This window comes from Micromonospora tarapacensis (genome assembly GCF_019697375.1).
Lineage (GTDB): Bacteria > Actinomycetota > Actinomycetes > Mycobacteriales > Micromonosporaceae > Micromonospora > Micromonospora tarapacensis.
Map to the genome: position 1 here is coordinate 2,261,753 of NZ_JAHCDI010000004.1, position 115,343 is coordinate 2,377,095.

A 115,343-nucleotide genomic window follows, 5' to 3' on the forward strand; every position below is an offset into this window, starting at 1 on the left:
AGCAGGTAGCCCTGACCGTCGATCACCACGGCGCCCAGGGTCTGTGAGGTACTGGCGAACAGTCCCGACGGGTGCGCCGGCGGCGTCGAACCGACCGGTGACACCGGCACCGCGCCCGGTGACCGGTCACAGCCGGTGAGCAGCAGCGTCGCGGCCACGGCGAGCGACACTCGCCGCCCGGTACCCGCGGCAGTTCCCATGACGCCTCATCAAATCCTCATTCGCGCTGGACCACAATGCGAGTCGCACCACGTACGTCGGCTGCGCGGACCAGCACCGGCGGTGGGCGGCGCAGCGAACGGGGTGAGGGGCGGATGGCGGTGGACCGGACCAGCGGCAACCGGCGCGGGTGCTCGCGCTGGTGGCGCTGCTGGCCGCCCTCGCCGGCTGCGTGAGCACGCCGGCCGCCGGCACCACGGCCGTGGCCGCCTGCGTGGCCCGGATCGGCGTCTTCGGCCCGCTCAGCGGCGAGTCGGCCAACCTCGGCCGCAACATCGGTGAGGGCGTACGCCTCGCGGTCGGCCAGCACAACCGGGACCGGCCCGACTGCCCGGTGCGGGTGGTGGACTTCGACTCCCAGGGTGACCCGAAGCGGGCACCGGCACTGGCCCAGCGGGTCGTGGCCGACCAGCGGATACTCGGGGTGGTCGGGCCGGCCTTCTCCGGTGAGTCGGAGGCCGCCAACCCGCTGCTGGAACAGGGCAGCGTGGCCACCATCAGCGCCTCGGCCACCGCGGCCAGCCTCAGCGAACGTGGCTGGTCCACCTTCCACCGGATGCTGGGCAGCGACGACACGCAGGGTCCGGCCGCCGGCCGGTACATCGAGAACGTCCTGGCCGGCCGGAAGGTGTTCGTCATCGACGACGCCGGCGCATACGGGCAGGGCCTCGCCAACAAGGTGATCGAGGTGCTGGGTGACCGGGTGGTGCAGAGCATCACGCTGCCGCCCGGAAGTGCCGATCTGCGCGAGGTGGTGGGTCAGCTGACGGCCGCGGAGCCGGACACCATCTTCTACGGCGGCTACTACGGCGAGGCGGGGCGGCTGCTGCGCCAGGCACGGGCGGCCGGCGTGACGGCGACCTTCGTGGCCGGCGACGGGGTCAAGGACGACGGGTTCCTCGCGCAGGCGGGCTACGCCGCCGCCCAGGAGGCCGTCATCACCTGCCCCTGCCGGCCGCCCGAGACCGTCGGCGGTTCGTTCGCGCGGGACTACCACGACCAGTTCGGACGGCCACCCGGCACGTTCAGCGCCGAGGCGTACGACGCGGCGACGGTGTTCCTGCGCGGCATCGAGGCCGGACAGCTCAGCCGGCGCGCCATGGTCCGCTTCGTCAGCTCCTACGAAGGACCCGGCCTCACCACCACGGTGCGGTTCACCCCGACCGGCGACCTCGTCGACTCGTCCGTCACCGTCTGGGCGTACCGGGTCCGCGGCAGGGCTGTGGTGGCCGATCAACCCATCCCCTGAGACCCGGAGTTGCCAGCATGACCGTCGTCAGTCCGGCCGGCATCGGCCAGCATCGGCCACCGGCCGACAACCGCCTGCTGCCGCGCGAGGCGCCGTTGGGCGAGCACGGCATCGTCGAGGCCGCGCTGGCCTGGCGGCAGCTGCGCCCGACCAGTTTCCGTTCCCCCTGGCAGACCGGCTCGCCGGTCCACCAGACCCACCTTCCGCTCGCGCGGACCGACCACGAGCCGGTGGCCTCCCGGCTGGCGCGGGCCCTCACCGGGCTCACCTGGGCCGTGGTGACCGAATCCGACGACGCGGCGTCGCCCCGCCTGTCGGTCACCGTCGCCCGCAACGACTATCACCGGGTGCTACGGGCGCTCACCGTGGTCTGGCGTCGGTGTCGACGCGAGTTCGCCGCCGGTGCCGGCCAGGGCAGCCCGGAGGCTGCGGTCGCGTTGTGGCGGATGGCCCTGCTGTTGAACCCGACCGCCCCGGTGGAGAGGGCGGTCCGGGTTCGTACCACGGTGCCGTTCGCGGCCGAGATGCTGTGCGAGGCGGCTGCCGTGCTGCGGGTCGGCGCGTCGTACCAGCGGACCTGCGGCACCCGTGCGGTGGTGATCCGCGACCCCCGCGCGGTCCACCGCCTGCTCATGATGACCGGAACGCCGGTCGGGCCGGTGCCGGTCGACCCGGCGCGCTCGTCACGGATGCCCGCCGTCGCCGCCCGGCGGTGAGGACGACCCGGCGGTGTCGGTACCGAAACCGTCGAGTGCGGCGCTCGTCGAGCGTGCGCAAGCTCCGGCAGCCCGAGCCCGTCGCGGTAGAACCGCACCGCCGCCTCGTAGTCGTCGGCCGCCACCACGAGCCGTAGCTGGCGTACCGGCGGCCCGGGCACCTCCGCTGAGTTCACCCTGTCGTCCTCCCGTCCGTGCCGGTGCGGGTCGGGCTTCCGCCGCCTTCACCGTCAATCTGGCCGGACTGCGCGTCGGCCAAGGCCACGACGCGGACGCCGTCGAGCTGATGCGCACCGCGCTGGCCTGCCCCGCCTATCGCGACGACCCGCAGTACGCCATCGTCGCCCAGGTGAACCTCGGTAGCGCGCTGATCGAACTCGGACGCCACGACGAAGCCGTCGACGGCCTACAGAACGCCTGCATCATCTACGCGAACCTGGTCGAGGTCGCCCTCCGTCGTGATCAGCTCCAGACCGCCCGCAAGTGCGACACCGATACGAGGACGGTCGTCCACTGTGTGAATCTGTCTGCATGCCCCCGACGAGGCGACCCTGGGCCGGCAGGTCAGCGATGACCGCCGTTCCGGTGGCGATCGTCGGCGCCGGCCCCACCGGGCTCACCGCCGCGACGCTGCTCGCCCAGTACGGCGTCGGGTGTCTCGTCCTCGAACGGTGGGCGTCGGTCTATCCGCTACCCCGCGCCGTCGCCCTCGACGACGAGGTCCACCGCGTCCTCGCCCGCCTGGGGATCCGGGAGGAGTTCGCCGCCGTCTCCAGGCCACACCGGGGTCTGCGGCTCGTCGACCGGAGCATGCGGGTGCTGGCCGAGTTCCCGCGCGACACGACGCCGGGCAGGCACGGCTTCCCCCAGGGGAGCATGTTCGACCAACCGGAGCTGGAGGCGATCCTCCGCCGCAACCTCACGGAGTACGACACCGTCACGCTACGCGGCAACACCGAAGTCACCGCGCTGACCCAGGACGGCGACGGCGTTCGGATCGACGTCACCGACACCACCACCGGCGAGCACGACGTGCTTCGCGCGGCGTACGTCCTCGGTTGCGACGGTGCCAACAGTCTGTCCAGGACGTCGATCGGCGCCGCCATGCGCGACCTCGGGTTCACCCAACGCTGGCTCGTCATCGACGTGACCACCCGAGCCGACCTCGGCCAGTGGGACGGCGTACACCAGCTCTGCGACCCCGCCCGCGCCGCCACCTACATGCGAGTGGGAAAGACCCGCTACCGCTGGGAGTTTCAACTTGCGCCCGGCGAGAGCGCCGACGACTGTCGTGACCCGGCTCGACTGCACCCGCTGATCTCGCCGTGGACCGGGGACATCCCCATCGCGGAGTTGGAGATCGTCCGCGCGTCCGAGTACACCTTCCGCGCGCAGCTCGCCGACCGGTGGCGCGACCGCCGCGTGTTCCTGCTCGGCGACGCCGCCCACCTCACCCCGCCCTTCATCGGCCAGGGCATGGGCGCCGGGTTGCGGGACGCCATGAACCTTGCCTGGAAACTCGCCGGCGTACTCGACGGAACCCTGCGCGGGGCGGTCCTCGACACCTACGAGATCGAACGCAGGCAGCACGCCCGCGCCATGATCAGGTTGGCGAAGCTGGTCGGCACCGCGATGACCGCCGGTGGCCGGGCCGGCGACGTCATCCGCCGCGCGGTGGCGCCGCGGCTGCACCTGGTGCCCGGCCTCGCCGACCTCACCTCGGACAGCGAGACACCCGCGCTGCGCCGGTCCGCCCTGGTGCTGCGGCCACGCCTGCGCCGCACCCTCGCGGGCCGGCTGTGCCCGAACGCGATCCTCGACGGCGACCGCCGTCTCGACGACGTGGCGGCCGGCCGGTTCGCGCTCGTCACGTCCACCGAGCCGCCCGCCACCCTACGGGCAGCCGTCGAAAAATGTGGATCGGTCGTCGTCGCCACCCGGCCCGGCAGCGAACTACACCGGTGGCTGAGGAACGGCCGTGTGGACGCCGCAGTCGTCCGCCCGGACGGCATCGTCCTCGGTGCCGGTCGCCGGTTGTCCGCGCTCTGCACCTTCCTGCCCGGCTTCGACGGGAACCTTCCCCGCCATCCGGCCGGCAACGACGTTTAGGGCGTGCGTCGAAGTCCCTGGCCGCCCTGCCGGCGGGCCCAGACAACGAACGGCGGCGTTGGACGACGTCCGGCGGGGATGTCGGCGTACCCGCGAACCCCTCGTTGTCCCGACCTCAAGCGGGCGGCGTGTGCGCGACGACGATGATCATTCCTTGCACCTGTTCCCCGGCCAGCATCCTGCGCCATCCCCGCTCAAGTTCCGCGTCGGTGAGCGGCGGCGCGTCCTCGGTGCCCTTGAGGGTCGGCCCGAAGACGCCGAGGATCCGCTCCACCTCGGGCGGTACCGGATTGTCGCGGGCGTACCGCCGCAACTTGAGGTAGGTCCACATGCTGGTGTACTTCACGTGGTCGGTGATGTCGGTGACCGCGTCGAGCACAAGTCCGGACTGCGAGGCGATCGTCTCGTAGTCCTCCGCGCCGATGGGAACGGCGGCGACCCGCCAGGAGTCGTACACCTTGGCCAAGGTCTCGTCCGAGCGCCCGTCCGGCCCCTCCTTGACCGTGAAGTCGGTCAGCACGACGCGCCCGCCCGGGCGTACCACTCGGGCGATCTCCTCCAGTGCCCGCACCCGGTCGTGCACGTGGACGATCGACTCGAAGGCCATCGCGTGGTCGAAGGAGTCGTCGGGGAACGGCAGCGCGAGCATGTCGGCCCGCTCGAAGGCGACCCGGTCCGACACCCCCTCGGCGCGGGCCCGCTCGTTGGCCAGGCGCACGTCCTGCTCGCTGACCGAGACCCCGACGAGCCCGGCACCGCTGGCCTTGGCCAGCCGCACGCCGGGCCAGCCCAGCCCGCAGCCAACGTCCAGCACCCGCTCACCCGGCCGCGCGGCAACCCGCTCGATCATCATGTCGGTCAACCGGGCGCTGGCCGTCTCGAAGTCGCTGTCGTCGTCGGGCCCCGTCCAGTAGCCGTGGTGCATGGCTCCGCCCTGGACCCGGGCGATGATCGCGTTCACCTGGTCGTAGAACGCCCCGACGGAGTCTGGCGTGGGCACCTCGAAGTCAACGTTCATCGCTGTTCACCGCTCTCTGCTCGTCGGAAATGTGCCGTGCTCCGTCAGGTGCACTCGGGCCTGAAGTCGTTGCGGAAATACCCGCCGGTTCGCCGAGACCAGGTCACAGCCGTAGGCCGTATCGGAAAGCCCTTCGAATTGGGCGGCGACCTGCGCTTCGGCCGTTGGACGCAGCATGCTCGACGGCGAAGGAGACCTGCATCACCGGCGCCACCAGCGGCTGAACGTCACCCACGACCCAATCGGCTTCAGCATTACGCGCACGAGGTTCCCCATTTCGGGCGGAGTCGGCACGGCGAGGCTGACCTATCAGGCGAGAATCGGCAATACGAGAGTCTATCGACGATCAGCGGCGTTATCGTAACCGGATCGACTCACCCGGTCAAGCAAAGAGATGGCAGCGGAATAGCACTTAGCTTTGGCTCCGACGGGACATCGACGTCCGGCAGCGAAAGAGCGCCTTTGGCGACTTCCGAGACGGTTGCGCCCACTTTCGGGTGGCACTTAAACTGGATAATGTTCACCCGAGCCGGTGTTACCATCTTCAATCTGCCCTTTTGGGCCACCACTGACATTTCCGAGACCGGCCGGGCCCGGACCCGTTCCCGGCAGCCCTGCACGGTCTTGTCGGTAACCTCGACTTCGGGGTGCTGGCGCTTCCCGTTCGTCGGGTAGTCGACGAGCACCGTCGGGGGTGCGGGACGGGGCAGGTCATCCGCGAAGTCTGCGATCCCCGGCTACGACCGCTCACATCGGGTCGCTCTGGGAGGCTTCCGTCCATCTTGGACTGTGCGCGGCATGGTCGAATCCTCACCCGGAGAGGCTCATGATCCGCAACTTGCCGATCAACCTATAGTTGGAAACGATGGCCGACGAGGTGTACCGCTTCGGATCGTTCGACTTGGATGTCACGCGCCGCCAGCTCAGCTGTGCGGACCGGCCGATCCATGTCGAGCCGCGAGCCTTGGCGCTGCTCTGTCATCTTGTCGAGAACCGTGATCGCTTGGTGACCAAGGCCGAACTGCTCGATACGGTGTGGCGCGGACGTTTTGTCAGCGAGGCCGCGCTCACCACCGCCCTGCGCACCGCCCGCCGGTCGATCGGTGACGACGGCACCCGGCAGCGACTCATTCGCACCCTGCAACGGCGCGGTTACCAGTTCGTGGCGCCCACGACACTGCGCCCGGCCACCGCGCCGGCCGGCCCCGACGCCGCCGTTCCGGCCCCGGCCCGGCGGCCAGGTCCCGGCGGGGCGGCGCGGACCGCGAGATCATCCGTTTCTGCCGGACCAGGGACGGCACCCGCATCGCCTATGCCGTCACCGGTGACGGCCCTCCCCTGATCAGGGCCGCCAACTGGTTGACCCGCCTCGACGTCGAGCGAACGGTCCCCATGTGGTCGCACTGGTTCGACGGACTCGCCCGAAATCGTCAGTTGATCCGCTACGACGAGCGCGGCTACGGCCTCTCCGACTGGACCTCGGCGGGAACCTCCGTCGAGGATTGGATCGCCGACCTCGACGCGGTGGCCGACGCGATCGGTCTCGATCGATTCCCACTGCTCGGCGTGTCCCAGGGCGGGGCGGTAGCGCTGGCGTACGCTGCGCTGCGTCCCGAGCGGATCAGCAGGCTGATCCTCGCCGGGGCCTACGGCAAGGGGCGGCTGGTCCGCGCCGCTGACGACATGGAGCGCGACGCGGCGGCCGTCGACATGGACGTCGCCCGGGTCGGTTGGCTCACCCAGGATCGCAGTTTTCTGCGCTTCTTCGCGTCCCAGTTCCAGGCGGACGCCCCGCCGGAGCAGTGGGATGAATTCGTGGCCCTGCAGCGACAGACCACCTCCACAGAGAACGGTGTCCGGTTTCTGGAGGCACTGGCCCGCATCGACGTCTCGGACCTCGCTCACCGGGTGAGGTGCCCCACGCTGATCATCCATTCCCGAGGAGATCAACGAGTGCCGGTCGCGGAGGCGACGGAACTGGCCTCCCTCGTCCCCGACAACCGCCTCGTCCTGCTCGACAGCCGCAACCATCTGCTCACCGCGTCCGAGCCGGCCTGGCCCGTCTTCGTGCACCACGTCAACAGCTTCCTTGCGGAGTGACCACGTTCGGGTGGCCTCATTCTCTCCTCAGAGAAGCCTCAGATCTTCACCAAGTGTCGGCTCGATAGCCGCCCGATGCTCGAACGAACCGGCGACCCAGCCGGGTCGGGGACGGGTCGGAGTGGGTAGGGTGAGCGACCGCAGAGGCGGCAAGGCCATTGTCATCGGTGCGAGCATCGCGGGCTTGGCGACCGCGCGGGTCCTGAGCGACCACTTCGACCAGGTGACGATCCTCGAACGCGACTGCCTGCCCGAGGAGCCGGTGGTGCGACGAGGCGTTCCACAGGGACGTCATGCCCATGTGCTGATGGCCGCAGGCATGCGGCTGTTCAGTGACTGGTTCCCCGAACTCGTCGATGACCTCCTGTCAGGTGGCGCTGTCCCCATCCCCGGCGTTGATCTGCTCTGGCACCAGGGGGGCGCCCACTGGAGGATGCCCGACTCCGGTCACCCGGCGATGTCGATGAGCCGGCCACTGCTCGAAGGCTCGATCCGCCGACGACTCTTGTCGGATCGGCCCAACGTGTCCATCACCGACCAGACGGCGGTGGACAGCCTCATCGTGACGGACGGCCGGGCGACCGGAGTCCGCTGCAACGGCGCGGAGCACCGGGCCGACCTCGTCGTCGGCTGCACCGGCCGGAACACCCGGTTCCTCGACCACCTTTCCAAGCAGGGCTTCCCCGCACCCGAGGTCTCGACCATCCACCTCGACATGGCCTACGGGACCCAACTGCTGCGACGGCGAGCGGACGAGCGCGGCGACGTCCTCGCGCTGATCGTCGGGGACCCGGCCCGCGGCCACCGGATCGGCACGGTCATGCCGGTCGAGGGAGACCGATGGATCGTCACCCTCGGCGCGTTCCACGGTGACGTACCCCCGACCGATCAGGCCGGGTTCGAGGACTTCGCCCGCACCCTGCCGTCGCCCGTACCCGCCGACATCCTGACCCGGTCCGAGGCCCTGACGCCGGTGCTGACCCACCGGATGCCCACCAGCCAGCGCCGCCACGTGGAACGGATGAAGCGCAGTCCGGCGGGATTCGTGGTGTTGGGCGATGCCATCTGCAGCTTCAATCCGGTCTACGGACAGGGGATGTCGTCGGCAGCCCTCCAGGCCAGGGCGCTCGGTCGAGCCGTCGGGCGGCACGGCCCCACCTCACCAGCGTTGCCACCAGACTTCTACCGGCGGGCCGCCAGAGTGATCGGTGTGCCGTGGCGGATCGCCGCCGGCGCCGACTTCGCCGATCCCCGCACCAGCGGAACGCGGCCGTTCGGCACCGACCTCATCAACCGGTACATCGCGAAGGTGATCCAGGCGTGCCACACCTCCGTGCCGGTGACCCTGCGGGTGCTGCGGGTGCAGAATCTGGTGGCGCGGCCGGGATCACTGATGAACCCCGCCATGGCACTGCGGGTGCTGCTGGCCGCTCGCCGCTCGCCGGCCGCGGATCGGCACACCCGACGGCTCGTGCAGCCACCTGCGGCCCGCGAGCCGGCCCCGGTTCCCCCGGCCGGCGAGATCGATCGGTGAGATCATTCGCCCAGGAAGTCGTCGATGTGGAACAGGAACTCGTCCCAGGCCGACTCGGAGGCGGTCAGCAGGTGATTCCGGCTGTCCAGCAGGACCAGCCGGCTGTCGGGGATGAGCGCGGCCAGCTCTCTGGCCTGCGAGACCGGCACTCGCGCGTCGTCGCGGGCGTGGATGATCAGGGTCGGACACTGCACCCGGTGCGCGATGTCGGACACGTCGATCCGAGCAAACTCCTCCAGGAAACGGACGCCGTTCTCCGGCGAGGTCGTCCGCCGCTGAAAGGCGGTGAACTCCTGCCACTCCTCCGGGGTGCCGTCCGGCAGGAACTGGGAGGCGAAGACCCGCAGGAACCCCGGGTCCTGGTGTAGCCAGCCGACCCGGGCCAGGCTCAGGTCGAGTGCCGCCGCGTCACTCTCGGCGGCGTTGCCGGCCCTGACCCGGCGGCCACGCGCGTAGGCGCCCGCCAGAATCAACCTGCTGACCCGTTCGGGACGCCGCACCGCGTAGGCCACCGCCACCGCGCCGCCCTGCGAGACACCGAGCAGCGGAAACCGGTCAAGGCCCACCGCGTCGACCACCGTCTCCAGATCATCGACCCAGTCGTCGAAGGTGTAGCTCGGCGCCACCCAGTCCGACATGCCACAGCCCCGCTCGTCATAGCGGATCAGCTGCCGGTCACGCGCGAGACCGTTGAGCCAGTGCGACCACACCGGAGTCGCCCACTCCAGGTCGAGATGCGTCATCCAGTTGGCAGCCTTGAGCAGCGGCGGGCCTGAACCGACGGCGGCGTACGCGATGGCGGTGCCGTCGTCCGCGTTGCAGAACTGGATGGTCTGGCGGTCCGCGCCGATCACCGGTCTCGGCGGTTTCGACACGGTGCCGGAGACCCGCCCGGGCTCGGCCGTCGGTCCGGCCCGGAGCACGGTCGTCGGGCCGACGAACTGATAGCCCCGCCGGTGGACGGTGCGGATCATCTGCTGCTGGCTGCCCGTGTCCCCCACGGCCAGGCGCGCGGTCCGCAGCCCCGTGGTGAGGGCGGCCTCGCTGACGAAGCGGTCACCCCACACCTCGTCGAGCAGTTCGTTCTTCGTGACGATCCGGTCCCGGTGCTTCACCAGGTGGCACAGGAGGTCGAGGGCACGGGGCTCGACGTGGACCGCCGCACCGGCCCGGCGGAGCTGGTGACGAGAGGGGTCCAGCTCGTAGTCACCGAAGCGATAGGTAGCTTCCACAAGGCCCTGAGCCTACTGTCTGCCCCAGCACGGCTCCATGACAGTCCCACGACCGATTGATGACACCCCGCGGCGGCTCATAGGTTCGTCAGGCAACCCTCAGACTTCCGCCAAGTGGTGGCCCGGCGACGAGTCGATGCTTCACAGGGCGCGCCTGCCCCGCGCCGATCGACGATACGCGGACAACAAGGAGTTTCGCCATCCACGACAGCACCCCGGAAAGCCTTGTCGACCGTACGCGGGTAGTGCTCGGCCAGGCCGTCGACGTGTACCGCGACACTGCTCACCAACAGCGGCTGGCCGCGATGCGCGACCGGCTCGACGAACCGCTTCGGGTGGCGATCGCCGGCCGGGTCAAGGCCGGAAAGTCGACGCTGCTCAACGCCCTGGTCGGGGAACGACTGGCGCCCACCGACGCGGGTGAGTGCACCCGCATCGTCACCTGGTATCAGGACGGGCACACCTATCAGGTCATGGCCCAGCCATATCAGGGTCCGCCACGGCAGGTCCGGTTCAGCCGTGAGGACGGCGCCATCGAAATGGACCTCGGCGACCTCGGTGCGGACGACGTGGCACAGCTGGAGATCAGTTGGCCGTCGCAGGCGCTGCGGCCGATGACGCTCATCGACACCCCGGGTATCGGGTCGCTGTCCGAGCAGATCTCGCAGCGGTCCTGGAGTCTGCTCGTCCCGGACGACCAGGAGACACCCGCCGACGCTGTGATCTACCTGATGCGCCACCTGCACAGCAACGACGTCGACTTTCTCCGCGCCTTCCACGATGTGGAGGTGTCCCGTCCCAACCCGGTCAATGCGATCGGGGTGCTGTCCCGCGCCGACGAGATCGCCGTGGGCCGGCTCGACGCGATGGCGTCGGCACGCCGGATCGCCGGCCGGCTGAGCACCGACCCGAGCGTCCGGAAGCTGGTGCAGTCGGTCGTTCCGGTGGCTGGTCTGCTCGCCGAGACCTCAGGGACACTGACCGAGGTGGAGTTCGCCCGGCTGCGCCGGATCTCGGAGCTGCCGGCGGCCCAGGCCGATCAGCTGTTGCTCTCCGCCGACAGGTTCGTCCAGACCATGCCGGAGCTGGGCATGACCTCGATCGAACGGGAGGCGCTGCTGGCCCGCTTCGGCATGTTCGGGCTGCGGCTGTCCGCGGCCCTGCTGAGACATGGCACCTGCGGCACCGCCACCGAACTGGCCCGGGAACTGACCGAGCGCAGCGGGCTCGCCCAGCTCCGGGAGGTTCTCGGATCGCTGTTCCTCGAACGCCGGGACGTCCTCAAGTCGAGGTCGGCCCTGCTCGCCCTGGCCGACGTCACCCGGGCGCACGCCCGGCCGGGTAGTGAGGGTCTCGCCGGAAAGGTGGAGGAGATCATCGCCTCCGCGCACCCGTTCAACGAGCTGAGAGTGCTCTCCGGCCTGCGGGCCGGATGGGTGACCGGGAAGCCCGACGTCACAGCCGAACTGGAACAGCTCATCGGCGGCAGCGGCGCCACGCCCCACCAGCGACTGCGGCTGCCACCGGATGCGTCCGCCGCGGAGCTGGACGCGGCGGTGGAGAGGGCGCTGGCCCGCTGGCAGCGCCGCGCCGAGAATCCGCTGACCTCCGCGGCGATGGCGGTCGCCGCGCGGGTGGCAGTCCGTTCCTGCGAAGGCATGATCGCCGACCGGCACCGGTCGCGGTGAGGGAGGCGTCACCCGCGAGGTCGACCAAGCCGCAGGAAGCGGGCCCGATGATCAATCTTCGGGCCCGCTCGGCGTTTCCGGCTCGTTGATCAGTTGCGCTGGATCGGGAAGCAGTTGCCGGTGTGGTAGCTACCGTCGTACGCCCTGGCCAACTGGTGTCCGTTCTTCGCGATCCGGGCACAGATCTTCTCGGCGTCGCCGACGGCCTCGAAGTCCTCGTCCGAGGTCCGGCGCACCGACGGCTGCTGATCCTCGAAGTAGTACTGGCCGTGGCCGGTGGCCTGGCTGCCCATCAGGGCCTCGTCTGGCGAGGTGCCGTCGCCGCCGTACAGATGCAGGTGGAAGCCGTTGGCGATGTTCGGCTTGCTGCCGTTCCACTCCGCGTCGAACCACACCGTGAAGGTGCCGTCCTGCACGGTCGCCTTGGTGATGCAGACCCAGCGGGTGCTCTGCTTCAGCTCCGTGCAGTCCTCGTCCGGCGGCACCTCGTCGGCGGCCGGCGTGCTGGCGGCCGGTGCCTCGTTTTCCGTCTGGTCCCCTGCCCCGGCGACGATATCGGTGGCCCCGTTGTTCTGGTTCCCCTGGCCGTCCCGACCGACCAGGGCCCAGGCCGTGCCGCCGCCGACCAGCAGGAGCACGACGACGGCCGCGGCGACCAGCAGCGGCCCGCGCCGCCGGCCACCGTTGTCCACCGCCGACGGCGCAACGGGGATCGGCCCCGTGGTCTCGGCATCGTGCGTCTTCGGGACACCTGGCACGGCCGCGGACCCGTACCCGGTGGGGGGCCAGTTCCGGACGACCCGCTCCGGTGCCGGCGGGCTCGCGGACGCGGGCATCGCGGCGGTCGGCTCGGGGGTGGTGGCGACCGCGGTCACGGGCCGGCCGGTCGCACCGCCGGGCTCCGCCCGCACCGTGCCGGGGCCGGCGATCGTGGTGCTCGCCTGCCACGCGGCGCCGAGCGCGACCGCGTGCTTGGGATGGGCGTCCACTGCCACCGGACGGCCCAACTCCGAGCCGACCAGCTGCGCGACGATCGGCATCCGCGACGATCCACCGACCAGCAGCACCGAGTGCAGATCCCGGGGGTCCACCCCGGCGGAACGGACGGCTCGCCGCAACGACTCGATCGAGCCGTGCAGCGCCGGGCGGACCATGGCCTCCAGTTCGGCGCGGGTCAGCCGAATCTCGGTGTTGATGTTCGGCAGCAGGACCGGGATCGCGGCGTCGGTGTCGGCGGAGAGCGCCTCCTTGGCCTGCACACACTCCTCACGCAGCCGGGCGACCGAGGCGATCACGGCGGGATCGTCCTCGTCCAGCTCGTCCAGCTTGTCGCCGATGGCCGCGGCGACGTGGGCGAAGATCGCGGCGTCGAAGTCGATGCCACCGAGCCGCTCGATCCCCTCCGGCGCGCCGATCAGGTCGAAGCCGCTCGACGTCTTGCGCAGCACCGCCGCGTCGAACGTCCCGCCACCGAGGTCGTAGACGGCGACCACCGCACCCGGCTCCAGGCGCTGCTGGTGCGCGTAGAACACGGCCGCCGCCTCCGGCTCGGTGATGAAATGCACCGGCTGCTCGATGCCGGCCAACCGGACCGCCTGATGCATGAGGTCCATCTTGTACGGTCCCCAGTTCGCCGGGCGTGAGACGCAGATCGCCGCCGGCTCGCCGCCCTCGCGGGACACCACCTCGTCGACGGCGGCCCGCAGCATGCGGGCCATCAACGCCTCCGCCGAGTAGGGCACCCCGCCGAGCAGAATCGGGGTGGAGTCGCCGAGGCGCCGCTTGAACTCCCGGGCCACCCGGTTCGGCTCGCTCAGTCCCCGGCGGCTGGCGCTGTCGCCGGTCAGGAACGTCTCGTCGGCGCGAAGTAGCACCACCGAGGGAATCGCCGCCGAGTGGCTGCCGAGCGGGGCGATCTCGGCCCGGCCAGCGCGCCAGACGGCCGCAGCGGTGTAGGTGGTTCCCAGATCGATGCCGAGTGCGTACATCCCTATGCTCCGGAGTTCGTCGAAGGTGAGTCAATGGCGGTAACGGACTGTCGGTCAACGACCGGACCGGGACACCCGGCCGCCCGATGGCCGGGTGATTGTGTGCGGCGCGGGCCCGTCATCGTGGCCGTGCCGGCACGGTAGGGACCGGGCCGCAGGTGGGGATCGGGCGACGAATCCGGCGATGGCGCGATCGGCCCGCGGCCGAGGCATCGCTGACGATCTGGCTACCAGGATCAACAGGGCCGGAAGGCTCGGGTAGGTGAGCGCGGCCGGCACCCTGATCTCGATCGACCGAGGCGAGATCATTCATCGCATCGATCACGTCGCCCGCCGTCCTTGTCTTTCGCTCGTCGCGCCGAGCACTGACGCCGAGGCACCACGCAAGCGTGGCAGCCTTTGCCGGTACGGGGCATCGGGGTAATCCCCCTCGCAGCCCCCGGGGTGGGAACCCACCGTCACCGCCAAGCCGGCGATAGGGGACGGTCAGGGGATGTCCCCCTGCCGCGGCCGATGGCGTGTTCCTAATCTGGTGGCATGGCACCGGCGCGATCCCTCCATGAGATCATCACGGGGTTGACCGGCGACGCCGGAACCTCGGGCGATCTCGCCGCCGCACTGCACGCCGGCGGCTATCCGGACCTACCACCGGATCTGCTCGCCGAGGCAGTGGTGAGCTTCGCCGGCACCGCGCCGGCCGAGATCGCCGAGCATCTGGCACCGTTCGTCATGGCACACGGTCCGATCGCACCGGGCGACACCGCGGCGGGCGACATCGGGCGGCTGTCCGACCTGCTCGCCACCGCTCCCACCACGGAACTGGACGGGGATTCGGTCCTGGAGACGCCGGAGATCGATCCGCCCGTCGACAGCGGCAGCGTCGACCCGGCAGATCTGCTGGACGACGACGAGAGCCATGCCGGCGGGCACGTGCCCGCCGAACCCGGCCGGCGCCGCCGGACCCGGCGTTCGGCCACGGGCGGCCCCGGCCCGGACGGAACCGGCCGACGACCCGGCATTCGGTGCCGTGGCGCCGGAGGCAGCGCCGGCCGGGTACGTCGATGCGCAGCAGCAGTCGGCGCCGGACGATCCGGTGCCGGTGGACGACGAGCCGCCACCGGCCGCCGATCCATGGGCGGAACTCCGGTTGTCCGACGACGCGCCGGAGATCGACGACATCGACGGCGACTGAGTCCAGCCGGGTCAGGAAACGATCGCCGACGCGTGTTCTCGCAGCTGCCGAAGGCGGTCGATCTCTGCGGTCAGATCGCGCAGGCGGGCTTCGCGCTCGGCCTTGGTGCGCTGCGCCGCCTCCGCTGCCGCGCTCAACGCCCTGGTGTTGGACCGGGACAACTCGTCGGCGAGGCCGCTGTAGTGGTCGCGCAACTGACGCTGGATCCGGCGCAGGGTGTCCCTGGAGTCCTTGGTCATCACGAAGCTGACCTCGTCGCAGTAGCGCCGGATGGCGTTGCGGGCCTGACTCTGCCGGCTCGTCCGTTGCCGTTTCTTCTCCTCGCGCAGGCCCTTGCGACCCATCACCAGACCGATCCCGACGCCGATCGGGCCGAGGGCGACGCCGGCCAGCGTGCCGAGCATGGTGAACATGAGCGCGCCACCGTAGGCGCTCTTGAGTGCCACCATCGCCTGCTTCCCGACCTTCATCTTCGCCAGCTCGATCTTGTGATCGACCTGGGCGGCGCCGGCCAACGACACCGGGTCGGTGACGGCGACCTGGCGAAGTGCCTGACCTGCGGCCTCCTGGAAGTGGCCGGCCACGTCGTCGCTGAGAGCGATCGACCGGTCCCGGAGCATCATGTAGTTGGCCAGCAGTTCGTCGGAGACCCGGGCCAGCAGCCACCGTTCCGTCTCCTCCCAGACGTCGGCCGGGTCACCTTCCTCGATCTGCGCGTCGGCTTCCTCGACCAGCCGACGGAACCTGCCGCGCAGGTCGTGATCGATGTCGGAGCTGAGATCGGCGATGCCGTCGCTGAGGGTCTGCTGCCACTTCGCCGCGGCGGTCTTGAGCGCCTCGACCCGCTGCCTCACCTCGTTCAGGTCGTCCATCACCTTCGCCGCAGCGGCCGGGTCCGCGAGCGCGGCCCGTTCCGCCTCGAACTGGCTTTCGATCTGCTCGCAGACCCCGACGACCGACGCACCCGCCTGGGCGGCTGCCCGGGTAGCGGCTCCGCCAGAGACCCGCTGAGCGACGAACTTGACCAGGTCCGGGAACCCGGACTCGGCGTTGAGCTCCTTGTCGCCGCCGGCCACGGCACGCCGCCGGAGATCGGAGGACACCGCGATGATCGGCATGTCCGCCTCGCCGTGCAGGTGTCCCGCGTCGAGGTCACGGATCTTGCGCCAGTGCGGATAGAAGTCGGTCTTGGTGAGCACGCACACCGCCGTGGAGCACACCTCGCGGGCTTGACGGAGGAACTGCAACTCGCTGCGGGTGAGTTCTTGCGCCGCATCGGTGACGAACAAGAGCGCGTCGGCCATGGAGGCCGCGGTCAGGCTGGCCGCCGCGTGCACCGAGCCGAGCCCGCCGACCCCTGGGGTGTCGACGATGACGAGGCCGCTGGAGAGCAGTCGACGCGGCAGCCGGACCTCCACCCCGGTGACACCGGCCACCGCGCCCTCGGTCTCCTTCTCCAGCACGAACTCCCGCACCCGGTCGATCGGCACCGGCTCGCGCCGGGGCGGAACCTCGTCGAGGAGCAACTGCGCCGACGGTTCCTTGCCAAATCGGATGTAGGTCGGCAGGGCGGTGGCGACGTCGTCGTCAACCGGGCAGATGTCGTGCCCGACCAGCCCGTTCACCAGGGAACTCTTGCCCTGCTTGAATTCGCCGACGACGACGATGTGCACCACCGGGTCGGCCAGGGTGGCGCGAACGCCGGCGAGCCGGCCGGCGAGATCCGCACGGTCGTACGCCTCACAGGCGTGTTGTGCGAGGTCGACGATCCGGGTCGCCTGTTGCAGCGTGCCGTCGGCGTCGGATGATGCGGTGGTTGCGGTCAACGTCGTTCCTACCCGTCACATGTTGGGGTACAGCGGACCGAAGCCGGTCGATCGATCGACTTGGGAGCACCAGCATGGCGTGGTGGGTTCGGGAACCCACCACGCCACGATGTCCTCATCCGGCCCGCCGTACGGCATCCGCGAAGCTCTGTCCGATCCTCGGCTCAGGCACCCAGGCTCGGGGCCGGCTCGGGGTTGTCGCCCGACTCCCCGATCTTGATTTCGTTGTCCTCGTTGTTGAACGAGTCCTCGTTGTTGAACGAATCCTCGTTGTTGAACGAATCCTCGTTGTTGAACGAGTCGTCCACGGACTGGTCCTTGAACGAGTCCTCGACGGACTGGTCGTTGAACGAGTCCTGGGTCGTCGACGCGTCACCGCCGACGGACAGTGCCGAATCCTCGACATCGTTGGCGTTCTGCTGACTGCCACCACCGAAGTTGAGGTTGATCTGTTCCAGGTCACCGCCGTCGCCACCGTCGTCGCTGCCACCCGCGCCGCCGCTGGTGTCGATGTCGAGCTGAGCGGTCTGGTTGTTGTCCCCCACGACAGCCTTGTCCACGTCGTCGCCGACGATGCCGAAGTTGTCGCCCAGGATCGCCTTGTCGACGTCGCCGTCGGCCTGGACGCCCGAGTTGGTGCCCGTGTTGACGACACCGTCGATGTCGTCGCCCGCCGTCACCGCGTTGTCGCCGGTGTTTCCCACCACGTCACCGTTCTCCGAGGTGCCGAGGAACGCACCGTCGCCGGTCGCGCCGAGCACGTCACCGTCGCCGGCGCCGACCACCGAGCCGTCGCCTGCGGTGACCTTGTCACCGTCGACGAACTCCACCGACGAGTTGTCGCCGGTGGCGGCGAACGCGTCGTCTCCCGCGGCCACCGCGCCCCCGGTCGCGGCGACCTGGTCCCCGTCGCCCTGCTGGGCCACCGCACCGTCGCCGGTAGCGGCATTGACGTCACCGTCGCCGGCGCTGCCGACGTTGCCGTCGCCGGCCTGGTTGAGGTTCGTGGAGTCGATGTCGATGTCGCCGAGAACCTCGCCGTCCACGTCCAGGTCCACCGAGTTGTCGATGTCGGTGGAGTTGTCGGTGAAGGTCTGGGAGTTGTCCACGAAGTTCTGGGTCGTGAAGGTCTGTGCGACGTTGCTGACCTGCTGCACGGTCTGCACGGCCGGCGCCGAGGCCGCAGCACCGGCTCCCCGCCACCGCCGCCACCACCGACGCCCCCGGCACCACCGCCACCGAAGCCGCCGCCACCGCCGCCGCCACCGAAGCCGCCGCCACCGCCGCCGCCACCGCCGAAGCCGCCGCCACCGCCGCCGCCACCGCCGAAGCCGCCACCGCCCGGGCCGGCGCTGCTGCCGAAGGCGGCCTCGTTGACGATCTGGTCGACATCGACGGCGCTGAGCGTCTCGGCGTCGATGTCGTTGGCGGCGAAGGATCCGGCCGGGTCGGCGAGGAACTTCGCGGTTTCCGCTTCGCTGCTGAAGACCTTCTCGAAGAGTGCCCGGATGTTGTCGATGATCAGCGGAGTAACTTCCACAGTAGACATGGCTTCCTGCCTCGCTCGGGGGCCGGCCCCACCGGCCGGATACCTAAAAGCTTGCGTTTCAGGGCCGGTGCTTCGCATCGGGGCTATCCCCATTCCGTGCCAAGGGGATTAGGGACCGGTGGCTGCTCGCCCCCTGGCGGTCCTACGGCTCCGCAGGAAGCCGGCTGCGCAGCGCTGCGATCATCTCGGCCCGGCTGCCGGCGCCCAGCTTTGCCCGGATCCGGGCAACATGGTGCTCCACCGTCTTCGGGGACACGTAGAGCTGCGAGCCGATCTCCCGGTGGGTACGGCCCGCCAGCACCAACCGAGCCACGTCCACCTCCCGGTCGGACAAGCCGCCCCGGCCCGCGTCCCGGACCGACTCGTCCGCAACCAGATCCACATAGGACATCTCTCGGGCACGCTCCAGCAGACGGCGCGCCGCCGACGGATCGCTGGTCCGGATCGCGGCGTGCCCGAGCAACCGGGACGATTCCCAGGGCAGGCCGGTCGCGTCGAGTTCGGCGGCGTCCGCCAGCACGCCGTCCGGGCAGACCTCGCCGGCGAGCGCGGCTGACCAGCGAGTGGCGGCACGGCACTGGGCCTGCTGCCGGATGCCCTCCGGATCGAGGCTGCCCAGCTGGCTCGCGGCGGCGGCCGAGGCCGCCTGGTCCTCGCCGACGATGGCGATCTGCAGCCGGATCCAGCCGAGCGACACCGCCCAGTCGGCCGGCGAGTCGAGCCGGTCGACCACCGCTTCGAGGTCGTCGAGAATCGGCGTGATCCGCCGGTGCTGGCGTAGCCGGGCGGCGGCAACCAGAATTTCCTCCACCATCTCCAGGTGCACCAGGTCCACCGCTCGCCGGGCGAGCACCGGCTCGGCGTACGCCCACGCCGCGCGGAGCTGGGCGACATCGCCCCGGCGCCGGGCAATCCCAGCGGTCAGACACGCGAACGTCAGACGTTCCCGCCCCGGCAGCGCCGTGCCGGAGAGGCGATCAAGTTCGGCGAGAGCGGTGTCGTACCGGCCGGCTCGGAGCCGGATCCAGGCCAGTAGCGTCCGGTGCCGGTTCTGGGCGACCGGGCCACCGAGCCCGGCGGTCAGCGCCCGTTCCAGGAGGTGCTCGGCGGTCGCGGTGTCACCGGCGGTCACCGCGACCAAGGCGCCGAGCGCGTGCGGCAGATCGGGGACAGCGACCGCCGGCGGCGCCTGTTCATAGGCCTCCGCCGCCTCGATCAGCAGTGGCAGGGCAACGGTGGGTCGGCCGATCACCAGCGCCGCCTGGGCGAGCAGTCGCAACGGCAGCGGACCCTCACCGGTCGCCGCTGATCGCGCGGCTCCCGGCTGGCCGGTCGCCACCAGCGCCGCAACGGCCAGAACCGGACCGGGGTGGTTGGCGCCCAGCAGCGCCTCGGCAGCGCGGCCGGGTCGGCCGTCGTAGGCCGCGGCGGCACCGGCGACCAACCTGAGCCGAGCGGCGTCGGCCGGTGACGCGGTTACCGCGTCCAGGTCCACCGGCAAGCCGAGCAGGATGGCGGCCTCGGCCCTCCCGGCCGCCACGACCGCCGGGGCGGCACCGGCGTCGAGTGCCTCGTCGTACCAGAACAGGGCCCGGTCGGGGGAGGCGAAGCGGAGCCGGTCCGCGGCCTGCTGGTAGACGCCGGCCGCCGCGGGCGTACGGGCGCGGGCCGCGTGCAGTTGCTCTGCGGCGCGAACCGGGTCGGCGCCGGTGGCCAGCAGGGCCGTCGCCACGGTGTCATGCAGCCGGCGACGTTCCGGCGGTGACAGGTCGGCGAGGACCGCGCGGGCGACCGCCGGGATCATCCGTTCACCGTCGGGCACCAACAGTCCCTGGTCGTGCAGCGAGCGGGTCGCCGCCGCCGCCTGCGCCGGGTCCAGCCGGGCGGCCGCGCAGACGACGTCGTCGTCGAGATCCAGGCCGAGCGCGAGAATCATGGCCAGTTCCGCAGTGTCGCGGCCCGGCCCGGCGAGCCGGCGTTGCAGCCGGGCAACCAGCGCGGGTGGCGTGCCGTCCGGGGCGACCGCCACTGTCTCGGCGATGGCGGCCAAGCCTGCCGAGGCGCTGTGGACCGCAGCCACGTGCTCGGCCGTCGCCGGCCGGCCGAGCACGGCGGTGACCATCGCGGAGAGGGCGTCGTGGGTGAGGGGGCCGAGGTGTTCGACCGTCCCCACGGCGGCGACCGCCTCGTCGAGGTCGGCCAGTTCCGGCCCGTTGATCGTGGGGCGGCGGGTGATCGCCATCGACACTCCGGTGCGGGCGGCGGCGGCCAGCGTCGACAGCGCCTCCGCCGGCAGCCGGTGCGCGTCGTCGACCACGACCATCGCGCCGTCAGTGCGGGCGCGGGCAAGCAGCGTACCCAGATCCTCGGCGGATGTGGCGATGACCGGGAGGACCGGCCGGCCGGAGGCCGCGGCGACCTCGCCGAGCCGGCGGGTTCGCCCGGCACCGTCCACACCCACCACCACAGTCACCCGTGCGCTTTCCTTTCACCCTTGTCGTCTGGCAGTTCGCGATCGGTAAGAGGCAGCCGTCTGATCGGCCCCACTGCGGCGGTCACCCGCCGGCGAGGCGGAAAAGCTCGGCGTGGACCTGGCGCTTCGGGACGCCGAGCTGGCGCAGGGCGTCCAGCACGGCCACGGTGAGCGGTGGCGGCCCACAGATGTAAACGTCACGTTCGGTGATGTCAGGTACCAGCGCGGCGAGGTTCGCCGGGGCGAAGGGGTTGTTGTCCGGTCCGGTGCGACCGGACAACAGGTGCAACCGGGCCCCGCGGGCCTGGGCCAGGTTGTGCAGCTCGCCGCCCAGCACGGCATTGGCGGCGTCGCGGACCCGGTAGAGGATGACCATGTCGGTCAGGTCCGGATCTTCCAGCAGGGCCCGGATCGGGGTGATGCCGATCCCGCCGGCGATCAGCAGGGTCGCCTCGCGGACGCGTTGCGACGCGGTGAGCGCGCCGTACGGTCCCTCGGCGAAGACCCGGGTGCCGGCCCGTAGCTCGCGCAGTCCCGAACTGGTGGTGCCGACGCCTTTGGCGGTCAGCCGCAGGGAGCGGCCGTCCGGGGCCGCGGACAGGGAGAACGGGTTCACCTGCCACCACGGGTTGTGGCCGGGGAAGCGCCACAGGAAGAACTGCCCGGCGCGGGCGGGCAACAGGTGCAGGTTCCGGCCGGTGATGTGCACCGAAACCGCGTTGTCCGGTTCGGGGACCACGGCGGCGACCCGTAGCCGGTGCCGGGCGTTGCGGACCAGCGGAAGGAACAGCCGGCCGGTGAGCAGGGCACCGATGGCGAAGGCCCACAGACCCCACCAGTAGACCTGGGTCAGGGCGTTACTGGTGAACGTGGTGCCGTTGTACACCTGGTGGATCACGGCGAGCAGGATCACCGCGTAGAGCAGCAGATGGACGGTGTGCCAGACCTCGTACGGCAGGCGCTTGCGGGCGGCCTGCACCGAGAACGCGACCACGACGACGATCAGGGCGACAGCGATCATCCCCAGCAGGACCGGCAGCTGCTGGGACAGGATGACCGTCTCGCGCAGGAACGAGATGTTGCTGTAGGTGGCGAAGCCCAGCAGCACGACCACCGGGTGCAGCACGGCGAGCCAGAAGACCGCGAACCCGGTCCACCGGTGCCAGACGGTGAGGTGGTCCATGCCGAAACCGCGGTCCAGCAACGGCAGCCGGGCGATCAGCAGTAGTTGCACCGCCATCACGAGGGCCAGATACAAACCGAGGAGACGACCTATCGAACCGAGCAGGTTGTACGCCGGTGACCCGGCCAGGAAGAACATCGCGTGGATTATGACCACGTTGGCGATGAGGAAGGCCAGGGCCACGATGCGCGCGACCCGGGCGGAGTGGAACGTGGTCGATATCGGTTGCTGAGAGACAGCAGTCATCCCGTCTTCCTGTCGGTCCGTCGTAGCAGAGGGCACTGCGGTCCGCACGCCGTCGCGGGCGCCGCGTCGGTCCAGGCGAGGCGGCGGCTCTCCGATCGCTGTCGGCGGACCGAACCGCCCTGGCCCGTTCTCACGTGCTGCCCTTCCCTCGACAGACGGGACTGCGACATCAGACCCGGCCATAGCTTCCGGTCCCGGCGCGCCCAAGACTTGGGGAAGATCTGAGGAACTGCTGAGGGGTCGGGAGAACCCGGCTCTCAGGATCCGAAGCGGGGTGGTGACGGCCGTTCGGGTGGTTGTCGCTTGGCGAGAATGGTGTCGGAGGTGGCGATGCAGGTCAGGACCAGGACGGCGGTGACGGCCACCGCCAGCGGCGGCAGAAGGATCATGGCCGGCGCGGCGCCGGCCAGCACCAGTGCGCCGATCAGCCGGGAGCGGGACACCCGGGCGAACACCGCGTGGTCGACCAGAGCGCGCCCGGCCAGGAACAGCATCGGTCCACCGAGGATGACGAGGATCCAGGCCGGATCGGTGCGCCCGAAGGGGTGTTGGATCACGAGCTCGTAGCCGACGGCGACGGCGACCGTGCCGGCAATCATGAGTACGTGGGCGAGGAACGCCTCCCGGATGAGACGGGCAGGCTCGGAAGCAGCTGTGATCGCTGCGGGCAGCAGTCGGCCGGCCCGGAAGAGATAGACCCGAAACAGCAGCACCGTGGTGGTGAAGGAGACCGCGAACGCCGCGGCGGCTCCACCTTCGCGGAAGGACGTGTCACTGTAGGCCGAGCCGGTGGTCAGAATCAGCTCGCCGAGGGCGATGATGAAGAACTGCCGGTAGCGCTCGGACAGGTACTCGGCCAACACGGGCCACTGATGTGGGGCGGGCAGGGTCCAGGGCGCGGGGTAGAACAGCAGGACCGCCGTGCAGTCGATGGCAATCGCCAGCGTCCACAGCAGCCCGCGCGCCGGATCCGGCAGTATCGCTCCGGCGAGCCACGGCACGGCGGACATCGCGAACCACAGGAGCACCCCCGCGGCTCGGCGTTGAGCTTCGTGGCCGCGCAGGGCCGGCACGATGACGAGACCGCGAGTGACGTGGACCGCAACGTACGCACCGGCGAAGACCAGGCTCCCGTCGCCGAACGCCCGTGGCACCGCGACCGCCATCATCAACGCGCCGAGCATGGCCGCGAAGACCAGCAACTGAATCCGCGATCGCTGCGGGTCGTAGAGGTCGGTGACCCACGTCGTGACGAACCACAGCACCAGGAAGGCCAGCAGCAACAGCAGCGTCTTGCCGGCATCGGCGAGGATCACCCGCCGCTCGGTAAGGTCCTCGACCAGCCGGTGTGAGACCCGGTTGAGGGCAAAGACGAAAACCAGGTCGAAGAAGAGCTCCAGCAGGGTCGCCCGCTCCGGTTGCCCCGGCTTCCGTAGCAGCGCGGTGGCCCTTGTCGACATTCGCCCGCCCGTTTCTGCCAACTTTGTCTAGCTTTCGAGTAGTGATACCACGTCTGGCGGTGCATTGAGGCCGTTCGGGCCCGGCGCTGCTGCTCATCGGGCGCTGCTGCTGCTCATCGACGGCCTCCGGCCGATCAGGCCAACGTGACCCGACGACGGTGGGCCGAGCCCGGCCAGATGGTCCCGGCGGACAGGGGTCCAAGGTCCCGCCCGGGAACGGCCCGGTCGGCCCTGACCGCCGCGCGTTCCCGGGCGTCCAATGGAAGTGTCACCGGGACACGCGGTGCGAGGCAGAGAAGGGACGTGGACACGATGACCGCGATGACCGAGCGGAACACCGCCGCCACCAAGACCCCGGGGGCCGAGACGATCCGGGAGCAGACCACCCGGCAGCGGGCCACCCGCTACCTGCTCGCCGGGCTCCGCCTGGCGCTGGGCTGGACCTTCGTCTGGGCATTCCTGGACAAGGTGTTCGGCCTGGGGTTCGCCACCGAGACGAAGAACGCCTGGATCAACGGGGGCAGCCCGACCGAGGGCTTCCTCACCTTCGGCGCCGCCGGCCCGTTCCAGGGGTTCTACCACGGCATCGCTGGCGCCGCCTGGGCCGACTGGCTGTTCATGGCCGGTCTGGCGGCCATCGGTGCGGCGCTGCTGCTCGGCATCGGGGTGCGGATCGCCGCCGCGGCCGGTGGCCTGCTGCTGGTGCTGATGTGGACGGCCGTCCTGCCTCCCGAGAACAACCCCTTCATGGACGACCACCTGGTCTACGCCGGTGTGCTGGCCCTGCTCGCGGTGACCAACGCCGGTGACACCTGGGGCCTGGGCCGGGCCTGGGCCGGGCTGCCGATCGTCCAGCGGTTCGGCTGGCTCCGCTGACCTGATCACCTCCCCACGCGGCGGGCTTCACCTTCGGGTGACGCCCGCCGCACCGCACGTCCGGCCGCCACCCACGGACGGGTGCGTCGCATCGCCGGCCGTGGGTGACCCGTTCTGGCGTAGCATCCGGCAGGATGTGCTGACCGAAACCGACGTCACAGGAGAATCCGCATGAACCAGGCAGCGAGCAAGCCCGAGATCGGTCCGATCGAAGGTGCCCCGCCAGCCGACCTCGTGATCGAGGAGATCAGCGTGGGCGACGGCCCCGAGGCGCAGCCCGGCCAGGTGGCCCGGGTGCACTACGTCGGGGTCTCCCACTCGACCGGCGCCGAATTCGACGCCTCCTGGAACCGGGGCGAGGCGTTCGAGTTCCCGCTCGGCGGCGGCCGGGTCATCGCCGGCTGGGACCAGGGCGTGGTGGGGATGCGGGTCGGGGGCCGGCGCAGGCTCACCATCCCGCCGCACCTCGGGTACGGCAGCAGGGGTGCCGGTGGCGTCATCAAGCCCAACGAGACCCTGGTCTTCGTGGTCGATCTGCTCGGCGTCCGCTGAACGGCGCGTCCGGCGTCGGCCCCGGTGCCCGACGCCGGACGCGGCAGCCGGCAGGCGAGCCCGCGGGCGGCGGGGGCACCGCCGGTGCACCGGTGCCGACGCCGCCGTGAGGCCGGCACCGGTGCGCCGGGCCGACCCTTCATGCCGCGGCGAGCAACCGCTCGGGTGCGGCGCCGACGACGCGGATGACCCGGCGCAGACCGGTGGCCCGCAGCACCCGATCCACCACGGGCGGCGGATCGACCAGCACCAGCTCACCGCCCTGGGACCGCACCCACAGCCGGGCCGCGACCAGCGTGCGGACCCCGGCCGCGGAGAGCAGCCCGACCCCGGAGAGATCCACCCGCAGCTCCGGCCGGGCCGGGGCCGCCCACAGGGCGGCGCGGAACGCGGCGACGGTGGCGATGTCGACCACACCGACCGCGCGAACGCACACCGCGCCGTCGGACACGCTGGTCTCGACGTGGAACCGCTCCTCGGGCTCTCGCATGAGACGAACCTATCCCCCACCGCCGACACTTCCACCCTGCCGCGGGGCGGGTTCCGGGTAAACCCAGGGCATCACCCGCAGGCCGGCCGGGTCCACCTCAGGGACGGCCCCGGGGCAGCGGTCGCGACCTCGGTCCGGAACGCCGGCGCCGGCCCCACGGGGATCGGCCCGACGGTCCGGTCCGGTCCGGTCAGCCGCCGCTCGCGGACGGCTGCGGCTCGGGTGAACCACCGGCCACCGCGCCGGGGTCCGGCGCCTGGGTCGGCGTGGGGCGCAGCCCGGCGGGCACCGGCAGGGCACTGCCCTTCGCGAACTCCTCCCAACTGACGTTCCAGGCCGTCCATCCGTTGCCCTCGTCGAGTTCGACCTCGGTGCCCTTGACGGTGACCAGGTCGCCGACCTGGGTGATCCCCATCAGCCAGTCCGCGTTGGCCGCAGAGAGGTTGGTGCAGCCGTGCGAGACGTTGGTGTACCCCTGATCCCCTTCCGACCAGGGTGCGCCGTGGATGAACTCGCCACCCCAGGTGAGCCGCTGGGCGTCCTCGACGTCGACCACGTAGGGGTCGGCCGAGCCCCGTGTGTCGAACGTCGTGAAGTCGTGCTTGTCCATGATCACCATCTTGCCGCTGGACGTCGGCGTGCTCGGCTTGCCGAGGCTGACCGGCAGCCTGCGCAACAGCTTGCCGTCCCGGATGACCGACATCTGCTTGGTCGCGTTGTCGATCTCCAACTCGACCTTCCGGCCGATCTCCGAGGTCGCCCGCCGGTCGGCGTCGCCGACGCTCTCCTTGCCGATCCGCAGGCCCTCCAGGGCGGAGCGGACGCTGATCGTCGTGCCGGGCCGCCAGAAGTCGGGCGCCCGGTAATAGACCTGACTACCGTCGGACACCCAGGACCAGGTGCCGGGCTGCGGCGGGTCCGTCTTCACGAACAAGCGGCGCTGCACATCCACCCTGGCTTCTTTCGGAATTGGTGGGTCAAAGGCGACAGTTACCGGCATCGCCGTGCCGTACGTCCGATTACCGGCGAAATAAAGGACACTGGTAATGGCCGGCTTGGACGATTTCGGTCGAGTCGTGAAGGTGGTCTTGCGGGTCACTGTCTTTCCGGAGTCGCCGGTCGCGGTGACCTCTGCGGTGTACGTCCGCTTCGGCTCCAGGGTCCTGCTCGGCACCCACCCGCTACCGTCCTCGCGCGGCTCCGCTCCGACCGTCGCACCCTTGTCGTCGGTGATCCGCACGGCGGTGACCCGCCCGTGTTTGACGACGGTGCCGATCTCGCCACTGATCGGAACGTCCCGCGCGCCCTCGACCGGGGTCACGGCCAGCTCCGGGTTGGCTCGCGCCGTTGCCGGCTGCCCCGTCGTGCGGTCGCCGGTGCACGCGCCCAGCGCCAGTGGTGCCGCTGCGACGGTCACCGCCAACAGCGTCAGTCGCCGCCTCAACATCATGATTCGTCCCCCCGTTGTTGCTGCGTCCTCCGCCACATTCTCCCTGGGGCGGCGACGGCATTTTCGCAATTTACGGAAGAGCCCAGACATTAACCGTTGGACGTTTTTGACTAATCGCACCACGTCGCGCGGTGAATACCTGATCGCACGGTCGGGGGTGGTAGCCGGCAGGCTGCGACGAACATGCCGGATCGCACCACCGCGAATGCGCGACCGGGCGGCCTCAGACGGCGGCGATCAGCAGCGCCGGCCGCTCGACACAGTCCGCGACGTGCCGCAGGAAACCACCGGCCACGCCACCGTCGCAGACCCGGTGGTCGAAGGTGAGGCTCAACTGCGTCACCTTGCGGACCGCGAGTTGGCCGTCGACGACCCAGGGCTTGTCCACGATGCGGCCCACGCCGAGCAGCGCCGCCTCGGGGTGGTTGATGATCGGGGTCGAACCGTCGACACCGAAGACCCCGTAGTTGTTCAGCGTGAAGGTGCCCCCGGTGAGCCGGGACGGCGGCAGTCCGCCGGCTCGCGCCGCCGCGGTGGTGGTCGCGAGTTCGGCGGCCAGCTCTCCGGTGGTGAGCCGGTCCGCGTCGCGCAGCACCGGCACGACCAGACCCCGGTCGGTCTGGGCGGCGATGCCCAGGTGCACCCCGGCGCACTGGACGATCCGCTGCCCCTCGGTGTCGACCCGGGCGTTGAGCTGCGGATAGCGGCGCAGCCCCGACAGGCAGATCCGGGCCAGCAGGGCGAGGATGCTCACCGGGCGGTCCGGGCTTGCGGAGTTGATCGCGGCCCGGGTCTCCAGCAACGCGGTGGCGTCGGCGTCCACCCAGATGGTCACCTCGGGGATCTCCCGCCGGCTGCGGGAGAGCTTGTCCGCGATCGCCCGCCGGATGCCGGCCAACGGGATGACGACATCCTGCCCGCCGGCCGGCGCCGGTGAGTCGTCCCGGGCCGGCTGCCGCGGAGCCGCGAGCGGGTCCGGCGAGTGCGCCGCCACCGACCGCTCAGGCACCACCGCGAGCCGGGGCGCCGGGGTCGGGGCACCGCCGTCGGTGTCACCGACCACCGCCACCACGTCGGCACGCCGGATCACTCCGCCGGGGCCGCTGCCGCGCAGCGTGCTCAGATCCACCCCGTGCTCGCGCGCGAGGCGCCGCACTATCGGCGAGATGACCCGGACCGGTCCGGGCATCGTCGCGACCGGCACGCCGCCGGGGTGACCGGCGGGTCCGGCAGCCACCGCAGCGGCCACGGCCGGCACCGGAGCCGACGCGGTCCCGGCACCGTTCGCCGGTGCGGCGGGCGCGAGCCGGGGCCGGCGCCGGCGCCGGGAGCCGCCGTGGCCGGTGCCGTACCCGATCAGGACGTTGCCGGAGCCGGCCCGCTCCTCCTCGCGGTAGACGGCGTGCCCGGTGGGTTCGGTCCCGTCGGCGCCGCCGGCCGTCGGCTCGGCGACGGTGATCAGTGGCTGGCCCACCGGGCGCACCTCGCCCTGATCGCCGTGCAGGGCGACGACCCGTCCGGCGTACGGGCACGGCACGTCGACGACGGCCTTGGCCGTCTCGACCTCGACCACGCTCTGGTCCACGGTGACGGTGTCGCCGACCGCGACCCGCCACTGCACGATCTCCGCCTCGGTGAGCCCCTCACCGAGGTCGGGCAGCAGGAAGACACGCTCGGTCATGCCGCACTTCCCTCGGTCAGCCAGCGCGGGTCCGGCTGGTCGTCCCACTGCAACCGGGCCACCGCGTCCAGCACCCGGTCGACCGAGGGCAGGTGGGTGTGTTCCAGCATCGGCGCCGGGTAGGGGATGTCCAGTCCGGAGACCCGCAGCACCGGCGCGTGCAGGGCGTGGAAGCAACGCTCCTGCACCCGGGCGGCGATCTCCGCGCCGACCCCGGCGAAGCCCTGCGCCTCCTGGATCACCACGCACCGTCCGGTGCGCCGCACCGACTCGACGACGGTGGCGTCGTCGAACGGCACGATGGTGCGTACGTCCACCACCTCCAGGTCCCAACCCTCCTCGCGGGCGGCCTCGGCCGTCTCCAGCGCCACCGGGACCGCCGGCCCGTACGCGATCAGGGTGGCGTCGCGGCCGGGCCGGCGGACGACCGCCCGGCCGAACGGCTCGGTACGCGCCGGCAGGGACGTCTCGGCGCCGGTGAAGTAGAGCTTCTTCGGCTCCATGAACACCACCGGGTCGGGATCGTCGATCGCCTCCCGCAGCAGGGAGTACGCGTCGTCCACGGTCGCCGGGGTGACCACCTTCAGCCCGGGGGTGTGCGCGTAGTACGCCTCGGAGGAGTCGCAGTGGTGCTCGACGCCACCGATGCCGCCGGCATACGGCACCCGGATCACCATCGGCACGCTCAGCGCCCCCCGGGTGCGGTTGCGCAGTTTCGCCACGTGCGAGGCGATCTGCTCGAACGCCGGGTACGCGAACGCGTCGAACTGCATCTCGACCACCGGGCGCAGGCCGGACATGGCCAGCCCGACGGCGAAGCCGACGATCCCGGCCTCGGCCAGCGGGGTGTCGAAGCACCGCTTGTCGCCGAAGCGCGCCTGCAACCCGTCGGTGATCCGGAAGACCCCACCGAGTTGCCCGACGTCCTCGCCGAAGACGACGACCCGCTCGTCGTCGAGCATCGCGTCGGCGAGCGCGGCGTTGAGCGCCTTCGCCATGGTCATGGTGGCCATCAGGCGTCCTCCTCCGTCGCCGCGGCCAGTTCGGCGCGGACCTGCTCGCGCTGCTCCACCAGTTGCGGGGTCGGCTGCGCGTAGACGTGGTCGAAGAGGCTGAGCGGGTCGACCGTGGGCTGGGCGCTCATCCGTTCGCGCAGCCGCGCGGCGTACGCCTCGGCCTGGCCGGCGATCACGGCGACGGCGTCGTCGTCGAGCACGTCCCGCCCCCGCAGGTAGCGCTCCAGCCGGCTGACCGGGTCGCGGTCGCGCCACGCCTCGACCTCGTCGGCGTCGCGGTAGCGCGTCGCGTCGTCGGCATTGGTGTGCGGCTCCATCCGGTAGGTGTGCGCCTCCACCAGGAACGGGCCCCGGCCGGCGCGGGCGTGCGCGACCGCCCGGTCGAGCACGGCGAGCACGGCCACCGGGTCGTTGCCGTCGACCTGCTCGCTCGGCACGCCGTAGCCGACGCCCTTGTAGGCCAGCGCGGGGGCCGCGGTCTGCCGGGACAGCGGGACGCTGATCGCGTACCGGTTGTTCTGGACGAAGTAGACGACCGGCGCCTTGAACACGGCGGCGAAGTTGACGCCCTCGTGGAAGTCGCCCTCGCTGGTCGCGCCGTCGCCGATGTAGACCAGCGCCACGGTGTCGCGCCCCTGGTACGACTCGCCGTACGCCAGGCCGGCGGCGTGCACGCACTGGGTCGCCAGCGGGGTGCACTGCGGGGCGGTACGGGTGGCGGCCGGGTCGTAGCCGCAGTGCCAGTCGCCCCGTAGCAGGGTGAGCACCTCGACCGGGTCGATGCCGCGGGCGGTCAGGGCCATCGACTCGCGGTAGGTGGGGAACACCCAGTCGTCGTCGCGCAGCGCGAGTACCCCGCCGACCTGGCAGGCCTCCTGACCCCGGGAGGACGGGTAGACGGCGAGCCGACCCTGCTTGGTCAGCGCGGTTGCCTGCGTGTCGAAGCGCCGGCCGACGACCATCCGCCGGTACATCTCCAGCAGCGTCTCGACGGGCGGCTCGGGGTAGTCGGCACGCGGCGGCAGCAGGCTGCCGTCCGGGCTCAGCAGCCGCACCGGTTCGGCCTGGGGCAGCAGGATCGCGGCGGGGTCGGGCGCGGCCGGGGTGGCCGGCCGGCCCCTGCGGGGGATGCCCTGCGGGCCGCCTGGGGGATCGTCGTCACGGCGGAACCTCCTGGACGTGTGGTGGCCCTATGCTCCTGCTGTTGAATGATTGACTCAAGATGCCGGTCGAACGCGGGATGAATGGCATCAGGAGGAGGAATCGATGGACCAAGAGGCCGCCGACGGGCCGGACCGGCCGGGTGGAACGGGACGTTCGGCCGTGGCACTCGACGAGGTGGACCGGCGCATCCTCGACGAGCTGACCCGCGACGGGCGGATCTCCATCCGGACACTGGCCGAACGGGTGCACGTCTCGCGCACCAACGCGTACGCCCGGGTGGAGCGGCTGCTGCGCGACGCAGTGATCACCGGGTTCGCGGCGCGGGTCGCGCCGGAGGCGGCCGGCCTGGGCACCTCGGCATACATCGCGTTGACGATCAGGCAGAACACCTGGCGCGAGGTGTCGGCCGAGCTGGCCCGGGTGCGCTACGTCGAGCACGTGGCGCTGCTCAGTGGCGAGCACGACGTGCTCGCACTGGTCCGGGCACCGGACAACGCCACCCTGCGGGACGTGGTGCTGGACCGGGTGCAGCGCATCGCCGGGGTGCTGGCCACCCGCAGCTGGCTGGTCTTCGAGGAGTACGACGGGACGCGCAGCCCGTGGGGATAGCCCCCGCGGTGGCTCAGCGCTCGGGCGGGGACTCCAGCCCCTCCCGGTCGGCCAGCTCCAGCAGCGCGTCCAGCCGGAAGTGCCGCTCGTCCAGGCCGGCGTGCGGGTCACCGCGGTCGGCGAAGCGGCCCGGCATGGTGGTCACGTCGAAGTCCTCCGGCCGGGCGTCGGGCAGCTCGGCCCAGTCCAGGGGCGCGGATACCAGCGCGGCCGGCGTCGGGCGGATGGAGTACGCCGAGGTCATCGTGTGGTCCCGGGCCATCTGGTTGTAGTCGACGAAGACCGGTCGGTCCCGCTGGTCCCGCCACCAGGTGGTGGTGACCAGGTCCGGCCGGCGCCGCTGCATCTCGCGGCCGAGCGCCAGCACGGCCCGGCGGCAGTCGCCGAAGCTCCAGCGGGGCTCGATGGGGACGTAGACGTGCAGGCCCCGCCCCCCGGTGGTCTTCGGATAGCCGACCAGGCCCAGCTCGTCGAGGAAGGCGCGCACCTCGTGCGCCACCGGCACCACCTGGTCGAACCCCACGCCGGGCAGCGGGTCCAGGTCGATGCGCAGCTGATCCGGCCGCTCGACGTCGGCGCTGGTCACCGGCCAGGGATGGAAGCGCAGCGTGCCCAGGTTGACGGCCCAGACCACCACGGCCAGCTCGCCCGGCGCGACCTCGTCCGCCGTCCGGCCGCTGGGGAAGGTGATGTGCGCGGTGCCGACCCAGTCGGGCGCGCCCGCCGGCACCCGCTTCTGGTAGAAGGCCTCGCCCCGGTTGTCCTGCCGGGTGGCGATCGTCGCGCCCTCGAAGACCCCGCGAGGCCACCTTTCCAGCATGGTCGGCCGGTCCCGCAGCGCGCGCAGGATGCCGTCGCCGACGGCGAGGAAATAGCGCACCACGTCGAGCTTGGTCAACCCCCGCTCCGGGAAGTACGGCTTGTCCGGGCTGGAGACGCGGACGGTCCGCCGCCCCACCTGGATCTCCTCTGCCGCCGTCGCCACACCTGCGAGGGTACGGTGCGGGGGCCCACCGGCCGGCGCCGAGCTGGGGCGGTTCCCCGCTCGGCGCGTCGGTCGTCGGCTCCGGCCACCGGTCGGCGACGCCCGGCCCCTCCACACGGTGCCGCTTGACCGCCCGGAGGCGGCCGGAAATCGGGTCCCCGACCTCGCGTCGGTCAGCCGTTCTCCCGTTGCAGGCGCGCGACGAGCAGCTGCTTGCCCTGCTCGCCCGCCTTACGGTTGTTCTCCTGGATCTTGCGGAACCAGTTGCCGAGTTCCGCGTCACCCCGGGCGTCCGCGTCGGCGATGTACGTCTCCAGATGCCAGATGTTCTCCAGTGACATCTGCAACGCGTGGATCAGGTCGTAGTTCTTGTCCTTCACCGGACTGGCCGGCTGCTTCACCATCGTGGCCACATCTCACCTCCAGCTAGCTGCGTCGGCTTCCCGGCCGCTTACCCCGCGACGGCGACGGCACACGCGGGCAACGCCCCTGAACTGGGTGCACACGCGCTCACCCGGTGGGCAGGATCCGGCGCCACGCCGGTGGCGTCGCCCGCGGCTGCCACTCGCGCGGGTACCCGACCGAGACCTCCTCGAAGCGCACCCCGTCGTAGCGGGTGGTGCGCGGGATGTGCAGATGGCCGTAGACCACCACGACGGCGTGGAAGCGTCGGTGCCATTCGGCGGTGGACTCCGTACCGCACCACTGGGCGAAGATCGGATATCGCAGGATCCGGGTCGGTTCCCGGACCAGCGGCCAGTGGTTGACCAGCACGGTCGGCAGCCCGGCGGGCCCCTCGGCCAGGCGCCGGGCCGTCGCGGCGACCCGCTGCGCGCACCAGGCCGAACGGCTCGGATAGGGGTCGGGGTGCAGCAGGAACTCGTCGGTGCAGACGATGCCGGTGCGGTACGCCTCCGCCAGGGCCGCCTCCGGGGTGTCCAGACCTTCCGGACGCCAGCTGTGGTCATAGAGCAGGAACAGCGGTGCCACCAACACCGGCCCACCCGGCCCCCGCCAGACCGGATACGGGTCCTCCGGGGTGAGCACACCCAGACGCCGGCACAACTCGACCAGGTGCCGGTAGCGTGCCACGCCCCGTAGCCGCACCGGATCCGACGGCGGGGTCCACAGCTCGTGGTTGCCGGGGGCCCAGACGACGGTGCCGAAGCGACGCCTCAGCATGGTCAGCGCCCACTCGATCTGGCCCACCGTGTCACCGACGTCGCCGGCGACCAGCAGCCAGTCGTCCGGTGACTCGGGGCGCAGCGCCTCGACAACCGCCCGATTGGCCGGGTGACCCACGTGCAGGTCGCTGATCGCGAGCAGACTTCCCCCGCCCTGGGCCGCCATGCGCCGATCGTAGGCGGACCGGTGGGCGGTGGCGAGGGGCCGCCCGGCCGGTGCGCGGATGCCCGACGTCGGACCCGGTAGGATCGGCGGGGGCCGTGACTGGCGCGTGGGGATGGAGCACCATCGGGAAGCGGTCCCGTCATGAGGACGCATGCCGAGCGCCTGGGCCTTCCGCACGTCACCTGGAGGTCGCATGTCGCGCAACGCCGAGTCCACCGCCTTCCGCAGCGCCCTGGAGGTGATCCGCGGCGTCGAGCCGCGGGTGGCCGACGCGATCGGGGCCGAGCTGGCCGACCAGCGCGAGTCGCTCAAGCTCATCGCCAGCGAGAACTACGCCTCTCCCGCCACCCTGCTGGCCATGGGCAACTGGCTCAGCGACAAGTACGCCGAGGGCACCGTCGGGCGCCGGTTCTACGCCGGCTGCCAGAACGTGGACACCGTCGAGGCGCTCGCCGCCGAGCACGCCCGGGAGCTGTTCGGCGCGGCACACGCGTACGCGCAGCCGCACTCGGGGATCGACGCCAATCTGGTGGCGTTCTGGGCGATCCTGGCCGACCGGGTCGAGGCACCGGCGCTGCGGCGGGCGCAGGCTCGCCACGTCAACGACCTGACCGAGGCGGACTGGTTCACGCTCCGGCGCGAGCTGGGCGACCAGCGGATGCTCGGCATGTCGCTGGACGCCGGAGGTCACCTCACCCACGGCTTCCGGCCGAACATCTCCGGCAAGATGTTCGACCAGCGCAGCTACGGCACGGACCCGGCCACCGGCCTGGTCGACTACGACAGGGTCGCCGAGGCGGCCCGCGAATTCCGGCCGCTGGTGCTGGTCGCCGGGTACTCGGCGTACCCACGCAAGGTCAACTTCCGGATCATGCGGGAGATCGCCGACTCGGTCGGCGCCACCTTCATGGTCGACATGGCGCACTTCGCCGGCCTGGTCGCCGGCCGGGTCTTCACCGGCGACTTCGACCCGGTGCCGCACGCCCACATCGTCACCACCACCACCCACAAGTCGCTGCGCGGCCCGCGCGGCGGCCTGGTGCTCTGCGGCCCGGAGCTGGCCGACCAGGTCGACCGGGGCTGCCCGATGGTGCTCGGCGGCCCGCTGCCGCACGTGATGGCCGCCAAGGCCGTCGCCCTGGCCGAGGCCCGCCGTCCCGACTTCGCCGACTACGCCCGGCGCATCGTCGACAACGCGCAGGCGCTGGCCGAGGGGCTGCTGAGGCGCGGCGCCTCGCTGGTCACCGGCGGCACCGACAACCACCTGGTGCTGATCGACGTCACCGGGTACGGCCTGACCGGTCGGCAGGCCGAGCAGGCGCTGCTGGACTCCGGCATCGTCACCAACCGCAACGCGGTGCCGCAGGACCCGAACGGGGCCTGGTACACCTCCGGCATCCGCATCGGCACGCCGGCCCTGACCACGCGTGGCCTGGGCACCGCCGAGATGGACACCACGGCCGAGCTGATGCACACCGTGCTCAGCCAGACCAGCGCCGCGGCGAACCCGGACGGCACGGCCTCCAAGGCGAAGTACGCGCTCGACCCGGCCCTCGCGGACAAGGTCGGCCGCCAGGCCGGCGAACTGCTCGCCGGCTTCCCGCTCTACCCCGGCGTCCAGCTCGGCTGAGCCGCCGGGAGCCCGGCGGCCGGGGTCACCCCGGGTGTGGTCCTACGCGGCCCCTGTCGAGCTGAGCGCGCGAACGGTTCAGCTCGACAGGGCGCGAGGTGACAGTCTCCTCCGCGCCCGCCGCGTTCAGCTCAGCGGGCGCTTCAGGTGGTAGCGATGCACCTCGGTGCTGCCCTGCACGTTGTTCACGTCCTCGGCCGCGGAGACGAGCTCCCAGCCGTCCCGCCCGGCGCGGTTGAGGTGCGCGATGGCGGTGTCGCCGTACGCCGTGATGTCCTTGCGGGACCCGTCGGGGCCGTACCAGACGAACGAGACGAGGAAATTGCGGCCCTGCCCCTGGTAACGGCGGACCAGCAGGGCGTACTCCCAGGCAACCATGCCGCCCATTATGACCGTCCAACCAGGACGGGGGCAGTGCGGCGGTGACACGTTGCAAACCGGTGAACGCAATGAGTCGCCGTCGGCGCCGTCCCATTCCCGTGCCGAGCGTGCCGGGGTCCCCGGGTGGGGTCACCTGGCGTACCGTCGGGAGGTGGCCAGTTGGGACGACGTACGCCGGATCGCGCTGGGCCTGCCGGAGACCAGCGAGCGGCCCTCCTACGACGGAGTGGCCGCCTGGCGGGTGAAGGACAAGGCCTTCGTCTGGGAGCGACCGCTGCGCGGCAGGGAACTCGAAGCCTTCGGCGCGGCTGCGCCCGACGGTCCGATCCTCGGCGTGCGGGTGGCCGACCTCGGCGTCAAGGAGGCACTGCTCGCCGACGACCCGAGCCGCTTCTTCACCACCCCGCACTTCGACGGTTACCCGGCCGTGCTGGTCCGGCTGGACCGGATCGAGCTCGCCGAGCTGACCGAGCTGATCGTGGAGGCCTGGTACGCCCGGGCCCCGAAGCGGCTCGCCGCGGCGTACGACGCCGAGACGGCACGCCCGTGATCAGCCCTTCGGCGACCACCGAGGTGCGCGCGTTGCGCCGCATCGGTGACGCCGCCCCACACAGCGCCTTCACCGACCTGGTCCGGCACGCCGACGCCTGGTTCTGCGCGTTCCGCCAGGGCCGGTCACACCTGTCCGACGACGGCGTGCTGCGGGTGTTGACCTCCCCCGACGCTCGGTCGTGGCGGACCGCGGCCGTCCTCGACCGGCCCGGCGCCGACCTGCGCGACCCACGCTTCGTGGCGCGCTCCGACGGACGGTTGCAGCTGCTGGCCGCCGCCGCGACCGGCACGCCGAAACGATTCCGGACGGTCGCCTCGGTCAGCGACGACGGTCACCGGTGGAACGACCTCCGGCCGGTCGGCGAGGCGGACGTCTGGGTCTGGCAGGCCACCTGGCAGGGCGACGTGATGTACGGCGTCGGCTACGCCACCCGGGAGCCAAGGTTCGTCCGGCTCTACCGCAGCGAGGACGGCTTCGACCTGCGGCCGGTGGTGCCGACCCTCTTCTCCGACGGGTATCCGAACGAGTCCGGGCTGGTCTTCGAGCCCGACGGCACCGCCACCTGCCTGCTGCGGCGCGACGGTGGCACGGCCACCGCCCAACTCGGCCGGGCCCGCCCGCCCTACCGGGAATGGACCTGGACGGATCTCGGCGTCCGGGTGGGCGGGCCGGCGCTGCACCGGTTGCCCGACGGCACACTCGTCGCCGGCGTACGGCTGCACGACGGCCAGGTACGGACCGCGATCTGCGTGGTGGACGTGGCCCGGGGGCGGCTGCGGGAGCTGGTGGCCCTACCCTCGGGCGGCGACTGCAGCTACCCCGGTCTGGCCTGGCACGACGACCTGCTCCACGTCAGCTACTACTCCTCGCACGAGGGGCGCAGCTGCGTCTACCTGGCCGAGGTCGGCCTCGGGCCGCGGCCACTCTGATCGGTGGCGGCCGGCAGCGGGCCGACAGCCGGCCTCGGTCAGCGAGAACAGCGGGCCGGTCATGAGATCGCCACCTCCACCATCCCAACGTCGTTACGGCGCGAACGAGCCCGCAGCGCGCGTCCCTGCGGGTACTGCGGGAACCCTACGGCAGCCTCGACGGGCATTGCTTCATGCAAATGGATGCACGAAAGAGCGGGTGGCGGGATTGTCGGCGGCGCGTGCGGCGCGGACGATCAATTCCGTGTGTCAGCGATCAGTGAGCGGGCAGACACCTGCTGTGCGCGACTCTGGCGCCCCGCTCAGGCCGGTACCGGGGTCTGCGCGTGGATGTGGAAGCGCAGCGAACGCGCGTCGGTGAAGCACTCCCGCATCGGACGGACCAGGTCACGGTGTTCCGGGCTGCGTTCCCACGCCTCGAAGTCGGCCATGCTGGCCCACTCACTGGTGATCAGCCACTGCTCCGGGTCGGTCGACGAACGACACACCTGGTCGACCAGGTGGCCCGGCACCCCGCCGGCGACCAGGTGCCGGATCTGCTCGTACGCCCGCAGGAAGTCCCCGGTGCGCTCGTCGCGCACCCGGACCAGAAAGACCACCCGTGCTCGTGTCATCACCACTCCTGTCCGGCCGGTGGCGTCCCGCGCAGCACCAGCGCGCTGTTGAACCCGTCGAAGCCCCGGGCGCAGACCAGCGCCACCCGGGTACGCGGGCGCCGGGCCGTGCGCAGGAAATCCAGCTCGCAGCCCGCTGCCACGCTGTCCGGGCCGGCCGAGGCGGGCAACGTGTCGTGTGCGAAGGCGAGCAGGGCGGTGGCCACGTCCAGCGCCGAACCGCCCTGGTGCGCCCGGCCGGTCAGTTCCTTGTGGGTGCTCACCGGCGGCGCGAGCCCGCCGAACACCGCCCGCAACGCGGTGGCCTCGGCCCGGTCGTAGCGGGGCACCCCGAGGGCGTCCGGGACCACCACATCCACCTCGGCCGGTTCGACCCCGGCCCGCCCCAGGGCCAGCCGCATCGCCCGGGCGTACTGGTACGGATCACCGGCGCTCTCCGCGGAGGTGTGCGCGGCGTCGTGGGTGGCACCCCAGCCGGTCACCTCGCCGTAGATCCGGGCGCCCCGGGCGCTCGCGTGCCCCAGCTCCTCCACCACGAACACCGCGCCGCCCTCGGCCGGCAGGTAGCCGCTCGCGACGGCGTCGAACGGCCGGTAGGCCCGCTCCGGGTCGGTCACCTCGCTGAGCAGCCCGGAGCGCAGCTGGCAGGCCAACGCGTACGGGCTCAGCGGAGACTCGGTCGCCCCGGCGAGCACCACCGAGGCGCCCCGCCGTACGGTCCGCACGGCATGGGCGAGGCTGTCCAGGCCGCCCGCCGACTCGGCCACCAGCACCCCGCACGGGCCCTTGGCCTGGTGCCGGATGGACAACTGCCCGACGCTGGCCGCGTAGAACCAGGCGATCGACTGGTACGCACCGACGGTGCGCGTCGACGACGACCAGAGCCGTTGCAGTTCCCGCTGGCCGAACAGGTTGCCGCCGGAGGAACTGGCCAGCACCACCGCCCAGCCGTACGGGTCGGTGGCCCGCTCCGGCAGGCCGGCGTCGGCCAGCGCCAGCGCGCTGGCCGCGAAACCGAGGTGCGTCCAACGGTCGGTCTGCACCAGGGCACGGTTGTCGGCGTACCGGGCCGCGTCGAAGTCGGCCACCTCGCCGCCGAGACGGGTGGGATATCCGGTCGCGTCGAACAGGGAGATCGGGCCGGTACGGCGCTGGCCGGCCAGCACGGCACGCCAGTGCGCGTCCGCCCCCACGCCGCTGGGCGCGACCACCCCGATGCCGGTCACCACCGCCCGCACCTGCCTCATCCCCGCACCTCGCGGGAGAGCCGGCGGAACAGCATCGCCGACTGGAAGCCACCGAACCCGCTGCCCACCGAGAGCGCCACGTCCACCGGCACCTCCCGGGCCTCGTTGGGCACGTAGTCCAGGTCACACTCCGGATCCCGGGTGGTCCAGTTGGCGGTCGGCGGCACCACCCCGAACTCGATGGCCAGCGCGCACGCGGCCATCTCGATGGAACCGATGGCACCGAGCGAGTGACCGACCATCGACTTGATCGAGCTGATCGGCACCCGGTAGGCGGCCGACCCGAGCGACCGCTTGAACGCGGCCGTCTCGTGCCGGTCGTTCTGCCGGGTGCCGGAGCCGTGGGCGCTGATGTAGGAGACCTGCTCCGGTGCCAGCCGGGCCTGGCGCAGGGCGTCGGTGATGGCCAGGCCCATCTCCACACCGTCCGGACGCAACCCGGTCATGTGGTAGCCGTTGCTGCGGCTGGCGTAGCCGGCGACCTCGCAGTAGACGTGCGCGCCGCGCCGCGCGGCGTGACCGGCCTCCTCCAGCACCAGCACCGCCGCCCCCTCGGCCAGCACGAAGCCGTGCCGGTCGGCGTCGAAGGGACGGGAGGCGTGCGCCGGGTCGTCGTTGTCCGGGCTGGTGGCCTTGATGGCGTCGAAGGAGGCGACGGTGACCGGTGAGATGGGCGAGTCGGCGGCCCCGGCGAGCACCACATCCGCCTCGCCGTCGGCGATGAGCTGATGGGCGTACCCGATGGCGTCGATGCCGGAGGTGCAGCCGGTGGAGACGACCTGTGCCGGGCCGTGCAGGCCGTGCCGGCAGGCGACGTCCGCCGCCAGGCTGCTGGGCACCAGCGCCGGGTACAGGTACGGTCCGCCGAGCGCCGCGTCGACCAGCCAGCGCCGACCGCTGTCACTGACCGTCACGTACTCCTGTTCGAGGGCCATGGTGCCGCCGACGGCGGTGCCGAGCACGACACCGGCGCGGTCACGCTCGGCGTCGGTGAGTTCGAGCCCGCTGTCGGCGACGGCCTCGGCGGCACAGGCCAGCGCGAACTGCACGTACCGGTCGGCGCGCTGCCGCTGCGTCGGTGTCAGCCCGGCGGCGTCCGGGTCGAAATCGCACTCGGCGGCGATCTGGGAGCGGAACGGCGACGGGTCGAAGAAGCTGATCCGCCGGGTCGCCGTACGCCCCTCGGTGATGCCCTTCCAGAACCGGTCCCGGGTGACCCCGCCGGGGGCGACCACCCCGACGCCGGTGACCACGGTGCGGCGGGCGGTCACGACCCGTCCCGCTGCTCGACCAGTTCGGTGTCGACGTGGCCGAGTTCCGGCCGGGGGGCCAGCGGTCCGAGGTGGAAGACCACCTCGGCGGGCAGATGGCCGGTGTTGCGCAGCCGGTGCCGGACGTTGCGGGCCACGAACAGCGCCTCGCCGGCCGCCAACGGCACCGCCTCGTCGTCCAGGTCGACGGTGATCGCACCCCGGACGACGTAGAGGAACTCCTCGCTGTACGGGTGGTAGTGCTCGGCGATCCGCTCCCCCGGCGCCAGCGCGGCCACACCCATGAAGCCCGAGGTGCTGCCGACGGTACGCGGGCCGAGCAGGACGCGCAGCTCGCCGCCGCGGCGGCGGTCGGCGGGCACGTCGCGGGCGGCCACCAGGGCGAGGTCACTCATCGTGGGCTCCCGTTCCGGACCCGCCGGTCGGCGTGCTCGTCGGCGGCGCGGTCGGTGCGGCGCTCGCCCGCTCGCCGGTCAGCCGTTCGACGCGGTCCTTGATCACGGACAGCTGCACCGCACTGTTGGTGTTGATCCGCTCGGTCATCCCGGCGTTGTCCACCGGCGCGGTCGGCTTCATGGCGAAGTCCTGGACCCAGGTCATCCGGACGCCGTCCGGCTGCTCGGTGTAGGTCCAGTGGATCCGCATGTACTCGAACGGTCCGGTCTCCACCCGGCGGGCCCGGACCTGGCGGGTGGCCGGGTCGGCGGTGCGTTCACTCACCCAGCTCCAGGCGACCCCGTTCTCGTCGGGATGCATGGTGAGCCGGAACCGGACGGTGTCACCGTCGCGGTCGAGGATCTCGGCCCTGGCGTACTCGGTGAACAGGTCGGGCCAACCGGCGACGTCGTTGGTGACCGACCAGACCAGCTCCAGCGGTGCGGCGATGACGATGCTGTTCTCGGTGTGCCCGGGCGGGTCGACGCGCCGGGCCACCAGGTCGGCCACGGCGGGAATGCTCAGCTGGGCCGCCTGCTCCGGGATGCTCACCCGCCAGCGGTCGGCGACCACCGCGGAGAGTTCGAGCAGGGCGAGCGAGTCCAGCCCCAGTTCCTCCAGCGACGCGGCCGGCGCACGGGCGGCGGCGTCCGGGTCCAGCCCGCAGTTGGTCACCAGAATGTCGGTTATCTCCGCCGTCAGTGAACGGTCGTCGGTGACGGTCATCGTTTCCTCCTCGGATGTGTGGGGGGCGGTGCGGCGATCAGTCGGTCGACCAGGCCGGTGGAGTGACGCCCCTTCCGGAAGTCGGCGTCGTCGAGCACCCGCCGGACGAACGGGATGGTGGTGCACACCCCGGGACCGGAGATCTCGAACTCACCGAGCGCGCGGTCCAGCCGGCTCAGGGCCAGCTCCCGGTCGGGCGCCCAGACCGCGACCTTGGCCAGCAGCGAGTCGTAGTGCGGCCCGAACAGGTAGCCGGCGTGGCCGTGGGTGTCGACCCGGGTGAACGGGCCACCGGGCGGCACGAACCGGTCCAGCCGGCCCGGCGTCGGTGCGAAACCGCGGTCCGGGTCCTCGACGTTGACCCGGCACTCGATCGCCACCCCGGTCAACCGGACGTCCTGCTGGCGCCAGCGCAGCGGTGTCCCGGCGGCCACGTGGAACTGCTCGTGCACGAGGTCGATCCCCGTGATCATCTCGGTCACCGGGTGCTCCACCTGGATCCGGCAGTTGATCTCCAGGAAGTGGTACCGCTCCTCGGTGTCCACCAGGAACTCCACCGTCCCGGCGCCGGTGAATCCCACGTCCAGCGCGCCGCGCAGGGCAAGCTGCGCGATCGTGTCCAGCGTCGCCGGGGACAACGCCGGCGCGGGCGCCTCCTCGACCAGCTTCTGGTGCCGGCGCTGCACGGAGCAGTCCCGGGTGCCCAGGTGCACACCGTTGCCGAGCGAGTCGCAGAGCAGCTGGACCTCGACGTGCCGGGCATCGGTCAGGTACCGCTCGACGTACACGCGGTCGTCGCCGAAGGCGGCCTGGGCGGCAGCCCGGGTGCGCGCGTACGCCCGCGGCAGGTCCGCCGGGCGGCTCACCACCGTCATCCCCCGGCCACCACCCCGGCCGCCGCCTTGACGATGACCGGGTAGCCCACCTCGGCGGCGACCGCCGCGGCCTCGGCGGCGGTCGGCACCGGCCGCACGGCGCCCGGTGCCAGGGGCAGCCCGGCCCGGCTCATCAGTGACCGGGCGGCGGACTTGTCCGCCAGTACGGACATCACGTGCGGGGGCGGACCGACGAAGGTGAGTCCGTTGTCCGCGCAGATCTCGGCGAAGTCGGCGTCCTCGGAGAGGAAACCGTAGCCGGGATGCACCGCCTGCGCACCGACCTTGCGGGCCGCCTCCACCACGGCCGCCGCGTTGAGGTAGCTGTGCCGGCTGGCCGAAGGCCCGATCCGGACGGCCTCGTCGGCCAGCCGCACCGCCACCGAGTCGGCGTCCGCCGTGGAGTACACCACAGCGGTCCGGATGCCCAGCTCACGGCAGGCCCGCAGGATCCGCAACGCGATCTCGCCACGGTTGGCGATCAGCACCTTGGAGAACACCTCACCACCCCGCCTCAGGCCCGGTCCAGGGCAACCAGCGGTTGGTCGTACTCCACCGGCTGCCCGTCGGCCACCAGCACCTCGGTCACCCGCCCGGCCCGGTCGGCGGCGACCTCGTTCATCAGCTTCATCGCCTCGACGATCCCGATGACCTGTCCCGGCCGGACCACGTCACCGACGGCCACGAAGGGCGCGGCGCCCGGCTCCGCCGCCCGGTAGAACGTCCCGACCATCGGCGAGCGGACGGTGGCACGGGGGCGGGATCCGCCGGGGCGGACCCGCGGTCGGTGCGACCGCCGGCCGGGCGGACGCTGGGGCGGTGTGGCCGCCGGAACCCACCACGGCGGATGCTCCGCCCGAACCTGGTCCGGGCTCGGCCGGCTGCGCCCACTCCACCTCCAGTTCCGCGTCCCCGCAGCGCAGCCGCAGGCGGCGTACCGGGCCGCCGAGTTCGGCGACGAGCTGGCCAGCGTGCCGGCGCAGCCCGGTCAGCGTCGCCTCGTCCGCCCGCTCGGCCGCGCTCGGCGGCCGGGCCGCCGGAGGGCCGGCAACCGCGGGCCCGGCCTCGACCGTGCCGCTCACCGGGCACCCGCCCGGGCACCGGCGCGTGCCGCACCGAACCGGCGGAAGCGTCGCCGGCGCTGCTGGACGAGGGTCGCCGCCGGCACGTCCAGCAGCGGTAGCAGGTTCGCCAGCAGCGCCTGGCGCACGGCCCAGGCCGCCGCCTCCGGGTCGTCGGCGGCCGAGCCCTCCGGTTCGGGCACCACCTCGTCGACGACCCCGAGTCGGCACAGGTCCGGTGCGGTCAGCCGCAGTGCCCGAGCCGCCTGCGGCGCGGCCGTGCGCCCCGGCCAGAGGATCGCGGCGCAGCCCTCCGGACTGATCACCGAGTACACCGCGTGTTGCAGCATCAGCACCCGGTCGGCGACGGCCAGGGCAAGCGCACCGCCGCTGCCCCCCTCCCCGGTCACCACCGTCACGACCGGCGTGGGCAGCGCACTCAGGGTCAGGATGTTCTCCGCGATGGCGGCGGCCTGGCCGTGCTCCTCCGCGTCGACGCCCGGGTCGGCCCCCGGGGTGTCCACCAGGGTGACCACCGGCAGTCCGAGACGGGCGGCGAGCCGCATCAGCCGCAGTGCCTTGCGGTGCCCCGCCGGAGTGGCCATCCCGAAGTTGCGGGCCGCCAGCTCGGCGGTGGTGTGCCCCTTCTGGTGGCCGATCACCATCAGGTTCCGGCCGTCGAGCCGCGCCAGCCCACCGACCACCGCCGGGCAGTCGCCGCCGAGCCGGTCACCGTGCAGCTCCGTGAAGCCGTCGAAGGCGCTCTCCAGATAGTCCAGCGTGGTCGGGCGGCCGGGATGCCGGGCGAGGCGTACCGTCTCCCAGGCGTCCCCGGACGGCGCCCCGGCTGGCCGGGTGGCCGGCTGGCCGGCCGCGGCGACGCCGGCACCCCCGAGCCCGTCGCGGGCCGGCGCCCGCCGCCCGCCAGGGCGAGCAGGGTCGCCAGCCGGGCGCGCAGTGCGTGCCGGGGCACCACCATGTCGACCTGACCGTGCCGCAGCAGGAACCCGGCGGTCTGGAACCCGTCCGGCAGGGTGCGCCCGGTCACCTGGCGGATCACCCGCGGGCCGGCGAAGCCCATCCGGGCGCCGGTCTCGGCGAGCACCAGGTCCGTGCTGGTGGCGAAGGAGGCCGCCACTCCCCCGTAGGTGGGGTCGGTCAGCACGCTGACGGTGAGCAGCCCGGCCTCGCGCAGCGCGGCGATCGCCTGGCTGATCGTGGCCATCTGCATCAACGACAGGGCTCCCTCCTGCATCCGGGCGCCGCCGGAGGCGGTGACCAGGATCAGCGGGACGCCCGCGTCGAGCGCCTGTTCGGCGGTACGGGTGATCAGTTCGCCGACCGCACAGCCGAGACTGCCGCCGAGGAACCGGAAGTCCATCACGGCGAGCGCGCAGCGACACCCGCCGACGGCGGCGGTGCCGCAGAGCACCGCCTCCGGCAGCCCGGTGTGGGCGCGGGCGGCGGCGAGTCGGTGCGGGTACGGCAGCACGTCGACGAAGCCGATCGGGTCCGTCTCGACGGCCCGGTCGGGCAGTGCTCGGAACGACGACGGGTCGACCAACTGGCTGATCCGTTCCGGCGCGGCGAGCCGGGCGTGCAGACCGCACTCCGGACAGACGTCGAGATTGCGGCGCAGCCGCTTGCGGTAGAGCAGTGTGGCGCAGCCACCGCACCGGGACCAGAGCGTCTCGCCGGAGGGCGCGGTGGCGGTCACGGCCGCCGCCCGTCGAAGTGGTAGAAGCAGCGGGCCATGGCGTCCCGGGGTGAGCGCCAGTCCGGCCGGTAGGGCGAGATGTACGGACGCAGCCGCGCGCTGACCCTGGCGAACTCCGGGTGTTCCCGGGCTGCCTCCACCGCGTCGTCGCCGGTGGACTCGGTCTCCAACAGGTGCACGTACAGGTCGTGCAGGCGGTACAGCGACCGATGCCGGACACCCACCAGTCGGGGCAGCTCGGTCGTGTCGGACTCGGCGAAGATCTCGGCGACCGCCGTCTCGGCGGTCGGGAGCACCTTCGCGACGATCAGCGTGCGGTCCATGCTGATCCTCCCAGGCCGGTGGACGCCACCGGGTGTGCCCGGATGGCTGCCGACACGATGCGGGACGAGCCGTCACCCGGGCGTCACCGGCACTCGCTCACGAAACCCAACTTGGTGACGCTGCGTTGACGCACACTGTGTATCAGCTGAGCGGACCCACAGCCCTTGTCTGCGACGACTGGCCAGTTCAGAGGGGTTTTCACAGAGAGATACGCAGCCATGTTACCGACAGGGTTGTTGACCCAGAGTAATTATGATTGATAATCTTCGTGGCGGTCAGTCCCGGCTCCGCACGCCCGTGCGACGGTCCCAGCGAGTCGACAGTGGCGGCACGGCGGCCACGCCGGGGCCCGGCCGATGCCCGCAACCGACGCGTTTCCGCAGGGGGTGCCGCCGTGGCCGCCGATCCGCCCACGCCGACCACCGGCCAGCGCCACGACGCCGAGGTGCGGCTGCACCTGCTCGGCGGATTCCGCCTGACGCAGGGCGAGACGACGGTGGCGGTGCCCCGCGGCCTGCAACGGATCATCGCGCTGATCGGGCTGCGCCCCGGCGCCACCCGCACCCACCTCGCCGGGCTGCTCTGGCCGGAAACCCCGGAGGACCGGGCCCTCTCCTCGCTGCGCACCGCGCTGTGGCGGCTGCGCCAGGATCCCTACTGCCCGCTGACCACCCCCGCCGACACCGTCCGCCTCGACCCGCTGGTCCGGGTCGACGTCAACCAGCTGGTCGACACGGCCGCCCGGGTGCGCGACGGCCAGACGCCGGACGACGCCGCGGAAGCCCTCGCCGCCGGCCGGCACGACCTGCTCCCCGGCTGGTACGACGACTGGGTGCTGGCCGACCGTGAACGACTGCGCCAGCTCAGACTGCACATGCTGGAACAGGTGGCCGGCCAGCACCTGGCCGCCGGACGCCACGGCGAGGCGCTGGAGGCGGCACTGGAGGCGATGGCCGCCGAACCGCTGCGCGAGACACCGCACCGGCTGGTCGTCCGCATCCACCTCGCCGAGGGCAACGCCTTCGAGGCGGTGCACGCCTACTACGTCTACCGCGACCTGCTGCTACGGGAACTACGGCTGGAACCGTCGCCGGCGATGAGCGCGCTGCTGGCCGAGACCCTCGAACCGATCCGCCGGGCCAGCCGACCGGCCAGCGGACCACGCCGGCACCTGGGTTCGCGAGCCGCGTTCCAGCCCGTCGACGTGCGTCACCACCCCGATCCCGCGCATTGACGCGCAGGTGACTGCCCGGGGACAGGGTGGGGGAACAGCGGTCGAACCCCGGCAGCCGCCCGGGACAGGCCACGGTGAGAGGGGTCCGATGAGCCGTCTAGTGATCGTCAACAGGATCATCCCGGGCGCGGAGGGGCGCGTGGCGCAGATCTTCGCCGAGTCCGACGCGACCGAGCTGCCCACCCTGACCGGGGTGCGCCACCGGTCCCTGTACTGCCTGCACGATCTGTGCGTACACCTGATGGAGACCGACGACGTCGGTGCGGACGCCCTCGCGGCGGCCCGCAACCACCCGCTCTACCGCCAGGTCAACGAGCGGTTGTCCGCCCACACCTCGCCGTACCTGCCGACCTGGAGTTCGCCGCGGGACGCGATCGCCAACTGCTTCTACCGCTGGGACGACGCGAGCGTTCCGGCGCCGCGTATGGCCGGCTGACGGGCGACGCCGTGGCCTCCCGAGCACCGCACGTCCTGGTCATCGGCGCGGGCACCGGCGGCCTCTGCCTGGCGCACGGGCTGCGCCGGGCGGGGATCAGCGTCGCCGTCTACGAACGGCACCGCGGCAGGGGCGACGGGCTGCTCGGCTACCGGGTGGGCATCGGCCCCACCGGCAGCCGGGCGCTGCGCGACTGCCTACCGCCCGAGCTGTTCGAGATCTACCTGGCCACCTGCGCCCGCTCCCCCCGCTACTTCAACGTCCTCAACCAGAAGCTGCGCCACACGGCGTCCTTCCCGCTGCGGCCGGACACCCACCCGGTCGACTCGGAACGGTCGGTGGCCCGGATGACGCTGCGCCAGGTGCTGCTGACCGGCATCGCGGACGTCGTGCACTTCGACCGCACCTTCACCCGGTACGAGCAGCACGACGACGGGACGGTCACCGCCCACTTCGCCGACGGCGGCACCGCCACCGGCGACCTGCTCGTGGCGGCCGACGGCACGCACTCCGCGGTCCGCCGCCAGTATCTGCCGCACGCGGTCATCCGGGACGCCGGCACCGTCAACATCGCCACCCGGGTGCCACTCACCGACCACACCCGGGCGCTGTTGCCGGAGACCGTGCAGCGGGGCATCTCGCTGATCTTCGGCACCGGTGGGGTGATGGGCGTGCTACACGTCATGGAGTTCAAGTGGGACCGGGACGGTCGGCTCAAGCCCGGCACCGCCCCCGCCGCCGCGGCGCTGCTCGCCGAATGGCCGGGGCTACGCCACGACCCCACCCGCGACAACATCAACCTCGTCGTCTGGAGCACCGCCCGCCGGTTCCCGCCGGACGTCATGCGCCGACGCGGCGCACAGCTGATCCAGGTGGCCCTGGACCTGACCGCCAACTGGCATCCCCACCTGCGGGAGCTGCTCAGCCTGGCCGACCCCGACAGCGCACTGCCGATCCGGGTGTCCACCTCGGAGCCGGTACCGCCGTGGAAGAGCAGTGCGGTCACCCTCCTCGGTGACGCGATCCACACCATGACGCCAGGCCGGGGTGTGGGCGCCAACACCGCGCTGCGGGACGCGAACCTGCTGCGGCGGCAGTTGATCCTCGCCACCTCCGGCGAGAAGACCCTGGTGCAGGCGGTGGCCGACTACGAGGCGGTGATGGTGCCGTACGGCTTCGCCCGGGTGGCCGACTCGCTGGGCCGCAGCGGCACCAACGGCGACGACCGCATGTACCGACCGGTGTTCGGCCGGCTCGCGCTGCTCGGGGCCCGGGGCTACTTCCGGGTCACCAGCCGGGTCCCCCGGCTGCGGCGCAAGTTCGTCGACGACTTCTACACCTACCGAGGTGAACAGGACTGATCCTCCCCGCCACGAACCCGGTGCCCTCGACGGTTCCGGGGTCGTGGCGGGCCGCGGTCCATCCACACCGTCCGTTCGGTGTCGCGCACCTGCGGTAGCCTCCCGGTCCCCCGCACGGACTGTTACCTGGCCCGCCTGTTGCCCCGGCCGCGCGTGTGCGAAGCTGCGGCGAGTTTTTCTCGCGACGATTTCGGACGTGAACCTCAGGGAGGATCAACGTGGGCGAGTCCTTCGGGAACTGGCTGATACTGCTCGTGGCGCTGCTGGCCGGACTGGCAGTGGGCTGGGTGCTGCTGCGCGGCCGGCGGGACGAACCGCCGGCACCGACGAGCGGGACGGCGAGGGAGGCGGCGACCACCGAATCGACCCCAGCGGCTGACACTGGAACCGTGCCGCCGGTCACCACGGCCCAGCCGGCGGACCCCGAGCCCGAGCCGGCCGGCACCGAGCCGGCCACCGCCCGGCCCGAACCGGTCGACGCCGAGCCCGCGGCCACGGGGGCGGAGGGCGACGGGGCGGCACCGCCCGCCGAGGTCGAGTCGGACTCCGTCCCCGCCGGACCGACCGCAGACGCGACCCCGGCGCAACGCCCGGCCGTCGCCACCCCGCCGGTGCGGCCCCGGGTCTCCCCGAGCCCGCCGACGCGGCCACCGCCGAGCCGGCCGACGCCGAGCCGGCCGAGCCGGCCGCGGTTGGCGCCGCACCGGACGACTTCCGGCGCATCCAGGGTGTCGGGCCGAAGATGGCGGCCGCGCTGCACGACGCGGGCATCCGGACCTACCGGCAACTGGCCGAGTTGGACGAGGCCGCGCTGCGGGAAACCATCAAGGGCGCCGGGCTGCGTGCCACCGCCAGCCTCGTCACCTGGCCCCAGCAGGCGAAGGTGCTGGCCACCCAGGCCGACGAGAACGTTTGACCGCCGGGGCGTGGACTGCCCGGATGGGCAGTCCACACCGGCGCCCCGGGCGCATGACCTCCGCGCCCGGGGCGCCGGTGCCGGCAACGGCACTGCGGGGCGACCCGAGGCACCGCTGTCGCGCCGGCCTCCGTTAGCCGCTCGGCCCGGTTGGGTACAAGGCCCCACACCTTGCAACCCACCCCGACCCTGTGGAGGAAGCCATGCGTGGCACGTCGATATTCGGTGTTCTCGTCGTGATCTGGCTCGTCATCGGTGCCATCGCCGCCGGACAGCGCGGTTACTACAGCGACGAGGAGACCAACTGCGCCGAGTTCGGCACCATCCTGGTGACCATCGTCGCCGGACCGCTCAACTACATCGGCGCGAACCCGCAGGTCGACTGCGAACTGCCGCAGCCCTCCCAGTGAGCCCCACCAACCTGAACCGGGTGGCGCTCGCGCACCGCGGCCGGCCCCCGCTGTCGGGCCGGACGGAAGGTTGAGGACGGTTCGGTGACGGTCCGTGCGGCCGTCCGAGTCCGTCGACGTACGGCGGGTGCGCCCGGCCCTACCGCCACCGGTCGGCAGGACCGGAGGCAGAGGCCGGGCGCACCGTGACGGCCGCGCCGCTCAGCGGAAGCAGTGGGCCACCGGCACCTTGCTTCCCTCGCAGTTGGTGGGGTTGTTCTCGATGACGATGCTCTCGGCATCGATCTTGACCTGGGCCCGCTCGGCCTGTATTCCGCCCGCCTTCACGGTGGCCTGGTTGCCCGTCACCCGGCTCCGGTAGAGCGAGGTGGAGCCGGCCGTCACGAACAGGCCCGCGCCCTGGGACTGCTTGCCGACCGCGTCGTTGCCCTCGACGTCGCTGCCGCGTACCAGCAGGTTGGACCTCTCGCTGTGGATGCCGCCGCCGTTGCCACGGGTGGTGTTGCCCCTGATCACGCTGTCGTCCACCGGCATCAGCCCCTGGAAGGTGGAGATGCCGCCGCCGGAGACGCTGGCGACGTTGTCCCGCACGGTCAACTGCCGGAGCACGAGCACCGCGTCGGAGTTCGCCAGGCCACCGCCGACCTCGGCGCTGTTGTCGGCGACAAGGCTGTCGAAGACCTTGGTACGGGCGGAGAAGCTGGCCAGACCGCCGCCCTGGCCGGCATTGTTCTGCACGAAGGCCGAGGAGTAGACGTCTCCGGCGGCTCGGAAGTTCGCCAGGCCACCGCCGTAGCTGACCGCACTGTTGTGCCGGAACTCGGTGCGGTGCATGGTCATCACACCACCGTTGAGCAGGCCCCCGCCCTTGCCCTGGGCGCCGGCGGCCCGGTTGCCGATCAGCTTGCTGTCGCTGATCAGCAGGTTGCCGTCGTTGAAGATGGCACCGCCGCCGCCCTCCGCCGACCGGGAGGTGCTGCCGATGACGGTGACCCCCTCGACGACCGCGGTCGCACCGTGCACGATGTGGATGCTGCCGCCCTCCGCCGCCGACCGGCCGTTGCGCAGGGTGACGTCTTTCAGGGTCAACTCGCCACCGTCACGGACCGTGAAGAACCGGAACTCGTCGGCGTGCACGGCTCGGACGATGGTCGCGTCCGCGCCCTCGATGGTGATCCCGTGGTAGATCACGGGCAGGCCGGCCTTGTCGTCCGCGGGGTTACGCGGCGGCGCCTCGGCGTCGCCCGGATTCTCGGCGGCATCGGCGGCTTCCCGCGCGTCGCGGATCCCCCCGTCGTACTCGTCGACCTGCTGGAAGGCGTGGGTCAGCTGGTAGGTGCACTTCTCCGCCAGTCGCAGGGTGCCGCCGCCCTCGGCGTTCACCCGCACCAGCGCCGCGATGAGCCGGGCGGGGTCGCAGGGCACCCGCACCGCCATACCCTGCGGCGGGCGGCCGTTTCGGCCGGCGGGCCGGTCGGCCGGGTCGGCGGAGGCGTCGTGCCGCCACTCGGGACGCTGCGGGTCGGCGCCCCGGCGTTGCGGTGTCCCGTCGAGCCCGGGCACATCGTGCTGCAACATCCCGGCGGGCTGGGCCGGGCTCGGCACCGCCGGGTCGCGGTCGGCGGCCGAGGCGGTCACGGCGGTCAGGCCCGCCGCTCCGGCCACCAGGCTGCCGGCCACCAGGCCACCGGCCAGCAACCACCGGGATCGCCGGCCGGGTCGGGTGGACCCACGGCTCCCTTGGTACGTGGACATCAGGGTTCCTGCCTCTCGTGCATGCGAAAACACGGCCACACCCAACCGGGCGCGGGGTGGCTGACGTCGCCTCAGCCCACCAGAGGTCACCGTACGGCGATAAATTACCCAAATCCGTCATACGTGAATAAGTACGCCATTCGCCTTCATGTCCCCCGATGCGGACCGTCTCACCCGCCGACGTGGATGCCCGGCCGGCGGGCCGGATCGGGCTCCGACTTGCGCAGGATCTCCCGAACCACCGGCGGAGTGTCCCCCCGGCCCAGGATGAGATACCGCAGCAGGTGCGCGATCGGGTTCCCCTCCGACCACTCGAAGTGCGCGTGCGGGCGGATCCCGGTGGCGTCCCGCAACGCCAGCAGGATCGCGGCGATCGCGTTGGGCGCCGCCGGGCTGCTGGCCCGCAGCACCCGGTAGCCGCCCACCTCGACACCGCAGACCCGCAGCACGTGGCGGAACCCCGACGGATCGACCACGTCGACCTCCAGGAAGAGCACGTCGGTCCCGCCCGGCACCGGGTTCAGCCCGCGCTGGGCGCGCTCCTTGATGGTGTACTCCTTGACGGCACCGCTGTGCCGCTTGTTCGCGATCAGGTGCAGCCGACCGTCGTGGCCCACCGAATCAGCGATGAACCGCCGTGCCGCATCGTCGAACTCGACCCGCTCCGCCCGCAGTTCCGTGGTCCGGGTGACCCGCGACACCAGTGAGACCACGATGATGCCGAGGATGAACAGCCCGGAGATGGCGATCCCGTCCGGCTTCTCGATCACGTTCTCGACCAGCGCGTACAGCAGGACGAGGGTGAGCACGGTGAAGCCGACCGCGACGCCACGCTGCCGCCGGCCGGCCGCGGCGATCGCCACCGCCACCGCGGCGGAGACCATCATCGCCAGGATCCCGGTGGCGTACGCTCCTGCCTGCGCGTCGACGTCGGCGCGGAACACGACGGTCAGCAGGATGCAGACCAGCGTGTAAACGATCACCACGGGGCGCACCGCCCGCGCCCACTCCGGTGCCATGCCGTAGGACGGCAGGTACCGCGGCACGATGTTGATCAGCCCGGCCATCGCCGACGCACCGGCGAACCAGAGGATCAGCACGCTGCTCACGTCGTAGACGGTGCCGAACGCCTCACCGACGTGCTCGTGGGCGAGATAGGCCAGCGCCCGCCCGTTCGCCGCGCCGCCCGGTGCGAACTCCTCCGGTGGGACGAGCACCGTGGTGACGAAGGTGGTCGAGAGCAGGTAGATCGACATGATCAACGCGGCCACGGTGAGCAGCCGCCGGGTGTTGCGGATCCGCGCGGCCAACCTGGCCGATGCGTCCGGCCCGTCGCCGGCGACCAGCGGCATCATGCTCACCCCGGTCTCGAAGCCGGACAGGCCGAGCACCAGCAGCGGAAACGCCAGCGCTGCGGTCAGCGCCACCTGGCCCGGCCCACCACTCGCGGTCAGCGCCGCCGTCCAGTCCGCCAGCGTGCGCCGATCACCGACGAGTTCGACAAACGACACCCCCACGATCACCGCGTTCAGCACCAGGAACGCGGCGACGAGCGGGACGGCCACGGCCACCGCCTCCCGGAAGCCGAGCAGGAACACCCCACCGAGGATCAGCAGCAACAGCACGGTGACGGCGACCGCGACGGCGGTCCCGCCGAACGCCTCCGGCAGGTACGGGTTCTGCAGCATGTGCACCGTCGCGTCGGCCGACGAGAGGGTGATCGTGACGATCCACGAGGTGGCGACGAAACCGAGCAGCACCAGCACGAATATCTTGCCGCGCCAGAACGGCAACAACCGCTCCAGCATCGCCACCGAGCCCTGGCCGTGCGGGCTGTCCCGGGCCACCCGACGGTACATCGGCAGCATCCCGAACAGGGTCAGCACCACGATCAGCAACGTCGCCGCCGGGGACAGCGCCCCGGCGGCCAGCGCCGCGATGCCCGGCAGGTACGAAAGGGTGGAGAAGTAGTCCACGCCGGTCAGGCACATCACCCGCCACCAGGCGTGCGACCGGGCCTGCCCCTCGGCGGTCTCCGGGCCGACCGGCTGCACCTGGTGGACGAACAGCCAGCGGCGCAGCCGACTCTCCGGCCGGACCGGGCCCGCCGGGACCGCCACCTGCTCGGGAACGGTGACCGCCCGGCCCGCCCGCTCGCCCTTGTGGGTCGGGTCCCGCGCGGCGCGCAGCGCGGGCTCGGGCGCCCCGGGCGCCGGACGACGGCGTTCCCGGCCTCGTCGCCCCCTGGTCCCGTCCCCCATGCCCCCGCCCTCGCCGTTGTTGAACCGACCGTAGGTGGTGGTCGGACGCCACCTCGCCGGAAACGGCCGTTGCCCGCCGTGCCGGCCCGGCCGTCGCCCCACCTGGGCCGGGGCCGGACCGGCCGCTCGCTCAGCCGCCGCCCGGCGCCGTCAGCACCCGGGCCAGGACGGCGGGGTCGACCACGGTGACCGTCATCCCGGGGTGCCGCAGCCAGTCCCCGGGCAGCAGGGCGGGCACCGGCCGGACGAAACGCACACAGAGCCCGGCCACGGTGCTGCTACCGAAGGTGACCCCCCGGTCCGCACCGGACAGATGCGGACCGATCGCCCGCCACCAGCGGTACGGACCACCCAGTTCCACGCCGGCGACGTTCTCCCGGCCGGTACGCAGGCGCCACGGCCCGAACCGAACCGCCAGATCGGCGGCGTCGACCCGCACCCAGGCTGTCGACGGCCGGACCCCGAGCAGGGCCAGCAACGGGCGCAGCGGTGGGTCGAACCGGAAGTCGAAGAGTCGTCCGTTCATCCCCGGGCTCCCCGGCCGGCGCGGTCTCCCGGCCGCGCGGGGCGAGGCGGAGCGGCGGGACGCGGTCGGGGCCGGGTGGCGGGACGGCGCCGGGACACAGCGGTCATGGCGGCGGCGTACCCCGCAAGGGCCGGCCGACACCCCCGGGCCGGCCGGCCCCTGATCCCCGTGGTCACCCTCCGGGCGATGCCGCCCGGGCGGGTCGGATGTCCCCGCGCTCCGCCCCCGTGGCGGAGCGCGGGAACCCCGTACCGGCTACTGCAGGAACGCCCCGAGGGGCGACAGCAGCAACCGACCGAGCGCGGCGGCGGTGTCGTCGAGCCGCCTGCGCTCACGCTCGTGCAGGTGCGGGTCGTGCCGACACCGCCAGACCCGCTGCGCGTTGCGCCAGGCGACATCCCGCGTGTACCCGATCAGCTCACCCTGGTACCAGTCGTCGATGTCGCCGTTGAGCATGTCGATGAGCAGTTGCCACTGCTCGAGATAGCCCCGGCGCAGGCCAGGGATCTTGTCGGCGAAGATCTTGTTGATCTCCAGGTAGTCGCGGTGCTGATCGCTGCCGTCGACCGGCTCGGACTCCAGGTGGTCGAACGTGGTCACCAGCGCGAACGGCAGGTCGAAGTTGATGTGCGCGTTCACACCCGCCGCCGCCGAGGGCAGCGGACGGGCGTCCGGGCCACGCATCCGCTCGAACAGGCAGGCCCAGGCCCGCGGCGTGCTGGGGCTGGAATCGCTCCACAGCCGCAACGCGTCGAAGTACCGGGCGGCGAACTCCACATCCAGCCGGGACAGGAAGACCGGGTCGGCGAACCGGTCGGCGTAGAGCCCGTCCAGCACGCTGGTGGTGATGGTGAGATAGAGCTTGTTGAAGTCGGCCAGCGGACAGCTGTCCAGCAACGGAGGCAGGCGGACCAGCATGTCCTGCAGCTTGGTCAGGTGGTCGACCACGGCGGGCACGTCGGTCGGGTGATCGGCGAGCAGGTCGACGATGTCCCGTTGCACCGGCCCCCAGACCGGTTCGCCAACCTCGCCCTGCTCGCTCATGTCCCCTCCAGGCTGCTCGCCGACGCCGTCGTGCCGTTGCGACGCCGGGCCCAGCCTCTCAGGCACCACCCCGGTGGACATCAGTAGAACTACGTATCCGACACCTGCCCGCGGCTACGCAGGAAGATGGCGCTCGCCTGTACGCGGGTGCGCACCTGGAGCTTGTCGAAGATGTGCGAGACGTGGACACCGATCGTCCGCTCGCTGATGAACAGCCGCTGGCCGATCTCCTTGTTGGTCAGCCCCTCGGCCACCGCGGCCAGCACCTCGCGTTCCCGGACGGTCAGCGCGGCGAGTTCCTCGCCGCCCGGCCCGGCCGTCGCCGCAGCGCCCACCGGGCCACGCTCCTCCAGGGAGACCCGGGCCCGCCCCGCGAGAGTGCGGATCTCGTCGGTCAACGGCACCGCGCCGAGCCCCTGCGCCATCTGGTACGCCCGGCGGAGCAGCTTGGCGGCGGTGGCAGTCCGGCGGCGCCGCGCCAGCAGCGCCTCGGCCTGACGCAACCGCGAGTACGCCGCCGGGTACGGGTGGTTGCGATGGTCCCACTCCGCGGCGGCCCGCCCCCACAGCTCCGGGTCGCTGCTGTCGAGCCGGCTCACCTCGGCCGCGCACAGGGCGAGGTACCCGTCGACCACGTAGCGCACCGGCCGGGCCGCGCGCTCGCTCCGGCCGGCCACCCGGTCGGCGATCTCCCGCAGCCGACGCACCGCGTTGTCGTCCACCGCCACGGCCCGGCTGGCCTGCGCCTCCGCCTCGGCGCGCAGGCCGTGCCAGACCAGCACGGCGAGGATGACCAGGTCGTCGGAGCGGGTCTCGGTCAGACCCCGCTGCACGGCGTGCCGGGCCACCTCGTGCCGCCCCTGCCACATGGCCAGCCCGGCACGCAGCGTGAGCAGCGGGATGACGTGCCGCGCCCCGCCGCCGGCCAGGATGGTCGCCACCGCGTCCAGGTCCCGGTCGGCCGCCTCGACGTCGCCGTAGCCGACCGAGAGCCGGCAGCGGGCCAGCAGCAACTCGACCGCATCCGCGCCGGAGGGGCGGTGTCGCAGCGCCGCCGCGACGACCTTCTCCGCCTCGGCCCACTGCCCCACCCGGAACAGGCCGTTGGTGGCGATGGCCAGCAGCCGGGTCTCGTAGGAACGACCCAACCCCAGCTCGGCCACCCGCTCGGCACCCCGGCGGGCCACCACCACCCCCTCCTCGAGGATGTTCAGCGGCCCGGTGAGCAGCTCGGCCAGGTGCAGGTAGGCCAGGGCGACATCCTCCGGGCGACCGGCGCGTTCTGCGGTGGCCAGGGCCCGGCGCAACACCGCCAGACCCGCATCCGGATCCTGGCGGTACGCCTGCGAGAAGCCCAGCGCCGCGCTGGCCAGGACCACCTCCGTGGTGGCTCCGTCCACCTGTTCGGCCAGGGTCAGCGCCTCCCCCGCCCGCAGGCCCGCGTCGGCGTACCGCCCGAGCTGCAACAACAGCTCCGCCAGGCGGGCCGCCGCGGTGGCCCGCTGCCGGGGTGCAGTCGGCGGCGTCGAGCGCCTGCTGGTACTCCACCTCGGCCAGGGCCGACCGGCCGGCCGCGGCCAGGTAACGGGCCCGCCGGACGTGCAGCTCGCAGACCGGAAGGCCGGTGTCGGCGCCGGCCAGCTCCTCCAGCAGGGCCAGCGCCCGGGCGTACTCACCGCAGTGGTGGGCGGCCTCGGCCGCACGGCCGAGCAGGGTGGCCCGGTCGGCACCGGGCCGCCCGTCGGCCAGCTGCAGCGCCACCGACCAGTGCCGGTGCGCCTCGGCGTAGCCGTACAGCCGCTCCGCCTCCTCCGCGGCGGCCACCGCCGCCGGCAGCGCCCGCTCCGGCTCGCCGGCCAGCCGCCAGTGGTGGGCCAGCCGGGCCTGGTGCAGCTCCGCGGGGGCCGAGGTGAGCGCCTGGGCGTAGCGGCGGTGCAGCGCGGCCCGCTCGGCGGGCAGCAGCTCCTTCTCCAGCACCTCGCCGACGAGCCGGTGGCGCAGCCGGTAGCCGTCGTGGGAACCGACCAACAGCCGGTGGGAGACCGCCGCCCGGACCGCGTCGAGCAGGTCGTGCTCCGGCAGCTCGACCACCCGGGCCAGCAGCCGGTGTTCGACCGGTTCCACCCCGGCGGCGACGGCGTGCACGGCCCGGTGGGCGGGCTGCGGCAGGGCGTCCACCCGGGCCAGGAAGACCTCGCGCAGGGTGTCGGAGACCCCGTCACGACCGTCACGCAGATCCCGGGAGAGTTCCTCGACCACGAACGGGTTGCCGCCGCTGCGCTGCCACAGTTGCTCGGCCGCGTCCGACGCGAGCGGCCGGCGCATCACCGCCGCGGCGAGTTGTGCGGTGCCCGCCCGGTCCAGCGGGGCCAGGTCGAGCACCCGCACGGAGCGCAGCCGGCGCAACTCGGTGAGCACCCGGCGCAGTGGATGTGCCCCCTGCAGGGACTCGGAGCGCACCGCCGCCAGCACCGACAGCTGCAGATCGCCGAGACCGGCGAGCAGGTAGAGCAGCAACTGGCGGGTTGTCCGGTCGACCCACTGCAGGTCGTCCAGGACGAGGACGAGCGGGCGTCCCCCGGCGATCACGCTCAACCCGCGCGAGACCCGTTCCAGCAGCGCGCCCGCGCCGTCCGGACCGGCCCGGTCCTCGGCGAACACGGCGAGCAGGGCGCGGACCGACGCGGCGGCCGGTGGGGCGAGATCGGCGTCGAGGCGGCGCAGCGCCTGCCGCACCGGGTGCAACGGCGAGGCGTCGCCGATGTCCAGACAGGAACCGGTGAGCACCAGGGCACCCGCGCCGCGGAGCCGCTCGCCGATCTCGCGCAACAGCCGGGTCTTGCCCACACCACTCTCACCGGTCAGGAACACCGCCGCCGTGTGGCCCGGCGCCACATCGTCGAGCAGCGCGGCACGCACCGTCGCGACCAGGTCGGCCCGACCGACGAGCGGTGTGGTGTCCACGTCGCTGGCCATGGCTCGCAGCCTAGTCACAGGCACCGTCCCCGTTCTACCGCCGTCTGTCGTCGTTCCTCCTCATCGCGTCGACATTGCGACCAAAGGTTGCGTCCGGCCGACATACGTCGTTCTGCCGATCCGCCGTCAGACCGGGGGTGACAGGCTCCGCACATCGTCGGGACGCACGGGGGGAGAGGCGGGTGCGATCGCCATGCCCAGGTCTGTGGTCACGGTTCCCGGGTCCGCCGGGCGGGTGGGCTGGCCGGTGGCCGAGGAGAGGCGGACGGTCACCGTCCTCTTCGTCGACATCGTCGGCTCGACCCGGCTGGTCGACCGGCTCGACCCGGAGGACGTCCGGGCCCTGCAGCGGGCCTACTTCGGCGCGGTCGCCGGGGTGCTGCGACGGTGGAACGGCGCGGTGGAGAAATACGTCGGCGACGCCGTGATGGCCCTGTTCGGCGCGCGCTCCGGGGACGGGTGGGAGGCGTACCGGGCGGTGCGGGCCGGGCTGGAGATCCAGCGGGCGCTCGACCGACGCCCGCTCGCCTCGGCGCCCGGCCTGCGGGTGCGGGTCGGAGTGGCCACCGGCGAGGCGGTGGTCGACCTCGCGGCCAGCCACCAGGGCGGGCACGGCATGGCCAGCGGCGCGGTCATCACCCTCGCCGCCCGGCTGCAGGAGTACGCCCCGCCCGGCGGGGTGGCGGTCTGCCCGGCCACCCACCGGGCCGTCTCCGGGCTGATCGCGCAGCGCCGGGCACCCGCGGTGACGGTGACCGGCAAGACGCTGCCGGTCGACGTCTGGCATGCCACCGGCACCCTGCGGCCCCGACCATCGGACCACGACGGCCCGCTGCTCGGCCGGCGACGGGAACTCGCCACCGCCCGGGAGCAACTCGTCGAGGCGGTGCGCGGCCGCGGCGAGCGGCGCCTGCTGCTTCTCGGTCCGGCCGGTAGCGGGCGCACCCGCCTCCTGCGGGAGCTGGCCCGGACGACGCCCACGGTGGACGGCGCCCCGGTGCGGTGGTGTCTGGCGGCGTGCCCGCCCTACCCGGACGGGCCGCTGGAGCCCGTCGCGGACCTGGTCCGCGGCCTCACCGAGGCACCCGTCGCCGCCACCCCCGACGCGGTACGCGGCCGGCTGGCCACCGCCCTCGGCGCACTGGTGCCCGCGGATCGGCTCGTCCCGGCACTGAACACGGTGGAGGATCTGCTCGGTGCGACCGGCACCGCGGCGGCCGCCCGGGCGGTGGTGTGCTGGCGAGAGGTGCTGCTGAGCCTGGCGCGGCGGCAACCGGTGGTGGTGGCCGTGGACGACCTCGACCGCTCGGCGCCGGCGCTGCGCCGCAACCTGGACATCCTGGTCGAACAGGCCGGCGCGGCCGGCCTGCCGCTGGTGCTGGTCGCTACCGGCGCCCAGGACACCGGCGACCCCGCCCGGCCGACGGCCCGGGTGCGGCTGCGTCCGCTCGACGCGGTGACGACCGGCCGGCTGCTCCGGTCGCTGCTGCGCCGGGCCGGGCAGCCCGCCGGTCTGGCGGCGCGGTTGATCCCCTGGCCGGCGGCAACCCCGGGCACGCGGTGGCCTACGTGCGCTCGCTCACCGGGGACTCTCCGGCGCAGCTGCCGGTCCCGGAGAGCGTCCGGCGGGTCGTCGACGCCCGGCTGGACCGTCTCGACGGTACGCGGCGGGCGGCCCTGATGGCCGCCGCCGCACTGCCGCCGGGCTGCACCGCGGCGGAACTGGCCCGCGTTCTGCACTGGCCGGCCGCCCGGGCCCACGCGGAGCTGGCCGCCCTGACCAATTCCGGCCTGCTCGTGCCGCTACCGTCCGGCGGGCACGACCTCGCCGACCCGGTGGTGCGGCTCGTCGCCTGCGCCCGGCTGCCCCGGGCCGTGCGCGCCGTCTTCACCTACCGGGCCGGCACCGGCGCGTCGCCGGAGGCGGGCCCGGGCCGGCTGCTCCGGGCCCGGGCGGGGATCGGCGACGGCCGCCGCCGCGAGCCGCCGGCGCCGGCGCGCCACCGGTTGCCGGCCACGGGCCGCCGGCTCAGGAACGGGCCAGGAACGCCAGGACCCGGCCCCAGGTCAGCTCGGCGGCGACCGGATCGTGGTCGGCGACGGTCGGATCGGTGAAGAGGTGCCCCGCTCCGGGGTAGCGGTGCACCACGAGGTCGGCCCCGGCGGCGGTCATCTCCCGCTGCCACTGGTCGACCTCGTCGGGCGGGTCGTAGGCGTCCGGGTCGGCGAGGTGCAGGTGGACCCGCAGGCCGGGGCGGACCGCGGCCGGGGAAGCACCGGTGCCGTGCAACAGGAGCAGCCCGGCGGTGCCGGGGCGCTCGGCCAGCATCGCGCCGGCCACTCCGGCGCCCATCGAGAACCCGCCGAGCACGGTGCCGGGCGGCAGCCCGTCGAGCGCCGCGCGGGCCCGGTCGAGAACGGTCTGCTGGCCGATCCGGTCCAGCAGGGCGAATCCCTCCTCGACGCTGCCGACGGCGGGTACGCCGTACAGGTCGGGCGTGTGCACCTGGTGCCCGGCGGCACGCAGCCGGTCGGCGGCCGTCGACACGGCCGGCCGCAGCCCGTACACGGAATGAAAGAGCACGACGTGTTCCATCGGGACATGGTGCCCGACCCCGCCGGCGGCGCCCTGCCGGCACGCGCGGGACACCCGCCGGCCGCCCGGGTCAGTCGCGGCCCACGGTGGCCGGTCCGTCGTCCCGCTCCCCCGGTGCGTCGTCCCCGGAGCCGTTGGAGCGCCGGAGCACCCGGCTGTGCCCCCGGAACTCCGCGACCACCTCCCCGCCCTCGCGGCTCACCGTGACGTCGTAGACGCCGCTGCGGCCGTACCGGGTGCGTTCGGCGGCCCGGGCGATCAGCAGGTCGCCCTGGCGGGCCGGACGGACGAAGGTGATGTCGGCGCCGGCGGCGACGGTGGCCGGACCGTGACTGTTGCAGGCGAGCGCGAAGGCGGTGTCGGCCAGCAGGAACACGAAACCGCCGTGGGCGATCCGGTGACCGTTGACCATGCTGCCGGTGATCCGCATCCGGGCCACCGCGTTGCCGTCGGCGGCACTGAGCAACTCGATGCCGAGCCGGTTGGACGCGACATCGGCGTCGAACATCTCGTGCGCGGCGGTGCGCTGCGGATCCATCTTGCTCCCAGGTCCGTCGCGGCGGGGCCTACCCTCGCCACGGACATCATGGCACCGCCTCGCAGCGGCGGCCGGGTCGGACCGGCAGTGCCGACCCGACCCGACCCGATCATCGCCACGCCATCCTTGCGCAATTGCAAAAGATTGGCAACAAGGCTGGACACGGAAGCTGCCACGTAACTAGCCTGCTCGGCATGACCCCTTACATCGCCGATGCCGACGCCTGGCAGGAAAGCTGGGACCGGCAGCAGGAGGCGTACCTGCCGGACCGGGAGCACCGGTTCACCGCCATGCTCGACGCGGTCGACGCCGTCCGCGAGACCGCGTCGCCCCGACTGCTCGACCTCGCCGGTGGCACCGGCACCATCTCGCTGCGGGCGCTGCGCCGCTTCCCCGACGCCGAGGTGACCCTGGTGGACCTCGACCCTGCCCTGCTCGCCCTCGCCACCGCCTCCCTCGGCGACCGGGCCACCATCGTCTCCGCGGATCTCAGCCGGCCGGACTGGCCCACCGCGCTGCCGCACCGGCGCTACGACGCCGTGCTCACCGCCACCGCGCTGCACTGGCTGCCCGCGGAACGACTGAGCACCCTCTACACGGAGATTCGCGACCTGCTCCGGCCGGGCGGTCTGTTCGTCAACGCCGACCACATGCCCGACGACGACCTGCCCGAGTTGACCAAGCGGCTGCTCGCCCGCGCAGCGCAACACCGCACGGCGCGGCACGCCGCGGGTGCCACGCTGTCCTGGGCGCAGTGGTGGGACCAGGCGGCGCAGGATCCGACGCTGCGCCCACTCGTGGAGCAACGCCACGCCATCTACCCGTCGGGGCACAGCCCGGAGTGGACTCCCCCGGCCTCCTGGCACCTCACCGCCCTCAAGGACGCCGGATTCACCGAGGTCGGCACCCTCTGGCGCGGCGCCGCCGACGCCGCAGTCGTCGCCGTCCTCTGACCCCAGCCCCCGCGATCATGGAGTTGTGGTCGTTGACTCCTCCGCATTCGCCCCATCCGTCCAGTGCCACAACTGCATGATCGCCGAGGCCCGGGCGGGGAGCGCGGGCGCTAGGGTGCGGTGGTGGTCGAGTTCGAGCATCTTGTCGGGCGGGTGTGGCTCTGTCCGGGTGACCCCGATCCGGATCTGGTGCAGGCCGGGGTCGCGGTGATCGTCGACGAGCGGGGCAGCGTGCTGGTGGACGCGGGGCAGAGCCCGTCGCACGCCCGCGAGATCCAGGCCGCGTTGCTCGCCGCCGGTCTACCCGCACCCCGCTGGCTGGTCTACACCCATCATCACTGGGACCACGTCTGGGGCGCCTGCGCGTGGCCGGATGTGGAGATCGTCGGGCACGTCAGCGGCGCGGAGCTGCTGCGCGCCGAGGCGACCCGGCCGTGGAGCGTCCGCTACCTACGCGAGGAGGTGCTACGCAACCGCCGGCTCGGGCCGAGCTTCCGAGCCCGTGCGCTCGCCGTCGACTCCTGGGACGAGTTGCGGGTGCTGCCGCCCACCCGCGTCTTCACCGACGAGGTGGAGTTGCCCACCGGCGTGCTGGTACGCCACGTCGGCGGCCGGCACGCCCCGGACTCGACCGTCGTGGTGGTACCCGACTCGGGGGTCATGCTGCTCGGTGACAGCTGGTATCCGCCGCCGGCGCACCTGCGCACGCCGGCGGACGAACCGGACCTCGCCCTGGTCGGCCGACTGCTCGACGACGACATCGGCTGGTACGTCTCCAGCCACAGCCCGCCGTTGCCCCTCGCCGAGGCCCGGGCGGCGATCGCCGGCTGAGCGGGGACGGCCCGGCCGGGTCAGCGGGCGCGGCGTTCCGGATGGGCCCGGTTCCAGGCCCGCATCCGGTCCGGGTACCCGACCTTGGCGGCCTCGTAGAGCGGGATGGCGTGCCTGCGGGCCATGGCGCCGGCGGCGCGCGGCGTACCGGTGCGACGGCGGATCCACTCGCCGTCGTGCGCGATGGCCATCACCGTGGTGTCGGTGGCGGTGGTCTCCGGTTCGAGGTAGAACTCCACCCCCTGCCGGCTGGTCGCGAACCGCTCCAGCGCGGCGAGGTCCTCGGGGGTGGCCTCGCGGTCGAGTTTCGTCGGGGTGCCCTGCGCGGCGCGTGGCCGTCGGCTGAACCAGCCCATGCCCGCCTCCTCTTCTCGGCGTGCCTCCCAGTGCAGCACCGCCGCCTGGCAGATCCCTGTGAGCCCGGTGCGAGGGACCTGGGCGGTGGGCGCTGCCCGATGATCGACTCGGCGATGCGGCCGTCGGCCAGCTACGCGTCCGGGCCCGCCGAGCCCGCCCGCGCCGGCACCCCGTGTTGCCGGCGGCGGGCGGACGGGCCGCGGGGACCAGGAACAGGGTCGGCAGCAGCAGCAGCGGCACGACCAGCAGCGCCCGCAGGGTGCCGACCTGGTCGCCGAGCATGCCCAGCAGCGGCGGCCCGGCGAGGAACGCGGTGTAACCGATCACCGCGACCACGCTGACCCGGACGTGGGCGTGCTCCTCCTCGTCGGCGGCGGCGCTCATGCCCACCGGGAAGCCGAGCGAGGCACCCAACCCCCACAACGCGACGCCGACCACCGCGACCGGACCGGAGCCGGCGAGCACCGCCAGGCCGGCTCCGACGACGGCGAGCAGGATGGTCGTGGTCAGCACCGGCCCCCGTCCCCACCGATCCAGGGCCACCGTGCCGAGCGTGCGGCCCACCGTCATGCCGACCACGAAGACGCCGAAGACCGCCGCGCCGGCCGCCTCACTGAAGCTGTAACCGTCGATGAAGGCCACCGCGAGCCAGTCGTTGGCGGCGCCCTCGGCGAACGCCGCCGCCAGCACCAGCAGGCCGATGAGCAGGGTGCGTGGCTCCCGCCAGGCCGCGAGCAGCCGGCCCCGGCGCCCGGCGGCGGTGCCGGCGGCCTCCGGTGCGGCCGGCAGGAACGCGCGTGCCCCGAGCAGGGTGCCGCCCAGCACGAGCGCCGCCAGCACGCCGAGGTGCACGGCTACCGGCACGCCCAGCCGGGCGGCACCGGCGCCGATACCGGCGCCGGCCACCGAGCCGAGGCTCCAGGCGGCGTGGAACCGGGGCATCACGGTCCAGCCGAGCCGGCGTTCGACCGCGGCGCCCTCGACGTTCATCGCGACGTCGCAACTGCCGGAGCCGTAGCCGAAGGCGAACAGGCCCACCGCCACCCCGGGCAGCCAACCAGCAACGCCGGCCGAGACCCCGGCGACGGTCAGCCCGAGCGCGACGAGCATCGTGGAGAGCGCCACCGCGCGGGCCGCGCCGAGTCGCTGGGCGACCAGCCCCGCCGTGGGCATGGCGAGGATCGCACCGAGGGACATCGCGAACAGGAGCAGGCCGAGGCGGCCAGGGGTGAGCCCGAGGCCGTCGCGGATCGCCGGCACCCGGGCGAACCAGGTGGCCACGGCCAGCCCGTTGAGCGCGAACACCACCGCCACGCCGTTGCGGGCCGCCAGCACCCCGTGGGACGGGCCGGGGGTGGTCGGCGGTGTGGTGGGGGCGGTGACGGCTGGGTCCACGTACGTTCCGGTCCTCTCCTCGGTGCACTGGCAACGATCACACACCTGGGAGCGCTACCACCACAATCCGCCTCCGGTCCTTACCGCCGGCCGCCGGGCGCGGCATGATGCAGATGGGCGCCCGGGCACCGGAGGCGGGCGACAGGGAACGGGAGAAGGATCATGACGACGGCAGCAGGCCGGCCGGCAACCCTGGACGACGTCGCCCGGGCGGCCGGAGTGTCCCGTTCGACGGCGTCGCGGGTCATCGCGGGCACCGGCTTCGCCTCCTCGACCGCGCGGCAGCGGGTACGCACCGCAGCGGACCTGCTCGGCTACGTGCCGAATCCGGCGGCCCGGGCTCTGGTGCACGGCACCGGCGTACGGCTGCTGGTGGCGGTGGCGGGCACCGGCCCGGCCGTCCTCGACGACCCCTACGTCGACCAGGCGGTCGCCGCGGTGGCACGGGCCTGCGCGCCGCACGATCTGGGGGTCGCGGTGCAATGGCTGCCGCTGGACACGCCGGAACGGCTGATCCAGCTGACCGACGACCGGGGCGTGGCCGGTCTGGTGCTGCTCAACACGACCGCGTCGCTGCTGGGCCTGGTGCCACGGCGACTGCACGGCCGGACGGTGTCGATCGGCATCGGCTCGGCCGCGGTGCCGTCGGTGGACATCGACAACGGCGGCGCCACCGCGACCATCGTCCGCCATCTGTACGCCTCCGGGCGCCGACGGATCGCCATGGTCACCGGCCCGCGCTGGCTGGCCTGCGCCACCCGCTCCGTGCGGGCGTACCGCGGGCTGCTGCGCGACGCCGGTCTGCCGGCGCGGGAGGTGGTCGGTGACTTCAGCGCGGCCCGGGGACACGCCGCCGCCCGGGAGGTGCTGCGACGCTGGCCGGACACCGACGCGATCGTCGGGATCAGCGACGCGACCGCGCTGGGCGTGATCGGTCGGCTGCGTGCCGACGGCGTTCGGGTGCCGGACGACGTGGCCGTGACCGGCTTCGACGACATCCCGCTGGCCTCGACGGCGGCGCTGACCACCGCCAGCCATCCGGTCCGGCAGATCATCACCACGGCCGCGACCATGGTGCTGGAGCAACGCCCGGCACCGGCGACGACCGTCTTCCCGTCGACGCTGGTCCGCCGCGGGAGCGCCTGAGACGGTCGGAGCCGGGCCGGTACGGTTCGGTCGGCCGCGGCCAGCGCGGTGAGACGGGAGGAAGGCCAGGGCGGCGCCCTCGCCGGGGACCACATCCCGCTGCCCCCGCGGGGTCCCTCTTGCGGAAATCGTGGTCAACCTTTCAGAATATCGATTTCCACGGTTTCCGGCCTCAGCCGAATATGACTGGTCACGGGTAAGATCGGCGACTTGCATGTGACTGATCGCTGACTGATGGCTCCTACGGTAAGAGCACACACTGAGGCCATGAATACGGGGCTCGGGCGCATCAGGACACTCCGAGGTGCGGTGTGTCTTGTTCTACTGGCGGCCCTTTCCGGCTGCATGCAGTTCAACGCCGGCCTGACCGTCAACGCCGACGACACGGTCAGCGGCCAACTCCTGCTGACCGCGGCGCGGAACGTGCTGACCGCGAACAACAGGCCGGTCGAGACCGGCTTCGCCGAGCTGAGGCAGAACATCCCGGCGCTACCGGCCGGCCCGGAGACCAGGTACGAGGACGCCACCCACTTCGGCTCTCTGATCAACTACCGGAACGTACCGCTCGACCAATTCGACAGCGAAAGCCTGAGCATCGTCCGCGATGGCGACCGCTACGTTTTCACCCTACCGCTGGACCCGAAGAGGTACGGCGGAAAAGTTGCCGAGCAGGACCCGGAAAATCAAGCCCGATTCATGTTGCTGATGTCGTTCGAGATCGCCGTGACCTTTCCCGGCCGCGTCCTGGACGCAAGCGCCGGCGCTCAGGTCAACGACCGGACGGTCACCTGGCGGGTCAAGCCCAACGAGCGGAAGCCCGCGGAACTGCGGGCCGTCGCCGAGGCCCCGCCCCGACCGTCCGCGGCCGCCGAAGCGGACACCGGCGGTGGATTTCCGTGGCTGCTGATCGCCGCCGGCACGGTGGCGCTGCTGCTCGTGGCGGTGCTGGTCGCACTCCTGCTGCGCCGGCCGCGTACGAACACGGGCGCTCCGCCCGCGGACAGCGCCGCAGCCCAGGGCGGCCGGGCGGCGGGGGCAACGCCGGCCAGCGGGCCCACGCCGGCCACCACGAATCCCGGCCCGCCGGGCGTCGGCTGACCAGCCGGCTGGCGTCGCCCGCCTGGGCGGACGGCACCTCACCGAAACCCCACCTCGCACCATGCGAAATCGAAGGGAAATCGGCCATGAACGATCTCTTCAGCTGGGCGGCCCTGGGCAGTCTCACCGGCGCGAGCGCCGCGACGCTGCTCACCACCAACGTCATCGGCGGACTGATCGGCCCGAGCGCCGACAAGGCCCGCAAGTGGATCGCGCTGGGCATCGCGCTCGCGCTGTCGTACATCACCGCGGGTTTCGCCACCGACGCGGGCTCCGAAAAGTGGATCATCGCCTTCTTCAACGGGCTGGTCATCTTCTCCGCCGCGCTCGGCGTCAACCAGCTGCCGCCGGGCAACCGGCAGGCGACGCCGGTCCAGTTGGCCCAGGGCAACGAGCCCAAATTCATCCGATCCTGGGCCTGAGAGGACCAGGGTCATGGTCTTCGGGATCATCAGCGCCGCCGTCCACGTCGCCGCGGGCGCCGTGCTCGGCCAGCTCGCCGGCGGCACCGTCGGGCTGCTCGTCGGCGCGGGCTTCGGCCTGCTCGTCGGTGCCGTCTTCGGCTGGGCCATCACCTCGGCCCAGGTCTACGGTGCCGATCTCCGCGGTGTGTTCCTCTTCGTCGTCGACCACACCTGGAGCCTGCTGAACACTCTGGTCGGCGCGGGCTACCTCGCGCTGCACCTGGTCTTCGGTCACTCGCTGGACCGGGCCACCTCCCAACGCAGCTGCCGGGTCAACGTGGTCGAGGGGGTCTCCCCCCGCTATGCCACCACCCTCGGCACCGTCTGCGCCGGTTCCAGCTCGGGCATCCAGCGGCACGAGGACGTGCACATCTTCCAGGCCCGGCTGCTCGGGCCGCTCTACATCCCGCTGGTCCTGGCCAACTACGTGCTGTTCACCATCGCGCCGGTCTGGCTGCTGTACCACGACCACGCGGGTGCGCCGATCAACCGCTTCACCCGCTACTTCGAGATCGGCGTCTATCCGCACGTGTGGAACGAGGCCATCGCGTACCGGATCCAGGGGACGCCGCCGCGATGACCGCCGACGGTCCGATCGAGACGGCCACCGCCGAGCTGGCGCGGTGGCTGGCCGGGGCGGCGGGTGACACCGTCCCGGTCGGCCCGCCCCGGCCCGACGCCGACCCGGGCCGGCTGACCCTGTGGCCACTGGAACTGCGGCCGGCTCGGCAGACCCGGGGCAGCGGCGGACCCGAGCCGTACCGCCTCGTGGTGCGCTACCTGCTCGCCGCCGGTGGGCCGGACGCCCTGGCGGCGCTGGACCGGGTCCTCGTCGCGGCCACCGCCGCGAGCGGGCACACCCTGGTGCTGGAGGCCGGCGATCCGACCCTGTGGGCGGCATTCGGGGCGGCGCCCCGACCGTCGCTGCTGATCGACGTGCCCGTGCAGGTCACCCACCCGAGCCAGCCGGCCGCACCGGTACTGCACCCGCTGCGGCTGCGCCAGCTGGACATGCTGACCCTCGACGGCCGGGTCGTGGGCCCGGCCGAGCAACCGCTCGCGGCGATGCGGGTCGAGGTCGTCGGCCAGCCGTACGCGACCCAGACCGACCCGGCGGGCCGATTCCGGGTCGCCGGCGTGCCCCACGACCCGGAGCGGCCGGGTCCGATCCGGCTCCGGCTCACCGGCCGGGGGCAGACGCTCACCACCGAGGTCGACCCGGCCGACCCCGACATCGTCATCGTCTGCACGCCACCGACCCGCTGACCCGACCCGTACGGGAGGACCGATGCCCACCTACTTCTCACCCGGCATCTACGTCGAGGAGGTGCCCAGTGGTGCCCGGCCGATCGGACCGGTCGGCACCAGCACCGCCGGCTTCGTCGGCGTCGCACCGGACCGCACCGCCCACCTCGGCGAGGCCCTCGCGGTGAACAACTGGACCGACTTCCTCCGGTTGTACGCCGACGGCGAACAGTTGGAGAGCACCCCGCTGGCCCGGGCCGTCTTCGGTTTCCTCGACAACGGTGGCACCCGCTGCTGGGTGGTCAACGTCGGCGAGGGCGGCTCGATCTCCGGCACCGGCCGCCAGCGCGGCGGGTTGGACCTGCTCGAGGCGGTCGACGAGATCGCCATCCTGGCCGCACCCGGCTTCCACGACCCGGTCTCCCACGAGGCCCTGCTCAGCATGGCCGAACGCACCCGCACGATGGTCGCCATCTGCGACCCGGCACCCGACATCGACGACGTCTCCACCCTCACCCGGGTCGCCACGCCCGGCTCGGCCCGGCCACCGAAGCCGAGCGACGCCGACGCGGCTGCCGCCACCGGCGGCGGATCGGGCTCGGGCTCCGGCGGGGCGGCCCGGTGTCACACCGACCCCGGCAGTGCGACGTCGCCACCCTCTACTATCCCTGGCTGCAGGTCCGCGACCCACTCAGCGGCGAGTTGGTGCTCACCCCGCCGAGCGGGCACGTCGCGGGCATCTGGGCCCGCACCGACGCCCTGCGCGGGGTGCACAAGGCACCGGCGAACGAACCGGTACGCGGCGCGGTCGACCTGGGCCACCTGGTCACCCGGGCCGAGCACGATGTGCTCAACCCCAAGGGCGTCAACGTCATCCGCTACTTCCCCGGCGAGGGCATCCGGGTCTGGGGCGCGCGTACCCTCGCCGCCGAGGCCAGCGAGTGGCGCTACCTCAACGTCCGGCGGCTCTCCATCGCCATCGAACAGGCCATCGCCAACGGCACGCGCTGGATGGTGTTCGAGCCGAACGACTACACGCTGTGGCGTTCGATCCGCCGGGACGTCGGCGCCTTCCTCACCCGGGTGTGGCGTGACGGCGCGCTGCTGGGGCGTACGCCCGAGGAGGCGTTCTTCATCAAATGCGACGAGGAGACGAATCCGGTCGACGTCCGCGACGCCGGCATGGTGGTCGCCCACATCGGCATCGCCGTGGTCAAGCCCGCGGAGTTCGTGGTGTTCAAGCTGAGCCAGTGGGCCGGCGGCACCGAGACCGAGACGATTGGAGGCTGACATGCCGACCACGGCCACGCCGCAGCCGGGCACCCCGGTCGACCCCTACCGTGGGTACAACTTCCAGCTGCTGGTCAACGGTGTGACAAACGGCCATTTCACCGAGGTGAGCGGGCTCGAGGTGAACATCCCCGCGGTGCCGTACCGGGAACAGGGCAACGACCGGATCCGGATGGTCCCCGGGCAGGTCGAGTACGGGCCGGTCACGCTGCACTTCGGTCTCACCGCGTCGCGGGAGTTGTGGGACTGGGTGCACGCGGTCGCCCGGGGCACGGTCAACCGCCGCAACGTCTCCGTGGTGCTGCTCGACGCCGCCGGCACGGCGGAGGTGCTGCGCTGGAATCTGATCAACGCCTGGCCGACGAACTGGCGGGGCGCCCACCTGAACACGCTCGGCCAGGAGATCGCCATCGCGGCACTGACGCTGCGCTACGAGAGCCTGGAACTGGAGGCCGGTGGTGCCGCGCCGACGCCCGCGTAGCTGGCTGGCCGGCCGGCTGCGGTCCGCGGCACGGATCGTGGACCGCTTCGCCGGCGTCATCGATCCCTGTCCCACCGCGACCGCCGCCGCACCGCCCGTCGGGTCCGGTGCCGGTGGCGCCGCGGGTTCGGACCGGCGACCCGGCCAGCCGCCGGAGCACTGGCTGCGGGTGGTCGCGACGCACGCTCCCGGCCTGCTGCGCGACCTCGCCGTGGACCTACCGGGCGGCACGGAGCGGACGGACGGCACGGAGCGGACGGACGGCACCGCGCCGGACCCAGGCCACCCCTACCGCCGGCCGGGTACGGGCGATGCCGCAGGCCCGCACCAGACGTCCGACACCCCGGCCGGCCTGGCGTTGCCGGCAGCGGACCGGACCTCGGCCGGCGTGGCACCGCCGGCAGTGGACGAGACCGCCGCTACCTCCGACACGTCCTTTGCTCTGCTTCAACCGACGCAACGCCCACTGTCCGGAAACCGGACGCCGGGCGATGCGTGGAGTGAAGCAGAGCAAAGGGGCGGCGCAGGGACACCACCTCGGCCCGGCTCCGGGTCGGCCGATGCTCCGGTGCCGCGAGCAGGCTCCCGCCGGCCGACCCGCTCGAACGGCTGGCTTCACCCGCCCGACACCGCCGGGTCCGGGACGGTCACGCCGGCTGGCTCCCGGACCGGACCGACGCACCAGTCGCCGCGGCCGGTCCGGGCCCACCTGAGCCTGGCACCGGAGCCACGGCTGGCGGATCCGGACCTGACGACGCTACCCAGCCCACACCCCACCGGAGCGAGCCCGCACCCCGGCCCGGCGACCGGGTCACCTGCGAGGCAGCCGGCCACCCGACCCGGCGGCGACCTTCATCGGCGCGCCGGAGCGGGTCTCCCGGACCGGGACGGCGAGATCGGGCACCACCTCCCGACCCGGGGCGGGCGCCGTCCGGCGACGGACTCTGGCCGGGCAGCGGCGCCCCGGCCGGCGACGGACGGTGGCAGGGCAGCGGGTTGCCCCCACGCGCCCGGCCGGCGACGCGCGCCGGCCCGACGCGGTACGCCAATCCGATGGCCGACGCCGACCCGGCGGCGAGACCCAGGCGGGCGACGGGCACCGCGCCGGCCCGGCGGGCCGCTCCTGGCCGGAGTTGGAGCCTCAGCGCTCACCCGGCGGATGGGGCGGACCCGATCCGTGGCCGGCGCTGCCCGACGACCGGGCACTGTGGTCGGTCCCCGATCCGGGTGGCCCGGACGCCGAACGTCTGGGCCGGCTCGACAGCGAGCAGGCGGGTGGCTGATGGAACGCGTCGCCTTCCTCATCGACAGCAGCGGCGAGCGGATCGACTGCCTGCTCAACCCGGAAACCGTCCAGGCGACCCGCCTCGCCGGCGTCCGACACCGGGGCGACACCGGCGGCCAGCTCACCGGCGCCGGGCTGGCCGACGACCCGCTGGTCTTCACCGGCGGAGGCCGCACCGAACTCGTGCTCGACCTGCTCTTCGACATCGACTTCGCCGAGGGGCAGGTGCGCCCCGCCGACGTACGGGCGCTGACCCGCCCGCTGTGGATGCTGGCGGAGAACTCGGCGGTCGAACACGGTTGGCTGCGGCCACCGCTGGTCCGGTTGGTCTGGGGCAAGACCTGGAACGTGCCCGGAGTGATCGTCGCCGTCGCGGAGCGCTTCGACGCCTTCACCGCCACCGGTTCGCCACGCCGGTCATGGCTGCGGCTCAAGCTGGTCCGGGTGGCGGAGGACGCCGATCGGGCGCAGGAGGGCTTCGCCGAGGAACTGTCCGTCGCGCAGACCCCGGCCGTGGCGCCCGGCACGACCGTGCTCGCCGCCGGCGACGGGACCGCCGCCGCCGACTCCTCGGGCGTACGCTTCGACCTGCTCGCCCACGACGCCCTGGGCTCACCGCTGCGCTGGCGGCTGCTGGCCGAGCACAACCGGATCACCGACCCGCTCGCCGTGCCCGCCGGCACCGCCCTGGCCGTGCCACCGCTGCCCGGAACCGCGCCGGCCGCGCTCGCCGAGCCGCTGTCCGCGGCCACCGGCGGGAGGGTCGTGACCGCCGCCGCGCACCGGGCGCCGACCGTGCTGCTCGACGGCGCCGCGTTGCCCGCGACGGTGTACGGCCGGGTCACGTCGATCCGGGTGGCCGCCCGGCTGAACCGGCCCACCCAGTGCGAAGTGGCGCTGAGCGCCGGGTCCGGCACCGCCGCGCTGACCGGGCCGGTGCGCATCGGCGCCCACCTCGACGTCCGTCTCGACGGGCAGTCGGCGGCCCTGTTCACCGGCGAGGTCACCGCCGTCGAGGTCGAGTACGCCGCCGACGGCGCCGCCACGCTGCGGCTGCGCGGGTACGACGCCCTGCACCGGCTGCGCAAGCGCCAGCGGCTCCGGGTCTTCGAGTCGGTGACCGCCGCCGAACTGGCCACGGAACTCTGCGCCGACCTCGGGTTGAGCGTCGACGCGGAGGCCGACGGGCCGCGGCTGGACCGGCTCCCGCACCACCGGCCCAGCGATCTCGACCTGCTGCTGGAGGTGACCGGCCGGGCCGGGCTGCACCTCAGCGTCGACGGGGACGTGCTGCATCTGGTCACCCTGCGGGGCCACGGCGAACCGATCGCGCTGGAGTTGGGCCGCGACGTGCACGGCCTGCGGCTGTCGGTCAACTCCGACGCGGCGGCCGGGAGAGCGCGGCGCTCGGCTGGCACCCACAGCGGGCCGAACCGATCAGCCAGCGCGCGGGCACGCCACGGTGCGGGCGGCACACCCCGGTCGACCCGGATCCGGCCGACGTCGGCGCCGACGGCACCCGTACCGCACTGGACCAGCCGGGGCGCAGCGACGACGAGATCGCCGCGCTCGCCCAGGCCCGGCTGGACGTCCGGGCCGCCGCCCTGGTCACCGCGGCGGGAACGGCCGAGGGCGATCCGGCGCTGCGACCCGGCCGCCGGATACGCCTGAGCGGTGTCGCCGAGGCGGTGGCGGGCACGTACGTGCTGACCGAGGTGGTGCACACCGTCGACGCGAGCGGTCACCTGAGCCGCTTCTCCACCGCACCGCCACCGGCGCCACCGGCCGGGCCGCCCGCCCCGGCGGTGGTCACCCTCGGCACGGTGACCGACGTGACGGACCCCGACGGGTTGGGCCGGGTGCGGGTGGAACTGCCGGCGTACGGCGGGGCGGACGCCGGGTGGCTCGCGGTCCTCTGCCCGGGAGCGGGCCGGGGCAAGGGACTGGTGGCGCTGCCCGATCCGCAGGACAGCGTGCTGGTGGCGCTGCCCGGTGGTGAACCGGCCTCGGGAGTGGTGCTCGGCTCGCTGTTCGGCACCGTCGAGCCGTACGACACCGGGGTGGACGACGGACGGGCCCGGCGCTGGTCGCTGCGGACGGCCGGGGGTCAGCAGGTGGTGATCGACGACGTGGCACGCAGCCTGCGGTTGAGCACCGACGCCGGCAGCTGGCTGGAGCTGACCCCGCAACTGGCCACCCTGCACGCCGCCAGCGACCTGGTGCTCTCCGCACCGGGGCGGGCGATGGTCGTCCGCGCCCGGAGCGTCGACTTCCTGCACGCCGAGACGGTCGAGGATCCGCAGACCGCCGCCGAGCGGGCCCGCACCCTCGCCCGTGCCCATCACGAAGGAGGCGGCTGATGCGCTGGATCCACCGCGACTCGTTGATCAGGTGCAGTCACGACGGCCGGGTCCGCAACCGGGCCGCCCAGCAGTGGGTGACCGTGGCCGGCGTGCCGGTGCTGGTGGCCGACGACCCGAAGGGCCGCGAGATCGTCGCCTGCCCGAACTACGGCGCCACGGTCAAGCCGTGCACCCGGACCGAGCCGGTACGGGCCGGCTACAGCGACTGGGTACGCGTCAACGGTCACCGGATCGTGCTATCGCACCTTTCCGGGTTCACCAACGGCAGCCCGCCCGGCCAGTTCACCTACCGGGTGCGCGACCCCCGGCAGCGGTTCGTGGGGGCCGACCGGTGAGGGCCCTCCGGTTCGTCGGCGCCGGCTTCGACCCGGGTCAGGGCCGCGGGCCCGGATTGACCGCAGCCGGCGGGCTGGCCATGACCGACGGTGACGAGACGGTACGCCAGGCGCTGTTCCTGCTGCTGTCCACCACCCCGGGCGAGCGGCTGATGCGCCCCGGGTACGGATCACACCTGCACCGGCTGGTCTTCGCGCCGAACGACGACACCACCGCCGGGCTCGCCATCCACTACGTGCGCGCGGCCATCGCCCGATGGGAGCCCCGCATCGACGTACTCGACGTCGACGCCGGGCCCGACCGGGACGACCCGTGGCGCCTGGTGATCCGGCTGGACTACCGGATCCGGGCCAGCCTCACCCCCGGTCAGCTCGTCTTCTCGGTCGACCTGCTGCCCGCCGACGACGACCCGCCCGCCGGGCCGACGCCCGATCCCGGCGCCGACGTAGAGGAGCCGCGATGACGCTGCCCGTGCCGCACCTGGACGACCGGACCTTCCTCGACCTGGTGACCGAGGCCCGGGAACGGATCCGGCAGTCCTGCCCGGGCTGGACCGACCTGTCCGCGCACGATCCGGGCATCGCACTGCTGGAGGCGTTCGCCCACCTCACCGAGGTGATGATCTACCGGCTGAACCAGTTGCCGGAAAGGGCGTACGTCTCCTTCCTCAACCTGCTCGGGGTGACCCGGCACGCGCCGACGGCGGCCTGGGCGGACGTCCGGTTCACCCGCACCGGCGCCGACGACGCCCCGCTGCGGATCCCGGCCGGCACCCGGGTGGCCGCGGCCCGCGGTGCCGACCCGCGACCGGTGGTCTTCATCACCTGCGAACCGGCGCTGCTGACCGCCGGGCAGCGCGAGGCGACCGTCCGGATGCACCACTGTGAGCCGGTCGAGGCGGAACTGCTCGGCGTGGGCACCGGCGCACCGGGCCAGGTGCTGCGCGCCGAACGGGCGCCACTGGCGCGTACCGCCGAGCCACTGGACCTGCTGCTCGGTGTCGAGGTGCCCGCCGGGTCGGTGGAACTGGGGGCGGCGGCCCGGGAACACGACGGACGCACCTTCGAGATCTGGCGCGCGGTGGACAGCTTCGCCGGCCTCGGCCCGCAGGACAAGGCGTACCTGGTGGACCGCTGCTCCGGGACGGTGACCTTCGCCCCGGCGCTGGACCTGCGGGCACCCGACGGTTCGTTGAGCGTCGGCGACGGCGCGGTCGCGGCGGTGCCGCCGGCCGGGCGTCAGGTCCGCCTCTGGTACCGCGCGGGTGGCGGGCCGGCCGGCAACGTGGCCGCCGGCACGCTGACGAGCCTGCGCGACCCGCTGCCGGGGGTGAGGGTGGCCAATCCGCTGCCGGCGGCCGGCGGGCGGGAGATGGAGGCCATGGAGTCGGTGCTGCTGCGCGGGCCGTACGCGTTCTTCGCCCAGCAACGCGCGGTGACCGCCCGTGACTTCGAGGTGCTGGCCACCGCCTCCGGTGGGGTGAGCCGGGCCCGTGCCTTCACCCGGGCCGCCGTCTACAGCTTCGCCCGGCCGGGCGAGGTGGAGGTGGTGCTGGTGCCGTACGTGCCGGCCGACGCCCGGCCCGGCGGCCGGCTCCCGGTGCGGGTGCTGCGCGAGCACGAGGTGGACCAGGCGCGGCTGCGGGTCGAGGCGGACCTGGAGCGTCGCCGCTCGCTGGGCACCACCTGCCGGGCGAGCTGGGCGCGGTACAAGGCGGTGTCCATCCGGGCCCGGGTGGTGGTCCGCCGGGAGGAGGACGTCGAGGCGGTGCGCCGGCGCATCCACGACCGGCTGCACCAGACGCTCAGCCCGCTGCCGGGCACGCTCAACCCGACCGGTTGGGCGTTCGGCGAGCCGTTGCGGGCGTCCAACGTGTACCGGCTGCTGGAGCACGCCGAGCCCGGGGTGCGCTACGTCGAGTCGGTGCGGTTCGTGGTGGACGAGGCACCGGAAGACCAGGTGCGGACCCTCGCCGCCGACGAGTACCAGCCACGCACCTGGTACGCCGGCAGCGGTGCGGTGCTGTTCCGGTCGACAAACGCGGGAGCCGGTTGGGAGCCGGCGGGACGGTTCGACGGGGAGACCGTGCAGCGGGTGGCACCCGCGCCCGCCCCGGTCCGCCCGGGCATCGTGGCCCGGCCCGGTTCGGTGGCGGTGGCCACCGTCCGCGCCGGTGGCGGTTCCCGGGTGCACCTGAGCACCGACCTGGGCGAGACCTGGTCGCTGCTGGCCGACCTGGAGTCACGGATCAGCGACCTGGCGTGGATCGACCGGGACGGCGCGGGATCGCTGCTGGTCGCCACCGACACCGGGCTGTACGAGGTGTCCCTGCTGCCCGGTGCGGTGCCGCTGCAGATCCTGGTCGAGCCGGCCGACGCCGATCGGGGCTTCTACGCGGTGCGGGCGTTCGTCTCCGAACGGGGCGCCCCGGGGGTCGCGGTGGCGGCCCAGGCCGGTTTCGGAGTGTACCTGTCCGGCAACGCCGGTCGGCCCGGCAGCTTCAGCCACGTCGGCCTGGCCAACGTCGACAACCGGGTGCTCACCGTGCAGTACGACGGCCCCGCCACCCTGCTGTGGAGCGGCGCCGGGGAGCCGGACCCGAAGAAACCCGGGCAGGGCTGCTTCCGCGCCCGGCTGTTCGAGTCCGACGTGAAGTGGCAGGCGGTGCAGGCGGGTTGGGTCGGCGGCACCTGCCGGGACCTCGCCTTCAGTGGCACTCTCGCGCTGGCCGCGACGCAGAGCGGTGGGGTGCTGCGCCTGGACACCCTCGCCGCGCAGCCGCAGTGGACGTCGGTGATGGTCAACTGCGGACTGCCGCTGCGCGACCGGTCCCGGTTCGTGCCGGTGGACGCGGTCGCCGCGACCAGCGGCGCCGAGCGGCTGGTGCTGGCCGGCGGCGAGCGCGGGGTGCACCGCAGCGCCGACGCGGTGGACTGGTCTGCCAGCGCCAACCAGGCCACCGCCGACGTGGTGACCGTCCCGGACACATGGCTGCTCTGCTCCGGCGAGCACGACATCGAGGTGGTGCGGCAGGATGCGTCGAGCGGGCATTGAGCGGCTGCTGCCCGCGGCCTACCAGCGGGCCTGCGTGCCGGGCAGCGTGCTGTGGGCGCTGCTGGACGTGATGGAGGCGTTGCACGCCCCGGACGAGACGGTGCTGGCCGACGTCGACGCGCTGTTCGCGCCGTACCAGGCGCCGGGCCCGATGGTGGCCTACCTGGCCCGGTGGGTGGCGATGGACCACGTCGTCGCCAGGCCCCGGCGGGACGCGCCGCTGCCGCTGCCGCTGAGCCGGCTGCGCGATCTGGTGGCCCACGGTGCGCAGTTGGCCGCCTGGCGGGGCACCCCGCACGGGCTGCGCACCGCCCTGGAGCTGGCCACCGGGGTCACCGGTTTCGTCCTCGACGAACCGGCCGAACGACCCTTCCACGTGGTCGTCCGGGTTCCGCCGGCCGCCGCCGACCAGGTGAGCCTGGTCAGCCGCATCGTCGAGGCGGAGAAACCCGCCGCGGTCACCGCCGAGATCACGGTCGGGGAATCCTCGCCGGACCGTGCGGTCGGGCGGGCCAGCGTTCCGTCGCCATCCGTCGTCCCCACCTCTCCCGTTCCCGCTCCCGAGGAGCCGTCATGACCACCGAATGGACCGTCGTCGCCGCCGCCGAACAGTTCACCCTGGACACCCGCAACGCCGGTGAGCTGACCTTCACCGTCTCCAACCCGGGGGTCGCGCCGGACACGGTGGTGTTCGACGTGGCGCCCGGCGAGGGCACGCAGCGGTCCTGGTTCACCGTCACCGAGCCGCAGCGGGTGGTCCCCGGGCAGGGCTCCGTGTCGTTCCTGGTCCGCCTGGCCGTGCCGCCGGGCACGCCGTCGCGGCGCTACGACATGACCGGGTTCGCGTACTCGGCGAACACCGCGCCGGAGGAGAGTTCCCGGGCCAGCGGGCGGGTCACCTACGAGGTGCGGGCCGTGGCGCCGCCGAAACGTACGCCCTGGCCGTGGATCGCCGCGGCGGCGGCCCTCGTGCTGGTGGTCTCGGCGGTGGTGGTGTTCCTGGTGGCCCGCGACGACGAACCACCGCCGGAGCTACGGGTGGTGACCATCGAGGCGGAGAGCCTGGTGGCCGGGGCGCAGGTCGAGTCACCGTCGAGTTCCGGTGCGACCGTGGCCGTCCAGCCGAACTGCTGCGAGGTGACGTGGTCGCAGGACGCACAGCTGTTCTTCCTCGGCCGCGCGGTCAACGACCGGCTCACCGTGACGGTGGAGCTGCCCGCCGAGGCGACCTGGCAGCTGTCCACCGTGCGGACCACCTCGTTCGACTATGCCAACACGGTGTTCCTGATCGACGGACGGCAGGTCGGTGACCCGTTCATCGGCTTCACCCCCAAGGTGCAGATCACCGACTGGGTCGACGTGGGCCGGGTGCGGCTCGGCTCCGGCCCGCACCGGATCACGCTGGTCGCGATCGGCAAGACGCAGAGCACCAACCGCTACTTCGCCGGCATCGACATGATCCGGTTCAGCGAGGTCCCGCCGGAGGACAAGCGGTGAGCGGTCAGCAGAAGGCCCTGCTCGCCACCCTCGGCGTGCTGCTGGTGGTGTTGTTCGCGGTGGCGCTCGGCGCGGGACGGGGCGACCGGGGCGACCCGGCGGCCCGGCACCCGTTGGTCGACCTGCTGGGCGGGGTCGGCGGCGGGCGCAGCGCGGTCGACCCGGCGGCGGTCGACGCGGACTGCGCCGAGGCGCCCGGTCGACTGGCGGTCACCGACCGCTGTGCGCTGCGGGTGGCCGACCCGGGTGGGCTGCGCACCCTGGTCCTGCGCAGTCCGGACGCGTTCACCGTGCGGGCCGTGGCCCCCGGCGACGCCGACGTGACCGTCACCGACGAGGTCACGCCGGCCGGCGACGGCACCGGCGCGGTGGCCCGGGTCGCCGTCGACCGGGCCACCACGGTGCTGGTGAGCTGCCCCGGCGGCTGCCTCGTCACGGTCACCCGGGACTGAGGCGGGGGGCCGGGATGGGTGCGTTGCGCAGGCCGTTCCTGCTGCTGGCGATGCTCGCCCTGGTGCTGGCGGTCGGTGTCGAGGTCGGTGCCGGGCTGCTGCTGGGCGGCGGCGATGCCGGCGCGGCGCTGGTCGGCAGCGCCGACGACCTCGGCGTCGAGGTCGGCGAGGTGAGCGGGGTCAGCGAACCGTCCGGTCGGGGCACCGGCCACCTGGCGCTGATCGACGCGGTGGCGCTCTGGACGACGGGGCTGTTCTGCCTGGGTCTGGTGCTGCCCGAGCGGATCCACGGCCGGGTGCAGGGCGTCGCCACGCTGATCTTCTCCATCATCCTGATCATCGTGGCCGTCGTGGCCCTGATCGTCGCCTTCGTCGAGCTGATGATCATGGTCTCGCTGTTCTCGGCGCCGCCGTTCGGCACGCTGGCCTACCTGGCGCTGTGGGGATTCTTTCCGGTCGGCGACGCCGCCGTGCTGCTCGGCCTGGTGCTGCTGCTCAAGCTGGCCTGGGCCGGGCTGCTGATCCTGGCCCAGCCGAAGTTCCTGCAGAACAAGGGTCTGGTGCTGCTGATCCTGACCAGCCTGCTCTGCACGGTGGTGCTGGAGTTCCTGCACCACCTGCTGCCGGTGATCCTGGTGAGCATCCTCGACGACCTCGGCGCGATCGTCTTCGCGGTCATCGCGATCATCTGGGCGCTGGTGCTGCTGATCGGCTCGATCCCGGCGATCGTCAAGGCGATTCGCGCCACCGCCGCCCTGCGCGCCGAATCGCGAACGGCGTGACCGTTCCCCCGTCATCCGCCGATCGCGAACCTGCCCTGCCGGACGGCCGTCCGGCAGGGCAGGAAGGCGACGGTCAGCTGAGCTCGGTCGTGGTCCAGCGCGCCGAGGCGTTGGTGACGGCCACGGTGTCACCGGTCAACGTGGTCAGCGCCTGCGCGTCCCGCCGGGCGCTCGTACCGACCCAGAGCTCGACGTCACCGGGCTCCACGACCCGGGTGAGCGTGCGGTCGGAGAAGGCCAGACGGGTCGTGGGCACCGTCAGCTCCACCGTGACCGACTGGCCCGGTTCCAGGTGGACCCGCCGGTATCCGAGCAGCTGCGCCACCGGCCGGGTGACCGACGCCACCAGGTCGCGGCCGTAGAGTTGGACCACCTCGTCGCCGGCGACCGCGCCGGTGTTCGTGACGCGCACCGCCACGGGCACTGCGCCGTCGGTCGGCACCGTGCCGGGCACCGTCAGATCGGCGTACTCGAAGGTGGTGTAGGACAGGCCGTGGCCGAACGGCGCCGCGGGGGTCGCCAGCAGGTTGGTCACCTCGTTACCGTCGCCCAGCGCGGGATGCAGGTACGAGTACGGCTGCGCCCCCGCCGAACGGGGCAGGCTGACCGGCAGCCGGCCCGACGGGTTGACCCGGCCGGAGAGCACCCCGGCGATCGCACCGGCGCCCTCCTCACCGGGGAAGAACGCCTGCACCACCGCGGCGCACCGCGCCAGTGCCCAGTCGACCGCGTACGGCCGGCCGGTGAGCAGCACCAGGACGACCGGGCGTCCCGTCGCCAGCACCGCCTCGACCAGTTCACGCTGGACTCCGGGCAACTCCAGGTCGTCCCGGTCGCAGCCCTCGCCCACCGTGCCGCGCCCGAAGAGCCCGGCGTGGTCGCCGACGACGAGGACCGCGACGTCCGAGGCGGTCGCCGCGGCCACCGCCTCGGCGAAGCCGGACCGGTCGTCGTCGTCCACGTCACAGCCCCGCGCCCAGGTGACGAGGTCGGTGCCGAACTCGACCCGCATCGCGTCGAGCATCGTCGGCACCTCGATGCCGGTCTCCACGTCGGGGTGCTGGACGAGCACGTGGTTGAGGAAGGAGTAACACCCGAAGAGCGCACCCTGCCGGTCGGCGTTCGGGCCGATGACCGCGACCCGCCGACCGGCCGGCAGCGGCAGCGCGTCCTGGTTGGCGAGCAGGACGATCGACTTCTCGGCGAGGCGGCGGGCGATCGCCCGGTGCTCGGGCGAGTCGAGGTCGACCGCCTGGGTCGGCTCGTCGGCGAAGGTGGCGTCGAGCAGCCCGAGTTCCGCCTTCTGGCGCAGCACCCGCAGCACCGCCCGGTCGACGAGCGCCTCGTCGAGCCGGCCCGCCCGCACCGTCTCCCGCAGGGTCAGGTAGGCGTCACCCGTCGGAAGCTCGATGTCGACGCCGGCGGTCAGCGCCTGCACGGCCGCCTCCGCGTGGTCGGCCGCGACGTGATGCAGCAGGTGGAGGAACGCCACGCCGAAGTAGTCGGCCACCACCGTGCCGTCGAAGCCCCAGCGGTCCCGCAGCACTCCGGTCAGCATGGTCGGGTCGGCGGCGACGGGTACGCCGTCGATCTCGGCGTAGGAGTGCATCACGGAGCGCGCGTTTCCGTCGAGGAGCGCCATCTCGAACGGGACGAGCAGCACGTCGGCGAGTTCGCGCGGGCCGGCGTGCACCGGGGCGAAGTTGCGCCCGGCGCGCGAGGCGGAGTATCCGGCGAAGTGCTTGAGGGCGGCGTGCACACCCTGTGACTGCAGCCCACGCACGTACGAGGTGCCGAGGGTGCCGACCAGGTAGGGGTCCTCGGCGATGCACTCGTCGACCCGTCCCCAGCGCGGATCCCGGATCACGTCGAGCACGGGGGCGAGACCCTGGTGGATGCCCAGAGCCCGCATCGACGCCCCGATCGCCGCAGCCATCTCGGTGACGAGTTCGGGATCGAAGGCGGCGCCCCAGGCCAGCGGGGTGGGGAAGGTGGCGGCCTTCCACGCCGACAGCCCGGTGAGACACTCCTCGTGGACGATCGCCGGGATGCCGAGCCGGGTGCCCGTCACCAGGTCCGACTGGAACTTCCACAGCCATGACGCGCGGGCGGCGGCGTCGACGGGGCGGGTGCCGTAGGCCCGGGTGAGATGGCCGAGCCCGTGCCGGGAGAAGTCCTCGAGCCGGCCGATGTCGCCGAACTCGCCCTGCAGCGGCGCGACCGCCTCGCCCTCCTCCTTCTCCCAGAAGCCGACCAGCTGCGCGATCTTCTCCTCGATCGTCATCCGGCCGAGCAGCTCACGCACCCGTGCCTCGCCGTCCGACCCGTCGGGCCGGTCGCCACCTGGGCCGGTATGGGCCGACGACGGCCCACCCACCACCCCGCTGACCTCAGTCATGCTGTTGCTACCCCTCTGTTGCTCATGCCGGCCCTCCGCTGCGCTTCGGGCCGTCATGAGGCACCGACGCGCTGAACCGATGATTCGCTCGCTCACGCTCGCTCATGCCGCTACCGCTCAGCCCTTGACCGCACCTTGGAGGCCACCGACGATCTGCTTCTCGGCGAACGTGAAGAAAATAAGCGCCGGCAGCATCGCCAGCGAGGTGAAGGCGAGGATTCCCGCCGTGTCGGAGGTGTACTGGCTGGAGAAATTCTGCACGCCCAGCGGCAGGGTGTGCAGGCTGGCGTCGCCGAGCACGAGCAGCGGCAGGAGGAAGGCGTTCCAACTCGTGACAAACGCGAGGATCCCGACGGTGACCATCGCCGGCCGCGACAGCGGCAGCAGGATGCGCCAGAGGAAGCCGAGCCGGCCGGTGCCGTCGATCGCGGCGGCGTCCTCCAACTCGCGGGGGATGGCGGTGAGGAACGGCCGCAGGATCACGATCGTCAGCGGCAGCGAGAAGGCGACCTGCGGCAGGATCACCGCGTAGTACGAGTTGATCAGGTTGAGGTCGCGCAGCATGAGGTAGAGCGGCAGGATCGCCGCACCGGCGGGAAACAGCAGGCCGAGCGTGAAGAAGGTGTAGAGCACCTCGCGCCCGCGGAAGGTGTACCGGGCGAGCACGAACGCGGCACAGACCCCGAGCGCCACGACGCCGAGCGTCGTGCCCAGGGACACCACCGCGCTGTTGAACACCTGCCGCCAGAAGTCGCTCTGCGTCAGCACCCGGGCGTAGTTGTCCCAGACCCACGGGTCGGGCAGCCCGGCCGGGTCCGCGACGATCTGCGGCGTGGTGCGGAACCCGCCGATGATCACGTAGACCACCGGGGTGATCGACACGGCCGCGACCGCGAGTGCCAGCGCGTAGGTGAGCGGGTTGCCCCACGACATCGGGCGGCGCTTGGCGGTTGGGGACGGAACGGCGTTCGCGGTCACGATCAGTTCGCCTTTCTGGTGATGGCGCCCTCGATGTCACGACGCAGCAGGAAGCGCTGGAACAGCACCGCCGCCACGAACGAGATGGCGAACAGGATGACCGCCACCGCATTTCCGTAACCCCAGAGCCGGGCGAAGAACCCGCTGTCCACCATGTACGTCGCCATGGTGGCCGAGGCACCGAGCGACCGCACCGCCGGCACCGAGGTCACCCAGATCACGTCGAAGACCTGTAGCGAACCGATCATGGACAGGAACATCCAGATCCGGATCGTCGGGCCGAGCAACGGCAGGGTCACGTGGCGCTGGGTCTGCCACCAGCTGGCGCCGTCGATCGCGGCGGCCTCGTTCAACTCCTGCGGCACGTTCGACAGGCCGGCGAGCAACAGGATGATGGCGAAGCCGACGTACTTCCAGGTGAGGATGAACAGCAGCGTCCAGATCACGAGGTCGAGGTCGGCGAGCCACGCCTGCACCAGGCCGCCCATGCCCAGCGACTGCATGAACGCGTTGACCGTGCCGGCGTCGGACAGCAGCAGCTTCCACATGATGCCGACGGTGACCTCGGCGAGCACGTAGGGCACGAACGCCAGCAGGCGGAACACGGTGCGCCCGCGGAAGTTGCGGTTGAGCAGCAGGGCCACGCCCAGGGCGATCGGGCCCTGGATCAGCAGCGACCCGAACACGATGATCCCGTTGTTGCGCAGCGCGTCGATGAAGATCGGGTCCTGGAAGGCCAGGACGTAGTTGTCGAAGCCGACAAAGTCGGTGGGCGGTCCGACGCCGCGCCAGCGGAAGAGGCTGTAGTAGAAGGCGAAGCCCATCGGCACCAGCACGAACATCACGTAGACGATCACGGCTGGCGTCGTGAGGCCGATGATCTCGTACCACTTACGGCGGGTCTCGGCGGCCCGGGAGGACGGACGCCGGGCGGGCCGGGGCCCGCCGGCGGCGCGGATGCGCCGCCGGCGAGGTCCATGGTTGGGTTGGTGGAGGTCACTTGCGCGCGGCCGCCTTCATAGCCTCGACGACCTGCTCGGGCGTGCCGCTGCCGGCGAAGATGGCGACGATCGCGTCGTTCATCGCGGTGCCGACGGTGCTGCCGAAGGCCGTGTCCAGCCAGAGCTGCACGTAGGTCGCGCTGGTGGTGGCCTCCAGGATGGACCGCAGCGCGGGATCCTTGACGCCTTCCTCGGCACCCTTGGCGACCGGCAGGCCGGTGCCGGTCTCGGCGTAACCCAGCTGCACCTCGGGGCTGACGAGGTACTTGAGGAACTCGACGCACTCGGCCGGGGCGTTCTTGGCGCAGGCGAAACCGTCGCCACCGCCGAGGGCCGCCTTCGGGTCACCCGCGGAACCGGCGATCGCCGGCACGGGGAACCAGCCGATGAACTTGTTCAGCGCCTCCTGGTCCGTGGTTACGGTGTCCAGGCTGCCCCTGTTCCAGTCGCCCATCAGCTCCATCGCGGCCTTGCCGTTGGCCAGCAGGCCGTTGGCGCTGGTCGGGTCGTTCTGGCCCGGCGTGGCGATGAAGTTGTCCTGGAACGGCTCGGTGTCGATGAAGGCCTTCAGGTCCTGGCCGGCCTTCACGAAGCACTGGTCGTCGAAGACGTTCTCCAGGGACGCCTTGCGCAGCGTCTCGACCGAGCAGGCGCGCAGCGCGAAGTTGTACCACCAGTGCGCGGCCGGCCACTTGTCACCGGCGCCGACGGCGATCGGCACGACGTTGATCGCCTTGAGCTTGGTGACCGCGTCGTTGAGCTCGTCGAACGTGGTCGGCGGCGCGGCGATGCCCGCCTGCTGGAACAGGTCCTTGTTGTACCAGATGCCCTCGATGCCCATCCGGTACGGCAGGCCGTACTGCTTGCCGTCGACCTGCCAGATCTCGACCGCGCTGCCGATGTTGGCAACCTCGTCCTTGACCTGGTCGGTGATGTCCTTGAGGTAGTCGGCCTCGACCTGCTCGCGGATCTCACCACCACCCCATGCCTGGAAGATGTCCGGCGGGTCGTTGCTCAGCAGCGCGGCGGGGAGCCGGGTCCGCTGGAGTTGGTTGGTCTCGATGCCCTCCATCTCGATCGTGACCGTGGGGTGCAGCGCATTGAAGTCCTTGGCGACCTTCTCCCAGTAGGTCTTGCCCGGGCCGTCCTGGGAGGCGTTGTTCCACCAGGTCAGGGTTACCGGGTTCTTGTACAGCTCACTCTCGGGAGGCGCTTCGGATTCGCCGCCGCCGGTGCAGCCGGCGGCAAGCAGTGCGGTGGTAATGGACAGCGCTAGGAAAGTGCTGGTACGGCGCTTTATAGCCATCGGTGTCTCCTCGACCAATCAGTCGGGTGCTCGGCCTGACGGCGAGTTTTACAGCCCCGTAACTCGGTGTCAATCGGTGTCGATAACGTTTTCGACTCGCCTGTAACACGGCCAGGAAGGCCCTCTATCATCGTCGGCGTGGTGTTCCCGCAGCGTGTCAAGATGTCGGACGTGGCCCGTACGGCCGGCGTCTCCGTGGCAACCGTATCCAAGGTTGTGAATGGCCGTTACGGCGTGGCTCAGGCGACCGTTGAGCGCGTCCAACAGGTCATCCGTCAGCTCGGCTACGAGGCCAGTCTGGGAGCACAGAGCCTGCGCAGTCACCGCACCAACGTACTGGGCATCCTGGTCGCCGAATTCGAGCCGTTCTCGACCGAGCTGCTCAAGGGCGCGTCCACGCAGGTCGCCGGCACCGGCTACCAGCTGCTGGCCTACTCCGGCGGCGACGGCGCCGGCACCGCCGTCGGCTGGGAACGGCGATCCCTGGCCCGCCTGTCCGGCACGCTCATCGACGGCGCCGTGATCGTCACGCCAACGGTGGTGGAGACCAAGCAGGGCTTCCACGTCGTGGCCGTCGACCCGCACACCGGTCCCTCGGGCCTGCCCACCGTCGACTCCGACAACTTCGCCGGTGCCGTGCTCGCGACCAACTACCTGCTGTCGCTCGGCCACCGACGCATCGGGCACATCAGCGGGCGTCCCGACCTCGAGTCGTCGCGCCTGCGCGAGGCGGGCTTCCGTCAGGCCATGGCCGACGCCGGCGTGCCGGTGGACGAGCGGCTCGTACGCGTCGGCGGGTTCCGGATCGAGAGCGCCGCCGGCACGGCCGCCGAGTTGCTCGCGCTCCCCGACCGGCCGACCGCGGTCTTCGCCGGAAACGACCTCTCCGCGATCTCCACCGTCGATGTCGCCCGGAGCATGGGCCTGTCGGTGCCCGACGACCTGTCCGTCATCGGCTTCGACAACGTTCCGGAGTCGGCGCTGGTCAACCCGCCGCTGACGACGATCATGCAACCGATACAACGGATGGGCGCCGAGGCGCTGCGCCTGCTCGTCGACCTGATCGCCGGCGTCGAACGCGACACCCACATCCGGCTGCCCACCGAGTTGGTCGTCCGCGCGTCCTGCCGACCTCTCGACCCGTCCGAGGCTGCCCCGATCAGCGCTGCCCCGGTCGGCGCCATCACGGTCACCCCGAGCGTGCGGTCAGGCTCCGCCCAGCAGGGCGGCGGCGGTGTCGCGGTCGAGCGCGCCGTCGGCGACCACGACCTGGTAGCGACCGTGCCGGCTGCGGCCGGCCGGGACGGTCGCGGGCTCGGCGAAGGCGAAGGCAACGCAGACCCCCGGGTACATGGTGGTCCGCACGAACCACCGGTCGCCGCGACTCAGGCCGGCGAAGACCAGGGTGTACGCCCCACCCTCGGGCGCCCGCCCGCGTAGCGCGACCCACGGCTTGTCGCACCCGTTGACCGCCTCCTCGCCGGCCAGCGCCGCGGTGAACACCTCGGGCGGCTGCGCCGCCGCCGCCCGCCAGAAGAACCCGCCGTAGCCGGCACCACCGGGACGGCCGTTGGTGGCCGGGCTGCCGAGTGTGACGTCCCGGCCGGCGGGTGCGGTGAGGGTGCTGTCGACGTCGAGCCGCCAGGCGTCGGGGTGACCGGGCACCGCCGAGGCGGTGAGGCTGCGCCGCTCGGTGAGCAGGACCCCACCGGCCGGGTCGCACCAGTGCAGCCGGTGGTCGACCCGGTGGGCCGCCCGGTGTTCCCAACCGGCGTGCCTGATCCGGCCGTGGTCGGCACGCCAGGTGTACCCGACGTCGCGGACGTAGGTCCGTCCGCCCCAGAGGTTGGTGCCGTTGACGTCCTGCACCGCCAGGGAGGCCCCGAGGTGCCAGACGTGGTCGGCGGGGAGCGCGTCGGTGACCGTGGTGCCGGCCAGGGTCCGCACCGGGTGCAGGTACGGCCGGGGTCCGTGCCTCGCGTCGAGGTCGGGAGCGAGCACGTACCGCGCGACCGGCGTGCCGCCGACCAGTAGCCGCGGGTCGTCGGCGGCGGTCACGACAGCTCCGGCCGGGCGACCGGCCGGCGGCGGGCGACGGCGTGCACGGCGGCCAGCAGGTACCCCACGAGGATCGGCACCGCGACCGGGGTGACCAGCACGCCGAGCACGGCCGCGACCACGGCGGTGCCGGCCAGGGCGGCCCAGCGGGTGGGCTGGTCGAGGCAGGCGCGGGCGGCCCGGACGGCCGCCGACCACCATCCGGTGCCGCCGGCACGGCCCACCTCGACCACGATCGCGGCGGCGTACCCGAGCAGTGCCGCCGCCACGACGGTGGTGAGGCTCAGCGCCACCGCACCGCCCGGCACGCGACCGGTGGCCAACGCGGCCAGGTCGGCGGCGAGCAGGCCGGCGGCGGCGAGCCCGACCAGCGCCGCCGGCAGCCCCGGCAGCAGGCCGTGGCCGAAGCGGGACAGCGTCCGCCGAGCCGTCGGCCAACTGCCCGTGTCGAACCGGTCGTGCACGGCCGCGCTCGCCGTGCCGACCGCGGTGCCGGCGGTGAGCAGCGGCACCGCGGCGAGCACGGTCAGGATGCCCAGCAGCGCCAGGTCCGCACCGTCGCGGACGGTGTCGCGCCAGTCGCGACGCTGCTCAGCCCTTGATTCCACTGGTGTTGATCCCCTCGACGAGCAGCCGTTGGAAGGCGACGAAGAACAGGAACACCGGCAACAGGGACAGCACCGACATGGCGAACATCGGCCCGACCGCGCTCTGGCTGGTCGAGTCGATGAACAGGGTCAGCGCCACCGGGACGGTGTAGTCGCTCAGGCTGGACAGGAAGACCAGTTGCCGGAAGAAGTCGTTCCAGGTCCAGATGAACGAGAAGATCGCGGTGGTGACCAGGGCGGGCCGGCTCAGCGGCAGGATGACGTGCCGGAAGATGCCGAACGCGTTGGCGCCGTCGATCCGCGCCGCCTCGTCCAGCTCGCGGGGGATGCCCCGGATGAACTGCACCATGAGGAAGACGAAGAACGCCTCCGTGGCGAGGAACTGCGGGATCAGCAGCGGCAGGTACGGCCAGTCACCGCCGACCAGGCCGAGGCTGCGGAACAGGATGTACTGCGGGACGATCAGCACGTGACCGGGCAGCAGCAGGGTGCCGATCATGACGGCGAACCAGACGCCGCGCAGCCGGAACCGCAACCGGGCGAAGGCGTACGCGGCCAGCAGGCAGCTCACCGCGTTGCCGATCACGGTGAGCAGGCTGACCATCGCGCTGTTGAGGAAGAACCGGCCGAAGCTGACGTCGAAGTTGCGCCACCCGTCGGTGTAGTTGCCCGGGGTGAACCGTTCCGGCAGCAGGCCGATGTTGTTGACGATCTCCTGCGGTGACTTGAACGAGGTGCCGATCATCCAGATCAGCGGGTAGAGCACGACCGCGACGATGGCCAGCAGTACGACCAGTCGCAGCCAGGAGCGGCTGCGTGGGCGCTGCGGGCGGGCCGCCACGGGCCGGGCGACGGTGCTGGCCACCATCAGCGGTCCTCCCCGTCGGAGTAGTGCACCCAGAACCGGCCGGTGCCGAAGAAGACGGCCGTGATGACCGCGATGGCGACCAGGAACACCCAGGCCATCGCGGAGGCGTAGCCCATCTCCAGGTCGGTGAAGCCGGCGATGTAGAGGTTGAGCGTGTACATCAGCGTCGAGTCGACGGGCCCGCCGGTGCCGTTGCTGAGCACGAACGCGGCGGTGAAGCCCTGGAAACCGTTGATGGTCTCCAGCACCAGGTTGAAGAAGATCACCGGGGAGAGCATCGGCAGCGTCACGTTGACGAACTGCCGGAACCGGCCGGCCCCGTCGACCGAGGCGGCCTCGTACAGCTCGGTGGGCACCTGCTTGAGCCCGGCCAGGAAGATCACCATCGGTGCGCCGAACTGCCAGATGGCCAGCACCATCAGCGTCTCCAGCGCCCAGTCCGGGTCGTTGACCCAGGGTCTGCCCTGGATGCCGAACACGGCGAGGAACGAGTTGAACGCCCCCTCGCGGTTGAACATGTTCACCCAGACGATGGCCAGCGCCACACTGCCGCCGAGCAGTGACGGCAGGTAGAACAGGCCGCGGAACAGCCCGACACCGCGCCAGGCCCGGTTGAGCAGCAGGGCCACCCCGAGCGCCGCGGCCAGTTTCAGCGGCACGGCGATCAGGGCGAAGCTGAGGGTGACCCGCACCGAGTGCCACCACGACGGGTCGCTGGTGAACATCCGCTCGTAGTTGGCCAGGCCGACCCACTCCACCTCGGAGAACGGGGTGAGGATGTCGTAGTTGGTGAAGCTGAGGTAGAGCGACAACAGCATGGGTAGCGCCGTGACGCCCATCAGACCGATGAGCCAGGGCGACAGGAAGACGTAGCCGGCCAGACCTTCCCCGTGCCGGATCCGTCCGGTCCCGCGCCGGGTGGCGTCGGGCCGGACGGATCCGGTGTCGCGGCGAGTCGGGTCGGGCGCCGTGGTCAGGGCCACGAACTGCTCCTCTCCGGGTGCTGCGGCGGGTCAGGAGGCGATTGCCGCCTTGCAGGCCGCGACGAACTGGGCGGCGGCCTCGGCGGGTGTGGCCCGCCCGTACTGGGCGTTCTCGCCGGCCTTGGTCAGCTCGGCACGGACCTTGCTGTGCCCCTTGATCGGCACCTGGGGTGACTCGCCGAACGTCTCGGCCAGCTCGGTCTCGACCGCGATCGACTGCTTCATCGCCTCGTCGGTGGTGTCGTCGCTGACCACCCGGCGCAGGTCCAGGTTGGACGGCAGGCCCCGGTCGGTGCCGAGCAGCTTTACCGCCTCCGGGTCGTTGGCCAAGAAGTTGATCACGTCGACCGCGGCGTCGGCGTTCTTGCTGCCCCGGAAGACCGACCAGTACATGGAGGCGCGGGCCCACTGGCCACTGGGGTCACCCGGATAGGCGATGACACCCAGCTCGTCGGCGGTGTTCTTCTTCAGCTCCGGCATCTGGTTGACCCAGACCCAGGAGGTCGCCGACTTGCCGGTCACCACGAGCTGCTTGGTGATGTCGGTGGCGTTGCCCTCGTGGATGACGTCGGGGGTCGGCGTGGCGCCCCGGTCCCGGGCGCCCTTCCACAGCTCGAACCACCTGGTCACGTCCTCGGCGGTGAAGCCGAGCTCACTGCCGGTGTAGAGATCCTTGCCCTGCTGGCGCAGCCAGACCCAGAACGCCTTGTAGTCGGCGCTGGGATCCTGCGTACCGGGGACCCCGGTCTTCTTGCTGACCTGCTCGGCCCAGGCGATGTGCTCCTCCCAGCTCATCCCGGTGGTCGGCTCGGGCAGCCCGTTCTTGTCCAGCAGGGTCTTGTTGTAGACCAGCCCCTGGGTGTTCTCACCGGCGGCCAGGCCGGCGAGCTTGCCGTCGACCACGCCGTACTGGAGCAGGCTGGGCGGGAACTTCGTGGTGTCCAGGTCGCCGGCGTCCTGGTACGGCTTCAGGTCCAGGGTGGTGTTGCGGGCCGCGTACTCGGCGAGGAAGTTGTCGTCGATCTGGAAGAGGTCCGGCGGGTTGCCGCCGGCCGTGAGGGTGGCCAACTTGTCGAAGTAGCCCTGGTTGGCCTGCCAGGTCTTCTCGAAGGTGACGTCGGGGTTCTTCTGGGTGTAGAGGTCCAGCGCCTGCTCGGTGAGCTGGGCCCGGGCCTCACCGCCCCACCAGAAGATGGAAATCTTGGTCTTGCCGTCCGAGGCGGCGTCATCGCCGCAGGCCGCGGCGGCGCCGACCAACGGCAGGGCCACGACCGCGGCGAGCAGGCCGCGCAGCAGTCGGCGGCGCAGCAGCGGGGTACGGTAGGTGCGCCCGTCGGGCGCGCTGGCGGTGGGGTGCGTTGCGGGGTGCATGTGCGCTCACTCCTTGGCGTTAGGAGGCGACGACGTCACCGGCGGCCACGATCGGGCCGCCCGGGTCCGCACGGCGATGCGGACCCGGGCCTGCGGCAGCGGCACCGGGACGTTCCCGGCCGGCATAGGGGCCCGGCGCGGTGGAGTCGCGGATGACCAACTCGGTCTGGAGCATTACCTGTGCGGTGGTACGACGGGCGCCGACAGCCACGGCGGCACCGCTGCCACGCCCGGTGCGCGGAAGCGCGGTGTCCTGTTGCAGCAACATGTCGACGGCCGTCCGGCCGGCGGCCGCGGTCGGCGTGGCCACCGTCGTCAGCTTGGGGCGGGTGAGCCGGCTCAGGGAGATGTCGTCGACACCGACGACACTGACCTCCTGCGGCACCCTGACCCCGAGTGCGTCGAGCCCTTCGAGGAGGCCGATCGCCATCAGGTCGTTGTAGGCGAGCACGGCGGTGACACCGGCCCGGCGGACGTGTTCCGCCTGGCCGAGACCGCCGGTCTCGGTGGGCGGATTCGGGCCGAGCACGGTCAGGTCGGCGCCGGCGGCCTGGGCGGCGGCGCTGGCGGCCCGCCGCAGCTCCCGGCTGGTCCAGGAGCCGCGGGGGCCACCGAGTAGCGCGATCTCGCGATGGCCCAGCCCGGCGAGGTGCTCGATGGCGGAACGCGCGCCCTGCCCCACGTCCATCAGGACGCACGGCAGGCCGGCCAACTGGCGATTGACCACCACCAGCGGCACCTCCCGGCTGAGCTGCTCGATCAGGCTGTTGCTCATCCGGGGACTGCACAACAGCACCCCGTCGACCTGCTTGGCCAGGGCGTGGACCAGTTCCTCCTCCGCGGCGGCGTCCTCGTCGGTGTCGGCGACGAAGACGTGGTAGTCGCGGTGGCGGGCCTGGCTCTCCGCCGCCTTGATCAGGGGCGGGAAGAAGGGGTTGGCGATGTCGGCGATGATCAGCCCGATGTTGTGGGTGCGACCGGTGATGAGTGCGCGGGCGGCCCGGTTGGGCCGGTAGCCCAGATCCTCGGCGCACGCCAGCACCCGTACCCGGGTCTCCGGGTTGACCAGGTGGGGCGCGGAGAAGGTGCGGGAAACGGTGGAGATGTGCACGCCGGAGGCCCGCGCGACGTCCCGGATGGTGACCGGCATTCAGGCCTCCCTCATGGATGTGTCGGCGGTCACGGGTGCCGCCAATTAATGCAAACGGTTGCTCCAGTGTCAACGGTGGATGGTTACAGATGTGTTGCGGCACCACTCTCATGGGGCGTCCTAATAACCCCATAGCGGTTCAAAAACCGCCGTTTCTCGGCCTCGCGTTGACGTCGTCGGATCGACCGTGGTTACTTCATTGCAAAGGTTTGCACGAAGATCGAGGAGGGTCGGTCTGTGTCACCGCAACCCGGCAGGCGCATCCGGTACGCCGTGGTCGGCACCGGCGCGCGCGCCGAGATGTTCGTCCGGGCGCTGGTCCGCGGCCACCCGGACACCGCCGAACTGGTCGCGTTCGCCGACGTCAACCAGGCCCGGATGGACGCCCACAACCGGTGGCTCGGCGAGTTGGGCCACCCGCCCGTGCCGACGTACCACGCCGCCGACTTCACCGCGATGCTGGCCAAGGAGCGGGTCGACGTCGTGCTGGTGACCTCGGTGGACGTCACCCATGACCAGTACGTGGTGGCCGCCCTGGAGGCCGGCTGCGACGTGGTGACCGAGAAGCCGATGACCACCGACGCGCCGCGATGCCAGCGCATCCTCGACGCGGTACGGCGTACCGGCCGGCGGGTCACGGTGGCGTTCAACTACCGCTACAACCCGCTGCACGAGCAGCTGCGCCGGCTGCTCGCCCAGGGCGCGGTCGGCGAGATCGGCTCGGTGCACTTCGAGTGGCTGCTCGACGTGCGGCACGGCGCCGACTACTTCCGCCGCTGGCACCGCGACAAGGCCAGCTCCGGCGGCCTGATGGTGCACAAGGCCAGCCACCACTTCGACCTGGTCAACTGGTGGCTGGACGCGACACCCGTGCGGGTGTACGCCGCCGGTCGGCTGTTCTTCTACGGCGAGGCCGGCCGCCGGCACGGCTACGCCCGCGACTACGAGCGCGCCCACGGCTGCCCCGCCGCCGCCGACGACCCGTTCGCGCTGCGGCTGGCCGAGCACCCCCGGTTGCGTGAGCTGTACCTCGACGCCGAGGACGAGGACGGCTACCACCGTGACCGCAACGTCTTCGCGCCCGGCGTGAGCATCGAGGACGACATGTCGGTGCTGGCCACCTACTCCACCGGCGCGACCATGACCTACCACCTCACCGCGTACGCGCCCTGGGAGGGTTACCGGGTGATGGTCAACGGCAGCCGGGGCCGGCTGGAGCTGGAGGTCACCGAGAGCGAGTTCGTCAGCCCGGCCGCGGCCGGTGCGCTCAAGGGCGCCGCCCTGCACGGAGCGGAGGCCGCGGCCGAGGGTGGCGGCGCCACGCTGACCCTGCGCCCCTTCTGGACGCCGCCGCGCCGCATCGAGGTCGACGGGTACACCCGGCACGGCCACGGCGGGGCGGACGCCCGGATGACCGCGGTGCTCCTCGGCGCCGTGCCAGATCCGCTACACCGGGCGGCGAGCGCCCGCGACGGCGCGCTGGCCCTGCTCACCGGGCTGGCCGCCAACCGATCCTTCGACACCGGCGCCCCCGTGCGGGTCGCCGACCTGCTCACCCTCGACTGACCTCGACCACAGGAGCCGCACGCCGTGCCCACCTCGACCCGACCCGATCTGCTCCTCCCCGCCGACCCGGGCCAACGCGCGCTGGCCCGGGAGCTGTACGCGCTGGTGGCGCGGTTGCCCATCATCTCCCCGCACGGGCATGTCGACCCGGCGCTGTTGGCCGAGGACCGACCGTTTCCCGACCCGTCCCAGCTGCTCATCGTGCCCGACCACTACGTCACCCGGATGCTGTTCAGTCAGGGTGTGCTCCCGGCCGAGCTGGGGGTGCCCACCCGGGACGGCACGCCGGTGCAGACCGACGGGCGACGGATCTGGCGGCGTTTCGCCGAGCACTGGCACCTGTTCCGGGGCACCCCGTCGCGGTTGTGGCTGGAGCAGACCCTCACCGAGGTCTTCGGCGTGCACACCCGGCTCACCCCGGGCACCGCCGACGAGGTGTACGACGCCCTCGCGGCCAGGCTCGCCGAGCCCGACTTCCGGCCCCGGGCGCTGTTCGAACGGTTCAACATCGAGGTGCTGGCGACCACCGAGTCGCCCCTGGACGATCTGGGCCGGCACGCGAAGCTCGCCGCCGACGGCTGGGGCGGTCCCGGCGGGCGGGTGGTCACCACGTTCCGTCCGGACAATGTGGTGGATCTCGACTTCGAGGGCTGGTCGGCCAATGTCGACCGGCTCGGCGAGATCGCCGGGGAGGACACCGGCGGGTACGCCGGTTACCTGGCCGCCCTGCGCTGGCGCCGGGCCGCGTTCATCGCCGCCGGGGCCACCTCCTCCGACCACGGCCACCCCACGGCCCGCACCCTCGACCTCGGCGCCGACGCCGCCACACTCTTCGACCGGGCCCGGCGGGGCGCGGCGCAGCCGGGCGACGCGGAGGCGTTCCGGGCGCACATGCTGCTGGAGTTCGCCCGGATGTCGCTCGACGACGGCCTGGTCATGCAGCTGCACCCCGGCGCGGTCCGCAACCACAACCGGTGGCTGCACGCGCGGCACGGCCGCGACATCGGCGGCGACGTCCCCCAGGTCACCGAGTACGTGCACGCGCTGGCCCCGCTGCTGGACGCGTACGGCAACGACCCCCGGCTGCGGGTGGTGCTCTACACCCTCGACGAGGACACCTTCACCCGGGAGCTGGCGCCGTTGGCGGGCGGATACGCCGCGCTGCTGCTCGGCGCGCCCTGGTGGTTCCTGGACTCCCCCGAGGTGCTGCGCCGGTTCCGCGAGGCGGTCACCGAGACCGCCGGGTTCTACAACACCGCCGGGTTCGTCGACGACACCCGGGCGTTCTGCTCCATCCCGGTCCGCCACGACGTGGCGCGCCGCGTCGACGCCGGCTTCCTGGCCCGGCTGGTCGCCGAGCACCGGCTGCCGATGGACGAGGCCGCCGAGACCATCGTCGACCTGGCGTACCGGCTGCCGAAGCGGGTCTTCAAGTTCGGGGAGACGCGGTGAGCGCGAGGAGCGCAGCGCAGCGGAGCCCCGCAGTCGCGAACGGAAGGCAACAATGACCACCATCACCGACGTCAGCGTGCACGACGTGCGATTCCCCACCGCCGCCAGCGGCGACGGCTCCGACGCGATCAACCGCGGCGACTACTCGGCCACCTATGTGGAGCTGAGCACCGACGACGGGCCGACCGGCGCCGGGTTCACCTTCACCAACGGCCGCGGCAACGAGATCACCTGCGCGGCGGTGCGCGCCCTGCGACACCACGTGGCGGGTCGTACGGTCGAGGAGATCGCCGCCGAGCCGGTGGCGTTCTGGCGTTCGCTCGTCGCCGACGTGCAGCTGCGCTGGCTGGGCCCGGAGAAGGGGGTCATCCACATGGCCACCGGCGCGCTTGTCAACGCGGTGTGGGACCTGCGGGCCAAGCTCGCCGGCAAGCCGATGTGGCGCTACCTGGCCGAGCTGCCCACCGACCAGCTGGTGGCCAACGTCGACTTCCGGCACATCACCGACGCGCTCACCGCCGACGAGGCCGCCGCCATCCTCGACAGGGGATCGACCGGATGGGACGACAGACTCGCGGTGCTGGAGCGAAGCGGGTTTCCGTCCTACACCACGTCGGTGGGATGGCTCGGCTATCCCGACGACAAGGTGCGGACGCTGACCCGCGCCGCGTACGCCCAGGGGTGGCGGGCGGTGAAGATGAAGGTCGGCGGCCCGCCCGCCGACGACCTGCGCCGGGCCCGGATCATCCGGTCGGAGATCGGCCCGGACGCACTGCTGATGATGGACGCCAACCAGGTGTGGGACGTCGACGAGGCGATCACCAACATGACGGCGCTGGCCGAGGTCGACCCGTACTGGATCGAGGAGCCGACGCACGCCGACGACATCCTCGGCCACGCCCGGATCGCCCGCGCGCTGGGCGAGCTGACCGGCGGGCGGTGCCGGGTCGCCACCGGCGAGGTGGCCGCCAACAAGGTCATTTTCAAGCAGCTGTTGCAGGCCGAGGCGATCGGCGTGATGCAGATCGACGCCTGCCGGGTCGGCGGGGTCGACGAGGTCCTCGCCGAGATCCTGCTGGCCGCGAAGTTCGGGGTGCCGATCTGCCCGCACGCCGGCGGCGTCGGCCTCTGCGAGTACGTGCAGCACCTGGCGATCTTCGACTACCTGCGGGTGGGCACCAGCCTGGAGGGACGGATGGTGGAGTACGTCGACCACCTGCACGAGCACTTCGTGGACCCGGTACGCACCCGCGACGGGCGGTACCTGCTGCCGACGGCACCGGGCTACAGCGCCACCATGCACCCGGAGTCGATCGCCGCCTTCCGCTTCCCGGACGGCCCGGCGTGGCGGTGACGGTGGGCGCGTCCCGGCTCGACCTGGGCGCGGTGCGCCGGTTGCCCGCCGAGGCCCGTCCGCTTATCCGCCCGGGCACTGTGCCGGCCGGTGTGGTGCACCTCGGGCTCGGCGCCTTCCACCGCGCCCACCAGGCGGTCTACACCGAGCAGGCGGTCGGGCTGGCCGGCGGCGACTGGGGCATCATCGGGGTCGCCCCGCGCAACGCCGAGCTGGTGCGGACCCTGACCGCGCAGGACAACCTGTACAGCGTCAGCACGCTCTGGCCTGCCGACCGGCGGACCCGGGTGATCGGGGCACTGGCCGGGGTGCGGCTGGCCGCCGCCGATCCGCAGGCGGTGGTGGCGCTGCTGGCCGACCCGGCGATCCGGGTCGTCACCCTGACCGTCACCGAGAAGGCCTACCAGCTCGATCCGGCCGCCGGCACGCTGCGCCCCGATTCGGAGCTGGTCGCCGACCTGACCACCGACCGGCCGCCGGCCACCGTGCCGGGGCTGCTGGTGCGCGGCCTGTTGGCCCGAGCCGCCGCCGACGCCGGGCCGATCGCCCTGGTCAGCTGCGACAACCTGCCCGCCAACGGCCGGCGGCTGCGGGGCCTGGTCACCCAGTCCCTGTCGTACGCGGGCGCGCCGCAGCCAGCGGTCGACTGGGTCGCCACGCAGGTCGGCTTCCCCGGCACCATGGTGGACCGGATCGTCCCGGCCAGTACCCCGGAGACCCTGGCGGCGGCCCACCAGGCACTCGGCGTCACGGATCTGGCGGCGGTGGCGGCCGAGCCGTACAGCCAGTGGGTCATCGAGGACGACTTCCCCGCCGGACGGCCCGCCTGGGATCGGGCCGGGGCGGTGCTCTGCGCGGACGCGGGTCCGTGGGAGCGGCTGAAGTTACGCGCCCTCAACGGCGTGCACTCGGCCGCCGCGTACCTCGGCGCCCTGGCCGGCTGCGAGACCATCGCGGCGGCGCTCGCGCTGCCGCACCTGGGCACCGTGCTGCGCCGGCTGATCGCCGAGGACGTGGCGGCCAGCTTCGCCCCACCCGACGGCGTCGACGTGATCGGCTACGGCGAGCAGGTGCTGGAACGCTTCGGCAACCCGGCGATCCGCCACCGGACCTTACAGGTGGCGATGGACGGATCACAGAAGCTGCCGCAACGGATCCTGCACACCGTCGCCGACCTGCGCGCCGCGGGCCGCCCGGCCCGGTGGGCCGCGCTGGTCGTCGCCGCCTGGATCCGGTTCGCCCAGGGCGCCGCCGACGACGGCCGGTCGCTGCCGCTGGACGATCCCCTGGCCGGGCGGATCAGCGCGGCGCTGGCCGCCGCGCCGCGAACCCCGGCCGGGGCCGTCGACGCGGTGCTCGCCCTCGACGAGATCGTCCCGCCGGAGGTGGCCGCCGACGCCCAGGTCCGCGCCGACATGATCGCCTGGCTCACCGACCTGCACCGCCACGGCGTGACAGCCACCCTGGCCGGTGCGACGTGACCGTCCCGCGGGTGGCGCTGGTCGGCGCGAACGGGCACGGACGCTGGCATCGGCGGGTGCTCGGCCCGCTGCACGGCGCCGGTCGGGTGCGGCTGGTCGCGCTGGTCGACACCCGGCCGATCGAGCCGGAGCCGGCGGCACCGGTGCCGGCCGGCGTGCCGGTGTTCACCGATCACCGGATGATGCTCGCCGAGGTCGCGCCGGACGTGGTGGTGATCTGCACCCCACCGCACACCCACCTGCCGATCGCCCGGGACGCGGTGGCCGCCGGCGCCGACGTGCTGCTGGAGAAGCCACCGGTGCTCTGCACCGCCGAGCACGAGGAACTGGCCGCGGCGCTGGCCGCCACCGGCCGGGTGGCACAGGTCGGCTTCCAGGCGCTCGGCTCGGTCGCGCTGACCACGCTGACCGACGCGGTGCGGGCGGGCCGGCTGGGCACGGTCACCGGTATCGCCACGGTCGCCGCGTGGCAGCGACCGGACGCCTACTACGCCCGCGCGCCCTGGGCCGGGCGGCGCCAGGTCGACGGTCGACCGGTGCTCGACGGCGCGCTGGCCAACCCCCTCGCTCATGCGGTCATGCAGTGCCTGGCGGTCGCCGAGGCCGTCGGCGACGGCCCGGTGCGGCCGGCGACGGTCGAGGTGGAGCGGTACCGCGTGCGGCCGATCGAGGTCGACGACACCGCCGTGCTGCGGGTACGGACATCCGACGGCCCACCGATCGTGGCCGCGGTGACCCTCGCCGGGGAGGACTTCGTCCCCGGCGAGGTGATCGTCACCGGCAGCGCCGGGCGGGCCGTGTTGGAGTACCCGACCGACCGGCTGTTGCTGCCCGGCCAGGCGACTGCCCGCGAGGTGCCCGGCCGGTGCGGGCTGCTGGAGAACCTGCTCGCCCACCGCGCCGATCCACGCCTGCCGCTGATCGCGCCGCTGGCCCGTTCCGCGCCGTTCACCGCCGTGCTGACCGCCCTACAGGCGGCGCCCGAGCCGACGCTGCTCGGCGGCGCGCTGGTCGACGCCGCCGGCACCGGCCCGCGGCGGGTGCTGCGGTTGCGGGGCGTGAACGGGGAACTGCGCCGGGCCGCCGCGTACGGCGCGCTGCCGTCGGAATTCGGGGTGCCGTGGGCAGTCGCCCCCTGGCGGATCGACCTGACCGAGCCGGAATAGGAGGGCGGCACCGCAACGGACTGCAAATCCTCGATCCCCCAGGGTCCAACTCGCCGGCCTCTGCCCGACCACGGCCCCCGCTCCCCTCGCCAGGTCAGCCGGCGCGGTGAAGCTGGTGGGCCGCGCGGAGCGTCGGCACGACCGTCCCGTGCAGGTACGGCGCCGAGGTTAGTCGCCCCCAGTGGTCGGTGAGGCGCATCGCCGACGGGTGGGTGAAGGCGGCGACCAGCGTGTCCACTCCAGCGATCCGTGCACGTTCGAGGTGCGATCCGAGCCGACAGCGGTTACTCATCACCGAGGTGAGTGTCCGGTGGACCTCGACTCCCTGAACGATGCACAACGTCGGTTCGAGGATCCGTACGGTCGCTGACAGGTGCGGCAGACAGTTGCGGCTCATGGTCGGATTCCCCAGCGACTTCGCGCGGCCGGCCATCGTGGCGGAGCAGAGGCGCAGGTTCGCCATGGCGTAGGTGTCGAACAGGTGCACGGACCGGAGCCGGCCGGGCAGGCGAAGCAGTTCCCCGTTTCGGTCCGGACCCGGATCTCGACCCACCGCGATCCGCAGCGCGCTGGCGACGCCCCTCATGTGCGGGTTCCGGGAGGGGAAGGCTGTTGCGGCGGAGGTCATCACCTCGGCGTGCCGCTCGTCCAAGCTCACGCCCTCGCGGGGGCGGCCGGTCTCCATCGCGATGACCAGAATGCGCAGCGGACGGTCACCGAGCCGCAGGTCGTAGTGCCGACCCACGTGGGAGAGCTGGCCGGCGGCGAAGGCCGCGCTCGGCCGTGCCGCGCCGGCCCGGTCGCGAAGGGCACTGCGCCGGCACCGGTCGAGATTGCGGCAGACGCAGGCACCCGACTCGGCGAGAACGTTCGCCGTCAGGTAGCGACGGAGACCCTCGATCCGGCGAGCGGTCGCAGCCGGGTCACTGGCGAGGCGCGACGCCTTATCCGCGAACATCGGACTCAGCCCGTAGCGCCCGGGTGAGCACCGCCGGTGCGTCGAGATCGTTGACGGGCACACCCAGCCATCGAAAACGGCCACTGCTGCCGGGTAGGTCGGTGTAGTCCCGCCAACTGAGGACGTAGTCACCGGTCAGGTCGCGTTGGTTCGGCAGATGGTGGCTGCCGTCGCGCCCCCACCGGAGGGTGCCGGTGAGCCGCCTGCCGTCGTGGACACGGAACTCCTGGTCCCGTGTGATCCGGTTGGGCGGCGGTGCATTCCACAAAGCGCGGTCGTTGGTCAGGAGGATCGCGAGGCCGTTCGTACCCGTATCGCCGGAGCGGCAGAACCGCTCCAGCCTCGCGATGTCGAAGACGAAGTTGCGCCGAGCCAGGTCGGCGGCGGCATGGCCACGTAGCCGGAACTCTTCGTCCGTGCCGGGGTCGGTGCCGGCCCAGCGGGCCGTGAAGTACTTGAACTCGATCGCGGTGCGTCCTTTCGGGCCGCAGCAGAGTAGATCCAGGTACTCGGCCTTGTCCTGCCGCACCTCTAGGCGGACTGAGACGGCTGCGTCGATCCGATGGACCACCCAGGCAAAGGCGTGCTGGAAGTCAGCCTCCGAGTGGAACACCCTCCGCCTGGTCCGCAACTCGTCCATCACGGAGTCCAACGGCACAGTTCCAGCGATTCGCACCCGCGCTCCTCCACCCTGCAACACCGGTCCGGCCACAACAATCCGAATGGACATGGTGACCGAACGGAGCCACAGAGGGAAACAACCGATCAGGCAAGGGTGTCCGCCGACCGCACCATCAGCCCTGAAGTGAGCGCTTCACGGAGAAGGGTGGTCTCCCTCGCACTCGGCCCGGCCGCGCCAGCGACTCGCCGGGGTTCAGCCCGAGCACCACCATTCGCGGCGTGAATTCCAGACCGAGAAGATCAGCATGGTACGGCTCCGGGAAACCTGCACGGGTCACCTCACCGGGGCCGACACCCACATAGGAGTGAAACCACTCCTCAAGCTGCTGTGGCAGGTGGTCGTCACCCTCCAGCCGTGCCTCGATATGAGCATCCCAGAAGGCCGCGACGCGCTGCCGCGCGGAGATCGCCATGGCGAGACGGTAGCGACGGCACACGGGCAGAGCCAGATCCGTCGTCGACCGACACGTGTGTGGTTCCTGGGATCACGGGGGCCGGCGGCTGGCCAGGATGGCGAGGGTTTCCCGGCGTACCGCCTCCGGCTCGCGCACGAGCCGACGATGGGCGAAACGGACGACCAGGATGCCGAGGGCGGCCAGTTGCGCATCCCGGCGCAGGTCGAACTCGCGCTGTCGTGGATCACCGTGGGTGGTGGCACCGTCAAGTTCGATGTTGAGGCGTTCCGGCTCGGCGTAGAGGTCGAGGTAGACGGTGCGCCGGCCGAGCTGGACTCGGACCTGCCGCTGGAACGCCGGCATTCCAAGGCCAGTGAAGACTCGCTCGTGCCCCCAGATCTCCAGCGGACTGCGGCAGCCCTCGGCCAGCCGGGTCAGCAGCGTGCGCAGCGCTCCTCGGCCAGTCACCCGCGCCGTTCCGTCGAGCGCAGCTTGCAACCGCCCAGGGGTGGTCAGCCGGTCGTTGACCGCCCTGATCATTGGCGTCCGTTGCTCGGCCAACGGACGCATCGGCCAGGAGTCGACGAGGGCTCGCTCGATGGTGGTCACCGGCAGCCCTTGTCGTACCACCACCGACGGTGTCGGCGCAGCCCCCACACGTCGAGGGCAGTGAGGTGGCTGAGCGCGCCGCGCCCGCGTACCCAGGCGGAGACCGCACGGCGACCGAGGGCCGGGCCGATCCGGCTGAGCGGCGGGCCGGTCGCGCGCTCGATGGGAGCGTTCAGAAGGTGCGCCGCCGCGAACACCTCGGGCAGGACCCGCACCAGTTCACCGTTGGTGCACGCCCGCTGCAGGATCCACGCCGGCACGACCTGCTCGACAATGGATCGGGTCACCAGCCCGTGGCCGCGCTCTACCAGGTCCGCCAACACCGCATCCACGCCATCGACCGTGCCGCCCAGCACCAGGGTCCCGCAACGACGAAGCCCCCACTCTGTGGACAACGACCCCGCTGTGGACGACCCCCGTCACCAGCCACCATCTGCTATGGCGCGCACCGCGTCTCATCGTGGCGGTGTGGCTGTTCACACGACGGCGTGTCGAGCAGCCACACTGCCGCGATCAGGGGAAGCCTCGTCCTCGTTGCAGCGGGTGTCGCGGGTCCAGCGGGAGGTGGGGGAGATCGGATATAAGAGACGCATGGAGCTGCCGCCGTACCTGGCCACCATGCCGATGCACGCGATCACCGAGATGCACGGAGAGGCCGGCCTGCGGGAGCGGTTCCGGCTGGAGACCGAGCCCTTCGACGCCGACAGCCGGCGCCGCCTCGACGATGCCCTCGACCTGGCCGCCCGGCTGCACCGCCACGACCGGCGATCCCGGGAGCCCTACCTCAACCATCTGCTCCGGGTGGCGATCCGGATGCTGCACCACTATCAGGTAGGCGACGTCGACGTGATCGTCGCCGGCCTGCTCCACGACACCGTCGAGGACCACCCCGTTGAACTCGCCAACGACCGTCCCCCCGCCAAGCCGGCTGCCAGCGACCAGGCCGCCGGCGACGGGACGGCCACCGATCCGACGACGGCGGCGCTGGCAGTGCTCGCCGACCGGTTCGGTTCCCGGGTGGCACGCCTGGTCGCAGCGGTCACCAACCCGCACTGGGATCCCGGTCGGGATCGCCACGAGCAGTACCACGAGCACATCGCGACCAGCCTCGACCGGGAACCGTGGGCACGGGTCGTCAAGATTTCCGACTTCACCGACAACGGCGTCGGCGTGATCCACTCCGTCGGGCCGAAGGTCGAGTCGTCGGCCCGCAAGTACCGGCCGTTGGTCCCGGTCTACCGGGACCTCGTGACCCGCGCCGACACCCCGCTGTCCGAGCCGGTGAAGCAGCACATCCTGGAGCAGCTCGACCTGGCCGAGGAACGCTTCAGCGCCATCCTCGACCAGCCCGCCCAACCGGCCTGAGCCGGTCGCCCGGTCAACGTTCGGCAGCGACGCCGGCGTGCGGGTCACGTCTGCTGGTGAGCCGGCCCACCAGCAGCGCGGCCTGGGCCACCGACCCACCGCCGACGCCCAGTCCGCCTCGGGCCGCACCGTAGAACCCGTCCCGTGCCTCGTTGGCCCGGTGCAGCAGACCGGGCAGCTCGGTCCGATCCGATCCGTTGCGGGCGAGGCGCTCGATCTCCCAGACCACGTCCCGCCAGGCCCGACCCGCGGTCACCGTGGGCCCGTCGCCGAGCAGCAGCACGTTTTCCCAGGCGAGCGTGTGCCGGAAGTCGGCCTCCGCCAGCGCGGCGAGTTCCTCGTCCCGGTCGAGGTAGCCGCCGATCAGCCGGCTGGCGATGGTGTGCACCTCCTTGAGCGCCCGCGCGAACTCGGCGTACGCGTCCAGCCGCCGCTCGTCCCAGCGCACCGTCTGGCTCCGTCGCCACCGCGACCGGTCCGCCAGCGAGGTGGCGACGATCGTGCCGATCGTGCCGACCAGCACGCCCACGAGCGCGGGCAACTGCCCGACGAGACTCCCCATGGCGCAAGCCTGCCAGGTGTCGACAAACCGGAGGCGGGTCGTCGGGAGTGGACGTGGCTTCAGTACGATACGCGGATCTAGGCCCTACCCGACGACCCCGCTGATAGGAGCCGGCATGGCCAGCCCGGATGCCGAACTCGCCGCGAAGCTTCAGCCGGAGGTGCCGCACGCCGCACGGATCTGGAACTACTGGATGGGCGGCAAGGACAACTTCCAGTCCGACCGCGCGGCCGGCGACGCCGTGGCCGAGGTCTATCCGGAGATCGTGGTGATGGCGCAGCAGTCGCGCCGGTTCCTCATCCAGGCCGTGCGGTACCTGGCCGCCGAGGCGGGCGTCCGGCAGTTCCTGGACATCGGCACCGGCCTGCCCACCATGCAGAACACCCACGAGGTCGCCCAGGGCATCGCGTCCGACGCACGGATCGTCTACGTGGACAACGACCATATCAAGTCGGGTTGTGCGCACACGAACGATCGCCGTCCGGTGCTACATTAGCGGCGTTGCTTACAACCCCGTCGCCCGGGTAACGATTGCCGGTAGGTGACCGACGCAACGACGACCGCGATCAGGTCGTCGCCAAATTGATCGCCCGGGGAGCCGGGAAGCTGTGGGACGGTCGGCAAGGCCCGCACACCTGGGTCACGATGGCCGACCCGGACGGCAACGAGTGTTGCGTCGCCTAATCTAGCGCGCCATGGCTCCGGTGGCATTTTCGCTGGGCGACGCTGCTTCCGAGTCTGTGCGACAGTCCGAAATCCGTACATCGGAAGGACGCTACCTGCGCGGGCCGGCCGGAGCCCGAGGCTGGCGTGGCTGTTCGTCGCGCCGATGTCGTTCGGTAGCGGGTCGTCGCGAAGATCCATGCCCGGCGACCGCCACCAAGCCCGGATCTTCTGCCGCCACCGGTGCGGTCCAGGCTCGGTGCCGGTGGCCGACCCGCTGCCGACCGCCGGGGCACTCGGCCCGGTCGGGGTGCAGACGCCGGACATGCTGACCGTGAAGGTCAACCACGCCAACCAGATTGCCAGGGAGCTGCGGGACGGTTGGCAGAGCCCGCACACGTCCTTGTCGACAGCGCATAGTAAACACTCGCGACCTGCACAACCGTACGGTCACCCTGCCGGCAGACGCGTCCCAAACTCCCCTGTCCGAGCGTGACGGCCACGCCGCGCGCGGTCTACGCTGGTGGCGCGCAAGATGGGCGGAGGTCGGTGAAAGTGGCTAGTCAAGCAAGGCGTCCACCCAATGACCTGCTCCGGTCCGCGCGGCTGAGCCGGATCTCGTCGTCCGGATCGGGCCGCTGTATGTCCCGCCAGGAGCTCCTCCCGCGTAGGTGATGGTGCGGTCGGCGAGGTCCTGTAGTTCGCCTCGGGTGTACCAGCGAGCGTCGACCGCTTCTGTCGGGTCGGTTCGGATGTCGCCAGTCAACATTGGCCTGAGAGATCGTCCAGAAGTGGCCAACGCCGAGCAGCCCGTCCCGGCGGCGGCAGATTTTGTCGCGCCGGTGGCTACGTAACCATGGCGTAGCTGAGCCTCCTGGCGCGCAGCCGATCGAACGACCTTCGATGATCAGTCATCGAGGCCGATGAGCCGCTTGCGCAGCCGGGTGAGGGTGCTGAGAGCCGACCGGGCGTCACCTTCGCTGTCAATGATCTCTTCCAGCGTTCCGAGGAGCTGGCGTACTTCGTAGCCGTGCAGGACAACCGACCGGACCTGCGGCAGGGTCACGTCCGCCTCGAACGCCTCCAAGCCGAGATCTTCGCCATGGTGATCGGCGCGGATCTGCTTCACCAAAGTGTCCGGCGAGACGTCGCTGTCTCGGACGATGTCCACGAAGTCGAAGAGGTCGCCATAGGTTAGGTTCTCATTGATTTCGACTCGGGCGCGAAGGGTCACACAGCGATTCTGCCACGCCATGCCACAGGCCCGACCTCCCGACGGGACGGCGCACGTCGCGCGGCCTGTCAGGTCGTGACAGGTTCTGACAGGTCAGCGGGCCTGACAGGTCGCCGCACCAACTGATCGGACGGCTCTCGTTGCGTAGCAGATTGGCGAGACCGGCGGTGAGCCCGACCACGCGGTGGTGCTGCGTGCGGGCCGTGGTGTGGTGCAAGCAGGCGAGTAGGTTCGCCCGTTCGATACGTAGCCAATGAGCGGCGGAGTCCCAACCGGCCAGGTCGGGCGCGGGCCGCCGGCGCCACCACCGTTGTGGTCGCGGGGTGGGCGTAGCGGGCGATCAGGCGGTCGGCTCGGCTGGCCGTGTGTTGGTAGTAGTCCAGCAGCCGCTCCACGGCCTCATCACGTACCTCGGGCGAGTCGGTCGTGGTGGCGAGGGTGTGAGTGAAGGCGCGGATGAGGTCGTGCATCCGGTAGCGGCGGGGCTCGGTTTCGTCGAGGAGGTGATCGCTGTAAAGCTCGTCGAGGTGTTCGGCGGCCCGGTCGAGGGGGTGGCGTCGGTCAGGGCGGGCCGAGGCGTAGGTGTCGATGTCGACGCCCGGGTGCAGGCCGAGGAGCCGGAAGAACCGCTGCCGTTCGGGTCGCAGGTGGCGGTAGGACAGCTCGAACGCCGCCCGCACGGTGGCGTCCTCTCCTTTGACGGTTAGCACCCACCCGCTGGAGTGAAGCTCGGCGAGCAGGTCTGCCATGGTCCACCTGGGCCGGGTGGTGAACCGGCTCGCGGTGATGGCGATTGCCAGTGGCAGGTACCCGCATACCTCGACCAGTTCCGCGACCGCGTCGGGTTCGGCTTCAGCGCGGGGGACCAGCCGTAGGAACATCGCCGCCGCGTCGTTCGAGGGTAGGAGTTCCAGGTTGAGGTGGGTAGCGTCGCGCAGATCGGCCAAGCGGACCCGGGAGGTGATGAGCACCAACGCGCTGTTGGAGCCGGGCAGCAGCGGGAGTACCTGTGCCGTCGACCTCACGTTATCGAGCACGAGCAGGGCGCGCTTGCCGTTCATCCGGTCCCGCCAGAGAGCCGAGCTGCCTGCACCCCGTCGGGAAGCTGGTGGGGGTCGAGGCCGTCGGCGCGAAGCAGATCGGCGAGGGCGTCGGCCGAGCTGGTGGGTTCGTGGCCGGGGGTGTGACCGTGCAGGTCGAGGAAGAACTTGGACCTGCTCGCGCCGCGCAAATCAAATCCATCGACAACAGCGATGAGCTCGAGCGGCTGTCCCGAGGCGTCAGACGCGCGGGTGTCCGAGTGCCTCAGCCGACCGCACGCTTCTAGCGCCGCCCATACGCGTATTAGTCTGGCGTCACGAGCACGTGATGCGGGGCCGTGTACGGGCGGCCCGCGATAGCGACTCGACCACGATGCCCACGAGCGAAAGAAGCCTGGATGAAGGACGAACAGGGCGAGGCCCCAATTCTCGTTCGCGAGCGGTTCTCGTTGCCCGGCCTGCCGGAGACGCTTGAGGCGTTCGCCGTCTATCCAGTGGGAAAAAGACCCAACAAGCGGGGCCGTTTCTGTCCCAAGGTGGCCGAAATCAACGGCACGGGCTCCCTTGAGCGATTCGTTCCTTCGCCTTCGATCACGAAGGACGAACTTGTTTGGTTCCTCCGGGAGAAGCGAAGACAGTGGCGTAGCGTGGAGTCGAAATGGGGCGACCGCGCCGAGGAGTTGGCGTACGAGCTGACAAGGTGCGGCGGCCTCATGCTAAAGGTCCGGCTTGACTCCAGCTTCCGATTGTCATCAATTGTCACGCTTCGCCTAACGCCGTTTTGGGCGGAGGTGGCCGCCGAGAAACTGGTAGAGCTGACTGGCAAAGCGCAGCCGGTCGAAGCACGTGCAGCTCTCCTAGCCGTGATAGCAGGAATGCCCGAATTGATCAACGAGTATGACATGCTTCGAGCCCAGGACCAGACATCGCCGCTAATCCCTCCATCGGATACAAAAACAAGGGCTTCTCGATGGTCGCCGTATGAGTTCGCATTACGAATCGCAGCATGGTGGTATCGCCGCCCAAATCCTGGGCGGAAACCACCAATGGACGAGGCGACGGCGTGGGCCTTTCCGGACCGTCGCGCATCGAAGGAGGAATGGACCGCCCCTCGGCGGCTTGCGGTTGAGAATATCCTAGGCTCCCCGCTTACCGAGCTAATGACAACGCCAGACTATGAGCTTCGAGTGCGCGGCCCGCTTGAGTGGCGCATCGGATCTGTCGCGGCTGACGCGAGCGTTGCTGATCCTTGGACCGGATTGCCGTCAAATGGGGCGCGACTGATTGGGCAGATCAACTATTCGAAAGCGCGTGGCGTCTTTGTCGTCGAGAACCAGACGTCGTTTCAGGAGGTCTGCAAACTCCGGTCGATAGCGGAGCGTTGGATCATCGTATGGGGAAAGGGCTACGCCGCTCACGGTTTGGTGGAATTGCTTAAGTTGCTAAGGCACCTTCCGCTAGCTGTTTGGGGGGACTTGGATGCTGACGGATTGCGGATTGTGGCGGACATCGAGCGCAAGCTTGGGAGGTCTTTTAACCCAGTCGGTATGACCGCGAATGGTTGGATTGAGGGTCCACATCGGTTCACCACATCCGAGCAGAAGGACCGGTCGGTGGCAATAGCCAAAGAGTTAGTCGCCAATGGCCCGCCGGCTTTTCGAGAGCTGGCCAAGGTGATCGCGGAGTATCCCGAGCTAGCTGGGAGGAGCCGAGAGCAACAGACACTCCACGACGTTGTCTTGTCTGTGCTCGACGAGACCCTGGCAGATCTTGAACTCAGGGCTCCTCACGGCCTTCTCTGAGCCAGGGTGCCAGGAGATCGACTCTCTTGTGGTCAGAGTCGAAGCCCCAAGCCCGGGTGGGCCTGTTGTATGGCTCTGATGCAGTAGTGTGGCTGAACCAGAGGATCTCACCACACACGCCTGCCGCGTCATAGATGACGCTGTCCTGACAAGTTCCGAGTATGGTCACGCCCTGTCTTTTAGCGACGTTGTGTAGTGCCGAAAGAACATCCTTGCGATTGGCATCGCCCAGACTGTTACCGAGCTCATCGAGGATCAGGAGGCGAGCCGGTACACTGTCGTCAACGAGGAGCGCCGCCAGAACGAGTTGAATCGCGAATATCTTCACCTGCGCACTGTTCGCGACTTCCCTATATGAAATGTAACCGCCAGACGAGGAGCGCTTCCACTTCGGCGTCACATGCCAGCCCCAGGAATCTTCTGGCCCAGGTGGACGGCTGATCGCGACGTCCAGTCGCGCGCCGTAGCCTCGCTCCATGTCCAATTCGTCGAGGCGCGCGCTTATATTCCTAAGCGCCGTGTCGATCGAGCTCTCGACCATTTCCTGCTGTTTCTTCAGGTCGCCGCTAATTTGTTCGAGTTCCGCTTCGGTTTCGGCGATTTCCTGCTGCCGCTTCTCGCGGCTGCGCTGTATCCGGTCCTGAAGAATTCTATCCTTCTCGTTTGTCGCGTCGAGGAGATCACGCAGGCTGCGGGTGTAGGTTGCATACATGGCTGAATCTGGCAGGTCAAAGTCGAAGCTGTCTATTTGTGGGGCGGTTGGTGGGGCAGATTCTTCACGAGAATCCGGCAGGTTTGGATCATTGGTAGTGTAGGTGAGGGCTTCCTTAAACGACAGGCTCGCTTGGCCCAGCCACCATGCTGCAGGATGCCTTCCCCGTCGCGTTTCCTCTCGCTCAACTAGTGCGGTCGCCGTCTCGTACGGCTGATGCCAGGTGTCCCGCCACACGCTGATCTGAACACGATCGACTGCCACATTAGCGGCCCTTTCCTCGCGCGCCAACTCTCCCCGCCTGTCCTGACAGGCTTTGAGCTCATCCGCTAGCCTCCTAAGTCGTTCTTCATGGTTGTCGAGCGCGCTCTTGGCGGAAGTGTACACAGCATCGGCTTCCTTCCATTTGGCTTCGGCGGCTGCTTCACGGTCCCGTTCGATTCCGAGGTTCGCCTCGGCGGCCTTGATACCTGCTCTCACACCAATGAGCCGCGCCGTAGCCTCAGCTGCTTCTAGCAGTTGACGTTCGTGCTTCAACTTCAAAACGGCTCGCCTGAGTTCCTGGTCTTTGTCACGCAGGAAGCTCGTCGCCGTGGTGACTTCGGCGCGGGCAAGGTTGAGCCGCGCTTCCCTGCCGGCGAAAGGACTGGCGAATCCGCCGAGCACGGCTTCGGAGAGGCCGCTATCCCTAACGTGAGAAGGATCTCCTCGGAAATCGAGACGGTCCTTGAGGGCATTGAGAAACCGCGAAAGCGGCACCGAGGAGGTAAGACCGTCGGGCAATACACCTGCTGCGAGTTCGTCTAGCGGGCCGTCGGCCAGCACGAGCGTCGCGCCTGGCACTGATTGGAGAGCGCGAAGCGCGGATTGCTCATCCCCTGGCGCTACCACTACGGCATCTCGATGTAACCACAATCGTGGTTCCCAGGTAGCTCTGTTAGGTTCTGTAACGGCTACGGCGTCGAGGAGGCTGACCGCGTCGGCAACCCCGTCCAGCGCCGCCAAAACTCTGCCAGCGAGCCCTTCGCGTCCTTCCTTCACATTTTCGAGCTCTTCGTTCGCCAGTTGAAGGCGCTTTTCAGCCAGGCCAAATTCCGCCTTTGCGGCTACGAGGTCGTCCTCTGCGTTCTGCACGTGCGTCAAGTGTTCATCTACTGGCTTCCCATCGTCTCCTTCCGCTAGCCCTCTCAGACGTAGGGCTTCTACGCCGAGCCCCTCAATAGTGGCGGTATGTTTGCCGATCGCCTCCCGTGTGGCGCCTCGCTGGCGCCCGATCTTGTCCCGCTCCTTCTCAGCGTCGTCGGCGTCCCGAGTCAGATCGGTGTTCGCCGCGTGACCCTTGTGCTCGGCTTTCTTGGCCTCATGCGCGTCCACCGCTTTGCGCAACTCGTCCCGAACCTCGGCGAGCTCGGCCATCTTCTCCCTGTGAAGCTGGGTCCTTTCTATAAAGCCCTGTGCAAGGTATGCCTCCCAGCATTGGTCAGCCTTAGCCAATGCTGAGCGGGCCAACTCTCGACGCCCCAACTCTGCAAGTTGCGCGTCTTCGGTCAGTCGATCCCGCTTGTCATCATCAACTCGTCCGTCAAGTACCGCGAGCTGGTTGGCGTGCTTTCGTCGGACCTTGAGCTCGTTGTCCAGTAGCTCGTCACGTCCAGTCAACGCGATCAGCGCTTCACCGATACGATCTGGTGGCATCTGTGTTATTTGTTGGGAGAGAAGTGAGGGCACGGACGGTCGCAGTGTCGAGTCGAGGTAGGCAAGGCATCGCGGTGCGTTTCCGAAGAGAGTGGAGGTCATGTCGCGGGAGCCGCGCTCGTTGCTTTGAGGTAGCTGTGCCCAAAGCTCGTCGGCCTGGTCTGACCGCTCTTGGTCGTTTATCCCGTGCAGGACATGTAGTCCGGTGACATATCGGAGAACTACCAGAGGTGGTTTTCGGGACACTCGAACCCAGACGGTTATGACGCCAGCGAGGGAGTCGGCGTCGCTATCAGCGAAGACACCAATGATGTATCCGCGTTCGGCACCGCCTCCCGCCGGGTCCAGACCTGCTGCGCCAGGCCGGAAGAGCAATCCAAGCGTGTATCGGCCGTCAACGTCTAGCCGCCATTGTGGATCGCAATACAACAGCGAGACGGCGCTGAGGAAGGTGGTTTTGCCGGATCCGTTGGAGTCCGATTTCGCTCCTTGCCCAGTCACCGCAATGAAGCTGCCTGGAACAATCGGGACCGGATCCGTAGTGAGCCGTGCGATGTCGACAGTTTGGACCGCAACAAGCTGCCTTCCTCCAATCACCCCTAGGTCGGCAGCGGCGCTGCCAGCAAGGGCGCCAAGTAGGCGACTCCGAGGACCTCTTGCCATGCTTCTACTCCGCTCCGCGAACTGTCCGCCACCTTCGACGACGAATGACGTCCGCCATGGCTCCTTCTGGCTCCGCGAGAAGAACGAGTTCCTCCCATAGCCGAGCGGCGGCTTCGGGGGTCAGCCGGACGAGTTGCGGTCCAGGGGCCACCAGTTTGTTCCGAGTCACGTAGCGAATGAGACGCCGTTCCTCCAGCCGGCGAAGCGAGTCGTGTACAACCGTGGTTGGGATCTTGCTGATTGTTAGCTCCGTCCTCGATATCGCTACTCCCGGAAACCATCCCGACCCCATGATCCTACCTCTGGCCCGCGGTATCGCAACGCAATGAAGAAGGACTAGTACCAAAACGGCCCGATCGTTCCTCTCAAGGACTCCCACACCCTCGTCAGCAAGAGCCTCTGCGACGTCCACCGCATAGCCGGAAGTGAAACCATCAGCCGTGCGCAGCAGCACTCGGCCCGCCTCGTGAAGGCAAATTCGGACGCATTCGCGGAGGTCTGGCTCACGCAGCGCGGCATAGTCACTCTCCCGGATCGGCTCGTCACCGGTTTCCAAAGCTGCGAGAGCCGCCAAGACCTGGGCATATCGAGTAGGACTTATGTCGGCTAGGACGGTCACCGGTTCACCCCAGCGTCAGGCGTCCGAGGAAGCCGCCCGTAAACGCCGCGGAGCAGATCTACGTCGGTCTCCGACCACGTTGCGACGCGGGGCCCCAAACTGACCGTGCTCTCACCGCGTTCGATCCACAGCGCGACGTGCAAGGAGCCAAGGGCGCTGCGCACCCTTCCAGCGAACCCTGGGTCGATGGTGTCAGCCCGTGCCGATGCGACGGCGAGAGTAATGTCTTGCTCGGAGCACGAAACGCTGGGCCAGGGATGAGCGGCCCGGTCAGACCAGCAGACACCAAGACAAGCAGCAAAGGTGAGCATCACGAACGGGGGGACTCCTGCGGCCTGTACCTCCTGCGCTGCGGGCTCGAACCCGGTTGGCCAAGCGAGGAGCTCCATCACCTCGCCTCGGGCCGTTGCTCGGACCACAGCACGGCCCGCTCGAGCCGCCGGCCCGTCGAGCGGTGAGCGTGGTGCCGCGATGCCCGCCGCTCTGAGTCTCGCGAGGGCCAGTCTGGGGTCGGCGGACGATCTATTCATCAACAGTTTCCACTGCTGCATGGGGCGTACGCTTCAATCGGACGGGCGAGAGATAGGTCACCTGCCCGGTCGGATCCACGCGCAAGGAGTCGCCGAACTCTAGAGCGAATGGTCGTCCCGGGCCGGTTGCGCGGACCATGGATACGAGCAGGCGGGCGGCTCCCGGCCAGCCGCGAGCTGACATCTCGTCGGAAATATCCACCATACTCTCCGCACCCAGCAGCACTTCGGCCTCGTCAGAAGCGATGCTGACGCGTCGGTCTTCTCTTTCGACAAGAGCCCGGAATGGGTCATCGCGCGTCCGGGCGTTGTCTGGCCGAGGTGGCTGTGGCGCCTTAGGAGCCGGAGGGCGAAGTTGGTCAACCTCTAGCGCGATCGTCGCTGTACTCAGAGGCAGGTCGACAGGATCGAACACGAACCGTTCCAGAGCCTTCGACAGGAGTTCGGCCGACCCATCTCTCGCCACGGCTAGATACTGCTCATGGTGAAGGACGCCAAAATCCTCGGCGCGCGCGCCTTCCTCCAAGATGCGGTCGACGAACTGTGTTCGCGCATCCAGATACCGCTGCGCCTCCAAAATCACTGTATAGGCGAGTGGGTCCATCTCGGTGTACTTCAGGCGCACTAGCTCGGTGACGGCCTTTACGTCGGTCATCAGTGACGGATGCTGATGCTGGTGCCGCTCAGCAATCATCATCTCCAACGAACGGGTGCGTACGAGCATCAGGAGGTAATCGGCGGCGACTACGAGCATTCCACGTGCCCATGTTAATGCCGCGCTGACCTGCTCGGCCGTCGCAGTCCCACGACTGATAGCGAGGCGGGTCCTATCAAGCAAAGCCAATAGCTCATCAACCCCACCGGTACTCGATACTCGGTCGAATACCAGAATCCCGGCAGCACCATATGGGTTGAACAGGTATCGGTCCTCATGCGCCTTGGCAACTCCCGGTATCAATAGCTTCAGCTTTTTGAATAGTTCAAACCGGCTATCGAAGCTCCGCTCGTCACATACCCCAGCACACGCATCAAGGAGATCCTGCCTGGACAACCCCCCTGACGATCGACGGGATGCGAATGCCTCGAAGACCGCCGCCGCAATATCAAGGACATTTGGATCTTGAGCGACGGCGTCGCTGTTGCGCGCCACCGCTGCGACGAACGCCTCCAACGCGCTCGTTCGCAGCGCCGCTTGTGGGACGCGCCCTAGGCGCAGCTCGGGTTGCATGCCGCTCTCCTGCAATGCACCGATGACACCAAGACGCGGTTGGTCGT

The 115,343-nt window shown here is 71.4% G+C and carries 98 protein-coding genes, 10 pseudogenes and 1 riboswitch (1 of these 109 cut by a window edge); of the genes and pseudogenes, 50 read left to right on the forward strand and 58 right to left on the reverse strand.

Annotation, left to right across the window (positions count from 1 at the left end):
* Positions 1–200: the beginning of a COG4315 family predicted lipoprotein gene (locus KIF24_RS16185; RefSeq protein WP_221084747.1), read on the reverse strand. 304 nt of this gene lie to the left of the window's left edge; only the first 200 of its 504 coding nucleotides appear in the window; its start codon is at positions 198–200; its stop codon lies off the left edge, out of view.
* 149 nt (positions 201–349) lie between these two features.
* On the opposite strand from KIF24_RS16185, the gene KIF24_RS16190 reads away from it, so the two are divergent.
* The 4 genes from KIF24_RS16190 to mhpA all read left to right on the forward strand — a co-directional run bounded on the left by KIF24_RS16190 (position 350) and on the right by mhpA (position 4,293).
* Entirely contained in the window at positions 350–1,468 is a 1,119-nt protein-coding gene (locus tag KIF24_RS16190) for a branched-chain amino acid ABC transporter substrate-binding protein (RefSeq protein WP_221084748.1), read from the forward strand.
* A gap of 17 nt (positions 1,469–1,485) precedes the next feature.
* A complete protein-coding gene (locus tag KIF24_RS16195; RefSeq protein WP_221084749.1) occupies positions 1,486–2,184 on the forward strand; it encodes a hypothetical protein in 699 nt (232 codons plus the stop codon).
* Positions 2,185–2,470: 286 nt separating this feature from the next.
* Positions 2,471–2,758: a hypothetical protein gene (locus KIF24_RS16200; protein ID WP_221084750.1), complete on the forward strand. Its 288-nt coding sequence runs from the start codon at positions 2,471–2,473 to the stop codon at positions 2,756–2,758.
* Complete coding sequence (mhpA, locus tag KIF24_RS16205) at positions 2,755–4,293, forward strand: bifunctional 3-(3-hydroxy-phenyl)propionate/3-hydroxycinnamic acid hydroxylase MhpA (protein ID WP_221084751.1); 1,539 nt, start codon at positions 2,755–2,757, stop codon at positions 4,291–4,293. Before KIF24_RS16200 ends, mhpA begins: the two co-directional genes overlap by 4 nt.
* Before the next feature lie 115 nt (positions 4,294–4,408).
* Here mhpA and KIF24_RS16210 read toward each other — a convergent pair whose 3' ends face one another.
* Together KIF24_RS16210 and KIF24_RS16215 are read right to left on the reverse strand one after the other, a co-directional pair.
* On the reverse strand, positions 4,409–5,311 hold the full coding sequence (locus tag KIF24_RS16210) for an SAM-dependent methyltransferase (protein ID WP_221084752.1): 903 nt from the start codon (positions 5,309–5,311) through the stop codon (positions 4,409–4,411).
* 374 nt (positions 5,312–5,685) lie between these two features.
* Positions 5,686–5,997: a hypothetical protein gene (locus KIF24_RS16215; RefSeq protein ID WP_221084753.1), complete on the reverse strand. Its 312-nt coding sequence runs from the start codon at positions 5,995–5,997 to the stop codon at positions 5,686–5,688.
* A gap of 179 nt (positions 5,998–6,176) precedes the next feature.
* Here KIF24_RS16215 and KIF24_RS16220 point away from each other — a divergent pair, with 179 nt between their 5' ends.
* From KIF24_RS16220 to KIF24_RS16230, 3 genes are all read left to right on the forward strand, one after another.
* Positions 6,177–6,653, forward strand: a complete 477-nt coding sequence (locus tag KIF24_RS16220; protein WP_221084754.1) for a winged helix-turn-helix domain-containing protein — start codon at positions 6,177–6,179, stop codon at positions 6,651–6,653.
* 50 nt (positions 6,654–6,703) lie between these two features.
* Positions 6,704–7,411, forward strand: a complete 708-nt coding sequence (locus KIF24_RS16225) for an alpha/beta fold hydrolase (RefSeq protein WP_221084755.1) — start codon at positions 6,704–6,706, stop codon at positions 7,409–7,411.
* A 130-nt stretch (positions 7,412–7,541) separates the two neighbouring features.
* A complete protein-coding gene (locus KIF24_RS16230) occupies positions 7,542–8,945 on the forward strand; it encodes an FAD-dependent oxidoreductase (RefSeq protein WP_221084756.1) in 1,404 nt (467 codons plus the stop codon).
* Between the two features lie 2 nt (positions 8,946–8,947).
* On the opposite strand, the gene KIF24_RS16235 is transcribed toward KIF24_RS16230, so the two are convergent.
* Entirely contained in the window at positions 8,948–10,177 is a 1,230-nt protein-coding gene (locus KIF24_RS16235) for an alpha/beta fold hydrolase (protein WP_221084757.1), read from the reverse strand.
* A 200-nt stretch (positions 10,178–10,377) separates the two neighbouring features.
* On the opposite strand from KIF24_RS16235, the pseudogene KIF24_RS16240 reads away from it, so the two are divergent.
* Positions 10,378–11,866 (forward strand): annotated as a pseudogene (locus KIF24_RS16240) (dynamin family protein); the annotation flags it as partial.
* Between the two features lie 88 nt (positions 11,867–11,954).
* On the opposite strand, the gene KIF24_RS16245 reads toward KIF24_RS16240, so the two are convergent.
* Positions 11,955–13,853: an Hsp70 family protein gene (locus KIF24_RS16245; RefSeq protein ID WP_221084758.1), complete on the reverse strand. Its 1,899-nt coding sequence runs from the start codon at positions 13,851–13,853 to the stop codon at positions 11,955–11,957.
* A 916-nt stretch (positions 13,854–14,769) separates the two neighbouring features.
* Between KIF24_RS16245 and KIF24_RS16250 the strand changes: the two genes are divergently transcribed.
* On the forward strand, positions 14,770–15,045 hold the full coding sequence (locus KIF24_RS16250) for a hypothetical protein (RefSeq protein ID WP_221084759.1): 276 nt from the start codon (positions 14,770–14,772) through the stop codon (positions 15,043–15,045).
* Between the two features lie 11 nt (positions 15,046–15,056).
* Here the strand turns inward: KIF24_RS16250 and KIF24_RS16255 are convergent, their stop codons facing one another.
* From KIF24_RS16255 to KIF24_RS16275, 5 genes are all read right to left on the reverse strand, one after another.
* Positions 15,057–16,871 carry a dynamin family protein gene (locus KIF24_RS16255; RefSeq protein WP_221084760.1) on the reverse strand — a complete coding sequence of 605 codons (1,815 nt, stop codon included), beginning with the start codon at positions 16,869–16,871 and terminating at the stop codon, positions 15,057–15,059.
* Positions 16,872–17,035: 164 nt separating this feature from the next.
* Complete coding sequence (locus tag KIF24_RS16260; RefSeq protein WP_221084761.1) at positions 17,036–18,037, reverse strand: hypothetical protein; 1,002 nt, start codon at positions 18,035–18,037, stop codon at positions 17,036–17,038.
* 525 nt (positions 18,038–18,562) lie between these two features.
* Positions 18,563–20,893 (reverse strand): helix-turn-helix transcriptional regulator, encoded by a 2,331-nt coding sequence (locus KIF24_RS16265; RefSeq protein WP_221084762.1) that lies wholly within the window; start codon positions 20,891–20,893, stop codon positions 18,563–18,565.
* Positions 20,894–20,975: 82 nt separating this feature from the next.
* Positions 20,976–22,322 (reverse strand): ferredoxin reductase family protein, encoded by a 1,347-nt coding sequence (locus tag KIF24_RS16270; RefSeq protein WP_221084763.1) that lies wholly within the window; start codon positions 22,320–22,322, stop codon positions 20,976–20,978.
* 257 nt (positions 22,323–22,579) lie between these two features.
* Positions 22,580–23,782, reverse strand: a complete 1,203-nt coding sequence (locus tag KIF24_RS16275; RefSeq protein ID WP_221084764.1) for a low temperature requirement protein A — start codon at positions 23,780–23,782, stop codon at positions 22,580–22,582.
* 303 nt (positions 23,783–24,085) lie between these two features.
* Here KIF24_RS16275 and KIF24_RS16280 point away from each other — a divergent pair, with 303 nt between their 5' ends.
* The gene (locus KIF24_RS16280) at positions 24,086–24,658 is read left to right on the forward strand and encodes a DoxX family membrane protein (protein WP_221084765.1); all 573 of its coding nucleotides are present in this window, start codon (positions 24,086–24,088) and stop codon (positions 24,656–24,658) included.
* Between the two features lie 171 nt (positions 24,659–24,829).
* Positions 24,830–25,210, forward strand: coding sequence for an FKBP-type peptidyl-prolyl cis-trans isomerase (locus KIF24_RS16285; protein WP_221084766.1), 381 nt, complete (start codon positions 24,830–24,832; stop codon positions 25,208–25,210).
* A gap of 139 nt (positions 25,211–25,349) precedes the next feature.
* Here KIF24_RS16285 and KIF24_RS16290 read toward each other — a convergent pair whose 3' ends face one another.
* From KIF24_RS16290 to pdhA, 5 genes are all read right to left on the reverse strand, one after another.
* A complete protein-coding gene (locus tag KIF24_RS16290) occupies positions 25,350–25,700 on the reverse strand; it encodes an STAS domain-containing protein (protein WP_221084767.1) in 351 nt (116 codons plus the stop codon).
* A gap of 190 nt (positions 25,701–25,890) precedes the next feature.
* Positions 25,891–27,150, reverse strand: coding sequence for a L,D-transpeptidase (locus tag KIF24_RS16295; protein ID WP_221084768.1), 1,260 nt, complete (start codon positions 27,148–27,150; stop codon positions 25,891–25,893).
* 223 nt (positions 27,151–27,373) lie between these two features.
* Entirely contained in the window at positions 27,374–28,831 is a 1,458-nt protein-coding gene (locus KIF24_RS16300; RefSeq protein WP_221084769.1) for a dihydrolipoamide acetyltransferase family protein, read from the reverse strand.
* Positions 28,828–29,844, reverse strand: coding sequence for an alpha-ketoacid dehydrogenase subunit beta (locus tag KIF24_RS16305; protein ID WP_221084770.1), 1,017 nt, complete (start codon positions 29,842–29,844; stop codon positions 28,828–28,830). The genes KIF24_RS16300 and KIF24_RS16305 overlap by 4 nt, the downstream gene beginning before the upstream one ends.
* Positions 29,844–30,977: a pyruvate dehydrogenase (acetyl-transferring) E1 component subunit alpha gene (gene pdhA, locus KIF24_RS16310; protein ID WP_221087395.1), complete on the reverse strand. Its 1,134-nt coding sequence runs from the start codon at positions 30,975–30,977 to the stop codon at positions 29,844–29,846. Before pdhA ends, KIF24_RS16305 begins: the two co-directional genes overlap by 1 nt.
* Before the next feature lie 136 nt (positions 30,978–31,113).
* On the opposite strand from pdhA, the gene KIF24_RS16315 reads away from it, so the two are divergent.
* Positions 31,114–31,620 carry an Lrp/AsnC family transcriptional regulator gene (locus KIF24_RS16315; protein WP_221084771.1) on the forward strand — a complete coding sequence of 169 codons (507 nt, stop codon included), beginning with the start codon at positions 31,114–31,116 and terminating at the stop codon, positions 31,618–31,620.
* Between the two features lie 13 nt (positions 31,621–31,633).
* Here KIF24_RS16315 and KIF24_RS16320 read toward each other — a convergent pair whose 3' ends face one another.
* The 3 genes from KIF24_RS16320 to KIF24_RS16330 form a co-directional block, all read right to left on the reverse strand.
* Positions 31,634–32,605, reverse strand: a complete 972-nt coding sequence (locus tag KIF24_RS16320) for a DNA polymerase domain-containing protein (protein WP_221084772.1) — start codon at positions 32,603–32,605, stop codon at positions 31,634–31,636.
* A 173-nt stretch (positions 32,606–32,778) separates the two neighbouring features.
* On the reverse strand, positions 32,779–33,009 hold the full coding sequence (locus KIF24_RS16325; RefSeq protein ID WP_221084773.1) for a hypothetical protein: 231 nt from the start codon (positions 33,007–33,009) through the stop codon (positions 32,779–32,781).
* A gap of 106 nt (positions 33,010–33,115) precedes the next feature.
* Complete coding sequence (locus KIF24_RS16330) at positions 33,116–33,955, reverse strand: metallophosphoesterase family protein (RefSeq protein ID WP_221084774.1); 840 nt, start codon at positions 33,953–33,955, stop codon at positions 33,116–33,118.
* A gap of 85 nt (positions 33,956–34,040) precedes the next feature.
* A riboswitch (ZMP/ZTP riboswitch) is annotated at positions 34,041–34,130 on the forward strand.
* A gap of 18 nt (positions 34,131–34,148) precedes the next feature.
* Between KIF24_RS16330 and KIF24_RS16335 the strand changes: the two genes are divergently transcribed.
* Positions 34,149–35,585 carry a glycine hydroxymethyltransferase gene (locus KIF24_RS16335; RefSeq protein ID WP_221084775.1) on the forward strand — a complete coding sequence of 479 codons (1,437 nt, stop codon included), beginning with the start codon at positions 34,149–34,151 and terminating at the stop codon, positions 35,583–35,585.
* Positions 35,586–35,711: 126 nt separating this feature from the next.
* On the opposite strand, the gene KIF24_RS16340 is transcribed toward KIF24_RS16335, so the two are convergent.
* Positions 35,712–35,972, reverse strand: a complete 261-nt coding sequence (locus tag KIF24_RS16340) for a hypothetical protein (protein ID WP_221084776.1) — start codon at positions 35,970–35,972, stop codon at positions 35,712–35,714.
* A gap of 145 nt (positions 35,973–36,117) precedes the next feature.
* On the opposite strand from KIF24_RS16340, the gene KIF24_RS16345 reads away from it, so the two are divergent.
* Positions 36,118–36,516, forward strand: coding sequence for an MmcQ/YjbR family DNA-binding protein (locus tag KIF24_RS16345; protein WP_221084777.1), 399 nt, complete (start codon positions 36,118–36,120; stop codon positions 36,514–36,516).
* Positions 36,513–37,448, forward strand: coding sequence for an exo-alpha-sialidase (locus tag KIF24_RS16350; RefSeq protein WP_221084778.1), 936 nt, complete (start codon positions 36,513–36,515; stop codon positions 37,446–37,448). The genes KIF24_RS16345 and KIF24_RS16350 overlap by 4 nt, the downstream gene beginning before the upstream one ends.
* A 302-nt stretch (positions 37,449–37,750) precedes the next feature.
* On the opposite strand, the gene KIF24_RS16355 is transcribed toward KIF24_RS16350, so the two are convergent.
* From KIF24_RS16355 to KIF24_RS16395, 9 genes and pseudogenes are all read right to left on the reverse strand, one after another.
* Entirely contained in the window at positions 37,751–38,062 is a 312-nt protein-coding gene (locus KIF24_RS16355) for an antibiotic biosynthesis monooxygenase family protein (protein WP_221084779.1), read from the reverse strand.
* Positions 38,062–39,309, reverse strand: coding sequence for a beta-ketoacyl synthase N-terminal-like domain-containing protein (locus tag KIF24_RS16360; RefSeq protein WP_221084780.1), 1,248 nt, complete (start codon positions 39,307–39,309; stop codon positions 38,062–38,064). The genes KIF24_RS16355 and KIF24_RS16360 overlap by 1 nt, the downstream gene beginning before the upstream one ends.
* A complete protein-coding gene (locus KIF24_RS16365) occupies positions 39,306–40,580 on the reverse strand; it encodes a beta-ketoacyl-[acyl-carrier-protein] synthase family protein (protein ID WP_221084781.1) in 1,275 nt (424 codons plus the stop codon). Before KIF24_RS16365 ends, KIF24_RS16360 begins: the two co-directional genes overlap by 4 nt.
* Positions 40,577–40,975, reverse strand: coding sequence for a cupin domain-containing protein (locus tag KIF24_RS16370; RefSeq protein WP_221084782.1), 399 nt, complete (start codon positions 40,973–40,975; stop codon positions 40,577–40,579). Before KIF24_RS16370 ends, KIF24_RS16365 begins: the two co-directional genes overlap by 4 nt.
* Positions 40,968–41,741 (reverse strand): SRPBCC family protein, encoded by a 774-nt coding sequence (locus KIF24_RS16375; RefSeq protein WP_230415669.1) that lies wholly within the window; start codon positions 41,739–41,741, stop codon positions 40,968–40,970. Before KIF24_RS16375 ends, KIF24_RS16370 begins: the two co-directional genes overlap by 8 nt.
* Positions 41,738–43,116, reverse strand: a pseudogene (locus KIF24_RS16380) (acetyl-CoA carboxylase biotin carboxylase subunit). Before KIF24_RS16380 ends, KIF24_RS16375 begins: the two are co-directional and overlap by 4 nt.
* A gap of 14 nt (positions 43,117–43,130) precedes the next feature.
* Positions 43,131–43,698 (reverse strand): annotated as a pseudogene (gene accB / locus KIF24_RS16385) (acetyl-CoA carboxylase biotin carboxyl carrier protein).
* Positions 43,695–45,394: pseudogene (locus KIF24_RS16390) on the reverse strand (acetyl-CoA carboxylase carboxyltransferase subunit alpha). The pseudogenes accB and KIF24_RS16390 overlap by 4 nt, the downstream one beginning before the upstream one ends.
* Complete coding sequence (locus tag KIF24_RS16395; protein ID WP_221084783.1) at positions 45,391–45,717, reverse strand: TcmI family type II polyketide cyclase; 327 nt, start codon at positions 45,715–45,717, stop codon at positions 45,391–45,393. The pseudogene KIF24_RS16390 and the gene KIF24_RS16395 overlap by 4 nt, the downstream one beginning before the upstream one ends.
* Before the next feature lie 395 nt (positions 45,718–46,112).
* Here KIF24_RS16395 and KIF24_RS16400 point away from each other — a divergent pair, with 395 nt between their 5' ends.
* From KIF24_RS16400 to KIF24_RS16420, 5 genes are all read left to right on the forward strand, one after another.
* Positions 46,113–46,952, forward strand: coding sequence for an AfsR/SARP family transcriptional regulator (locus KIF24_RS16400; RefSeq protein WP_221084784.1), 840 nt, complete (start codon positions 46,113–46,115; stop codon positions 46,950–46,952).
* A gap of 88 nt (positions 46,953–47,040) precedes the next feature.
* Positions 47,041–47,388: a TcmI family type II polyketide cyclase gene (locus KIF24_RS16405; RefSeq protein ID WP_221084785.1), complete on the forward strand. Its 348-nt coding sequence runs from the start codon at positions 47,041–47,043 to the stop codon at positions 47,386–47,388.
* A gap of 11 nt (positions 47,389–47,399) precedes the next feature.
* Positions 47,400–48,749 carry an FAD-dependent oxidoreductase gene (locus KIF24_RS16410; RefSeq protein ID WP_221084786.1) on the forward strand — a complete coding sequence of 450 codons (1,350 nt, stop codon included), beginning with the start codon at positions 47,400–47,402 and terminating at the stop codon, positions 48,747–48,749.
* Between the two features lie 742 nt (positions 48,750–49,491).
* Positions 49,492–49,665: a hypothetical protein gene (locus KIF24_RS32955; protein WP_230415671.1), complete on the forward strand. Its 174-nt coding sequence runs from the start codon at positions 49,492–49,494 to the stop codon at positions 49,663–49,665.
* A gap of 203 nt (positions 49,666–49,868) precedes the next feature.
* Positions 49,869–50,075 carry a hypothetical protein gene (locus KIF24_RS16420; protein ID WP_221084787.1) on the forward strand — a complete coding sequence of 69 codons (207 nt, stop codon included), beginning with the start codon at positions 49,869–49,871 and terminating at the stop codon, positions 50,073–50,075.
* 201 nt (positions 50,076–50,276) lie between these two features.
* On the opposite strand, the gene KIF24_RS16425 is transcribed toward KIF24_RS16420, so the two are convergent.
* From KIF24_RS16425 to KIF24_RS16445, 5 genes and pseudogenes are all read right to left on the reverse strand, one after another.
* Positions 50,277–51,830, reverse strand: a complete 1,554-nt coding sequence (locus tag KIF24_RS16425) for a hypothetical protein (protein WP_221084788.1) — start codon at positions 51,828–51,830, stop codon at positions 50,277–50,279.
* Between the two features lie 170 nt (positions 51,831–52,000).
* Entirely contained in the window at positions 52,001–54,091 is a 2,091-nt protein-coding gene (locus tag KIF24_RS16430; protein ID WP_221084789.1) for an APC family permease, read from the reverse strand.
* Positions 54,092–54,221: 130 nt separating this feature from the next.
* Positions 54,222–54,617 carry a hypothetical protein gene (locus KIF24_RS16435; protein WP_221084790.1) on the reverse strand — a complete coding sequence of 132 codons (396 nt, stop codon included), beginning with the start codon at positions 54,615–54,617 and terminating at the stop codon, positions 54,222–54,224.
* Positions 54,618–54,872: 255 nt separating this feature from the next.
* Entirely contained in the window at positions 54,873–55,661 is a 789-nt protein-coding gene (locus tag KIF24_RS16440; RefSeq protein WP_221084791.1) for a DUF5995 family protein, read from the reverse strand.
* A gap of 89 nt (positions 55,662–55,750) precedes the next feature.
* Positions 55,751–58,637, reverse strand: a pseudogene (locus tag KIF24_RS16445) (helix-turn-helix transcriptional regulator).
* A 193-nt stretch (positions 58,638–58,830) separates the two neighbouring features.
* Between KIF24_RS16445 and KIF24_RS16450 the strand changes: the two are divergent.
* A complete protein-coding gene (locus KIF24_RS16450; protein ID WP_221084792.1) occupies positions 58,831–60,318 on the forward strand; it encodes an adenylate/guanylate cyclase domain-containing protein in 1,488 nt (495 codons plus the stop codon).
* A gap of 348 nt (positions 60,319–60,666) precedes the next feature.
* Here the strand turns inward: KIF24_RS16450 and KIF24_RS16455 are convergent, their stop codons facing one another.
* The gene (locus KIF24_RS16455; RefSeq protein ID WP_221084793.1) at positions 60,667–61,233 is read right to left on the reverse strand and encodes a dienelactone hydrolase family protein; all 567 of its coding nucleotides are present in this window, start codon (positions 61,231–61,233) and stop codon (positions 60,667–60,669) included.
* A gap of 145 nt (positions 61,234–61,378) precedes the next feature.
* Positions 61,379–61,771 (reverse strand): annotated as a pseudogene (paaI, locus tag KIF24_RS16460) (hydroxyphenylacetyl-CoA thioesterase PaaI); the annotation flags it as partial.
* Positions 61,772–61,965: 194 nt separating this feature from the next.
* Here paaI and KIF24_RS16465 point away from each other — a divergent pair.
* Entirely contained in the window at positions 61,966–62,724 is a 759-nt protein-coding gene (locus KIF24_RS16465) for a class I SAM-dependent methyltransferase (protein WP_221084794.1), read from the forward strand.
* A gap of 123 nt (positions 62,725–62,847) precedes the next feature.
* Entirely contained in the window at positions 62,848–63,555 is a 708-nt protein-coding gene (locus tag KIF24_RS16470) for an MBL fold metallo-hydrolase (protein WP_331461158.1), read from the forward strand.
* Positions 63,556–63,575: 20 nt separating this feature from the next.
* Here KIF24_RS16470 and KIF24_RS16475 read toward each other — a convergent pair whose 3' ends face one another.
* Positions 63,576–63,911, reverse strand: coding sequence for a hypothetical protein (locus KIF24_RS16475; protein ID WP_221084796.1), 336 nt, complete (start codon positions 63,909–63,911; stop codon positions 63,576–63,578).
* 187 nt (positions 63,912–64,098) lie between these two features.
* Positions 64,099–65,307, reverse strand: a pseudogene (locus tag KIF24_RS16480) (MFS transporter); the annotation flags it as partial.
* Positions 65,308–65,469: 162 nt separating this feature from the next.
* Here KIF24_RS16480 and KIF24_RS16485 point away from each other — a divergent pair.
* The 17 genes and pseudogenes from KIF24_RS16485 to KIF24_RS16565 all read left to right on the forward strand — a co-directional run bounded on the left by KIF24_RS16485 (position 65,470) and on the right by KIF24_RS16565 (position 80,800).
* Positions 65,470–66,453, forward strand: coding sequence for a LacI family DNA-binding transcriptional regulator (locus KIF24_RS16485; protein ID WP_221084797.1), 984 nt, complete (start codon positions 65,470–65,472; stop codon positions 66,451–66,453).
* A gap of 345 nt (positions 66,454–66,798) precedes the next feature.
* Positions 66,799–67,551 (forward strand): LppM family (lipo)protein, encoded by a 753-nt coding sequence (locus KIF24_RS16490; protein ID WP_230415674.1) that lies wholly within the window; start codon positions 66,799–66,801, stop codon positions 67,549–67,551.
* An 86-nt stretch (positions 67,552–67,637) separates the two neighbouring features.
* The gene (locus KIF24_RS16495) at positions 67,638–67,973 is read left to right on the forward strand and encodes a hypothetical protein (RefSeq protein ID WP_221084799.1); all 336 of its coding nucleotides are present in this window, start codon (positions 67,638–67,640) and stop codon (positions 67,971–67,973) included.
* A gap of 13 nt (positions 67,974–67,986) precedes the next feature.
* On the forward strand, positions 67,987–68,595 hold the full coding sequence (locus KIF24_RS16500; protein ID WP_221084800.1) for a glycine zipper family protein: 609 nt from the start codon (positions 67,987–67,989) through the stop codon (positions 68,593–68,595).
* Positions 68,592–69,281, forward strand: coding sequence for a carboxypeptidase-like regulatory domain-containing protein (locus KIF24_RS16505; RefSeq protein ID WP_221084801.1), 690 nt, complete (start codon positions 68,592–68,594; stop codon positions 69,279–69,281). The genes KIF24_RS16500 and KIF24_RS16505 overlap by 4 nt, the downstream gene beginning before the upstream one ends.
* A gap of 22 nt (positions 69,282–69,303) precedes the next feature.
* Positions 69,304–70,550, forward strand: a pseudogene (locus tag KIF24_RS35095) (phage tail sheath family protein).
* A gap of 1 nt (position 70,551) precedes the next feature.
* Positions 70,552–71,031 carry a phage tail protein gene (locus KIF24_RS16515; RefSeq protein WP_221084802.1) on the forward strand — a complete coding sequence of 160 codons (480 nt, stop codon included), beginning with the start codon at positions 70,552–70,554 and terminating at the stop codon, positions 71,029–71,031.
* Between the two features lie 980 nt (positions 71,032–72,011).
* Positions 72,012–72,314, forward strand: a complete 303-nt coding sequence (locus tag KIF24_RS16520; RefSeq protein WP_221084803.1) for a hypothetical protein — start codon at positions 72,012–72,014, stop codon at positions 72,312–72,314.
* A complete protein-coding gene (locus KIF24_RS32970; RefSeq protein WP_230415678.1) occupies positions 72,314–73,987 on the forward strand; it encodes a CIS tube protein in 1,674 nt (557 codons plus the stop codon). The genes KIF24_RS16520 and KIF24_RS32970 overlap by 1 nt, the downstream gene beginning before the upstream one ends.
* A gap of 17 nt (positions 73,988–74,004) precedes the next feature.
* Positions 74,005–74,676, forward strand: coding sequence for a phage baseplate assembly protein V (locus KIF24_RS32975; RefSeq protein WP_331461160.1), 672 nt, complete (start codon positions 74,005–74,007; stop codon positions 74,674–74,676).
* The gene (locus KIF24_RS16535) at positions 74,676–75,014 is read left to right on the forward strand and encodes a hypothetical protein (protein ID WP_221084804.1); all 339 of its coding nucleotides are present in this window, start codon (positions 74,676–74,678) and stop codon (positions 75,012–75,014) included. The genes KIF24_RS32975 and KIF24_RS16535 overlap by 1 nt, the downstream gene beginning before the upstream one ends.
* Positions 75,011–75,478 carry a GPW/gp25 family protein gene (locus KIF24_RS16540; RefSeq protein ID WP_221084805.1) on the forward strand — a complete coding sequence of 156 codons (468 nt, stop codon included), beginning with the start codon at positions 75,011–75,013 and terminating at the stop codon, positions 75,476–75,478. The genes KIF24_RS16535 and KIF24_RS16540 overlap by 4 nt, the downstream gene beginning before the upstream one ends.
* Positions 75,475–78,069 (forward strand): putative baseplate assembly protein, encoded by a 2,595-nt coding sequence (locus KIF24_RS16545; protein WP_221084806.1) that lies wholly within the window; start codon positions 75,475–75,477, stop codon positions 78,067–78,069. The genes KIF24_RS16540 and KIF24_RS16545 overlap by 4 nt, the downstream gene beginning before the upstream one ends.
* A complete protein-coding gene (locus KIF24_RS16550) occupies positions 78,050–78,646 on the forward strand; it encodes a phage tail protein (protein ID WP_221084807.1) in 597 nt (198 codons plus the stop codon). The genes KIF24_RS16545 and KIF24_RS16550 overlap by 20 nt, the downstream gene beginning before the upstream one ends.
* Positions 78,643–79,566, forward strand: a complete 924-nt coding sequence (locus KIF24_RS16555; RefSeq protein ID WP_221084808.1) for a carbohydrate-binding protein — start codon at positions 78,643–78,645, stop codon at positions 79,564–79,566. The genes KIF24_RS16550 and KIF24_RS16555 overlap by 4 nt, the downstream gene beginning before the upstream one ends.
* On the forward strand, positions 79,563–80,018 hold the full coding sequence (locus KIF24_RS16560) for a hypothetical protein (RefSeq protein WP_221084809.1): 456 nt from the start codon (positions 79,563–79,565) through the stop codon (positions 80,016–80,018). Before KIF24_RS16555 ends, KIF24_RS16560 begins: the two co-directional genes overlap by 4 nt.
* 14 nt (positions 80,019–80,032) lie before the next feature.
* Positions 80,033–80,800 (forward strand): hypothetical protein, encoded by a 768-nt coding sequence (locus KIF24_RS16565; protein ID WP_221084810.1) that lies wholly within the window; start codon positions 80,033–80,035, stop codon positions 80,798–80,800.
* Between the two features lie 73 nt (positions 80,801–80,873).
* On the opposite strand, the gene KIF24_RS16570 is transcribed toward KIF24_RS16565, so the two are convergent.
* The 4 genes from KIF24_RS16570 to KIF24_RS16585 form a co-directional block, all read right to left on the reverse strand.
* Positions 80,874–83,198 carry a beta-xylosidase/alpha-l-arabinosidase gene (locus KIF24_RS16570; RefSeq protein ID WP_221084811.1) on the reverse strand — a complete coding sequence of 775 codons (2,325 nt, stop codon included), beginning with the start codon at positions 83,196–83,198 and terminating at the stop codon, positions 80,874–80,876.
* 117 nt (positions 83,199–83,315) lie between these two features.
* The gene (locus tag KIF24_RS16575) at positions 83,316–84,179 is read right to left on the reverse strand and encodes a carbohydrate ABC transporter permease (protein ID WP_407939999.1); all 864 of its coding nucleotides are present in this window, start codon (positions 84,177–84,179) and stop codon (positions 83,316–83,318) included.
* Positions 84,179–85,033: a carbohydrate ABC transporter permease gene (locus KIF24_RS16580; protein ID WP_331461161.1), complete on the reverse strand. Its 855-nt coding sequence runs from the start codon at positions 85,031–85,033 to the stop codon at positions 84,179–84,181. The genes KIF24_RS16575 and KIF24_RS16580 overlap by 1 nt, the downstream gene beginning before the upstream one ends.
* A gap of 139 nt (positions 85,034–85,172) precedes the next feature.
* Positions 85,173–86,483 (reverse strand): ABC transporter substrate-binding protein, encoded by a 1,311-nt coding sequence (locus tag KIF24_RS16585; RefSeq protein WP_221084812.1) that lies wholly within the window; start codon positions 86,481–86,483, stop codon positions 85,173–85,175.
* Between the two features lie 162 nt (positions 86,484–86,645).
* Between KIF24_RS16585 and KIF24_RS16590 the strand changes: the two are divergent.
* Positions 86,646–87,599: pseudogene (locus KIF24_RS16590) on the forward strand (LacI family DNA-binding transcriptional regulator); the annotation flags it as partial.
* Positions 87,600–87,689: 90 nt separating this feature from the next.
* Here the strand turns inward: KIF24_RS16590 and KIF24_RS16595 are convergent.
* Genes KIF24_RS16595 through KIF24_RS16620 form a run of 6 tightly spaced genes read right to left on the reverse strand, consistent with a single transcriptional unit; the run spans position 87,690 to position 93,521 of the window.
* Positions 87,690–88,541, reverse strand: coding sequence for a DUF6807 domain-containing protein (locus tag KIF24_RS16595; RefSeq protein ID WP_221084813.1), 852 nt, complete (start codon positions 88,539–88,541; stop codon positions 87,690–87,692).
* Positions 88,538–89,149, reverse strand: coding sequence for a hypothetical protein (locus KIF24_RS16600; protein WP_221084814.1), 612 nt, complete (start codon positions 89,147–89,149; stop codon positions 88,538–88,540). The genes KIF24_RS16595 and KIF24_RS16600 overlap by 4 nt, the downstream gene beginning before the upstream one ends.
* A complete protein-coding gene (locus tag KIF24_RS16605) occupies positions 89,133–90,017 on the reverse strand; it encodes a carbohydrate ABC transporter permease (RefSeq protein ID WP_221084815.1) in 885 nt (294 codons plus the stop codon). The genes KIF24_RS16600 and KIF24_RS16605 overlap by 17 nt, the downstream gene beginning before the upstream one ends.
* Positions 90,017–91,000, reverse strand: coding sequence for a carbohydrate ABC transporter permease (locus KIF24_RS16610; RefSeq protein ID WP_221084816.1), 984 nt, complete (start codon positions 90,998–91,000; stop codon positions 90,017–90,019). The genes KIF24_RS16605 and KIF24_RS16610 overlap by 1 nt, the downstream gene beginning before the upstream one ends.
* A 30-nt stretch (positions 91,001–91,030) precedes the next feature.
* The gene (locus KIF24_RS16615) at positions 91,031–92,371 is read right to left on the reverse strand and encodes an ABC transporter substrate-binding protein (RefSeq protein WP_221084817.1); all 1,341 of its coding nucleotides are present in this window, start codon (positions 92,369–92,371) and stop codon (positions 91,031–91,033) included.
* A 19-nt stretch (positions 92,372–92,390) separates the two neighbouring features.
* Positions 92,391–93,521: a LacI family DNA-binding transcriptional regulator gene (locus tag KIF24_RS16620; RefSeq protein ID WP_221084818.1), complete on the reverse strand. Its 1,131-nt coding sequence runs from the start codon at positions 93,519–93,521 to the stop codon at positions 92,391–92,393.
* Between the two features lie 237 nt (positions 93,522–93,758).
* On the opposite strand from KIF24_RS16620, the gene KIF24_RS16625 reads away from it, so the two are divergent.
* The 5 genes from KIF24_RS16625 to KIF24_RS16645 are packed head-to-tail and all read left to right on the forward strand — an operon-like array spanning position 93,759 to position 100,540.
* A complete protein-coding gene (locus KIF24_RS16625; protein WP_221084819.1) occupies positions 93,759–95,087 on the forward strand; it encodes a Gfo/Idh/MocA family protein in 1,329 nt (442 codons plus the stop codon).
* Positions 95,088–95,111: 24 nt separating this feature from the next.
* Positions 95,112–96,539 (forward strand): glucuronate isomerase, encoded by a 1,428-nt coding sequence (uxaC, locus tag KIF24_RS16630; RefSeq protein WP_221084820.1) that lies wholly within the window; start codon positions 95,112–95,114, stop codon positions 96,537–96,539.
* Between the two features lie 52 nt (positions 96,540–96,591).
* Positions 96,592–97,893, forward strand: a complete 1,302-nt coding sequence (locus tag KIF24_RS16635; RefSeq protein ID WP_221084821.1) for an enolase C-terminal domain-like protein — start codon at positions 96,592–96,594, stop codon at positions 97,891–97,893.
* Positions 97,884–99,374, forward strand: a complete 1,491-nt coding sequence (locus KIF24_RS16640) for a mannitol dehydrogenase family protein (protein ID WP_221084822.1) — start codon at positions 97,884–97,886, stop codon at positions 99,372–99,374. Before KIF24_RS16635 ends, KIF24_RS16640 begins: the two co-directional genes overlap by 10 nt.
* Positions 99,371–100,540: a Gfo/Idh/MocA family protein gene (locus KIF24_RS16645; RefSeq protein WP_221084823.1), complete on the forward strand. Its 1,170-nt coding sequence runs from the start codon at positions 99,371–99,373 to the stop codon at positions 100,538–100,540. Before KIF24_RS16640 ends, KIF24_RS16645 begins: the two co-directional genes overlap by 4 nt.
* A gap of 94 nt (positions 100,541–100,634) precedes the next feature.
* On the opposite strand, the gene KIF24_RS16650 is transcribed toward KIF24_RS16645, so the two are convergent.
* The 5 genes from KIF24_RS16650 to KIF24_RS32985 all read right to left on the reverse strand — a co-directional run bounded on the left by KIF24_RS16650 (position 100,635) and on the right by KIF24_RS32985 (position 103,515).
* Positions 100,635–101,498 carry a hypothetical protein gene (locus KIF24_RS16650; protein ID WP_221084824.1) on the reverse strand — a complete coding sequence of 288 codons (864 nt, stop codon included), beginning with the start codon at positions 101,496–101,498 and terminating at the stop codon, positions 100,635–100,637.
* A complete protein-coding gene (locus KIF24_RS16655; RefSeq protein ID WP_221084825.1) occupies positions 101,485–102,174 on the reverse strand; it encodes a hypothetical protein in 690 nt (229 codons plus the stop codon). The genes KIF24_RS16650 and KIF24_RS16655 overlap by 14 nt, the downstream gene beginning before the upstream one ends.
* A 118-nt stretch (positions 102,175–102,292) precedes the next feature.
* A complete protein-coding gene (locus KIF24_RS16660; RefSeq protein ID WP_221084826.1) occupies positions 102,293–102,592 on the reverse strand; it encodes a hypothetical protein in 300 nt (99 codons plus the stop codon).
* A 72-nt stretch (positions 102,593–102,664) separates the two neighbouring features.
* Positions 102,665–103,183 carry an endonuclease domain-containing protein gene (locus tag KIF24_RS34555; RefSeq protein WP_331461162.1) on the reverse strand — a complete coding sequence of 173 codons (519 nt, stop codon included), beginning with the start codon at positions 103,181–103,183 and terminating at the stop codon, positions 102,665–102,667.
* On the reverse strand, positions 103,180–103,515 hold the full coding sequence (locus KIF24_RS32985) for a hypothetical protein (protein WP_230415680.1): 336 nt from the start codon (positions 103,513–103,515) through the stop codon (positions 103,180–103,182). The genes KIF24_RS34555 and KIF24_RS32985 overlap by 4 nt, the downstream gene beginning before the upstream one ends.
* A gap of 259 nt (positions 103,516–103,774) precedes the next feature.
* Here KIF24_RS32985 and KIF24_RS16670 point away from each other — a divergent pair, with 259 nt between their 5' ends.
* Positions 103,775–104,548 carry an HD domain-containing protein gene (locus KIF24_RS16670; RefSeq protein WP_221084827.1) on the forward strand — a complete coding sequence of 258 codons (774 nt, stop codon included), beginning with the start codon at positions 103,775–103,777 and terminating at the stop codon, positions 104,546–104,548.
* A 13-nt stretch (positions 104,549–104,561) separates the two neighbouring features.
* On the opposite strand, the gene KIF24_RS16675 is transcribed toward KIF24_RS16670, so the two are convergent.
* A complete protein-coding gene (locus tag KIF24_RS16675; RefSeq protein ID WP_221084828.1) occupies positions 104,562–105,110 on the reverse strand; it encodes a hypothetical protein in 549 nt (182 codons plus the stop codon).
* 115 nt (positions 105,111–105,225) lie between these two features.
* Here KIF24_RS16675 and KIF24_RS16680 point away from each other — a divergent pair.
* Positions 105,226–105,552, forward strand: a pseudogene (locus KIF24_RS16680) (SAM-dependent methyltransferase); the annotation flags it as partial.
* Positions 105,553–105,641: 89 nt separating this feature from the next.
* Positions 105,642–105,794 carry a VOC family protein gene (locus KIF24_RS16685; RefSeq protein ID WP_221084829.1) on the forward strand — a complete coding sequence of 51 codons (153 nt, stop codon included), beginning with the start codon at positions 105,642–105,644 and terminating at the stop codon, positions 105,792–105,794.
* An 886-nt stretch (positions 105,795–106,680) separates the two neighbouring features.
* Here the strand turns inward: KIF24_RS16685 and KIF24_RS16690 are convergent.
* From KIF24_RS16690 to KIF24_RS16700, 3 genes are all read right to left on the reverse strand, one after another.
* Complete coding sequence (locus KIF24_RS16690; RefSeq protein ID WP_221084830.1) at positions 106,681–107,007, reverse strand: hypothetical protein; 327 nt, start codon at positions 107,005–107,007, stop codon at positions 106,681–106,683.
* 68 nt (positions 107,008–107,075) lie between these two features.
* Complete coding sequence (locus KIF24_RS16695) at positions 107,076–108,068, reverse strand: NB-ARC domain-containing protein (protein ID WP_221084831.1); 993 nt, start codon at positions 108,066–108,068, stop codon at positions 107,076–107,078.
* Positions 108,065–108,238, reverse strand: coding sequence for a hypothetical protein (locus KIF24_RS16700; protein ID WP_221084832.1), 174 nt, complete (start codon positions 108,236–108,238; stop codon positions 108,065–108,067). Before KIF24_RS16700 ends, KIF24_RS16695 begins: the two co-directional genes overlap by 4 nt.
* Positions 108,239–108,445: 207 nt before the next feature.
* Between KIF24_RS16700 and KIF24_RS16705 the strand changes: the two genes are divergently transcribed.
* Positions 108,446–109,849: a Wadjet anti-phage system protein JetD domain-containing protein gene (locus tag KIF24_RS16705; protein WP_221084833.1), complete on the forward strand. Its 1,404-nt coding sequence runs from the start codon at positions 108,446–108,448 to the stop codon at positions 109,847–109,849.
* Here the strand turns inward: KIF24_RS16705 and KIF24_RS16710 are convergent.
* Both KIF24_RS16710 and KIF24_RS16715 read right to left on the reverse strand, forming a co-directional pair.
* Positions 109,824–112,289 carry a hypothetical protein gene (locus KIF24_RS16710; protein WP_221084834.1) on the reverse strand — a complete coding sequence of 822 codons (2,466 nt, stop codon included), beginning with the start codon at positions 112,287–112,289 and terminating at the stop codon, positions 109,824–109,826. The two genes, KIF24_RS16705 and KIF24_RS16710, sit on opposite strands and share 26 nt — an antisense overlap.
* Before the next feature lie 1,771 nt (positions 112,290–114,060).
* A complete protein-coding gene (locus KIF24_RS16715; protein ID WP_221084835.1) occupies positions 114,061–115,296 on the reverse strand; it encodes a hypothetical protein in 1,236 nt (411 codons plus the stop codon).
* Positions 115,297–115,343: the final 47 nt, after the last annotated feature.

Excerpts from the sequence above, each read along its gene's own strand:
- KIF24_RS16405 (WP_221084785.1), top strand. The coding sequence starts at position 47,041 with ATGAGCCGTCTAGTGATCGTCAACAGGATCATCCCGGGCGCGGAGGGG.
- KIF24_RS16555 (WP_221084808.1), top strand. The coding sequence starts at position 78,643 with ATGACCACCGAATGGACCGTCGTCGCCGCCGCCGAACAGTTCACCCTG.
- KIF24_RS16500 (WP_221084800.1), top strand. The coding sequence starts at position 67,987 with ATGGTCTTCGGGATCATCAGCGCCGCCGTCCACGTCGCCGCGGGCGCC.
- KIF24_RS16425 (WP_221084788.1), bottom strand. The coding sequence starts at position 51,830 with ATGTCCACGTACCAAGGGAGCCGTGGGTCCACCCGACCCGGCCGGCGA.
- KIF24_RS16435 (WP_221084790.1), bottom strand. The coding sequence starts at position 54,617 with ATGAACGGACGACTCTTCGACTTCCGGTTCGACCCACCGCTGCGCCCG.
- KIF24_RS16200 (WP_221084750.1), top strand. The coding sequence starts at position 2,471 with ATGCGCACCGCGCTGGCCTGCCCCGCCTATCGCGACGACCCGCAGTAC.
- KIF24_RS16620 (WP_221084818.1), bottom strand. The coding sequence starts at position 93,521 with ATGCCGGTCACCATCCGGGACGTCGCGCGGGCCTCCGGCGTGCACATC.
- KIF24_RS16565 (WP_221084810.1), top strand. The coding sequence starts at position 80,033 with ATGGGTGCGTTGCGCAGGCCGTTCCTGCTGCTGGCGATGCTCGCCCTG.
- KIF24_RS16670 (WP_221084827.1), top strand. The coding sequence starts at position 103,775 with ATGGAGCTGCCGCCGTACCTGGCCACCATGCCGATGCACGCGATCACC.
- KIF24_RS16355 (WP_221084779.1), bottom strand. The coding sequence starts at position 38,062 with ATGACACGAGCACGGGTGGTCTTTCTGGTCCGGGTGCGCGACGAGCGC.
- KIF24_RS16275 (WP_221084764.1), bottom strand. The coding sequence starts at position 23,782 with ATGTCGACAAGGGCCACCGCGCTGCTACGGAAGCCGGGGCAACCGGAG.
- mhpA (WP_221084751.1), top strand. The coding sequence starts at position 2,755 with ATGACCGCCGTTCCGGTGGCGATCGTCGGCGCCGGCCCCACCGGGCTC.
- KIF24_RS16210 (WP_221084752.1), bottom strand. The coding sequence starts at position 5,311 with ATGAACGTTGACTTCGAGGTGCCCACGCCAGACTCCGTCGGGGCGTTC.
- KIF24_RS16285 (WP_221084766.1), top strand. The coding sequence starts at position 24,830 with ATGAACCAGGCAGCGAGCAAGCCCGAGATCGGTCCGATCGAAGGTGCC.
- KIF24_RS16605 (WP_221084815.1), bottom strand. The coding sequence starts at position 90,017 with ATGGTGGCCAGCACCGTCGCCCGGCCCGTGGCGGCCCGCCCGCAGCGC.
- KIF24_RS16455 (WP_221084793.1), bottom strand. The coding sequence starts at position 61,233 with ATGGAACACGTCGTGCTCTTTCATTCCGTGTACGGGCTGCGGCCGGCC.
- KIF24_RS16270 (WP_221084763.1), bottom strand. The coding sequence starts at position 22,322 with ATGACTGCTGTCTCTCAGCAACCGATATCGACCACGTTCCACTCCGCC.
- KIF24_RS16225 (WP_221084755.1), top strand. The coding sequence starts at position 6,704 with ATGTGGTCGCACTGGTTCGACGGACTCGCCCGAAATCGTCAGTTGATC.
- KIF24_RS16675 (WP_221084828.1), bottom strand. The coding sequence starts at position 105,110 with ATGGGGAGTCTCGTCGGGCAGTTGCCCGCGCTCGTGGGCGTGCTGGTC.
- KIF24_RS16330 (WP_221084774.1), bottom strand. The coding sequence starts at position 33,955 with ATGGCGGCCCAGGGCGGGGGAAGTCTGCTCGCGATCAGCGACCTGCAC.
- KIF24_RS16490 (WP_230415674.1), top strand. The coding sequence starts at position 66,799 with ATGCAGTTCAACGCCGGCCTGACCGTCAACGCCGACGACACGGTCAGC.
- KIF24_RS16660 (WP_221084826.1), bottom strand. The coding sequence starts at position 102,592 with ATGGCGATCTCCGCGCGGCAGCGCGTCGCGGCCTTCTGGGATGCTCAT.
- KIF24_RS16370 (WP_221084782.1), bottom strand. The coding sequence starts at position 40,975 with ATGAGTGACCTCGCCCTGGTGGCCGCCCGCGACGTGCCCGCCGACCGC.
- KIF24_RS16315 (WP_221084771.1), top strand. The coding sequence starts at position 31,114 with ATGGACCAAGAGGCCGCCGACGGGCCGGACCGGCCGGGTGGAACGGGA.
- KIF24_RS16585 (WP_221084812.1), bottom strand. The coding sequence starts at position 86,483 with ATGGCTATAAAGCGCCGTACCAGCACTTTCCTAGCGCTGTCCATTACC.
- KIF24_RS16635 (WP_221084821.1), top strand. The coding sequence starts at position 96,592 with ATGACCACCATCACCGACGTCAGCGTGCACGACGTGCGATTCCCCACC.
- KIF24_RS16305 (WP_221084770.1), bottom strand. The coding sequence starts at position 29,844 with ATGGCCACCATGACCATGGCGAAGGCGCTCAACGCCGCGCTCGCCGAC.
- KIF24_RS16220 (WP_221084754.1), top strand. The coding sequence starts at position 6,177 with ATGGCCGACGAGGTGTACCGCTTCGGATCGTTCGACTTGGATGTCACG.
- KIF24_RS16195 (WP_221084749.1), top strand. The coding sequence starts at position 1,486 with ATGACCGTCGTCAGTCCGGCCGGCATCGGCCAGCATCGGCCACCGGCC.
- KIF24_RS16550 (WP_221084807.1), top strand. The coding sequence starts at position 78,050 with ATGCGTCGAGCGGGCATTGAGCGGCTGCTGCCCGCGGCCTACCAGCGG.
- KIF24_RS16615 (WP_221084817.1), bottom strand. The coding sequence starts at position 92,371 with ATGCACCCCGCAACGCACCCCACCGCCAGCGCGCCCGACGGGCGCACC.
- KIF24_RS16340 (WP_221084776.1), bottom strand. The coding sequence starts at position 35,972 with ATGGGCGGCATGGTTGCCTGGGAGTACGCCCTGCTGGTCCGCCGTTAC.
- KIF24_RS16650 (WP_221084824.1), bottom strand. The coding sequence starts at position 101,498 with ATGTTCGCGGATAAGGCGTCGCGCCTCGCCAGTGACCCGGCTGCGACC.
- KIF24_RS16245 (WP_221084758.1), bottom strand. The coding sequence starts at position 13,853 with ATGTACGCACTCGGCATCGATCTGGGAACCACCTACACCGCTGCGGCC.
- KIF24_RS32970 (WP_230415678.1), top strand. The coding sequence starts at position 72,314 with ATGGAACGCGTCGCCTTCCTCATCGACAGCAGCGGCGAGCGGATCGAC.
- KIF24_RS16360 (WP_221084780.1), bottom strand. The coding sequence starts at position 39,309 with ATGAGGCAGGTGCGGGCGGTGGTGACCGGCATCGGGGTGGTCGCGCCC.
- KIF24_RS16505 (WP_221084801.1), top strand. The coding sequence starts at position 68,592 with ATGACCGCCGACGGTCCGATCGAGACGGCCACCGCCGAGCTGGCGCGG.
- KIF24_RS16705 (WP_221084833.1), top strand. The coding sequence starts at position 108,446 with ATGAAGGACGAACAGGGCGAGGCCCCAATTCTCGTTCGCGAGCGGTTC.
- KIF24_RS16465 (WP_221084794.1), top strand. The coding sequence starts at position 61,966 with ATGACCCCTTACATCGCCGATGCCGACGCCTGGCAGGAAAGCTGGGAC.
- KIF24_RS16475 (WP_221084796.1), bottom strand. The coding sequence starts at position 63,911 with ATGGGCTGGTTCAGCCGACGGCCACGCGCCGCGCAGGGCACCCCGACG.
- KIF24_RS16695 (WP_221084831.1), bottom strand. The coding sequence starts at position 108,068 with ATGAACGGCAAGCGCGCCCTGCTCGTGCTCGATAACGTGAGGTCGACG.
- KIF24_RS16290 (WP_221084767.1), bottom strand. The coding sequence starts at position 25,700 with ATGCGAGAGCCCGAGGAGCGGTTCCACGTCGAGACCAGCGTGTCCGAC.
- KIF24_RS16715 (WP_221084835.1), bottom strand. The coding sequence starts at position 115,296 with ATGCAACCCGAGCTGCGCCTAGGGCGCGTCCCACAAGCGGCGCTGCGA.
- KIF24_RS16515 (WP_221084802.1), top strand. The coding sequence starts at position 70,552 with ATGCCGACCACGGCCACGCCGCAGCCGGGCACCCCGGTCGACCCCTAC.
- KIF24_RS16295 (WP_221084768.1), bottom strand. The coding sequence starts at position 27,150 with ATGATGTTGAGGCGGCGACTGACGCTGTTGGCGGTGACCGTCGCAGCG.
- KIF24_RS16430 (WP_221084789.1), bottom strand. The coding sequence starts at position 54,091 with ATGGGGGACGGGACCAGGGGGCGACGAGGCCGGGAACGCCGTCGTCCG.
- KIF24_RS16545 (WP_221084806.1), top strand. The coding sequence starts at position 75,475 with ATGACGCTGCCCGTGCCGCACCTGGACGACCGGACCTTCCTCGACCTG.
- KIF24_RS16395 (WP_221084783.1), bottom strand. The coding sequence starts at position 45,717 with ATGGACCGCACGCTGATCGTCGCGAAGGTGCTCCCGACCGCCGAGACG.
- KIF24_RS16535 (WP_221084804.1), top strand. The coding sequence starts at position 74,676 with ATGCGCTGGATCCACCGCGACTCGTTGATCAGGTGCAGTCACGACGGC.
- KIF24_RS16250 (WP_221084759.1), top strand. The coding sequence starts at position 14,770 with ATGCCGGCGGGCACGTGCCCGCCGAACCCGGCCGGCGCCGCCGGACCC.
- KIF24_RS16450 (WP_221084792.1), top strand. The coding sequence starts at position 58,831 with ATGCCCAGGTCTGTGGTCACGGTTCCCGGGTCCGCCGGGCGGGTGGGC.
- KIF24_RS16485 (WP_221084797.1), top strand. The coding sequence starts at position 65,470 with ATGACGACGGCAGCAGGCCGGCCGGCAACCCTGGACGACGTCGCCCGG.
- KIF24_RS16375 (WP_230415669.1), bottom strand. The coding sequence starts at position 41,741 with ATGACCGTCACCGACGACCGTTCACTGACGGCGGAGATAACCGACATT.
- KIF24_RS16570 (WP_221084811.1), bottom strand. The coding sequence starts at position 83,198 with ATGACTGAGGTCAGCGGGGTGGTGGGTGGGCCGTCGTCGGCCCATACC.
- KIF24_RS16420 (WP_221084787.1), top strand. The coding sequence starts at position 49,869 with ATGCGTGGCACGTCGATATTCGGTGTTCTCGTCGTGATCTGGCTCGTC.
- KIF24_RS16495 (WP_221084799.1), top strand. The coding sequence starts at position 67,638 with ATGAACGATCTCTTCAGCTGGGCGGCCCTGGGCAGTCTCACCGGCGCG.
- KIF24_RS16440 (WP_221084791.1), bottom strand. The coding sequence starts at position 55,661 with ATGAGCGAGCAGGGCGAGGTTGGCGAACCGGTCTGGGGGCCGGTGCAA.
- KIF24_RS32955 (WP_230415671.1), top strand. The coding sequence starts at position 49,492 with ATGGCGGCCGCGCTGCACGACGCGGGCATCCGGACCTACCGGCAACTG.
- KIF24_RS16325 (WP_221084773.1), bottom strand. The coding sequence starts at position 33,009 with ATGGTGAAGCAGCCGGCCAGTCCGGTGAAGGACAAGAACTACGACCTG.
- KIF24_RS16335 (WP_221084775.1), top strand. The coding sequence starts at position 34,149 with ATGTCGCGCAACGCCGAGTCCACCGCCTTCCGCAGCGCCCTGGAGGTG.
- KIF24_RS16300 (WP_221084769.1), bottom strand. The coding sequence starts at position 28,831 with ATGACCGAGCGTGTCTTCCTGCTGCCCGACCTCGGTGAGGGGCTCACC.